Here is an 82,443-nt window from a genome sequence, read left to right on the forward strand (position 1 = left end):
TGGCGTTGGCCATCGTCCCCACCAGGGGCCGGGTGAACTCAACAAAGGCTTCGCTGAAGTCATCCACCGCCTTGCGGTAGCCGGCGTGGGCCTTGCCGATGGCACCGAAGGCCTTGACCACCGCAATGCCGTTGACGAACTCGACGACTGCGTTATTGACCCGTGTCATGCGTTCGACAAAGGCCTGCCTGGTGCTGCCGCTGGCGTTCATCCCACGATTGAAGAACAGGAAAAACCCCGGAAACGGCAACAGCGATACCAGCGCCATGCGCCAGTCGACCGAGAACAGATACACCGCCGACAGCAGCACTGCCCCGGCGCAACGCCCGGCGGTGGTATAGAAATGCGCAGTCAGGCTGTGCAGGGTGCCGATGTCGTCCTGCATCGCCTGCTTGACCTCGCCCGACGCCCGCTCGGTGAACCAGCCCAGCGGCACCTGGCTCAGTCGCTGGGCGATTGCCAGGCGCAGGTGGCGAGTGATGTGGTTGTCGGCCAGGTGCGCGACTGTCTCCGCAACCGTCATCAACAGCAGGCCCGCGAACAGGCTCGCCAGGCTGACGCTGATGGTCAACCACACCTCCCCCGATGCCTGGGCCACGGACGGCCCGCCGAGGGCGACCCTGGCGATATGCACGATGCCCCCCAGCGGCACCAGCGTGAGCATACTGCCCGTACCAGCCAGCAGTGCCGCAGCGATCAGTCGCCCGCGCACCGGCCGCAACACTTGCGAGACCGCGCCCCGCCCCCTGGGTTTGGCCGTAGCCACATCCTTGTTACTCATGAAGTCTCCCTGACTGAATGAGCCTTTGCTCGCCCTTACCTTATCTTCCGAACGAGCCGCCAAAACCCTCAATCAAGCCCCAAGTTTTTTTCAGGCAGGGGCACGTACCGTCACCCAATAGCGGGTACGCCTCACCACTTGTATCGGCAACGCGGCGGCCAGGTTGTTCAGGGCCAGGTCGGTATTGTCCAGGTGCAACACGCCGCTGACCCGCAGCGTCGCCACCTCCGGCGCACAGCGCAGCACTCCGGGGCGGTAGCGCGCCAGCTCGGCGATCAGCTCGTCGAGCCGGGTACCATCAGCCACCAACAGCCCCTTGACCCAGGCGATGCTGCGGTCAGTCACCGCCGCAGTCGGGTGCACCTTGCCCCTGGAAACCGTGGCACCTTGCCCCGCCTCCACTCGCACCGCTGGGCCATGGTCCGGCTGCACGTGTACGGCGCCCTCAAGCACTGCCAACTGACAGCTGTCGTCGCATTGGCGGACGCTGAAGCGCGTGCCCAGGGCCTGAAACACACCTTGGCGACTCTGCACCCGAAACGGTCGAGGTGACGGCGCGGTAGTGATGAACACCTCGCCGGCCCGCAACCGTACCAGGCGCTGGTGATCGTCGAACTGCACGTCAATCGCCGAGGCCGAGCCCAACACCAGGCGGGTACCGTCGGGCAATACGACTCCGCGAATTTCGCCAGTGCGGGTGCTATGGCCGGCACTTGCCAGTTGCCAGGCATCGGTGCGGCGCACACCGTAGGCAAGGCCGCCGGCCGCGACCAACAGGCCCAGCAGCCGCAGGGTGCTGCGTCGATTGAGGGAATCGGGCGCTTCGGGTTCGGCCAGGCTGTGCCTGGCTACTGCGGCGGGGACGCTGTTGAGTTTTTGCTCGAAGCCCAGCAGGCGTGTCCAGGCCAGTTCGTGATGGGGGTGTTCGGCACGCCAGCGCAGGCAGTTGGCGTGGTCTTGGGCGCTGGCGTCATCGGCCCACAGGCGGGCCATCCAGGTGGTCGCGCGCTCGATGATATCGGGGGCGATTGGCTGTTCGGTCGACATCGCCGTGGGTCAGCCGTGCAGGGCCTGGTAGCAGGCCAGCAGGCCGGCGGCGATGTACTTTTCCACCGAGGAGACGGAGACGTGCAGCTCGGCGGCGATCTCGCGGTAGCTCAGGCCGTCGAGTTTGCACAGCAACAGGGCCTGGCGGGCCTTGGGTGGCAGGTTGTGCAGGGCAGCGTCGATTTCGATCAGCGCCTCGATGGCCAGGGCGCGGGTTTCTTCATCGGGGGCGCAGGGTTCAGGCAAGAGGGTCAGGGCTTGCAGGTAGGCGGATTCGATCTGGCGACGGCGGTAGAGGTCGATGACCAGGCCGTTGGCAATTTGGGTCAGGTGGCGCCGGGATTCGCCGGTGGGCGGGAGTTGGCCCTTGCGCATGAGTTGCAGGTAGACGTCGTGGGCCAGGTCGGCGGCGTCGAATGCGTTGCCCAATTTGCGCCGCAGCACGGTGCGCAGCCAGCTGTTGTGGTCGACGTATAGAGTTTCAACCTGGCGTTGAAAGGCGAACTGTCCGCTGTTCACAAACCTCTCCTTTTACCCAATGGGCCCGGGGGCATTGGGGTTTTGGTAATGGTTGGCAAGACTATCGGCTCTGGGGCGTGGGTGCAATGTGGAGGGGCTGGGTGGGGTGATGTGTGCCTATCCGTTTTTAGGTAACGGCGACTATTGGGGCGCCTAAGATCAAGAGCATAGCGGCCTACCGCCCGGCTTGAGTGTTGTAAATCAAAAGCCAAAGCGGGCACGGTCCAAATGTGGGAGCGGGCTTGCTCGCGAAGGTCGTTAACGATGACGCGGGCATCCTGATTCAACGCGGCGCCCTCCGGTTCTTCGCGAGCAAGCCCGCTCCCACATAAAAGCAGCTCTGCTTTCACTCCCCACGCAGAGCGGGCCCACTTGATTGATTTTTTGCCATGCAAGACACACCTTAGCGGATCGTTTTTCTAAAAGGTAACGCCCGCAGTGTCCGATTTTCCGACTCTCAAAACCGAACGCCTGACCCTCAGAGAACTTACACAGGAAGATTCGGCGGGGTTGTTTGCGATTCATAGCGACGCTGAAGCAATGAAGTGGTTCGGTGCCGACCCGATCACCGAGCCTCGTCAAGCGGAGCAACTGATCGAGCTGTTTGCCAGTTGGCGCACGTCACCCAATCCAGGGATTCGCTGGGGGATTGAGGACATAGCCACGGCAGCGCTGATCGGCACCTGTGGTTTCTTCAAATGGAATCGTACGTGGCGCAGTTGTGCCATCGGGTTTGAGATGGCGCAATCGGCACAGGGACAGGGGCTCATGAAGGAGGCGGTTTACGCCGCCCTTCGATGGGCGTTCCAGCGCATGGAACTCAACAGGATCGAAGCGCTGGTTCATCCTGACAACGCCCGGTCACTGAACCTGCTTGAGAAAGCCGGGTTCGTGCGTGAAGGAACGTTGAGGCAGGCGGGTTACTGGAACGGAGCTCATCAAGACCTGGTTCAGCTTTCGCTGCTGCGTGGGGAGTGTGAGTACCTTTAGGGTCAGCGTGCGGCCCGGCGGTAAACCAGCGTATCGCGTACGCCGAAGTACTCGCAGCGCCGCGCGCCTTGAAGGGTTTCCACCCATTCAAATCCCGCCGCCTCAGCCAGTCGTTGGCTGGATATGTTCGCTGAAGAAGTGGTCAGACGCAGTGTGTGCCCGCTCAACTGCAAAACCAGAGCAGTCAATGCCTCCCTCATCAGCCCATGACCGGCGTGAGCCTGATTGCCCCAATAGCCAACTTCGAAGCTGTGAATCTCATCGGCCAGCGGCAGCAGGCCGATACAGCCCACCAATGCCTGAGGATCGTCGCGAGATAACAGGAAATACCTTTTCTCCCCAACAGGTGCATCGAAGTCTTTTGCCGCGCGCTGCAGGCTTTCCTGCGTGTCCTCCAGCGTCCAGTGCGGCTTGCTCCATACGAGAAACCGGCGGTGCAGCGCGTAGCTGGCGTTCAAGGCATCGGCGAGTTTTTCAGCAAGCGCCACGTCGGGCGCAACCAGGCTCATCCGGGCAGTTTGCAGGGTTGTGGGCAGCGGCGCCTGTTGTTCAATGGTTTGCACCCAGACGAATCCTTCGTCTTCACTGGGTGGCTCGAGCATGCTGAAAACGCTTTTCAGCGCGTCCTCCGGCACCTTTTTGTCAGCATTGCGTTGGGCATTTCGCGCCAGCGCCAGCTCCAGCGGTGCGCTCACCAGGATGCCGATCACCGGGACTGCATAGTCCCTCGCGATGGACAGCAGCTCCTGCCGATGACGCCGCGCAGGCAGGGCGGCATCAAAGACAATTGCCCGACGTCCCAGCCGACCGAGGTTTTCCGACACCCAGCGAGACTTGCCCGCCCCCTGCACGCCCATGACCACGTAGACATGAGTGCCCTTTGCCGCCTGTGACAGCTCGTGCCTCAACCGCGTATACGCGAGCTGCCATGCCTGGCGATTGCGCTCAGGTGTGAACTCCCTGCCGAACTCGGTTTCCAGATAGTCGTCCGGGTTGATCACAACGGGCAGGCCTGCACCTTCGGCACTGGCTTTTTTATGGAATAAGCAAACATGGGGAGCCTCCTTGCGAGGCCCCGAATTTTGCCAGCCACCCCGTTCGTAAAAGAGCCGTGCCTGTGTATTGGTCGGCGTCGCGGACAGCCGCAGTGACTCACAACCCAACCCGCTCAAAAATGACCAGGCGTAGGCCTCCAGCAACTTACCCAGCCCTCGCCCGCGCATATCGTGAACCAGATAAAAAAGGCTCACGTAGCCTACCGTCAAATCCTCCGGCGCCCGGCCCATCTCAATCTGGCCAATGATGTCTTCGCCCAGCCACACGTGTACAACGCTGCCTGGCAAGTCCGTCGACTTGGTCCTTAGCCAGTCGGCGTAACGTTCGGTCCCTTTGCCATCGCTTGTGTGAAAGCGTTCTGCCGACCCGAAGGCGCAAATTTGAGCGTCTATGGCGAAACGTACACAAACGTCGAGATGCGCATCCAGGTTCACCGGCCTGAATGCCAGCTTGGGGTGTTGGGCGTTATCCGTCATGGAAGTCGATTCAAGCCTCAAGTGGTGTGTTCGAATACAGTCAGATTGAGCAAGTGCCGCCGTGCTTTTCCAGATAGTTCTGATGCTCTTCATCGGCCAGCTGAAATTCAGCCAGTGGCACAATCACGGTCGCCACTGGTTTGCCCAACTGTCCCGAAGCATCCAGCTTTTGTTTGGCAACCAGCGCCAGTTGGGCCTGTTGAGCTGTGGTAAAAAATACCGCTGAACGGTATTTCACCCCAATATCTGCACCTTGGCGATCTACTGACGTGGGATCGTGCAACGTCCAGAAGTGCGATACCAGTTGGGTGAAGGGTATCACCCTCGCATCGAAGTCAACTTGCACCACTTCGATCAGCGGTGAGTCACCTTGGGATGACCGGGCAAAACCGACCCGACTGTCGAGCACGCCGGGCAAGCCGTTGAAGGACGCCTGCGCGCCCCAGAAACAGCCGGCGCCAAAGGTCGCCTGCTCAACCACATCATGCTCACTCATTTTCCAGCCACCTCTGTTTGCGGTCTCAGGTGCAGGTGCAACTGCGCGATGTGCTCGGGCCCGATGCCGCAGCAGCCGCCAACGATGGTCGCGCCCGCCTCGACCCAGGTTCTGGACCAATCCAGGTAAGACTCGGGGCCCAGGTCACTACGAATTTCCAGCAACGTGCTATTCGCCTTGGCCTCTGTGTTGACGGGAGGAAACGCGTTGGCGTAAACCCCCAGCTCAAGGCTTTGACCAAGGCTTTGAATCACAAGCCGGGCCTCGGTGAGCGCGGCCGCCATGACTTCCGGCTGGCTGCAATTGAAGAGTACCGCCTGCGCGCCCAATTGTGCCGCCACACGTACGGCGTCGCCCACCGATTCGGTGGAACGCAGCTGCGCGGGCCCATCCGTTTCATCCAGCAGCGTAAACGATACCCAAAGCGGCTTGGATTGCGCGCCCAACGCCTCAACGACCGCTCGAACTTCAGCGGTCGAACTCTGGGTCTCCGCCAGCCAGACATCCACATGGGCTTGCAGCCCGTCGATCAGCTCGCGATGGATCGCGACCGAGCGTTGATGATCAAACAGGTCAGGCCGATAGGAGCCCAGGGCCGGTGGCAACGAGCCCGCGACCGCCACTGGCTCGACACTCGCGGATGCCGCCTGACGCGCCAGGCGCCCTGCCCGCTCCGCCAGCAGACGCCCCTGCTCGGCAAAACGTGCATCGCCGATATGAAACGGCACCACGGCATAACTGTTGGTGGTGATGATCCGGGCACCGGCAGCAATGAATGCTCCGTGAGCCTGGAGCACAAACTCCGGTGCCTCGATCAACGCCAGTGCCGACCATTCAGGCTGGCGGAACGGCGCCCCGATGCGTTTCAACTCACGGCCCATGCCGCCATCGAGCAGGCGCAAAGCAATCTGGCTCATGGGTTTGTACTCACTTTTTGCACCGACGGGGCTAACCATTGATCAACCGTGGCCGTGTTCGCCTGGACCCAGGCCTTGGCCGCTGCATCTGCCGGCAGTTTTTCTTTTTCGATCTTCAGGATCAGACCATTGAGTTGCGCCGGTTCAATCGAGAAATTACGCAGGAATTCGGCAATTTTTGGCGCGCGCTTCTGCAAAGCCGTTGACGCCAGTACGTAGACCTTGGCGTCCGGGAAGGCGCAGGTGATCTGGCTCTTGTTCAACCAGTCCGGGTCAATCGTCGGGCTGATAAATTTCCAGCAGCCATCGGCCTTGTACAGCGGGTCATCCTTTTTGTTGTCCTGGGCATAACCGTCGAACGCCGGTTCTTCCAGACGGCGCAGGTCAAAGGCCGAGAAGATCCAGTCTGGGGTATAGGCGTAAAACACCACGCCGCGTTGGGCCTTGTACGCTGCTGCCAGCTTGGCGTAGGTCACAGAGGCCTCGGTGGACACCGCCTCGAATTGATCGGCGAACCCATAATCCTTGGCCTTGATCTGGCCAATATAGGTCGACTCCCAGCCCGCCGGGCCCACCAGTAGCTGTGCCTCGCCACCGCCCAGCGGCTCGAACAGCTTGGCCACTTCCGGTTTTTTCAGGTCGTAGACCGATTTCACACCGTATTTGTCCTGGATATAGCCCGGGATGTAAAACCCCTGCTCGCCGGCATAAGGGTGGTCGTTCGGCACCAGTGAACGGGTGCCGCCCGTCACGTATCGGGCCCATGCTGCCGACTGGTTGGGCAACCAGATGTCGGTCAGCACATCCACCGCGCCATCGCCTTTTGCGGCAGCACTGAACAGCACCGGCACGTCCCCGGCCAGGTACGACACATCACCGTTCAGGCGGCTTTCGATGACTTCCCCAAGAATGTGCTGAATGGCGATTGCGCCCGTCCAGTTCTGCTCGCCAATGACAATTTTGTCCTTGGCGAAAACCGTCGGGGAGAGAATCAGGGAGGCCAACAGTGCGGCGGCGCCCAGGCGGCGCGATAAGGGTGTGTTCACGATAAATCTCACTATGGGTTGTGCAGGTGATCTTGCTTGCGCAAGCTCGATTGAATGATTCGGTCCGGGATAAGCGCACACAGCACAATCGCGACACCGGCCAGCATGCCCTCGCCGCCCTTGATGTTGCGCAGCGCCGTCATCACGTCATAACCCAGGCCTCCGGCGCCGATCAGCGCAGCGACCACGACCATCGACAGGCTCATGACGATGGTTTGGTTGATGCCCAGCAACAAGGAACGGCGAGCCAGTGGCAACTGGACCTTGATCAGGGTTTGCCAGGGGCTGGCGCCATGGGCGACAGCAGCCTCGACGGCATCCTTGGGGACTTCCTGGATCCCCAGCGATGTCAGGCGAATCATCGGTGCCAAGGCAAAAATCACCGTCGCGATGACCGCCGGCGTCTTGCCCACCGAGAAGAACGCCACGGCGGGAATCAGGTACACAAAGGTGGGCAGCGTCTGCATCACATCCAGCAACGGCGTTACCACGCGGCGAAACAGCGGTCGTTTCGCCAGGAGAATGCCGGTAGGCACGCCGATGACCAGCGCGATCAGTACCGACGAGCCCACCAGTGCCAGCGTGGCGATGGTGCGCTCCCAGAAACCGAACAGCCCGATGTACAGCAACGCAGCGCTGCTCGTCAGTGCCAGCGCCAGGCCAGCCGAACGCCAGGCCAACAACACCAGCGCCAATGCCGAGACTGACCATGGCAACCATCCCAGCAGGTTTTCGATGCCCTCGATGACGGTACGGACGGCGACAATCACCCCGACAAATGCGCCCTCGAAGGTCACCTGAGACCAACCAATGAACTGGTCGATACTGTCTGCTGCAAACAGCAACGCTTGGCGGTTTGCCGGAAACTGAAGCAACGCGCTATGGGTGTCCGGCGTGATGACTCGCCAGACCACCAACGCCTCACTGGCAAGCAGTACCAACAACGGCAGCCCCCAACTCGATACGTTGCGGCGCACCGACTGACGGCTGAGGGAAACGGCCAGGAAACGGCTGGCGCCGAGCACCGCCATGGCGGCCAGCACTGCGAGCCACGCGCCGCTGATAATGCCTTTGACCAGGAAGGTCAAAGCGGCAAGTTCGGCGGCGAAGGTCAGCCAGAACCAGCCGCCCCTGCCACGGGCAGCCAGCGCTGCCGGCCCCAGCAGAAGCGCTTGCCAGCCGCGCAGACCGGGGCTGGCGTGTTGCTCACGAGGCTCGGCATCGGGAGCCTGGAGGCGGACGCTGGCAACCTGTTGCACCGGGGATGGCGTGGGCCTGCAGTCGCGGAAAAAATCCGCGACTTCTGCATCGGCAGGACGCTCAAGCAACTGCGCCGGAGTGCCCACTTGCACCAATCGGCCTTTGCGTAGCACGGCAATACGATCGGCCAGCAGGATGGCTTCTGCCGGGTCGTGGGTGACCAACAAGGTGCTGATCCCGCGCTCACGTGCCAGGGCCAGGAAATGACGCTGCAAATCGCGGCGGATGGTGGGGTCGAGTGCGCTGAATGGCTCGTCCATCAGCAGGATATCGGGCTGCGTCACCAGCGCCCGGGCCAACCCGACGCGTTGCTGCATGCCTCCGGAAAGCTCGTGGGGATAATGCTCTCCCCAACCGTCCAACCCTACGGCCTTTAGCTGAATGACGGCAGCCGCGTGCCGAACCGACTCGGGTTCCCCGCGCAATTCCAACGGCAACGCGACGTTGTCCAGAACCGTACGGTGGGGTAACAGGCCAAAATGCTGAAACACCATGCCGATACGGCGCGAGCGCAATGCACGCAAGGCCTTGCTGCTCAGCTCGCTGATGGCCTCGCCTTCAATCAAGACTTCGCCACCGGTGGGCTCGATCAAGCGGTTGATGTGCCGCAGCAACGTCGACTTGCCACTGCCGGAGGTGCCCATCAGGCAGAGGACTTCTCCGCGGCGTACCTTCAAGTTGATATTGCTGACGGCTGGCAGCGCCGACGCGTCTTTTCGCGCATAAGCCTTGGTGATGTTTCGCAGTTCAAGCACCACGTCACCGTCGTTCGCATGATCGTCTCCGCCCCCCTCAGGGTGTCGGGAAGGCGCGACCCAGGCAGTCGCCAACGGGGATTGAATGATTGTCACAGTAGCTCCAGGTAGCCAAACGCAAAAAAAAGCGCTGCGCTTGAAGCGCAACACCTTCCGTGCGCATAAAGCTAAACGATCTTAAAAAGTAGGAATAAATACCTTTTTTGCATTAGCTTAAGCGCTGCGGTTCGGACGCTGTCGGCGGTGGCAACCCACGAAGAAATACGTTTGTGCAGACGAAAAAAAAGGACCTCTTTTCAGAGGTCCTTTTTCAGTTTCTGTCGCGTAACGCCTGACGCCTACAGTTTCTACTCTTGGACATCCATGAACTCTTTGGCCCAGCTCACGTAGGTGTCGGGGAACGTGTAGGTGTGGGTCAGTTCGCTGGCGGTCAGGTTCGACGTGCTGCGCGTGAGGTTGCGCTGTTCGCGAAGGCTGTCGTAGGTGGCCTTGATCGAGGCAAAGTACGCGCCGTGGCCGGCCACCACAATCCGCACGCCCAGTTTGGCCAGGCGCTCATTGTCATTGAGGTTCGGGTTGGCGTAGGTCACCAGCATCAACGGGACCGTCAGGCCTTCGGCGATCTGTTCAAGGTGGTCGAAGTCACGGACACCCACCATGCAGATGCCGTCTGCACCGGCTTCTTGATACGCCTTGGTGCGATGGATGACGTCCTCCACCGGCAGCACGGCGGCGTTGGTGCGCGCGATGATCGAAAGCTGCGGATCGACCCGCGCCTCCAGGGCTGCCTTGACCTTGCCCACGCCCTCTTCCGTGCTGATGAGATCGGTGGATTTACGCCCGAACTGCGCGGGCAGCAAGGTATCTTCAATGGTCAGCGCTGAAACGCCCGCACGCTCCAGTTCCTGGACCGTGCGCATCACGTTCAGAGCATTGCCGTAGCCGTGGTCAGCGTCGGCGATCACCGGAAGTTGCGCTACCCGGCCGATGCGGGTGGCCTGCTCGACGAACTCACTCAGGGTAATCAGCGCGAAGTCCGGCGCAGCCAGAACCTGCAGCGACGCCACCGAGCCACCCAGGATGCCGACTTCAAAGCCCAGGTCTGCCGCAATCCTGGCAGACATCGGGTCGAACACCGAGGCGGTGTGAAAGCAGTGCTGGGAGGCCAGCAGCTCGCGAAACGAGCGCCGCAGATCATGGTGGGAAATTTTCGACATGTTCACTCCTCACTGTCGCCGTATACGCGGGAACGACCAGTGCCAATTCAAAAGTAGGGCTAGCGTATCACGCCGTAAAAAGATGGTTGATGACGTTTGAGAAACTTATGCATCACGTTTAGCAGCGACGTCTGATGGCGCGGTGTTCGAAGGCTGAGACCACCAGCCCCCACCGTTAAACCGTTCCTTCGGCCTCAAGTGCGTGCCCCAGCAGTCGATATACAGGGGGTACGCATGGCCACACCCGCCGTCAAAACAACACATGCGACGTTCGACCCAACTGTTTTCTCCTTGCCAAAACTATAAATACCCGCAGGTGAAGTCATGAATATCAAGCAGAAGCTGACCTGGGCCTTTGCGGCCATCGCGTGCCTGCCGGTCATCCTGGTGGCCATTCTGGTGGTGCTGAATGTGCGCGAGGGGGCCATGGCCAATTTCCTCGACAGCAGCGGCCGCGAGATCCGTCAGATCGACAACGGCATGAAGCAGTTTTTCGACGGCATCAGCCAGAACGTCGAGTACGTGGCCAAGGACCCGCGCGTTGTCGCGGCCAAGGACCTCAAGAGTTATGCCGGCGCCGACGCTGCGCAAATCCCGCTGACTGCGACCAACAAAGACCTTCTGGGGATTTTCGACCAGTTCGCCAAAAGCCATCCCAGCACCGCCTACCTGTCCCTGGGACTGAGCGACGGCGGTTACGCCAGTTGGCCTGACGACACCAAACTGAACAACTACGACCCGCGCGTGCGCCCCTGGTACCAGGCGGCCATCGCCGCGCCCGGCAAGACCGTGCGTACCGGCGCCTACTATTGGGCACCAGACGATGTGTCGCTGATCGGCACCGTGCACACCGTCGCCGACGACACGGGCAAGATCCTCGGCGTCGTCGGCCTGGATGTGTCGCTCAAGCAACTCACCGAACTGGTGCGCAACATCAAGCTCGGCGACAGCGGCTACCTGATGCTGGTGGAAGCCAACGGCAACGTGCTGGTAGACCCCAGCGACGCCAAGCACAACTTCAAACCGATGGCCGACCTGGGCCCTGATTATGCCGAGTTGGCCAAGCGCGGCGACGGCGTGACCCAGGTGAACATCGAGGGTGTGACCTACATGGCCAACGTGGTCAGTTCCAAAGACCTGGGCTGGCGTTTTATCGGCCTGATCAAGCGCGACGAAGTGATGGCCGGCGCCACTCGCCTGACCTGGCTGATCGCCGCCATCGCAGCGGCACTGGCCGTGGTGTTTGCGATTGTCGGTGCCAGCTTTGCCAGCGTGATCGTGCGCCCGATTCGCGGGGTGGCCGACGGCCTGCAAGAGATTGCCGAAGGTGAAGGCGACCTCACCCGCCAGCTCAAGGTGCAGGGCAAGGACGAAACCGCCAGCCTGGCGGGCTGGTTCAACCAGTTCCTGAGCATGATCGCCCAGTTGGTGCAACGCATCGGCAATGCCTCTTCCGACCTGCAAGCCGCCGCCGCCGACACCCGCGACGTCGCCCATAACATGAACCAGGCGGCAGGCCGCCAACGTGAAGCCGTGGAGCTGGTCAGCACCGCCTTCAACGAAATGGTGGCGACCGCCAACGAAGTCGCTCGCTCCTGCAGCGCCGCCGCATCGAGTGCCGACGAAGGCTACCGCGATGTACACGACGGCCAGCAGCATATCGGCGAAGCCACTGGCAGCGTGCTCAAGCTCAGCGAAGACCTGCAGCGCTCCACCCAGACGATGCAGCAACTGGAGCAGGACAGCAAAAACATCAACACCATCCTCGACACCATCCGCTCGATTGCCGAACAGACCAACCTGCTGGCGCTTAACGCCGCCATCGAAGCCGCACGTGCCGGTGACCAGGGCCGCGGGTTCGCCGTGGTCGCCGACGAGGTGCGGGCCCTGGCGCGACGCACCGCCGACTCCACCGGCGAAATCGACAGCCTGCTGGGCAACCTCGCCCGCCGCACCCAGGAAGTCACCCAGCAGATGCAAGGCAGCCTGCTGGTGTCTCACACCAGCGTGGAACGCATCCAGCAGGCCCGCGACAGCTTCGACAAGATCCGTGGCTCGGTCGACTCGATTCGCGACCAGAACACCCAGATCGCCACGGCCGCCGAGGAACAGCACCAGGTGGCCGAAGAGATCAACCGGCACATCGCGCAGATCCATGCCGATGCGCAGTTGGTGGAAGGCTTTGCGCATTCGGCACAGACCGGGTCCGGGCGGTTGACGGATATTTCCGGTCAGCTCAAGGGCCTGGTGGGGCGCTTCAAGTTCTAGGCATTTCGCTGAGGGCAATGCCTGAACCGCCCACAGCGCCGGCAAAAAAAAGCGCCACTCAACGAGTGGCGCTTTTTCTATTCCCTGTTCGACGTCAAGACCCAGGCGCTGCTTGAGGCTCTACCCCACCCAGCTGATGGCGGTCTTTGGAATCACTTCGGACTCATCGAGCTTGGAAGCGAACATGCTCACCGCCTCGACCGCATCGCTGGTGCCATTGCGAATCTGCAAAATCACCGAACCGGCTTGATCGGCCAACGTTACGCCGCGCTGCGCCCCTTCCTGGGTGGCATTCATGCTGACCACCGCGTCCCGTGTCTCGGCGAGAATCTTGCTGATCATCTCGGCGATTTCCGCCGTTGAGCGGCTGGTGCGCCCCGCCAATTGCCTCACCTCGTCGGCGACCACGGCAAACCCCCGCCCTTGATCCCCGGCGCGGGCGGCCTCGATGGCGGCATTGAGCGCCAGCAGGTTGGTCTGGTCAGCAATCCCGCGAATGGTGTTGACGATGGCGGTGATCTGCTCGGAGCGATCGCCCAGTTGTCCCACCAGTCGCGCAGACGCCCCGATGTTTTCGGCAATGCGGCGCATCTCGCTGGCGGTCTCTTGAATGACCTGGGTGCCCTGCTCGGCAAATTTCTCAGTCTCGGCAGAAATATGGTAAGCCCGGGAAGCGCCACGGGAGTCGGCTTCGAATTTCTCGACCCGCTCGGTGATGTCGCTGGCGAATTTGACGATCTTGGTCAACTTGCCGTCGGCGTCATAGACCGGGTTATAGCTTGCCTCCAGCCACACGACGCGGCCGTGCTTGCCCAGGCGTTTAAATTGCCCGCTGAAAAACTCGCCCCCATTCAGCCGACGCCAGAAGTCGGTGTACTCATCGCTGTTCACCAGGCCGGGTTCGCAAAACATCCGGTGATGCTTGCCCTTGAGTTCCGCCAGCCCATAACCCATGACATTCAGAAAGTTTTCGTTGGCGACCAGCACATTGCCGCTCAGGTCGAACTCGATCACCGCCATGGCCCGGTCCAGCGCCACGAGCTTGCTGCGGGTGGCGGCCTCCTGGGCCACTTTGTCGGTGACGACAAGCGCGTACTTGACGATCTTCAACACCTGGCCGCGCTCGTCCAGCACCGGGTTATAACTGGCCTCCAGCCAGACAGTCTGCCCGTCTTTATTGACCCTCTGAAAGGTGCCGGAAACGAATTTGCCGGCCCGAAGCGCGGCCCAGAATTCGCCGTACGCCGCGCTGTTCGTCAGTGCAGGCAAGCAAAAGTCCCGATGTGACTTTGCACTCAATTCATCCGGGCGATATCCCAACGCCTGCAAGAAGTTATCGTTGGCGCGAAGCACCTTGCCGTTCAAGTCGAACTCGACCACGGCCATCGAGCGCTCAAGCGCAGCCATCAATCCTTTATACCCTGCAACGTCGGCCGTCCTGGCTGCCAGTTCTGTTTTCAACGTTTTATTGAACATGACGTACCCCTTCAGAGCAATGGACCCTTAAAGGCGCTATCGGCTGTGAGTTGCGGAACTAAACACAGCCCGGCAGGCTTTTTATTTGACGTCAATTTAGTGCGCTTTTCCTTGCACCACGGGGCCTGCAGGACGCTCACACCGCCAATGTTAAAATATGTTATTTGAAAAAATAACTTCACATAATCCGATCACTGGTGGATTATCAGCCCAACATGTCTCACCCCCTGACCACAAAACAGGAACCCCCATGAATAATAAGAACGTCGGTGTTATTGGGCTTGGCGCGATGGGCCTGGGCATTGCCCGCTCGTTGCTGCGCAATGGTTTCAATGTGCATGCCTGTGATGTGCGTGAAACCCTCACACAACAGTTCGCCAGCGAAGGCGGCGTAGCCTGCAGTTCACCGGCACAGATGGCGGGTGAATGCGATGTGATCATCACCGTGGTGGTGAATGCCGAACAGTCCGAGACCGTCCTGTTTGGTGAACACTCGGCGGCCGCCGCATTGCGCCCGGGAAGCCTGGTGATTGGCTGTGCCACGGTGGCGCCGACCTATGCCGTGGAGCTGGGCCAGCGCCTGGCAGACGCCGGGTTGCTGTACCTGGACGCGCCGATCTCCGGCGGAGCCGCCAAGGCCGCGGCCGGCGAAATGACCATGATGACTTCCGGCCCGGCCGACGCCTATGCCAAGGCGGATGCGGTGCTCGCGGGCATGGCCGGCAAGGTTTATCGACTGGGCGACGTGCATGGCCTGGGCTCCAAGGTCAAGATCATCAACCAGCTGCTGGCGGGCGTGCACATTGCCGCCTCCGCCGAAGCGATGGCGCTGGGGCTGCGCGAAGGGGTCGACGCCGATGCCTTGTATGAGGTGATCACCCACAGCGCCGGCAATTCCTGGATGTTCGAGAACCGCGTGCCACACATTCTCAAGGCCGATTACACGCCGTTGTCCGCCGTGGATATTTTCGTCAAGGACCTGGGCCTGGTGCTGGATACCGCACGGGCCAGCAAGTTTCCGCTGCCGCTGTCGGCCACCGCGCACCAGATGTTCATGCAGGCCTCCAGCGCCGGTTTCGGGCGTGAGGACGATTCGGCGGTGATCAAGATTTTCCCGGGCATCGAACTGCCGACCGCCAAGCCTGACTCCGTATAAGGACCGCGCCATGAACCGACCTGCCGCACGCCCATTGCTGGGCTGCATCGCCGACGATTTCACCGGGGCCACCGACCTCGCCAATATGCTGGTGCGCGGCGGAATGCGTACGGTGCAGAGCATTGGCATTCCGAGCGACGAAGTCGCGGCCGGGCTGGACGCAGACGCAATCGTCATTGCCCTGAAATCCCGCACCCTGCCCGTTGCCGACGCCATCGCCGACTCCCTGGCCGCCCTGGAATGGCTGCGCGCACAGGGTTGCGAGCAGATTTTCTTCAAGTACTGCTCCACGTTCGACTCGACGCCCGCCGGCAATATCGGCCAGGTCAGCGAAGCGTTGCTCAAGGCGCTGGGCAGTGACTTCACCCTCGCCTGCCCGGCGTTTCCGGAAAACGGCCGGACGATCTTCCGTGGTCATCTGTTCGTGCAAGACCAGTTACTCAATGAGTCGGGCATGCAGCACCATCCGCTGACCCCCATGACCGATGCCAACCTGGTCCGTGTGCTGCAGTCGCAGACCTCATACAAGGTTGGCCTGCTGCGCTACGACAGCATCGCCCAGGGCGCGCCTCAGGTGCGCGAGAAAATCGCCGAACTGCGCACCCAAGGTGTGGGCATGGCGGTTGCTGATGCGCTGTCCGACCAGGACCTTTATACCCTCGGCGCCGCCTGCGCCGACTTGCCGCTGTTGACGGGTGGCTCGGGCCTGGCCCTGGGGCTTCCGGAAAACTTCCGCCGTGCCGGCAAGCTGCGCGACTTCGACCCGGCATCACTGCCGACGGTGGAAGGCGGCGAAGTAGTGTTGGCCGGCAGCGCGTCGATCGCCACCAACGGCCAGGTTGCCGCCTGGATCGAGGCCGGACGGCCAGCACTGCGCATCGACCCACTGGCTCTGGCGGCCGGTGAACCGGTGGTGGCAAACGCCGTGGCTTTTGCACGCAACCAGCCACACACCGTATTGATCTACGCCACCAGCACCCCGGACGACGTCAAGGCGGTCCAGCAGCAACTGGGGGTCGAGCATGCGGGCGAACTGGTGGAGAACGCCTTGGGCGCCATCGCCCAGGCCCTTCGCGACAGTGGCGTGCGGCGCTTCGTTGTCGCCGGTGGTGAAACCTCCGGCGCGGTGGTCAAGGCTCTCGGCGTCCAGCTGTTGCAGATTGGCGCGCAGATCGACCCCGGGGTGCCGGCCACCGTGAGCAACACCGCCGAGCCGCTGGCGCTGGCCCTCAAGTCCGGCAACTTCGGCGGTCGGGACTTTTTCGCCAAGGCCCTGAAGCAATTGGCCGGAGGTGCGCAATGAGTCGCGAAAACGCACTGCGGGAGGAGATTTGCACCGTTGGGCACAGCCTCTACCAGCGCGGGTTTACCGTGGGCAGCGCCGGCAACATCAGCGCCCGGCTCGATGATGGCTGGCTGATCACCCCCACCGACGCCTGCCTTGGGCGCCTGGACCCTGCGGCCATTGCCAAGGTCGACCTGGCGGGCAAATGGGTGTCGGGCGACAAGCCGTCGAAAACCCTGGCCCTGCATCGCCAGGTCTACGATCGCAACCCTGGCGTGGGTGGCGTGGTGCATACCCATTCCACCCACCTGGTGGCCCTGACCCTGGCCGGGGTGTGGAGCCAGGACGACATCCTGCCGCCACTGACGCCGTATCAGGTGATGAAGGTGGGCCATATCCCATTGATCAACTATCAACGCCCTGGCGCACCCAATGTCGCCGAGCAGGTGGCGCAACTGGCCAACCGCGTACGGGGTGTGATGCTCGAACGCCTGGGGCCGGTGGTCTGGGAAAGCTCCGTGTCCAAGGCCAGTTATGCCCTGGAAGAACTCGAAGAAACCGCACGGCTTTGGCTGATGAGCAACCCGCGACCGGCGCCACTGGACCAGGCCGCACTGGACGAACTGCGGGAGACGTTCGGCGCCCAGTGGTAAGCCTCCGGCTTTACCCGCAACCCCCTTGATGCACGCCTTCGCGACCCGAAGCAGCCACGCTGTCGCGAGCACGTGCCTGAACAATAAAAACAACAGGACATTCCAGCATGATCAAGCCCTACTGCAGTGTTGACCCTTACAGTGGCACTTACCTTTCGCACGTTCAATGCGCAGGGTGGATGCTATGAGCCCGCTTATTCTGATGGCAACCGCCGGCCTTGGGATCGCACTCCTGCTGTTCCTGGTGCTCAAGTACAAATTCCAGCCGTTTGTGGCGCTGATGCTGGTGAGCATCCTGGTGGCGTTGGTCGCCGGGGTAAAACCGGCCGACCTGGTCGCCACCATCGAAGGCGGGATGGGCAAGACTCTCGGCCATATCGCAATCATCATCGCCCTGGGCGCCATGATCGGCCGCATCATCGAATTGTCCGGCGGCGCCGAGGCGCTGGCGAAAACCCTGATCGAACGCTTCGGTAACCGGCGCACGCCGCTGGCGTTGACGGTGGCCGGCTTCATCATCGGTGTGCCGGTGTTCTTCGAAGTGGGGGTGATCATCCTGATGCCGCTGGCCTATGGCGTTGCCCGCCGTGCGCGCAAACCGCTGCTGATGTTTGCCTTGCCGATGTGCGCGGCGCTGCTCACGGTGCACGCCTTCCTGCCTCCGCATCCCGGTGCCGTGGCGGCCGCCAGCCAACTGGGCGCCGACCTGGGCCGGGTACTGATGTTCGGGCTGCCGCTCACGGCCTTCCTGTGCTACGTCGGCTACCGCGTGGCCGGACGCATGACCCGGCGTTTTTACCCGATGTCCGATGATATCCGTGCCGAAGTCTACGGCCCCCACGTGACCAACGACGACCTGCGCGCCTGGCATAACGGCAACGCCCAGAACGTCGAACAGGGGGCTGGCGCCGTCGCGCATATGGGCCTCGAAGAGTCCACCAGCAGCATCGTTGCCAAGCTGCCGCCCGCCCCGGCGCCGGGTTTCGGGTTGATCGTCAGCCTGATCCTGTTGCCCATCATCCTGATTCTGCTGGGCACCCTGGCGACGTCGCTGCTGCCCATCGAGTCGACGTTGCGGGCGATCATGACCGTCCTCGGAGCCCCGTTGGTGGCACTGCTGCTCGACACCTTACTGTGTGCCTGGCTGCTGGGCTCCCGTCGCGGCTGGAGCCGTACCCAGGTGTCCGATGTGATCGGCTCGGCATTGCCCGGCGTGGCCATGGTGATCCTGATCGCCGGTGCCGGCGGCGTGTTCGGCAAGGTGCTGGTGGACACCGGGATCGGTGCGGTGGTCTCCGACTTGCTGCGCACCACCGGGCTGCCAGTGCTGGCGCTGGGCTTTTTGCTGACCATGCTGTTGCGCGCGGTACAGGGTTCGACCACCGTGGCGCTGGTGACCACAGCGGGTATCATCAGCCCGTTGATTGCCACGCTCAACCTGACGCCCAACCATATGGCCCTGCTGTGCCTGGCCATGGGCGGTGGCGGGCTGGCGATGTCGCACATCAACGATGCCGGCTACTGGATTTTCACTAAACTGGCCGGCCTCAACGTGGCTGACGGCCTGCGCACCTGGACGGTGATCACCACCCTCCTGGGTACCCTGGGTTTCCTTGTCACCCTGTTGATCTGGCCTTTTGTCTGAAGGAGTTCCCATGCCTCGCTTTGCTGCCAACCTGAGCATGCTCTACCCCGAACGCCCGTTCCTGGAACGCTTCGCCGCGGCCGCCGCCGACGGATTCGAAGCGGTGGAGTACCTCTTTCCCTATGAGTACAGCCCACAGGAACTCCAGCAACGCCTGACCGACAACGGCCTGGTGCAAGCGCTGTTCAACGCGCCACCGGGTGATTGGGCCGCGGGCGAGCGTGGCATCGCGACCTTGCCGGGTCGCGAGGACGAGTTTCGCGCCAGTTTCGACCGGGCGCTGGAGTACGCCGCCGTGCTGGGCAATACCCGCATCCATGTGATGGCCGGCTTGCTGGCGTCGGAAAGCGACCGCGCGCGGCACCATGGGGTGTACCTGGAAAACCTCGCCTACGCGGCCGCCCAGGCGCAGCAGGCCGGCGTTACGGTGTTGCTGGAGCCGATCAACACCCGAGACATGCCAGGGTTTTTCCTCAACCGCCAGGACCAGGCACAGGCCATCTGCAAGGAGGTCGGCGCCCGCAACCTGAAGGTCCAGTTCGACTGTTATCACTGCCAGATCGTCGAGGGCGACCTGGCCGTGAAACTGCGCCGGGACATGGGCGGCATTGGCCATATCCAGATTGCCGGCGTGCCCGATCGGCATGAACCGGACCTCGGGGAGCTGAATTACCCTTACCTGTTCGAGCTGATCGATGAACTGGGGTATGACGGCTGGATAGGCTGCGAATACCGACCGCGGGGTGACACCTCGGCCGGCCTGCAATGGTTGCGGGACTGGAAGGCACGCTAAACAACGCTACCCTCCGCCGCGCGTTGCTCGCAGCAGACCGAAAAGCCCCGTCAGGCGGGCGTGAGGTCGGACGGCAACATCAGTTCGACCCCTTGCTTGCGTATGCCGTCCGCTGCGGCGGGCGCCAGCGCGGCGTCACTGATGACGATATCGAACTGCTCCAGCCCGGCGATCTTGTACATGCTGAAGGTGCCGTACTTGGAACTGCTGGCCACCAGCACCACTTGCGACGCCGACTGCATGGCCACCTGCTTGACCTCCACCTTCAACGCCGAAGGCGTGGTTATCCCGCGTCGCAGGTCCCAGGAACTGGTAGAGATAAAGGCGATGTCGGTGACCACCTGGCGCAGTGTGGCCACCGCAAGCCCGCCCACACACGAATGGTTGGAGTGATCCAACTGCCCGCCCGTGTGAATCACCGTCACGTGCGGGGCGTCCATCAGTGCCTGCACCACGCCGAAGTCGTTGGTCACCACCGTCATGCCGGCGAGCGCCTTGATGTAGGGCACGATCTCCAGCGTGCTGGTGCCTGCGTCCAGGTAGACCGTCATGTCCGCACGCAGCAAGCGCGCGGCGAGCTTGGCCATGGCCTGCTTCTGCGGCAACTCCACCACGGCCTTGAGCTGATGGCTCGGCTCGCTGTGAAGCTGGCTGGCAATGCGCACCCCGCCGGTGACCGAATACGCCCGGCCTTCCTGCTCCAGCAATGCAATGTCGCGCCGCACGGTCATGTGGGAGCAGTCGAACATCTCCATCAACTGATGGACACTCAGCACTTGATGCTTGCGCAACTGACGCAGTATCAGCTCACGGCGCTGATCAGGAATCATCGGTGCGCCGCTCTCGGCGGTGATGTCCTTCTGGCTTGGCATGCAAGGCTCCAACAGTTACGGCGGGTGGGTTCGGGTGCACCCCATAGTAGCGAATCCACCACAGCCCGCGCGAGCCTGGCAAAAAAATGCAGCCGGCACACACACCTACTTCAACCGCCCGGCCTCACCCAGCCAAGCGGGTGCGCCTTTGTGCAGCCAGTCAGTGGCCGCAGGATTGTGTTTGACCCGGCTGTCCAGAAACGCCACGCCAATGGCCTGGATCGCCGCGACTTGCTTGGGATCCGGCGCCGGTTCGCCCGCCATCTGGCTACCGCCGCCAGGTTTGGCGCCGTGCTTGTGCCCTCGACCTTTGGGCGCATCGCCGGACGAATCACTGCCTTTATCGGCCTTTTTCGCCGGCCGACTGAATAACTCACTGCCCGCCAACGTCTTGTGCGTCGCACTGTTCAGGTCCAACCGGACACTACCGGCCACCCTCACCGAGTCACCCAATACTTCCCGCTGGCGATAGGAACTGACCCAGTTGAACGGGTCTTCATCCTGCTGACCGGTCATCGACAGCACGGGCGCCGATATCCGGGCATACCGGTCTGGCCGGGCATCGGCGTCCACATAAGGGCTGAGCAGCAGCACTGCCTTGGGCTGAACCGCAACGCCCGACGCAGCGCCAGGCTCCAGCGCCCCGGCGAGCGCCTCGGCGGTCTGCGCGCCAAAATCAAAGCCCGCCACCACCACCTGGTTCCAGTCTATGGCTGCCAGTTGCGTATCGCCCTTGGCGGCCCGTGCCCGAACCTCAGTCAGGACTTTCTGCAAGGTGGACAGCCTGTCGCGCAGTGCGACGTCGGAATAATGACTGCTCGCCATCCCGCGAAAATCGCCATATTGCGCCTGCTGCGAGGCGAAGATCGACTGGTCATGGGCGTGCTCCTGAACCGACAGCACCGCATAACCGGCCTGTGCCCAAGCCTTGCGCCACGCCACGCCGCCCGAGGCCGACTCTCCCAACCCCGGCAAGTAGATAATCAGCGGCACGCGCTCCTGGGTCACCGGGGCCAACCACGCTGCATTCACCGATTGCTGATCGACCTGCCAGGTTGCGTCCCAGCCGGCCGTTTCGTAGTGGGAAGGTTGATAAGCGGTACTCAGCTCCTTATCGACCCGCTCGCTGAAAGCGGCTCGCGGGTTTGGCGGATCGCCCGCACACCCTGCGATCAATCCCAGGCTGCCCACCAGGGCGCCCACCGCCAGCCAGTACCGCGGTTGAAAGCTCATTCGATGCATACCGTCATTCAGTTCAAGATGAATGGCAGCGTAACCGACCCGCTGGCGAACGCAGCACGCGCACAGGTAAAGAATGGGTAAAGCGTGACGGCACGATGGCCTTTCTTGCGGGTCTTTGTTTTATGAGAACCGGAAAAACTTCATGGAGACGCCTGTGAGCATCAGAGACAACCCCGAGGACTACCAGGATCTCAAGCGGGCCGTCGGCTTGCTTGAGTCACCCTCCCTGACCGCCCGGCTGTCGGGCATGATCGGCTCCCCCATTGAAAGTGCGGTGAAGGCCTTGCCGGGGGTGGTTTCAAAAAGGATCAATGGCGCCGTGGCGGCGGCGCTGCACTCCTCCGCCGGCGCGGCGCTGAAGAGCCTGGAGAACAGCCCGAAAAAGCCAGCCTCGACCCGGCTGCACAAGGCCTTCGCGGCGACCTCTGGCGCTATCGGCGGAGCCTTCGGTTTTGCGGCGCTGTTTGTTGAACTGCCGATCTCCACCACCATCATGATGCGCGCGGTCGCCGATGTGGCGCGCAGCGAAGGTTTTGACCTGGGTGATCTCGCCACCAAGCAGGCCTGCATCGAAGTGTTTGCCATGGGCGGCAACAGCCAGGTCGACGATGCAACGGAAACGGGTTACTACATGACCCGCAGCTTTACCACCCAGGCCATGCAGCAACTGTCGAAGGAACTGGCGGGAATCGCCGCCAAGCAGGGCTCCAAGGCCATCAGCAGCCTGTCCCCGGGGCAAGCGGGCAAATGGCTGGCGATCCTGATCGACAAGGTCGCGACCCAGTTTGGCTTTACCATTTCCAGCAAATTCGCGGCGCAGGCCGTTCCCGTGATGGGCGCCTTTACCGGGGCGACCATCAATACGCTGTTCACCCACTTCTATCAGGACATGGCGCGGGGGCACTTCATCGTCAAACGGCTTGAAGATCAATATGGGTTTGAGGCGATCAAGGATGAGTACATGGCCATCAAGGCTGCCGACCGGATGCATACGCTTGAGCTATCTGGTAAATAGAAAAAACAACATCATAATGATGGCACTGTCTGATATTTTGTTAAACGAACACAGCCACTCCGAGGATTGTCATGGGCGAAGGCGCTCCTATTCCGCCGAATGAAGTTGAACGGCTAACAGAGGTCGCGAAATTTTGTCCACCCGACAGCGACTACGATGACGTCTTTGAAAAAATCGTCGAGATGGCGTCTGCCTACTTCAACGCCCCCATCGCATTGATTTCAATTGTCGATAAACACCGGCAATGGTTCAAGGCACGCGTGGGGCTTACAGAAACGCAGACATCGCGAGAAGTCTCTTTTTGCGCCTACTCCACGCTGGACAATTCCCTGTTGGAGGTGTTGGACGCCACGCTGGATGCCCGTTTCAAACACAACCCGCTGGTAACAGGGCCGCCGCATATTCGTTATTACGCGGGCGCGCCGTTGACCACGGAGGATGGTTTTACACTGGGAAGTCTCTGCATCATTGACACCGTCTCCCGCCCCCCCATGACCGAGCGTGACAGTGCCATGCTCAACGGCTTCGCGGAACTGGTGATGATGCGCATCCAAGGCATGCGGTCTCGCAACTTTATAGACCAACCCACGGGGCTGTTTAATCGACTCAGGCTTGAGGAAGATATCCGTCAAGCGGTGAAGGTCAAGAACCGGTGCCAGGTGTATGCCGTTGACATTATCTCGCCAAAGTTCCTCAACGACATCGTAAAGGCCCTGGGGTATAGCTTTGCGGGAGACCTGGTGTTGGCGATCAAATCTCGCCTGCAAAAACTCTTACCCGCCCGGTGCCTGCTTTACAAAATAAGCCCGACCCGGTTTGGCTTTCTCCTTGAGGAGGAACAAACCACCGAGCACATCTGCGCAAGTATTCTGACGGACTTCAAAAAACCGGTTGAATGCCACGGCATCCCCATACTCATGCAAGTGGGAATTGGCGTCCTGCCCATTCATGGCGCAGGGCAGCAAGACTGGCTGCGCCTGCTGGTCAGCGCGGCAGATGAGGCGCGTGACCGCAAGCTGGGATGGTCTCTCTATAAACCCCATTTTGATGCCGCTCAACAACGCGCTTTCATGTTGTTGAGTTCGTTGCCGGAGGCGGTCAGCTCCGACCAACAGTTCAGCCTGGTGTATCAGCCCAAAATCAAACTGCCCTCAGGAAAGTGTCATTCGGTAGAGGCATTGTTGCGATGGACCCATCCGTTGCTTGGCCCCATCAGCCCTGCTGAATTCATCCCCTTGGCTGAAAAAACCGCGCTGATACCCTCCGTTGGATTATGGGTGCTCAACGCAATCATCCGGCAAGCCGTTGTTTGGAAAGCACAAGGTGTGCGCCTGCGGATAGCGATGAATATCACTGTCAGCGATCTGGAAAGTGCCGAGTTCGTAGACGCGATGATTCATGAAATTCAAACCCACGGCCTGGACCCGGCCAGCTTTGAACTTGAATTTACCGAAAGCATGCTGATGACCAATCCTGAAGAAGTCATCCGTCAATTGGAGCGCGTTCGTCAGATTGGCATAGAGGTCGCGGTTGATGATTTCGGCACTGGCTACAGCAACTGGGCGTATTTGAAAGAGCTTCCGGCCACGACCGTCAAGCTTGATCAATCACTGATCAGCGGACTGGGCACCAATCAAAATGACAAGCAACTGGTTAAAACCCTGATAGGCCTGGCGAAGGGGCTTGGCTACCGCGTCGTTGCCGAAGGCGTAGAAAACCAAGGTATTCTCGACCTGTTGATACAGTGGGGGTGTTCCGAAGCGCAGGGCTACTTGATCGCAAAGCCTATGAGCGCCACAGATCTTGAAACCTGGACAGGACAAGGGGGCTACGGCGCATCGGCAGCGCCGTTCCCCATCAGAACCTAATGCTTGTCTGGCGTTGCAGTGGCGGGAGCTTGCAGAAAGCCTCGCGCCAACTGCTGGTATAACTCAGGTCCCATCCGGGCGCTGACCGCTTTGGCAATCAGGGCGACGGCCAGGAGACTGATCACCATCCCATGGCTGTCGATCATCTCCATGACGATGATCGCCGACGTGATAGGCGACTGTGTTACCGCCGCCAGGAAGCCCACCATGCAGAGCGCAATCATCGGTTGAGCGGCCACGTTGAAAAAATCGGCGGCATTGGCTCCCACCGCAGCACCTACTGCCAGGGACGGCGCAAAGATACCGCCGGGGATACCGGAAAAATAGGTCACAACGGTGGCCAGAAAGCGCGTGATGGGTGCGTGCCATGGCAGGCCAATATCGGACACGATGAGCTGCGAGGTGATGCCGTAACCACTGCCGAATGACATACCGCCACTGAGCCAGCCGAGCATGGCCACAATCAGCCCACAGCCACCGGCGAACCACACGGGGTGCAAGCGGCGCCACTCCCAGAGAACGAATCGACGATGCCGTTGCGGCCACAGCAGCATGCGGCTGAACAACCCTCCCAGAAGACCGCAGCCGATACCGGATGCCAACACAGGAACGACGACATCCAGGCTGACATCTTGCACGTCAAAGTGGCCGAAATAGTTGTAGTTGCCCTGTAACGCGATCGCGACCATCCCCGACAGAATGATCGTGCTGAGCAACACGCCACTGGTTCGGGTCTCCAGCTTTCGCCCCAACTCTTCTACCGCGAAAGCCACGCCGGCCAATGGTGTGTTGAACGCGGCAGCAATGCCCGCGGCACCTCCGGCCAGGATCAGATCCTCGGGGCGGATAATCCGCGCATTGGGCAGGTAGCGGTGAAAGAAGTGCATGATCGAAGCGGCCACTTGAACCGAGGGGCCTTCGCGCCCCGCCGAAAAGCCCCCCGTCAAGGCCAGCGTGCCAAGCCCTATCTTGGCGAACGCAAGACGCAAAGACACCAAATGATTGACGGGCTTGCCTTGGTGGGCGAGCCGTGTGGCTGCGATCACCTGGGGAATACCGCTGCCTTGGGCCCCGGCGAAAAACCGCGTAGTCAGCCACACCACCAGCATCCCGACCAGCGGTGTGTAGATAAACGGCAGCCAGGGCCGCCCGGCGGTCTGCTGCGCAAACTGCATCAGTGCCAGGTCGGCCAAGCGGGCAAACATCACCACCAGCAGGCCCGCACAGGTAGCCGCAGCCCAGAGCGTCACGCGGGTGCGCCAGCGGATAGAGGTAAAGCGACGGCGTAGCAACAATAACGGTTTGATCACCCGAGCAGATTCCCGTTGAGGTTCGATGGCATGCGACGTCAAAAACAAGGGGGCAGGCAATGACCTGCGCTCGTGGATGATCCTCCTGGAACCCCAAGTGCTCTTGCTTTGGACGCGCCGATGTCGAGGCGCAACCACTCTAGTGCGCACTCGGCAATGGTGTCACGCGTTTATCCAGCAACGGCAGATCGATTTCAGGGGCTGTGACGCAGCGCGATAGCGGCCAGGCCAGGCAGAAAAAAGGCCCACACCGTGGGCCTTCTCAAGAAACGCGTGAGCGTCAGGCCAGTTCAAAACGATCCAGGTTCATCACCTTGGTCCAGGCCGACACGAAGTCCTCGACAAATTTGTCCGCGGCGTCGGCACTGCCATAAACCTCCGAGAGCGCCCTTAACTGGGCATGCGAACCGAATACCAGGTCGACACGGGTACCCGTCCACTTGACTGCACCGGTCTTGCGGTCATGCGCCTCAAAGGTATCGTGGGTGCCAGAGGCTGGCTTCCATTCAACCCCCATATCCAGCAGGTTGCTGAAGAAGTCATTGGTCAGGGCCCCCGGGCGATCCGTGAAGACTCCGTGCTGGCTCTGCCCGACGTTGATATTCAACACCCGAAGGCCGCCCAACAGCACCGTCATTTCCGGTGCCGTCAGTGTCAGCAGTTGCGCCTTGTCCACCAGCAACGCTTCAGCCGACACCCGGTAGTGGCCCTTCAGGTAGTTCCGAAAGCCATCGGCGACCGGCTCAAGGAAACCAAACGACTCGACATCCGTCTGCTCCTGAGAGGCATCCGTGCGCCCCCGCGTGAAAGGCACTGTGATCTGCCGGCCGGCATTTTTTGCCGCCTCCTCAACTCCCACACTGCCCGCCAGCACGATCAGGTCGGCCAGGGAAATCCTTTTGCCACCCGTCTGCGCGGCGTTGAAATCGCTCTGAATCACTTCGAGATGCTTCAGTACGCCCGACAGTTGCTCAGGCTGGTTGACCGCCCAGTCCTTCTGCGGAGCCAGGCGCAGGCGCCCGCCATTGGCTCCCCCGCGTTTATCGGAGCCGCGGAAGGTGGACGCTGCGGCCCATGCCGTAGAAACCAGCTGCGAGACCGTCAGCCCTGCGGCGAGAATCTTTTGCTTGAGCGCCGCCAGGTCCTGTTCATCCACCAGTGGATGATCGACTTTTGGAATCGGGTCCTGCCACAGCAACTCTTCCGCGGGGGTTTCCGGGCCGAGATAACGCGCAAGCGGGCCCATGTCTCGATGGGTAAGCTTGAACCAGGCACGGGCGAAGGCGTCGGCCAGTTGGTCGGGGTTGGCCAGAAAACGTCGGGAAATCTGTTCGTACGCCGGATCGAAACGCAGCGCCAGGTCCGAGGTCAGCATGCTCGGCGCATGTCGCTTGCCAGCGTCATGGGCATCCGGAACCTTGCCGGCGCCGGCACCGTTCTTCGGTGTCCACTGATGCGCTCCCGCCGGGCTCTTGGTCAGTTCCCATTCAAAGCCAAAGAGGTTTTCGAGGTACTCATTGCTCCATTTCGTCGGCGTCGAGGTCCAGGTCACTTCCAGCCCGCTGGTGATGGTGTCACCGCCCTTGCCGCTGCCGAAGCTGTTTTTCCAGCCAAGCCCCTGCTCTTCCAGGCCAGCGGCTTCCGGTTCCGGGCCGACGTTATCCGCCGGGCCTGCGCCGTGGGTCTTGCCGAAGGCGTGACCGCCGGCAATCAGTGCAACGGTCTCTTCATCATTCATCGCCATGCGGCCGAAGGTTTCACGGATATCCTTCGCCGAGGCAACCGGGTCCGGAACCCCTTCCGGCCCTTCCGGGTTCACGTAGATCAGGCCCATCTGTACAGCGGCGAGAGGGTTTTCCAGATTGCGCTCGCCGCTCCCGGTGCGGCTTTCTTCGTTGCCATGGTTCTGCGGCTCTGCCACCAACGTACCATCGCCCGGCTGCTGCATTTTCTTTTGCGCGCCGTAACGCTCTTCTCCCCCCAGCCAAGTGGTCTCGGCCCCCCAGTAAACGTCTTCGTCCGGTTCCCAGACATCCGGACGACCGCCAGAGAACCCGAAGGTCTTGAAGCCCATGGACTCCAGCGCAACGTTACCGGTGAGGACGATCAGATCGGCCCAGGAAATCTGGCGGCCGTACTTTTGCTTGACCGGCCAGATCAGGCGACGGGCTTTATCCAGGCTGACGTTGTCAGGCCAGCTGTTGAGCGGTGCAAAGCGCTGCTGACCGGTACCGGCACCGCCACGACCGTCAGCGGTACGGTAAGTCCCGGCGCTGTGCCAGGCCATGCGAATGAACAGCGGGCCGTAATGGCCAAAGTCCGCCGGCCACCAGTCCTGGGATTGCGTCATGACATCGCGCAAATCCTGCTTGACCGCTTCGAAGTCAAGACGCTTGAACGCCTTGGCGTAGTCGAAGCCCTGACCCATGGGGTCGCTGAGGGAGGAGTGCTGATGCAGGATCTTCAAATTCAGTTGCCGGGGCCACCAGTCTCGGTTCGTGGTGCCACCACCCGCAGCGTGGCTGAACGGGCATTTCGATTCAGTTGACATGCTTGATACACCTTTTCGTCATGTTCATCCGTACCATCGCGCCCATTGGCGCACTTCAGGCATTGATGGCTGAGTGCTGAGATTAGCTTCGATCGCGGAAAACTCTAATAGCCAGAACGTTATCCCTCGATAGGCGGGCTCTTTGGATTGAAGAACCGAAGGAGTACCCGTTCTTCTGCGTCCATGGTGTGGGCAAGAGCTCGAAGGTTCTTCTCGCCGCCGGTACGCGCGGTGCCGAAGAACGCCTCTCTATGCCACTCACCGCTCGCTGATCGACTTCGAATCCGCAGGTTCAGCCCCCGCGATGACAATTCGGTAATGGCCATCACCGTGCCTTTCGACGTTGGATCCAATGAATTAAAAAATGACCGATAATCGCCCATGCTTTCTCAGGAAGATTGAACAAATCATTGACCGACAGCGACTCCAGCAATTTAATGGATCCATTAAATAAAAATAATGCCTCGCCTGGAGAGTTGCCATGTACCCCAAGAACACTTGGTATGTCGCCTGCACACCCGATGAAATCGCTCAAAAACCCCTGGGTCGGCAGATCTGCGGTGAAAAAATGGTGTTTTATCGCGGCCTGGAAGGCGTCGTGGCTGTCGAGGATTTCTGCCCCCATCGTGGCGCTCCGCTCTCGCTGGGCTATGTGGAAAACGGCAACCTGGTCTGTGGCTATCACGGCCTGGTCATGGGGGCCGACGGTAAGACCGTCGAAATGCCAGGCCAGCGGGTGCGCGGTTTTCCATGCAACAAGACGTTTGCGGTAGTGGAACGCTACGGCTTCATTTGGGTGTGGCCGGGGGATCAGGCCCAGGCGGACCCGGCGCTGATTCATCACCTGGAGTGGGCAGTGAGTGACCAGTGGGCCTACGGCGGCGGGCTCTTTGATATCCAGTGCGATTACCGCCTGATGATCGACAATCTGATGGACCTGACCCACGAAAGCTACGTTCACGCCTCCAGCATCGGCCAGAAGGAAATCGACGAAGCCCCTCCCGTGACCACAGTGGAGGGCGACGAAGTCGTCACCGCCCGGCATATGGAAAACATCATGGCTCCGCCGTTCTGGCGCATGGCCCTGCGCGGCAACAACCTCGCCGACGATGTGCCGGTGGATCGCTGGCAGATCTGTCGCTTCACCCCGCCCAGCCATGTGCTGATCGAAGTCGGCGTGGCCCACGCCGGCAAGGGCGGCTACCACGCAGCGCCCGAACACAAGGCGGCAAGCATCGTGGTCGACTTCATCACCCCGCAAACCGAGACGTCGATCTGGTATTTCTGGGGCATGGCGCGCAACTTCAACCCTCACGACGAGGCGCTGACCGCCAGCATTCGCGAAGGCCAAGGGAAGATTTTCAGCGAAGACCTGGAGATGCTCGAGCGTCAGCAGCAGAACCTGCTGGCCCACCCGCAACGCAACCTGCTCAAGTTGAATATCGATGCCGGCGGCGTGCAGTCGCGCAAGATCCTGGAACGACTGATTGCCAAGGAACGCACCCTCGAACCACAACTGATCACGACCACCACCGCCTGAACGGCGCGACAACCCTGCGAGGACCGAACATGATCGATGTGGTGGTGGTATCCCGTAATAAAGAAGCCCAGGACATTTGCAGCTATGAACTGGCCAGGGTCGATGGCCAGCCGCTGCCCGCCTTCAGTGCCGGCGCGCACATTGACGTGCATCTGCCGGATGGACTGGTGCGCCAGTATTCGCTGTGCAATCACCCCGAGGAGCGTCATCGCTACCTGATCGGCGTACTCAACGACCCGGCTTCTCGCGGCGGCTCACGCAGCATGCACGAGCAAGTACACGAGGGCACCCGCCTGACGATCAGCGAACCACTCAATCTCTTCCCCCTGGCCCACGAAGCACGCCGTAGCCTGCTGTTCGCCGGCGGCATCGGCATCACCCCGATCCTGTGCATGGCCGAGCGCCTGGCCCATGCGGGCGCCGACTTCGACCTGCATTACTGTGCCCGCGCCAGTGAACGTGCGGCGTTTGTACAGCGGCTCAAGGCGTCGCCGTTTGCCGAGCGAGTGTTCCTGCATTTCGATGAGCAGCCCCACACGGCCCTCAGGGCTGCCGAGGTGCTGGCCGCGCCCGCAGACGATGTGCACCTGTATGTCTGCGGCCCCGGCGGCTTCATGCAACACGTGCTCGACAGCGCGCGGGAGCAAGGCTGGCAGGAGGACTGCCTGCATCGCGAGTACTTCTCGGCGGCGGCGGTGGACAATAGCCTCGACGGGAGCTTTTCGGTGAGGCTCGGCAGCAGCGGCCAGGTGTTCGAAATCCCCGCCGACAAGACCGTGGTCCAGGTCCTGGAAAGCCAGGGCATCGAGATTGCCGTGTCCTGCGAACAAGGGATCTGTGGCACCTGCCTGACCCGTGTGCTGGACGGCATCCCGGAGCACCGCGACCTGTTCCTCACCGAGCAGGAACAAGCGCTGAACGACCAGTTCACGCCCTGCTGCTCACGCTCGAAAACTCCACTGCTGGTGCTCGACATCTGAACCGCGTCACGACGCGGGCAAAATCACCTTCATGCGCGCGTCGGCAGTGGCTGAACTGAAGATCTCGGCATACCGCAAGGTCGCATTGGCGTGTTCGCGCATGATGGCTTCGGCGCGCGCGCCCTGGCGATTGACCAGGGCATCGAACACCGAGTGATGCTGCATGTGGGCATAGTTAAAGCGCCGGTATTCACGGGCCATGTCTTCACGATCCACCGCCAGCGCGGTCACCGATGCGAAGGGCAGGTGATCATTGCGTGCCAGTGCATCCGCGATCGCCGGGTTGTGGCTGCCCTCCACGATGACCTGGTGAAAGCGCATGTTCAGGTCGTGGTAAACCTCAAGGTCATCTTCGGTCACGTAGCCTTTGTCGAACAGTTGGTCGCCTTCCACCAGGCAGCGCTCCAGCGCCGCACGCGCCGCGTCGCAAAGACCATGCTCGGCGGCTTGCCGCGCAGCCAGGCCTTCCAGCACGCCACGCACTTCGACGGCGCCGGCAATGTCGCTGGGGCTGACCGAACGCACCTGATAGCCGCGCCCGCCAAACGGCACCAGCAGCCCTTCCTGCTCGAGGGTACGGAACGCCATGCGCACCGGCATGCGCGACACACCAAAGCGTTGCGCCGTGGGGATTTCCATCAGGCGTTCCCCCGCCACCAGCTCCCCGCTGGCAATCATCTTGCGCAGTGCTACCAGCACCAATTGACCGGGCTTACTCATCCAGGCAACTTCCAGAAAACGTGGGCTGCCATAGTACCGCAAGCATCCGATCCCGTCAGACGAACGCCAGTGCGGCGCGCGCCCCCTCTATGGCACCCAGGTGTTGCGCCAGTCGCGACGGCAGGTAATCGAAAAAGAACCCGGCGCTTTGCAGCTTGGCAGCACGCAACGGCTCGTCTTCGGGCAATGCCCTGGAGACCCGCGCAGCCCGCGCCCAGGCAAAGGCCAGCAACGCCACGCCACAGAGCTGGAGGAAATCCGGCGCAGCCCGATAGGGGTATTCACTGTCTGCCTGGGAGCGTTCACCCAGGGCGCTCACCACACCGGCCAGCGAGTCGCACAGACTGCCCAATGCGCGGGAAAACCCTGCGCACTCGACATACTGCAAGCCCTGCCCGGCCTCGGCACGCAACTCGGCCAGCAGCAGGCCAAAGGCGCGACCTTCATCCCCCAGCACTTTGCGCAGTAACAAGTCATTGGCCTGGATCTCGTTACTGCCCTCGTAGATCATCGCGATGCGGCTGTCCCGCAGGGTTTGCTCGATAGCGAACTCGGTGACGTAGCCGTAACCGCCAAACACCTGCAACGCATTGCTCGCCTGGCGAAAGCCCTGTTCGGTGAAAAATGCCTTGATGATGGGGGTCAGCAACGGCGCCAACCGGGCGGCCGACGAGTCCTGGTCATGCTCGGCCTGATCAAGCAAGTGCGCCGCCCAATAGCCGATGGCGCGCATGCCCTCGCTGGTGGTGCGCAGCTCCAGCAACACACGGCGCATGGCCGGGTGATAACGGATCGGGTCAGCGGCCTGGGCCGCCACGTCTTCGGGCCTGGACGGTGCACGCATCTGCACGCGCTCGGCGGCGTACTGCCGGGCATTCTGCCAAGCCGCCTCGGCATGCCCCAGGCCCTGCAGGCCGACATGCAGGCGCGCCGAATTCATCATCACGAACATCGCCGCCAGGCCCTGATTGGCATCACCGATCAGCCAGCCTTGGGCGGCGTCGAATACCAGGGAGCAGGTGGCGCTGCCCTTGATGCCCATCTTGTGTTCGATACCGTCGCAATGCACGCCATTTGCCCGGCCATCGTCCAGCTGCTTGGGCACCAGGAACAGTGAAATACCGCGACTGCCCGGCGGCGCACCGGGCAGGCGCGCCAGCACCAAGTGCAGGATATTGGCCGTGAGGTCGTGCTCACCGCCGGAGATAAAGAGCTTGCTGCCGCTCAAGCGATAGCTGCCATCCGCCTGGGGGTCAGCGCGACAGCGCAGCAGACCGACATCGCTGCCAGCCTGGGACTCGGTCAGGCACATGGTGGGCAACGCCTGGCCACTGACAATCTCGGGCAGGTAGCGTGCCTGCAGCCAAGGGGCCGCGTGAGTCTTGAGGCACAGATAGGCGCCGTGGGCGATCCCGGTGTACATGGCCCAGGCGTGATTGCTGGCGTAGAGCATCTCTTGCAGCGCCGCATCGAGCAGTTGCGGCAAGCCCTGCCCGCCCTGCGCTTCGGCGCACGCCAGCGCCGGCCAGCCACCCTCGACATAAGCCCGATAGGCCTCGACGAAGCCGTCCGGGGTGCTGACCTGGCCCGCCTGCCAGCGGCAGCCCTGGCGATCACCGTGGCTGTTCAACGGCGCCAGCACACCCTGGCTGAAGCGTGCCGCCTCCTCCCATACTTGTAATGCCAGCGGCAGGTCGAGGGTCTCGAACGCCGGGTTGCGCCGCCAGCTGTCGGGCGCCTGCAACCAGTGTTCAAGGACAAATTGCATATCGCGCAGGGGCGCCTCATAGCTCCACATCGGGACACCTCATCGACAAAAAAAGAATCACGCACTCAAGCGCCAAAGGCAGGGTTCTCGATCAGCAGTGCCATGCCCTGCCCACCGCCCACACACGCCGCGGCAATCCCGTAGCGCAGGTTGTGCTGACGCAGTTGTCGGGCCAGGGACATGACCAGGCGCAGGCCAGTGGCAGCCAGTGGATGCCCCAGTGCCAGCGAGCCGCCCTGGACGTTGAGGCGGGTGCTGTCCAGCTCAAGTTCATGGGCCACCGCCAGCACTTGGGCGGCCTGGGCTTCGTTGATCTCGAAGCGGCCGATGTCATCCAGATTCAACCCGCTGCGTTGCAGCAGCAGACGAATCGCCGGCGCCGGGCCGATGCCCATGAACTCGGGGGCCACGCCGACCACTGCGCTGGCCAGCAGCCGAGCCAGGGCCGGACGCGTGCAGGCCGAGGCGCGGCCCACCAACGCCGCCGCCGCGCCATCCACCACGGCACAACTGTTCCCGGCGGTTTGCACCCCGCCGGGATGCACGGCGCGCAAGCGTGTCAGGCTCGCAAGGTCGGTGGGCCGAGGGTGACTGTCCTCGCTGACGGCACAGGCCCGACGTGCCAGGCGGATGCCTCTGGGCTGGTATCCCTCAAGCTCAAACACCTGGTTATCGACCGCCACCACCTCTTCAACCCAAGCGCCGTCACGCTGCGCCTGCAACCCTCGCTGATGGCTGTCACAGGCGTAGCGGTCCACCGCCTCGCGACTCAGGCCATACCGCCGCGCCAGGTTGTCGGCGGTGGCGATCATGTCCAGGCCTGGGGCCGGGTCGTACAGGGCTTCCCACAGAAAATCCTTGAACTGGACCTCACCACCAAGACGAAACCCGCCCCTGTGGGTGTAAGCCGCGATGGGGTTGCGCGACATGGATTCACTGGCCACACACAAGGCCAGCTGCACGCCGTCCCGCAGTTGCCCGGCGGCCTGGCGCAACAGCTCGAAACCGGTGGCGCAGATGCGCTGCACCCCCAGTGCCGGGACCGCTTGCGCCACACCGCTGTACAAGCCGATATGCCGTGGCAGCAAGTAGGCATCGAAGCTGGCCTGGGCCATGGAGCCGGCCAGCACGCTGTCCACTGCCTGCGGTTCAATACCCGCCCGGGCCAGTACTTCACGGCCAACCTTGATCCCCAGGTCGATGGGCGAGACCTGAGACAGTGCCCCACCCAGGTCAACCCAGGGGGTGCGCACGGCCTCGAAAATCACCACATCGGCAAATGCCGAATACTGCCCGTTCAAGGCTTGGGCTCGGCACGCAGCAGCGTGGTGTCTTCGCCGCGATACAACGCCTCGACCTTGGCGGCGCGCCATTGCAGTACCGCCCGCTGGTTGATCGAACCTTTGTCGGTGATTTCCCCACGGTCGATGGACGCCGGCTCGTCGAGCAGGGCAATCCATTCCACGCGGCTGGCATTGCCGGTGGCCCCGCGATTGAGGCGTTGCAACCAGTCGCCGAACCACTGGCGCACCGGCGCGCTGCCCAGCACTTCGGCGTCGCTGGCGTCGGCGTCCAGGCCCGCCAGTCGACGGCATTCGTAGAGCCTGGGGAACACCAGTGCTCCGAGGCACTCGCGGTCGGGCGCGGCAATCACCAGGTCCTGCACATAGGGCGAGCCGTCGAGCACCGCGCGGTTGCGCAACGGACCAACGCTGACAAACACCCCGGAAGAGAGCTTGAAATCCTCGGCAATCCGCCCATCGAACATCAGGCCCAGTTGCGGTTGCTGAGGGTCGGCGAGCTTGATCGCGTCTCCTGAACAGTAGAACCCCTGTTCGTCGAACACCTCGGCGGTTTGCTGGGGTGCCCGCCAGTACCCCGGCATGATGTGCGGCCCGCGAAAGCGCCCTTCGAACTTGCCGTCCACCGGCACCAGGCGCACCTCGCAGCCCGGCGCGGGCAAACCGATATAACCGGCCATGGACAACGGCCCGGTAGTGAAGGTGCAGGACGGCGCGGCTTCGGTCATGCCCAGCCCGGCCATCATGCGGATGCGTTCACCACAGTGCTGTTCGGACACGCGGTCGAGGCGATCCCAGATACTTTGGGAAAGGCCGGCGGCGGCGAAGAAGAACAGTTTCATGCGCGCAAAAAAACGCTCGCGCAACTCGGCGTCCTGTTCCAAGGCGTTGACCAGTTCTTCCCAGCCCTTGGGTACCGTCAGGTAAGCCGTGGGCGAAACCTCCTTGAGGTTGCGCAAGGTCTGGGCAAAACCCTGGACCGTCGGTTTGCCGTCGTCCAGATAAAAGGTGCCGCCGTTGTAGAGCACGATGCCGACGTTGTGGCTGCCGCCAAACGTGTGATTCCACGGCAGCCAGTCCACCAGCACCGGCGGCTCCTCACCGAACACCGGAAATGTCTGCAACAGCATTTGCTGGTTGGCACAGAGCATGCGCTGGGTGGTGACCACGGCCTTGGGCAATTTGGTCGAGCCCGAGGTGAAGAGAAACTTGGCGATGCTGTCGGGACCGGTGGCCTTGAAGGCCTGCTCGGCCTCAGCGCCACCCGGCGTGTGCAGCAGGCTGGCGAAGCTTATTTGGCTGCGCCCGGGCACTTGGCCGCGCACGCAGATCAGCGGGGTTTCGGCCGGTAATACGGCCTCGATCGCACGCTGGTAGGCCGGCGCATCGCTGACGAACACCAGGCCCGGTTGCAGCAGGTCACAGACATGCCGCAGCTTGGCGAAATCCTGGGACAACAACGAGTACGCCGGCGATACCGGGCAATAGGGAATGCCGGCGTACATGGCGCCGAGGGCTACCTGCAAATGCTCGATGTCGTTGCCCGACAGCAAGGCCAGCGGCTTGTCCGCCGACAGCCCGTAACTCAGCAGGCCCTGGGCAATCGCGCGTACGCTGTCGAGCATCTCGCGGTAGCTGACACGGCGCCAATCACCGCCGGCCTGGCGTGCCGCGATAAACGTCTGCTCGGGCCGCACCCGAGCCCAATGCACCAGGCGATCGAGCAAGCGCGCCGGCAACTCGGCCAGGGGTTCCAGGGAGCGCATGTGCAACACGCCCTGTTCTTCAGTGACCGCCACGGGTGCGTGGCCGATGGAGACCTCACGGTATCGCGGTGCGGGCTGGGGTTGCGGTCGGAATTCGGAACTCACAAGGATGTCCTCCAGCAAGGCGGATCACAGCCGCCTTGTTATTGTTATGTCGCGGCGCCTGCTCAGATCGGGTAATGCCGTGGCCCGTTCTGCAAGGTCACCCAGCGCAATTGCGTGAAGTGCTCAATGGACGCCTTGCCACCAAAGCTGCCGTACCCACTGGACTTGACCCCACCAAACGGCATCTGCGCCTCGTCATGCACCGTCGGGCCGTTGATATGGCAAATGCCCGACTCGACCCGCTGCGCCAGGGCCAATGCACGCCCGGTGTCGCGACTGAAGATCGCCGCCGACAGGCCGAACTCGGAGTCGTTGGCCAAGCGCAGCAAGGCTTCATCACCGTCACCACGCAGCAGTACGGCCACCGGGCCGAAGGACTCTTCGCGGTACAAGCGCATCTGTTCGGTGACACCATCGATCAGGGTCGGCTGCAGGATGCTGCCCTCCAGTTGGCCGCCCACCACCAGCCGCGCGCCCTTGGCCAGGGCATCGTCGATCAGGGCCTTGATGCGTGTGCCGGCGCTGGCATCCACCAGGGAGCCCAGCACCGAATCCGCCGCCGCAGGATCACCCGCACGCAAGGTCGCGACCTTGGCCGCCAGCTTGGCGGTGAACGCATCGGCGACCTTGGCATCGACGATCAGGCGTTCGGTGGACATGCAAATCTGGCCCTGGTTGAAATAGGCGCCAAAGGCCGCCGCCGCCACAGCAGCGTCAAGATCGGCATCGTCGAGCACCAGCAACGGCGCCTTGCCACCCAGTTCCAGCAACGCCGGCTTAAGGTGACGCGCCGAGAGCTCGCCGACAATCCGCCCGACATGGGTCGAGCCGGTGAAGTTGACCCGCCGCACCGCCGGGTTGGCGATCAGCCGCTCGACTATCGCGGCGGCATCCGCCGGGGCATTGCTGATGACATTGACCACCCCATCGCCCAGGCCGGCGTCCTGCAACACCTGGCCAATCAGGCGATGCACCGCCGGGCTTAATTCCGAGGCCTTAAGCACCACGGTATTCCCGCAGGCCAGCGGCATGGCGATGGCACGAGTGGCGAGGATCACCGGAGCGTTCCACGGCGCGATGCCCAGCACCACACCGCAAGGTTGACGCAAGGCCATGGCGAAACTGCCGGGAACATCAGAGGGGATCACCTCCCCCGTGATCTGGGTGGTCATCGACGCCGCTTCGCGCAGCATATTGGCCGCCAGGCGCACATTGAAGCCATACCAGTTGGCCATGGCGCCGGTCTCGCCGGCGGCGGCGATGAATTCGCTGCTTCGTGCCTGCAATTGCTCGGCAGCGTTCAGCAAGCGAGTGCGGCGTTCGTTAGGCGCCAGCGCCGCCCAGGCGGGGAACGCGGCCTGGGCGGCGGCGACGGCGGCGTCGGCATCTTCCAGGGTCGCAGCGGCCACCCGCGAGACCCCTTCACCGGTCACCGGGTTGCGACGTTCGAAGGTTCGACCGTCACGGGCGGGGCACGACTGGCCGCCGATCAACAGGGGCACGTCCAGCATGGTGATTCCTCTTTATTGTCTTTATCGGGAATACGTTCAAGCAGGGTACAACGGCGCGGCCAGGCGGCCGCGCCCTTCAGCGTTTATACGCCTGCAGGCCAGGCTTGATGCTCTTGTCGTCGAGGAACTGCTTCATGCCCTGCTCGCGACCGCCTTCGGTGTCGAGCAGGCGCGACTGATCGAGCTTGGCGTAGAGGTAATCTTCGTTCTGCTCCCAGGTCAGTTCGCGGCAGCGCTTGAAGCCATGCTTGGCGGCACGCAGCACCACCGGGTTTTTCTCCAGCAGGTTGCGCGCCAGTTCGAGGGTCACTTCGCGCAGTTGGGCCAGGGGCACGCTTTCGTTGACAAGGCCCATTTCAGCGGCTTTCTGCCCGCCAAAGGTCTTGCCCGTCATGATGTAGTACAGCGATTGGCGATGGCCCACGGTGTCGGCCATGGCCTTGCTCACCAGGTTGCCCGGCGGGATGCCCCAGTTGATTTCCGAAAGGCCGAAGGTCGCTTCGTCGGCGCAGATCGCCAGGTCGCACGCCACCAGCGGGCTGAAACCACCGCCGAAGCACCAGCCATTGACCATGGCGATGGTGGGCTTGGCGTACATACGCAGCAGTTTCCATTGCCATTGCGAGGCTTCGCGGCGGATTTTTTCCTGGAGGATTTCCGGGCCGGCATCCACCTCGCGAAAGTATTCCTTGAGGTCCATGCCGGCGGTCCAGGCTTCCCCCGCGCCGGTCAGTACCAGCACGCCGGCGGCAGGGTCCTGCTCCAGGGTTTCCAGGACGTCGATCATTTCCCGGTTCAGGGTCGGGCTCATGGCGTTGCGTTTTTCCGGACGATTGAGAATGACCCAGGCGATGCCTTCTTCGATCTCAACCTTGACTGTGGTCCAACGGCCTTCGTAATTGCTCATGACGGTACGCTCTTGTTCTGGGTGTGAAGATGATTCGAAATTAAACCGCAAATATAGTTATGTCAATTAACTATTAATACTCATAACCAATATTTTTTCGACTTGAAACCCAAGCGATGCAGGCGCTGTAAAAAACCGGCATAGCCATGGCGCGCCAACCCCGGCAAACTGGATAGCCTTCTTAACCGCCACCTTCTGAGGATTGCACTGCCAATGGCCAAGCCTTCCAACATCGCCGCCGCCAGCCAGGCCCTGCCCGACAACGACGAGGTTCGGCCGCCGCTGGATTCAGCCCTGGACGAGCTGATCGGTTACGCCATGCGCCGCGCCCAGCTCAAGCTGTTCCAGAACCTGATCGGTCGGTTGTCGGACCACGACCTGCGCCCTGCGCAGTTTTCGGCCCTGGCGATCATCGAGCAGAACCCCGGGCTGATGCAGGCCGACCTGGCACGCGCCCTGGCCATCGAGCCGCCCCAGGTGGTGCCGTTGCTGAACAAGCTGGAAAGCCGCGCCCTGGCCGTGCGGGTACGCTGCAAGCCGGACAAGCGCTCCTACGGGATCTTCCTCAGCAAGACTGGCGAAACCCTGCTCAAGGAGCTCAAGGAAATCGCCGCACAGAGTGACCTGGACGCCACCGCCGCCCTCGACGGCCAGGAGCGTGAAGAGCTGCTGCGCTTGCTGAAGAAGGTCTATCAGGCCTGATCGGCTTACCAGAGCGCCACGGTGTAGAGCACCAGAAAACGGGTCTGGTTTTCATCGCGAAAGGCCGCGCCGCTCGGGAAGTCATTGCGGTAGATCGACTTGCGCGCCATGAACCCGACGTTCTTCAGCGGACCGCTCTGAATCACATACCCCAGTTCCATCTGGAATTCGCGCTCCTTGCGATCCTCGGCATTCAAAGCCGCCAGTTCGATGTGGTCGCCACGCACATAGCGCAGCCGTGTCTTCAGCCCCGGCACACCCGATGCCGCGAAGTCATAGTCGTAGATGGCTTGCCAGGTGCGCTCCTTGGCGTTGAGAAAGTCCGAACTCATGGTCAGTTCGCTCATGCCCATCAACTCCGTTCCCGAGATATAGGGCGTGGCCGTCTCCCCGCTCGAGTGCATGTAGCCAAGGCTGACCCGATGGCCGCCCAGGCGGTAGCCAAACAAGGCCGAGAGGTTGCGGTTATCCACATTGCCTGCCTTGGCACTGCCGTCCTCGCGGCTGAAAAAACTGCGCAGGTCGCTGGTGAGCACGCCATTGCCCACCGGCAGGTTGTGCAACAGCGCCAGGGTGTCCTGCTGGTAGAGGTCCGCGATCTGCGAGTGATAGGCGCGCAGGCTGAGGTCTTTATTGACCTGGTAATCACCGCCGACGTAAGCCAGGTGCGACGTGGTGGCGGTGGCGTTGAAACGCCGGTTGGGTGAGGCGACGGTCATGGCCTGGTAGTCCGTGGAGTCGCGTTTGTTGATGCGATCGATGTAGCCAGTGTTGAGGGTCAGGCCATCGATGTCCTTGGAGCTCAAGGTGGTGCCGCGAAACGTTTGCGGCAGCAGCCGCGACGGACTGGCAAAGGCAAACGGCAGGAAGATCGACACATCGCCGGCCTTGACCGTGGTTTGGGCGAACCGCAGTTTGGCGGTTGGGGCCAGGCGCGAGTGCTCGTCGGCGGCGCGCTTGTCGCTGGCCGACACCGGCAACAATTCGGTACCGCTGCGGTCCGGCGAAGAGTCGAGCTTGACGCCCATCAGCCCGCGTACATCCAGGCCAAAGCCCACCGGGCCCGGGGTGTAACCCGACTCCAGGTTGAGGATGAACGCCTGGGCCCATTCCCGCGCGGCGGTCTTCGCACCGTCGTCCTTGTAGTCACGGTCCAGGTAGTAATTGCGCAAGGTCAGGGTGCCGTGGCTGTCGTCGATAAAGCCTGCAGCCCACAACGAACCGGGTAGCACGCTCAAGGCCAGCAATGCCATCAGTCGGCGTGGAGTGTTGTTCGACACACAGGAGACGGACGCCGCTGCAGCGGCGTCCTCCATAGGGAGTTCTGGCATGTTCGATGTCCATTTTTTGTTGTTGTTTTTGGGTTGGCACACGCTCGGCCCTGTCAGCCTCGCGAACCAAGAATGGAAACAGCCGACGGTACTCGTCAACTGCATGTGACCGATAATCGAACATTAATAAAACTATCTATTTTTTAGACACACACAATTCCACATCTCAATCGATTGAATTTAATGAATTTATTCTGTTTTTTTGCGGACTTTATTCCTCGATTCATTTTTTAGTTATATTTGTTATCTTAATCCCCAGCAGCCACTCAAGCTCGCCATCACAACAAAAACAACAATGAGGTTTGCCATGGACAGTCCATCGCGTCGTTCGACGCTGACTATTGCGTTGTGCTTTATCGTTGCGCTGATCGAGGGGTTCGATCTGCAAGCCGCCGGCACCGCCGCCGCCGGGTTACGTCAAACGTTCGCCCTGGATCCGAAGATGCTCGGCTGGGGGTTCAGCGTCGGAATCATCGGGCTGCTGCCGGGGGCGTTCTTCGGCGGCTGGGTTGCCGACCGGATCGGGCGTAAGAAAATCCTGGTCAGCGCGGTGCTGCTGTTCGGGCTGTTTTCCCTGAGCACCGCGTTTGTCGACAGCTACTCAAGCCTGTTGCTGGTGCGCTTCCTCACCGGCCTGGGCCTGGGCGCCGCGTTGCCCAACCTGATCGCCCTGTGCGCCGAAGCGGTGACCGAGCGCAACCGTGGCACGGCCATCAGCGTGATGTACTGCGGGGTACCGCTGGGAGGTGCATTGGCCGCGGTGGTGGCGATGTTTTCCAGTGAGCACTGGCAGACCACGTTTATCATCGGCGGCCTGGCGCCCTTGCTCGCCGTGCCGTTGATGATCCTGCTGCTGCCTGAGTCCAGCGCCTTTCGCCAACAGCTCGACAACACGCACGGCGCCCGCCCCTCCACCGGCCAGGCGCTGTTCGGCGAAGGTCGCGCCCGCATCACGCTGGCCTTGTGGCTCAGCTACTTCTTCACCCTGACCGTGATGTACATGCTGCTTAACTGGCTGCCGTCGCTGTTGCTGGAACAGGGTTTCAGCAAACCCCAGGCCGGCATGGTGCAGATGCTCTTCAATATCGGCGGCGCCCTGGGTTCGCTGCTCGGCGGCGTGTTGCTGGACCGTTGCAATGCCCTCAAAGTGGTGCTGTCGGTGTATGCCGGGTTGCTGGCGGCGCTGGCCGGGGTGGGGTTGTCGGTGGGCATCGTGCCCATGGCCATCGCCGGCTTTGCCGCCGGCTTGTTCGTGATGGCTGCGCAGTTGGTGCTGTACGCTTCGGCACCGCCCTCCTACCCAACGTCGGTGCGCGCCACCGGCGTCGGTGCCGCCGTGGCCGTCGGCCGCCTGGGTTCGGTGGCCGGGCCGCTGGCGGCCGGGCAACTGCTCGCCGCCGGCGCCGGCACCGCGGGGGTACTGCTGGCGACGTCCCCCGGGGTGGTGATTGCCGCACTGACCATCATCAGCGTGATGGTACGTACGGCGCCCACTAGAACTTATGCAGCCAATTGAGCACCAGTTTGTTGCCCTCGGTGCGGTTCTGCGCCTGCTGTTCAAAGTAGGCGTTTACCGATAGCACATCTTCCTTGCTGAACCCATAGACCAGGCCTGGGCCAATGGCCCAGACCTTCTCCCGGCGCCCGCTCACGGCGTGTCCATCGACCTGGGTGTCGGTGATCTGCTTCAACCAGTAGCCGTTGACCCCCACGCTCAGTTGCTGGCTCAAGGCATATTGCAGCGTCAGGTTGGCATGCAATGCCTGGCCGGCCTGGGTATTGGAAGCATCCCCAAAGCCTGCCTGCGGATCATCATTCTTGCCATTCCACAGGTACATGAAACGCCCGCTCGCCGACCATTTCGGGCTGAACCAGTACGTCGCCGCGTAATACGGGTTGAATGACCAGAAGTTGCTGCCGGGGTTGATCGAACGATTGCGGTCATAGGCCCCCACCGGGATCGAGACATCAGCCTCGACACGCTGGGTCAACAGCGGGCTGCCATCGGCGCGGTTCAGGGTTGGCAGTTGCAGGAAGGCACCGACCGTCAGGTCACCGAAGCCAGCACGGGAACTCAGCGCCGCATGGTTCAACCCATCGTCGACATTCACATGGGCCAGGGAGGTGTTGATCAGGGTGAACCCGGGCATCGCACCATTGGCCAGGGGTTGGCCGACGTAGATGATCTGCGTGGTGGGCGCCACCACTTCCAGGTCCTGCTTGGGCAACGCCAGCTTGTTGCCGTGGGCATCGTTGAAACGGCTGGCCCGGGAGTACGTCAGGTACTCCTCCAGGTACCAACCCGGGCCGGCCGGGGCCGGTGAGCCGTCGTAGAAACTGGTGGTGCCCAGGTTGAGTCCGGGCAGGTCGTAAGCGTGTGCAATCGGTGACAGTGCGACAAAAGTCGTGGCCGCAACCGTCCGCAAGATAGGCTTGAGCATCTTGTATGTCCTGTATTTTTGTTGTTGTTCAAGACGCCCGGCACGGAAGGGCCGCACCGGGATTTATCGCTGTGGCAGGCCTACACGTAGGTGGCGGCCAACCCGCCATCCACCGGCAGATTGACCCCGTTGACCCAGCGCGCAGCGTCCGAGCAGAGGAAGGCAATCACTGCCGCCACCTCATCGGCCAGGGCTGGACGGGTCATGCGCTGGCTGTCCTCGGCCACCCGCTGCGGCCCGAGCATGCTGACGAAGTCGCCGAGAATCGGGGTAAATACCGGCCCCGGCGCCACGCAGTTGATACGCACCGAATGATCGCGAAACCAGCCCTGGGATTGTTGGAAGCTCCACACGATCAGCGCTTCCTTGAAGTACTGATAACAGCTGGCCTGCTCCACCGGATTGGCCGCCAGCCACTGCTGCCCGGCCTCGAAGCTGTGCGTCGCGGCCAGGGCCTTGTGCAGCTCCAGCCGTTGCGGCCATTGCGCGCCAAGCACCGAGGCAACATTGACGATGCTGCCGCCCGCCGGCATGCGTGGCAGCAACGTTTGAGTCAGGTACCGCAGCCCCAGGTAGTTGACCGTGGCCACCGCTTGCGCGGGCGCCGTACCGGGCACCCCGGCGATGTTGCACAGCCCGTCGACCCGCGATGGTAGGCGCGCCACCAGGGCATCAATGCTGGCAGGGTCACCCAGGTCAGCCTGGAAGAATCCATCCAGGGTCAGTTGCGGTTCATGGCGATCAACCCCGATCACCGTGGCACCCTGGAAACGCGCGAGCCGCGCCAGTTCGGCGCCAATGCCTGAAGCGACGCCGGTGACAATCAGGGTTTTGTTGTGCAGGTTCATGTTCAAGCCCTCTTATTGTTGTATAGCCATGGGTGTATCCAATCGATGAGCCTGGGCTCAGAACGGCCACGGCTCAGAACGGATAGACCGGCGGAGTATTTTTCACCGTGACCCACTGCCACTGGCTGTACTCGTCCCAGTCGGCCGGCCCGCCGACGCTGCCGCCATTGCCGGAGGCACCGCGGCCGCCGAACGGGTTGATGCATTCGTCGGCCACGGTCTGGTCATTGATGTGCAGCAGGCCGCAGTCCAGCCGCTCGCCGATGGCCATGGCACGCCCGACTGACGGCGAGATGATGGCGGCCGAGAGGCCGTACTCCGTGCGGTTGGCCAGTTCGATCGCCTCTTCGTCGGTGGTAAAACTGACCACCGTGGCCACCGGGCCGAACAGCTCTTCCTCAAAGGCGCTCATGCCCGGACGTACGCCACTGAGGACGGTGGGCTGGTAGAACAACCGGTCGTAGTCACCGCCCGCCTCCAGCCGCGCGCCGGCCTGCAGGCTGTCGCTGACGATCTCGTGCACGCGCTGCAATTGCCGTTGGTTGATCAACGGGCCGAGCGCCGCTTCACCCCGGGCGGCATTGCCCACGGTGAGCGCCCGGGCCTTGTCCACCAGCTTGCGGGTGAGGCTCTCGGCAATGGATTCATGCACGAGAATCAGCCCGGTCGCCATGCAGATTTGCCCCTGATGCAGCCAGGCGCCCCAGGCTGCGTTGCTCGCGGCCAGGTCGAGGTCGGCGTCTTCGAGAATGATCAGCGGGTTTTTCCCGCCCAGCTCCAGTGCGACTTTTTTCAGCTGTCGCCCGGCCACTTCAGCGACTTTGCGCCCCGCCGCCGTGGACCCGGTGAACGCAATCATCCGCACATTGGGATCGCGGCACAGCGCCTCCCCCGCTGGCGCCGCGCCGGGCAACACCTGCAGCAGGCCCTTGGGCAAGCCCGCCTCTTCGAACAGCCGGGCGATGAGAAAACCACCGCTGACCGGGGTCTGCGGGTCGGGTTTGAGCACCACGGCATTGCCCGCCGCCAGCGCCGGGGCCACTGACCGCAGTGACAGCACCAGCGGAAAGTTGAACGGTGAAATCACCCCGACCAGGCCATGGGGCTGGCGCCGTGCATAGGACAGTCGGCCGGCTGCACTGGGCAGCACCAACCCATGAGGCTGGGACAACAGCCCCGCCGCCTGGTGCAGCAGCACAATCGCTTCGCGCACTTCGTGTTCGCCCTTGAACAACGCGCCCCCGGTTTCCCGGGCGACGTACAGCGCCAGCTCGGCGAAGGACCGCTGGGCCAGGTCCGCCGCCTTGCGAAACACCTCGGCGCGCTCCCGTGGTCCGAGCGCAGCCCAGGCCGGCTGCGCCAGGGCCGCGCTGCGGCAGGCAATGGCGATGTCGGCCGGGTTGGCCATGGCGCAGCGCATCAGGGGTTCGCCGGTGGCGGGTTCGATCACCGGGATCACGGATCCCGAAGCGGGTATCCAATCGCCGTTGAACAGGCATTCGGACGCGATGGCCCGCTGTAGAAAGGGGGTGATTTCAGACACTGACATTGGCAACTCCCGGTTCTTGTAATTGTCATCGTCTGCACAGGGTGCAAACGCCGCATCAAGCCTTGAGCAAAGGCTGTGCCGCTTGCACCCAATGACGCTGACATAAACCGTCGAAGGCTCTGGGTCGAGGCCTGCCCACGTACCGTTCACACACCTGCGGCGATCGCCTGCAAAAACCCGGGTTCTGCCACTTGTTCAATTGATAAGGTTATGTTTAATAACTATCTGAGCAGTTACTCATATCGATCACTCGCTTTGCAGGGGCATAACAATGACAACTCCCCACAGCGCGCTGCCCGACGACCGGGTGGACACCGTGCCTTACCATCCGCGGGGCGACAGTCGCCAACTCAGTGACAGCAGCTCGCCCACCCCTGCGGAACTGACCGACTGCCTGTTCTTTTCCCCTGAAGACGGGCGCATCTGGCTCAACGATCAACGCATGTTGTTGCTGCACAGTTCGTCGTTCGGCGCCCTGCGCGCCGAGGTCATTGAGCGCCTGGGTCTGGAACAGGCGCGGGGGCTGTTTACCCGCACCGGTTATGCCTCGGGCGCACGGGATGCGCGCTTGATCCGCGAGCGCTGGCCACAGGCCGATGCCGCCGCGGTGTTTCGCGCCGGGACACACCTGCACACCCTGGAAGGCATGACCAAGGTCGAACCGCTGCACTTCAAGTTCGATGCCGACTCGGGGTTCTATGAAGGGGAGTTTCTCTGGCACCACTCGTGTGAAGCCGATGAACATGTGGGGGCCTACGGCATCGGCCAGGACCCGGTGTGCTGGACTGAAACCGGCTACGCCATTGGCTTCGTCAGTGGCCTCTTCGGGCAACTGGTGATTTTCCGCGAAGTGGAATGCCGTGGCATGGGCCATCGCAGTTGCCGCGTCATTGGCAAGACCGCCGAGCAATGGGGTGATGTCGAGCAGGACCTGCGCCACCTGAATGTGTCCCAGGCCGTCCCCCGCCCTGCCGCCCCCACGCTCGCTGGCCCGGTGGGCAGCAGCGGCGGAATCAGCCAGCCACAACCCTTGGTGGGCGCCAGCGCCGCGTTCAACGCGGCGATGCAAGCCCTGCAAAGGGTCGCACTGACGCCCGCGACGGTGCTGATCAGCGGTGAGTCCGGAGTGGGCAAGGAGATGTTTGCGCGCCGGTTGCACCAACTCAGTCGTCGCCAGGACAGCCCGTTTGTGGCGCTCAATTGTGCCGCCATCCCGGATAACCTGGTGGAGGCCGAACTCTTCGGCGTGGAACGCGGCGCCTATACCGGCGCGACGCACTCGCGACCCGGGCGCTTCGAACGGGCCCAGGGCGGCACACTGTTCCTGGATGAAATCACCAGCCTCAGCCTGGCCGGGCAAAGCAAGTTGCTGCGGGCCTTGCAGGAACGGGAAATCGAACGGGTCGGTGGCGTGCGCGGCATCAAGGTAGATGTGCGCGTGGTGGCCGCCACCAATATCGACCTGCGTAAAGCCGTGGCCGACGGTACCTTTCGTGAAGACCTGTTCTACCGCCTGAACGTGTACCCCATCGCCCTGCCCCCCCTGCGCGAACGCCGAGACGACATCCCGCTGCTGATCAATGCGTTCCTGACGCGCTTCTGCCAGGACTACGCCCGAACGCCGGCAGGCCTGACCATGCGCGCCCTCAAGACGTTGCTGCGCTACGATTTCGCGGGCAATGTGCGCGAACTGCAAAACCTGATCGAACGCGGCCTCATCGCCAGCGACGACGGCCAAGCCATTGACCTGGTGCATCTGTTTCGCAACGAACCGATGCCCGCCGAGCCCTACGGCCTGGACGACCAAGGCAGCCTGTCGAATACCGGGCACGCGCCGCGCCCGACACTGCTGAATGCCCTCGACCAGTTGGACCAGGGGCTCTCCATCGAAGGCCTTGAATCGCGCCTGATCACTGAAGCGTTGCAACAAAGCGCCGGCAACCTGGCCGCTGCCGCCAGGCTCGTGGGGCTCAGCCGTGCTCAATTTGCCTACCGTATGAAGAAGTACCAGCGGCAAACCCTTTAAATGGCAATTAGTGCTTTAAAAGCTTTACCCACTTAAGTATTTTGCAGGGGTATCGGGCCGACAAGCGCCCCTCTTTTTCTTCGTGACAAGGATCTCCTGTGAGCGGACTGCGTGAACGTCAGAAAGCCGAACGCCGGCAAGCTATCAGTAAAGCCGCGGTCGAACTGTTTGAGCGCCAGGGTTTCCAGAACACCACCATCGAACAGATCGCCAGCCAGGCCGGGGTGTCGCCGCCGACGGTGTTCAAGTACTTCGGCAACAAGCAGGAAATCATCCTGGAGATCCTGCACCACGCCGATCAACGCGCGATCACCGACACCCGCAGCCTGATCCACAAAATAGACGACCCGGTCGAAGCGCTCTGCCACTTGGAACGCCTGCTCACGGGCTATGCCCTGGAAGTCATGCACCCCAGCCTTTGGCGTGAACTGCTGCCACTGATCCTGTTCGGCGGCAGCAACGAACTGCCCGCAGGCTATCGGGCCATGAACGATGCGCTCAGGGCCGAAATCAGCGAACTGCTGCGGGAATTGCAGCGGGCCGGCAAGCTGCGCCCGCAACTCGATGTGGAGTTGGCCGCGTTCCTGTTGAATGACTACTCGCACCTGCAACTGTTCAGGCTGGTGAACCAGGAACACCCGGATATCGACGCGCACTCCCTGCAGGTCAGGCGTATCACCGAGCTGGTGTTTTACGGCATGCAGGCCTGATTGCCTCCCGGGTCGAGCCCGGCGCGTACGCACCGGGCCACACGGATCAGCGGTCGCTCTTGATGGCGGTCCAGGTGCGGGTACGGATGCGCTCCGCGGCAGCCGGGATCGGCTCCAGGGCGAACAGGGTCTTGCGCGCTTCGTCCGGCACATACATGTTGGGGTCATTGCGGATGCTGGCGTCCACCAGTGCGGTAGCGTCCTTGTTCGGGTTGGGGTAGCCGATCTTGTTGCTGATGCGCGCAATCACGTCCGGGCGCAGGATGTAATTGATGAACGCATGGGCCTCCGCCAGATCGGGGGCCTTGGCCGGGATCATCATCACGTCCGACCACATCGGCGCGCCTTCCTTGGGCAGTGCCATCTCGACCTTGACGCCCTTGCCAGCGGCATCGGCCAGTCGTGTGGCCAGTGCGACACCGCCGGACCAGCCCACGCCCACACAGATATCACCGTTGGCCAGGTCCATGCCGTAGCGCGACGAGTTGAAGTAACTGACGTAAGGGCGAATCTTCATCATCACGGCCTGGGCTTGCACATAGTCCTCACGCTTCTGGCTATTGGGGTCGAGGCCCTTGTAGTGCAAGGCAATCGGCAGGATCTCGTTGCCGGCGTCGAGGAAACCCACGCCACAACTGGCGAGCTTGGCGAGGTTTTCTTCCTTGAAGATGATGTCCCAGCTGTTCATCTGCACGTCGGGCCCCAGGGCTTTGCGCACCTTGTCGACGTTGTAGCCGATCAGCGTGGTGCCCCACAGGTAAGGCGCGGCATAGCGATTGCCTGAGTCACCTGCGGTTTCCAGGGTTTGCATGAATTGCGGGTCCAGGTGCTGCCAGTTTGGCAACTGCTTACGATCCAGCGGCTGCACGGCCCCGGCCGTGATCAAGCGTCCCAGGTTGGCGGAGCCCGGAAATACCACGTCATAGCCGGAGTTGCCCGTCAGCAGCTTGGACTCCATGGTTTCGACGCTGTCGAACACATCGTAAATCGGGCGAATGCCGGTTTCCTCCTGGAAGCTCTTGAGCACTTCGGGTGGCAGGTATTCGATCCAGTTGTAGATCCGTACGGTTCGTTCTTCAGCCAGGCAAAAACCACTGATGAGCAACGAGGCGACAGTGCCCAGCACGGTGTTACGCAAAAATCTGTTCATGATCAAAACACTCCAGCGCGGCCGCGATGGCTCGCAGCACTTAATAGCGGTAGGTGAAATACAGTTCCAGCGCGCTGAACGTCTGGTCGTTGCCGAACAGCTGTTTGGCGGCGGCCAGTGGCTTGACCCAGTTGTATGACAGCGACGTATAGAACGACGGCGTGGGTGTCCAGTCGAGGAAAACCACACTTTCGTCAGCAAAGCGCCGATCGCTGACCGGTGCGCCCATGTAGTTTTTCTCGTCCAGCCAGAACTGGTAGTGAATCGCGCCGAGGGTCAGGGTTTCGTTGAGGTGGGTCTTGAGGGAGAACTGCTGGACGTTTTCGTTGCTGTTGAACAACAGGTAGTTGCCGACCACGTCCCCGACCAGCCACGTGCTCCAGTCGACGAAGCCTTTGCTCAGTGGGTCCCAGGCTTTTTGCCGGTTGTCGGTGAGGTTGTCGTCGCCGGAAAAGCTCGCGTAGCGGTAGCCAAGGACCGGCGTCAGCGGCAAGGTGTTGAAGGCATAGTCGGCCTGGGCGTACCAGGCGTTGGCATCGTAGTCGACCCCCTCGCCGCTGCCGCGCTCCAGCGCGTACTCGGCATTCAGCGTCAGCGCCTGTACGCCGGGCACCTTGGCGTTGAGCGCCCGCAGGTTGTACACCTGCATCCCGTCCCGACGGCGCGGGAGCGTGCTGCCTCTGGGGCCAAGGGCATTGACCTTCATGGCCATGGCGCCGAGCGTCACCTGGTCATCGAGGTTGTAATCCAGGTTGACGCCGGTCATGCGGAAATCGCCCAAGTCATCATCGGTGCGCAAGGTGAAGGCCTGGGACTTCAGCGCGCCATGATCCCAGGCGAGGATCGCCGAATCCTTGAAGGCGGTGCGCGGGCCGAGCCAGTAGGCGCCATCCTTGTACTGGTCGAGGTTACCGTCCATGACGATGAACCCCGTACCGATCATGTAGTTCTGGCGGCCGGCGGTGAACTTCCACTCGCCGGCGCGAAAACCACCGTAGAGTTCTTCGGTAGCCACCCTGCCGTCGGAGCTGTGGGTAAAGCCTCCCGCATCACCATCACCGAAGGTGCTGGCCGCCACCAGGGAACCGCCCGCCAACAGGCTGAAATCCGGTTGCAGCGCGTACTCGAGTTTGACCCCCGGTTTTACGTAGACCTCTTGCCAGTTGATCCTGGCGCCGCCGTTTTTACCGTTGCGCGCATCGACCTGGCCGCTGCCGAAGTTGACGCCACGGGTAAACAGCGTCGCCCCTCCTGCCGTGAGATTGACTTCACCCTTGAGATCGCCGTCCTCAAAGGTGTAGCCCGCCAACGCAACGTGGGTGGTCAAGGGTAGGCCGAGCGCTAACAGCGCTCGGGAAAAACGCTTGGTGAAAACCATAAGAAGCTCCTGTGGAATTATTGTTGTTACAGGGCAGTCAATGGCGACGCAGGGCGCCGCCAACACCAGGGCAAGCCCGGTGAATAGAACGCAAGACTCTTATTTTTGGGGCGTGGGTCAGTGACTCAGGTGGGCGGCGATCGCGCGCAGCATGCGCACGCTGTCGTTATCGAACGGGCTGACCGCATCGGTGAGCGACGATTGCTTGACGATCACCACGCCGGACGGCTTGTCGATAAACAGGTACTGGCCGTGAATCCCCCCGGCCATCAGGGCTTGGCTGTGGTCGTTGAACACGTACCACTGGCTGCGATAGGACGCACCGGGCGTCCAGCGGGAGAACTCGGCATTTTGCGCGTAGATCGCCGGATCCGCGCCGGCGGCGATACGGGCCACGGTCTCGGGCGACAGCAGCTCAACCCCGTCCTGGCGACCGTCGTTGGCCAGCAGGCGACCGAAGCGCGCCATGTCTCTCAAGGTGGCACTGAAGCCCGCCCCGGCCACGTTACGCCCCCAGGGATCGGCCATGAAATAACCGTCGCGGTCGCACCCCAAGCGCCCCCAGACCTCCTCGAGCATCTGACTGCACGCCTTGCCCGAGGCACGTTCCATGACCCACGCCAAGGCTTCAGTGGTTGCCGTCACATAATGGAAAAACCCACCGTGGCTGCCGCGCTTCCTGAGGGATGGCAAGTACTGGTACAACGACTCGAACTGGGCGTACTGCGCCGGTGCCGGTTGAAAGCCGCAGGCATAGCCGTACTGCGAGCTTTCTGAATTGGGGTCGTCGTAAACCTCGCTGTAGTCGATGCCCACCGCCATGTCGAACAACTGGCGCACGGTGGCATCGCCAAACGCACTGCCCGCCAGTTCAGGCACGTAGTAAGCGGCCGGCAGCTCGGGTTTGAGCACACCGCGTGTCACCAACTGTTCACCCAAGGTACCGACCAGCGACTTGGTCACCGAGAACATGATATGCCGGTCACCGGCGCGCTGACCGTTGAAGTAGCGCTCGAACAACACCCTGTCACCCTGCATCACCAAAAAGGCGTCGGTCTGGCTGGCGACAAGGTGCTCGATGACACGGATGCCCAGCCCACTCTCACTGTCGAAACACAGCTGATCCAGCGCGCGGGGAGCCTCCTGGAGCTGACCGCCAGGCCCTGGCCCTGCCGACACATCAATGCTGGGACGCAGCCGCGCCAGATGACGGAACGCCCACTGACTGAAGGGAGCCCGCATCCAGTTGTTCCACGTTACCCGGTGTTCCGGCGCGGCGGGAAAACCCTGCATCAGCAGCGGCGCCACGCGAGTGGCCAATGAAGACTCATTGGCCTTGACGTAAGAAGTAGCGAGGGAGAATTGGGCTTTATGACTCATCGGGATAACCCTGAAGATGACTCTGCATGAAGCAGATGCAGAGAAATAATTACCCCATATAATATTTTAGTCAATAAATCTTTTTACCGTAAAAATAAATCCCTCTGCACGTAGTGCGCGGGTCGGCTGCAGCCTGGGTGATCACACATTACCTTTGCGTGGGTTGTTACCGTCGATCAAAGCGAAACGGACCACACAGTATTAAATTTTCGTGAGCTTGGATAAGCGCAGTTGCGCAGCGGGAATGGGGTAGATGCCTGGTACATTCGTTTTTGTTTGCCAGCGGGCGACGCCGAAGCGTGTATTCCTTAAATCCCAGGCAAAAAAAAGCCACTCTATTGAGTGGCTTTTTCTTTGTGTTTGGAGCGGGAAACGAGACTCGAACTCGCGACCCCGACCTTGGCAAGGTCGTGCTCTACCAACTGAGCTATTCCCGCGTCTTGGTGATGCGCATTCTATAGAATCCTCATCACCCGTCAACCCCTTGATTCAAAAAAGTTTTATTTCTTTTCAACCTCGGTGCGCAGATGCGGCCAGGCGGCGCGCAAATATTGCAGCATGGACCACAAGGTCAGGCCTGCGGCGATCAGCAGCAAGGCGTAGCCCAGCAATACCCAGAAGGAGAAATCCGACGGGTTGGCCAGCAGGATCACCAGGGCAAGCATCTGCGCCGCGGTTTTCCATTTGCCCATGTTGGACACGGCCACATGGGCACGAGCGCCGATTTCGGCCATCCATTCCCGTAGCGCGGAGACGACGATCTCGCGACCGATGATCACGGCCGCCGGCAGGGTCAGCCAGAGGTTGCCGTGTTCCTGCACCAGCAGCACCAGGGCGACCGCTACCATCAGTTTGTCGGCCACCGGGTCCAGGAACGCGCCAAACGGCGTGCTCTGCTCCAGGCGGCGGGCCAGGTAACCGTCCAGCCAGTCGGTGGCAGCCGCGAAGGCGAAGACCGAACTGGATGCCATGTAGCTCCATTCGTACGGCAGGTAAAACAGCAAAATGAAAATCGGAATGAGCAGGACGCGTAGTACGGTGATCAGATTAGGGATATTCATCGGCACAACTGGCTACGAGGTGAGAAGGCATTCTACTCGCTGTGCAGATTTGCATAAATCAACTCTGCGAGCTTTTTACTGATACCGGGAGCTTTGGCTATTTCTTCGATGCTGGCACGGGACAGCTCCTGCAAGCCACCAAAATGTTTCAACAAGTCCCGGCGCCGGGTCGGTCCGACCCCTGCCACCCCTTCCAGGGTTGAGGTGCGCCGGGTTTTGCCACGTCGGGCACGGTGGCCGGTGATGGCGAAACGGTGAGCTTCGTCGCGGATCTGCTGGATAAGGTGCAGCGCCGGGGAGTCGCCCTTCAAAGTGAACTCATGGGCGGCATCATTCAAGTACAAGGTTTCAAAACCGGCCTTGCGGGTGGCGCCCTTGGCCACGCCGAGCAGGATCAGGTCGGGCACCGCCAGTTCATTGAGCACGTCGCGGGCCATGGACAACTGGCCCTTGCCACCGTCCACCAAGAGGATGTCCGGCAGCTTGCCCTCGCCTTCCTTCAGTTTGCTGAAGCGGCGGGTCAGGGCCTGGTGCATGGCGGCATAGTCATCGCCCGGGGTGACGCCTTCGATGTTGTAGCGCCGGTAGTCGGACTTGATCGGTCCTTCTGGCCCGAACACCACGCAGGAGGCCACGGTGGCTTCACCGCTGGAATGGCTGATGTCGTAGCACTCGAGGCGCTGGGGCGGCTCGTCGAGATTGAGGACTTCGGCCAAGGCGTCAAACCGCGCGGCGACGTGCTGGCGGTTGGCCAAGCGTGCGCCCAGGGCCTGTTCGGCATTGGTCACGGCCAGTTGCTGCCAGCGGGCCCGGGTGCCGCGTACGCGGTGGCTGATGTCCAGCTCGCGGCCGCGCAATTCATGAATCGCCTCGATCAGTGCCGGGAAGTCCTCATGCACCACGTTGACGATCAGCTCGCTCGGCAGGTCGCGCTCGGGGCTGCTGACGTAGTACTGGCCGAGGAACGCCGCCATGACTTCGGCGACCTCCTCTTCTATACCGGTCTGGGGGAAAAAGTTCTTGCTGCCCAGCACCCGGCCGCCGCGCACGCTGATCAGGTGCACACAGGCGCCGCCCGGGTTGACGAAGGCGGCGATGACGTCGACGTCGCCGGTGCCGCCTTCCATGCTTTGCTGGTCCTGCACGCGGCGCAGCAGGGAGATCTGGTCGCGCAGTTCGGCGGCGCGCTCGAAATCCAGGGTGCTCGCCGCTTGCTCCATCGCGCCGGACAGTTCATCGGCCAGGGCGTTGCTGCGGCCTTCGAGGAACATCACCGAGTGACGCACGTCCTCGGCGTATTCCGCAGGCTCAACCAGACCCACGCACGGCGCCTTGCAGCGTTTGATCTGGTACTGCAGGCACGGACGGTTGCGGTTCTTGTAGAAACTGTCTTCGCACTGGCGAACGAAAAATGCCTTTTGCAACAGGCTCAGGCTTTCGCGGATAGCGCCGGCGCTGGGGTACGGCCCGAAGTACTTGCCCTTCTGCTTCTTGGCACCGCGATGGATGCTCAGGCGCGGAAAGTCGCCGTCCGAGAGAAACACGTACGGGTAGGACTTATCGTCGCGCAGCAGGATGTTATAGGGCGGCCGCCATTCCTTGATCAGCGTCTGCTCAAGCAGCAGCGCCTCGGTTTCATTGGCGGTGATGGTGGTTTCCACCTGGGCGATACGCGCCACCAGTGCCGCCGTCTTCGTTGCCAGGCCGGTCTTGCGGAAGTAACTCGCCAGGCGGCTCTTCAGGTTCTTGGCTTTACCGACGTAGAGCAGGCGCGCTTCGCTGTCGAACATGCGATACACGCCGGGACGGCCACTGCAGGTTGCAAGGAACGCACTCGGATCGAACAGCACTTTAGTTTCAGGGGCTGTCATTTCAGGCGCTGGCGTCTACCATGCCGTGGCGTACCGCCAGCAGGGTCAATTCAACATCACTGCTGATGGAAAGCTTTTCGAAAATCCGATAACGGTAGGTGTTCACGGTTTTCGGCGACAGGCACAGCTTGTCGGAGATCGACTGGACTTTTTGACAGCCGACAATCATCAAGGCGATCTGGATTTCCCGCTCCGACAGCGCATCGAACGGCGAGTCGCTGGTGGGCTGGAACGACTTGATCGCCAACTGCTGGGCAATCTGCGGGCTGATGTAGCGTTGGCCGGCAAACACCAGCCGAATGGCCTGGACCATTTCCGCCAGTCCCGCACCTTTTGTCAGATAGCCGGCAGCGCCCGCCTGTAGAAGCCGTGTAGGAAAAGGGTCTTCCTCACACACGGTCACTACCACGACTTTGATATCCGGATGGCTGCGCAACAACTTTGTAGTGGCGCCAAGACCGCCGATCCCAGGCATCTTGACGTCCATCAAAACCACATCGGGCTTCAACTCCCGGGCCTTGATCAGGGATTCCTCCCCTGACTCGGCCTGGCCGACTACTTGCAGGCCATCGATGTCAGCCAGCATTCGTGTAATGCCTGTACGAACGAGATCATGGTCATCGACTACTAGCACCCTAATCAAGCAGACACCTCGCGATATGGTCTTATAGGTTGCTGAACACCTTAGCAAAAAACCACGGCGCAGACCTAGCCGCAAGCGTCATATATATAGAGTTTCAATGCACAACGGGCCGCCGCCGAGTGGCGGGCGGCTCAATTTCCTGGGTAAAAGGTCAGGAATCCGGGGCCGATGACCGGTTTTTTCCATTGGTGGAGAGTGAATGCTCGGCCAGGGTAGAAGTCAGGCGATGGATTGCATCCTGGTCTTCCTTGAACATCGCACGGTAGTTGCCCAGCACTTTTTCTTCGGTTTGGCTCAGGTTTTCCAGTTGGGTCGGCGTCGGCGTGCCGGTCAACACGTACAGGATATCGACACCTCTTTCTGCCACGCGGGACAAGTAATCGGCCTTGGGCGCGCGGCCGCCATTTTCGTATTTCCCCTGTGCGTTAGCTTCTACACCTCCTATTTCACCAAAAGTTTTCTGCGACAGGCCAAGTCGCTCTCTTTCTTGCCTTAACCGGAAACCGATTCCACTCATTTGGATGTATGATCCTATTTGGCACACCCCAAGAGGTGACACACTCATCTCGTTTTACACAAACTTGAACGGTTTTGAACTATGCCCGGTATTCGCACTGCTGCACAAGCCAAGGCTTGGCTTGAACATCAAGGTAAGTCTGTTCAAGCGTTCGCCCGGGAACATGGCGTGGACCCGGCAACCACTTATCAAGTGCTCGCTGGGCGCAAAAAGGGACGGCGGGGAGAAGCCCACAAGGTCGCGGTCCTGTTGGGCATGAAGGACGGGATCATCCCGGTTGAGGACGAAACCGTAAGGCAAGATCAGGAAGTCATTTCTTGAAGTCAGTATGCGCTTATTAAAACCAAGTGCCTGTTTTCCCAAAATTGGCAGTACTCACACCTGATCACGGCCGGCAATTGCGCTCCATGCGCCAGAAGCAATCCTCCGCATCTACGATTTCCAGGCCCTTGCGTTGATACAGTCGTCGCGCCGGGTTGGTCTTGAAAACGGTCAACCGTAAAAGACCCAGCCCTTCCGCGCGCGCCTTGTACACCATCTGCTCGATAACCCAGCCGCCAGCCCCTTGATGACGAAACGCCTCAAGGATGTGTAATTCGCGGATATACAACGCTTTTGGGTCACGACTCAGACTGATGAAACCCAGCACTTGGGCATCGCGACAGATCAACCAATTTTCCCGACCCGCCCAGGCGGTATCGAACCCGGCATCGGACCAAGACAAGTCGTACTGCCGATAATAGCTGCCCATGGCCTGATGGGTCAGGGTTCGGGCGAAGGCCAGGTGCTGGCTGGTTGCAGCCTGTAGTTGAAACGCCATGTGCCTGCGCCTCCTAAATCGCCACCTGTTCCCCGTGCCATTGGCCAGCGCTGCTGCGACGTGCAATCACCAACGAATCGCCCACACCTGGGGCGGCTGCGATCAAAGTGCCGCCAGCCCCCCAGATGGCACTGCGTCCGGCGCACGTCCAGCCACCGGTCGGGCCACCGTGATTGGCCATCAGCACCAGCATTTGATGCTCGGCGGCGTAGCCTTGGAGCAACGTCGTATCGGGAGCGTAGCCGCCTTCGCTGATCAACACACCCGCTGCGTAGATGTTCGCCCCGGCTTCGGCTGCCTGCCGTGGGTGGCTGGGGTGGGAGAAGTCTGCACAGATCGCCAGGGCAATCCGGTCGCCACCCCATTCAAGGACGGCCCCGCCCTGCCCCGCAGCAAAGGCCGCTTCTTCACCGGGATGCAGATGCTGCTTGGTATAGACCGCCACCGAGCCATCCGGCCCCAGCACCAGCACGCCGATCAACACCTCACTGGCGGCCCCCAGGCGAATCGGCATGCCCACCACCGCGGTGATGCGCAACTCACGGGCCATCTCCCGCAGCGGCGTCAATACTTGATCGTCAGGCGCAATCGCCAATCCGGCGGCCAACGCTGGTTCATACCCCGTCAGGGACAGTTCCGGAAACACCAGCAATTGCACACCATGCTCTGCCGCCGTGCGCATGAATGCCAAGTGACGCGCGATATTTCCAGGCACGTCGTCGGCAATTGAGATGGATTGGGCAGCAGCAATGGTCAAGGCAGTCATGGTCGCATCCAGGCAATCATCGTGAAGTCCGTGCAGCATATCGACACTGGGGTCATAGCCGTAAGTACCCACACTTAATAGAAATTACTGATTGAACCCACCCGCTCGCCTCAGTTAAGCTCCCCCCCATCATTTGGAGACACACCATGTTGCAACTCACCCACATTCAGGTTTGCCCTGCTGCCAGCGCCCAGCGCTCGGTCGTGGCTGCCCGTGTGAGCGGTTTGAGTGCACTGGTCAGCTTTTATTTTGGGTATTGGTTTAGCCACTGGCGCGCCTGATACCTGAAATCGGCGCCCACTACTCAAGGGGTCGCCTACCAGAGAAATCTAACCCCCGGTCGGCTCCCCGACCGGGGGTTTTGTTTTTTCAGCCCTTAATTATTTTTGCCACACACCGAACACTTAAAGGACTCACGACATGAACTACGCCACCTATTACCGCTACGACACCTCCACCGCCTGGCGATTTAGCAAGCTCCGTTCGGGACAGCCTGCCGCCTCCGATCGGTCACCTATTGGTGGCAAGCCAACACACGTAGCCAATACGGCCAATTGTCGAACACCCCAGTAGGGCAGAGCGCGCGGGAACAGCCCGCCGCTTGCCCAGGAAGCCCGAATATGAACGCCTCGATCGCCGCTCTGCCTGTTACCACCCTGTCCTGCGCCAATGAAGCGCTGACCCAGCGTTTGCCCAGTGCCCTTGAGCTCAAGCACCAACTGCCCCTGAGCCCATTCCTCAACGAACAGATCCACGCCCATCGCCAAGCCGTGCGCGCCATTCTCCAGGGCGAAGACTCACGCCTGCTGGTGATCGTCGGCCCGTGCTCGATCCACGACCCGGAATCGGCCATGGAATACGCGCGCAACCTGAAAAAACTGGCCCATGAAGTCAGTGACCAGATGCTGCTGGTGATCCGCGCCTACGTCGAAAAACCCCGCACCACCATCGGTTGGAAAGGCCTGGCCTACGACCCACGCCTGGATGGCAGCGACGACATGGCCGCGGGCCTGAGCCTGTCCCGGGAACTGATGCGTGAAATGCTGCGCCTGGGCCTGCCGGTGGCCACCGAGCTGCTGCAACCGATGGCTGCCGGCTACTTCGATGACCTGCTGAGCTGGGTCGCCATTGGCGCGCGCACCACCGAATCGCAGATCCACCGCGAAATGGCCAGCGGCCTCGGCATGCCCGTGGGCTTCAAGAACGGCACCGACGGCGGCGTCGCCATCGCCTGTGACGCCATGCGTTCCGCCGCGCACCCGCACCGCCACTTCGGCGTCGACAGCCAGGGCCATCCGGCAATCATCCAGACCCCAGGCAACCCCGATACCCATCTGGTACTGCGCGGCGGCCACCGCGGGCCGAACTACGATCGCCAGAGCGTGGCCCAGGTACACGCCGACCTGGCCAAGAGCAAAGTCGCGCCACGGATCATGGTCGACTGCAGCCACGCCAACAGCGGCAAAGACCCGCTGCGCCAACCGGCGGTGTTCAACGACGTGCTGGAGCAGCGCTTGCAGGGCGACACCTCGCTGATCGGCATGATGATCGAAAGCCACCTGTTCGAAGGCTGCCAGCCGTTGAGCCCGTCGATGAAATACGGCGTGTCGATCACCGACGGCTGCCTGGGCTGGGATGGCACCGAACAGTTGCTGCGCAGTGCTGCCGAGCGGCTGCGGGCACACAATCCCGCCTGACAATGAAGATCAAATGTGGGAGCGGGCTTGCTCGCGAATGCGGTGGTTCAGCCAGCATATGCATCAACTGGCACACCGCTTTCGCGAGCAAGCCCGCTCCCACACTGGATCTTCACTTACTTGACTAACGTGGGTACAGCGCCTCATCAAACTGCTCGAGCTTGGGAAACACCAACGGCTGGTCATCCGCCAGCCCTTCCAATCGCTGCTGGTAACGGTGCAAAAAATCCTGCCGAGCCTCGGCGCTGATATACGGCACATGCCACGCCACAAACGGCTCGAGCACTTCAAACCCGACATACGCCAGCGTGCCACGCAGGATCGGCCGCAGCATGTCCTCCAATGGTCCATGAATCGCGCCCTCGCCAAACATATGCTCACGTCCGCCGAGGGTCACCGTGACCAGCGCTTTCTTGCCCGCGAGCCCGCCCTGATCATAAAACCGCTTGCCGCCGTAACACACGCCCGACACCAGCACCCGGTCAATCCAGCCCTTGAGCATCGCCGGCGCCGAGAACCAGAAGATCGGGAAGTTGAGGATCAACAGATCGGCCCACAGCAGTTTGTCCAACTCCTGCTGGATATCCGCCGCGATGGATTGGCTTTTCACCCCCAGGCGCTGCTCCAGGGCATACACCAGGTACTCGGGGTTTTCCCGCGAGGTGAAGTCCGAGGCGCTGGCGACGGGATTCCAGTGCATCGCGTACAAATCACTGACCTGCACCTCATGCCCCTGCGCTTGCAGGGTAGTGATCGCCTGGTCACGCAAGGCCGCAGTAAACGACTGCGGCTCGGGATGGGCATGGACAATCAACACCTTCATAAAAACTCCTCAAGAAGTAAGCGCGGCCCGTTCGGCCAGCAAATGGTCGAGCCAGTTGGGGTCCATTTCCGGCTCCGATGAAAACAGCAGGCCGGTGTAGTCCTGATACGGCGGGGTGAAGATCGCGCTGCGGCTGCCCTGGTCCACCACCCGCCCCCGCTGCATCACCACCACTTCGTCGGCGATGGCGCGCACCGTGGCCACGTCATGGGTGATGAACAGGTAGGCCACGCCCAACTGCTGCTGGATTCGGTTGAGCAGTTTCAGCACGCCCTCGGCGACCAACTGATCCAGGGCCGAGGTCACTTCGTCGCAGATGATCAGCTGTGGGTCGGCCGCCAGGGCGCGAGCGATGCAGATCCGTTGCTTCTGGCCGCCGGACAGTTCTCGGGGCTGACGCTCCATGAACGTGGCCGGGTCCAGCTCGATCATCTCCAGCAACTCGGCGACCCGGGCGCGCATGGCCTTGCCCTTGAGGCCGAGGTAGAAGGTCAGCGGCCGGCCGATGATGTCGACGATGCGCTGGCGCGGGTTCAGCGCGGTATCGGGAATCTGGTAGATCATCTGGATCCGCCGCAACTGCTCCTTGCTGCGCCGACGAAAGTCCGCCGGCAACGCTTCACCGTCATACAGCACCTGCCCCGCCGTAGCCGGCAGCAACCCGGTAATCACACGTGCGGTGGAGCTTTTGCCGCTGCCGGACTCACCGATCACCGCCAACGTCTGGCCGCGATGCAAGCTTATCGACACGTCATGCAGCACCGGCTGATGCCCGTAGCTGGCGCACACCTGACGCACTTCCAGCAACGGCACCTGCTGCTGCGGACAGGCCTTGGGCTCGGTGCGAAAACTGCGTACCGCCCACAGGGATTTGGTGTAGTCCTGCTGCGGCGCACTGAGCATGGTGCGAGTCTCGGCCTCCTCCACCCGCTTGCCATGGCGCAGCACCATGATGCGGTCGGCCATCTGTGCCACCACCGCCAGGTCATGGCTGATATACAGCGCGGCGCTGCCGAAGGTTTTTACCGCATCGCGAATCGCCGCCAGCACTTCGATCTGGGTGGTGACGTCGAGAGCGGTGGTGGGTTCGTCGAAGATGATCAGGTCCGGGTGACAGGCCATCGCCATGGCGGTCATCACCCGTTGCAGTTGCCCGCCGGACACCTGGTGCGGATACCGTTGACCGATGGTTTCCGGATTGGGCAGGCGCAGCACGCGGTACAACTCCACCGCATCCCGTTCAGCCTGGGCGCGACTGATACCGCCATTGATCACGGCGGTTTCCACATGCTGGTCAATCAGCCGGTGGGCCGGGTTGAACGACGCGGCGGCGCTCTGCGCAACGTAGGCAATCCGCAGTCCTCGAAGCTTGCGCAAGGCTTCGGGTTTGGCCTGCAGCAGCTGAATGCCGTCAAAGCACACCGAGCCACCGGTGATGCGGCAACCGTCGCGGGCAAAGCCCATGACCGCCAGGCCCAGGGTTGATTTACCCGCGCCAGACTCACCAATCAACCCCAACACCTCGCCCCGCTGCAAGGTCAAATCGATGCCCTTGATCAACGGATGCCAGGCGTCTTCGTAATGCCCTTCAATCTGCAGGTTGCGGATTTCCAGCAATGGCTTGTCCATCCTCAACACTCCTTCAGGCCGCTGGATTTATGCAGCATCCAGTCGACGACAAAATTCACGCTGACGGTGATCAACGCCACCGCCAGGGCCGGCAGCAATGGGCTGATGTCGCCGAAGGTAATCAGCACCGCGTTGTCGCGGACCATGCTGCCCCAATCGGCGGTGGGCGGTTGAATGCCCAGGCCAAGGAACGACAGCGCGCTGATAAACAAAAACACGAAGCAAAAGCGCAGGCCGAATTCGGCAATCAGCGGCGCGGCGGCATTGGGCAGCACTTCGCGGGTGACCAGCCACCACAGCCCTTCCCCGCGCAAGCGCGCGGCTTCAACAAAATCCTGCACCACCACGGTCATCGCCACAGCCCGGGAAAGGCGAAACACCCGGGTCGAGTCCAGCAGTGCAATCACCAGCACCAGGGAGGTGGCATTGGTGCCCACCACGCTGAGGATCAGCAAGGCGAAGATCAGTTGCGGGATCGCCATCAGGATGTCCACCACCCGCGACAACCCCTGATCGACCCAGCCGCCCTTGATCGCCGCAATCAAGCCGCTCAAGCCACCCAGTAAAAACGCCAGCACCGTCGTCAAAAAAGCGATGCCCAGGGTGTTGCGCGCGCCATACACCAGGCGGCTGAACATATCCCGCCCGAGGTTATCGGTGCCCAGCAGGAACTGGCCGCTCCAGGGCGCAAACCCGTCACCCACCACCTGGGTTTCCCCGTAAGGTGCGAGCACCGGCGCAAATAACGCCACCAGCACGTGCAGCACGATAACCAGCAGGCCGAACTTCGCGCTCAATGGCGCCCTGGCCAGTTGTGTGAGAAGGCTCATGGTCTACCCCTTGGGATGCATCAGGCGTGGGTTAGTGGCGATGGACAGCACATCGGCGCCGGTGTTGAGCAGGATGTAGGTGGCAGCAAAGATCAGGCTGCACGCCTGCACCACCGGGATATCGCGCTTGGACACCGAGTCCACCAGCAACTGGCCAAGGCCCGGATAGACAAACACCACTTCGACCACCACCACGCCCACCACCAGGTAAGCGAGGTTGAGCGCGATCACATTGACGATCGGCGCCAGGGCATTGGGCAACGCGTGGCGCCAGATAATCCGCGACTGGCTGATGCCCTTGAGCCGGGCCATTTCGATATACGGGCTGGCCAGCAGGTTGATCAGCGAGGCGCGGGTCATGCGCATCATCTGCGCAATCACCACCAGGCTCAGGGTGGCCACCGGCAGCACCGAGCGTTCGAGGATGGTGCCGAATGAGGCGTCCGGCGCCAGGTTGGACAGGCTGGGAAACCAGCCGAGCTTGACCGAAAACACCAGGATCAGCAGGTAGGCGACGAAGAACTCCGGGAACGACACCGCGCTCAGGGCCGAGGTGTTGAGCAGGCGGTCGAACCAACTGTTGCGGTACAGCGCGGCAAGCATGCCCAGCACCAGTGCCAGGGGCACCGAAACCAGCGCGGCCAATGCCGCCAGGCGCAGGGTGTTGCCCAGGCGTGCGCCGATCAGTTCGGCGATGGGCCGCTGGTTGGCCAGGGACGCGCCGAGGTCGCCGTGCAGCAGGCGCAGCAGCCATTGCACGAAGCGGCTCAGGGGCGGCAGGTCCAGTCCCAGTTGGGCGCGAAACGCGGCGATGGTTTCCGGCGTGGCGGACTGGCCGAGCATGGCCTGGGCGATATCACCGGGGAGCATGCCGACCGCCAGGAAGATGATCACCGAGACGGCGAACAACGACAGCAGGCCAAGGGCGAGGCGTTGGAGTACCAGTTTGAATAGGCTATTCATGTTCGGTTCTCATGAGTTGGGCATGTTCTCGAAGGCGACACAGGACCAATGTGGGAGCGGGCTTGCTCGCGAAAGCGGTGTGTCAGCCAATACAGATAGAGACTGATCCACCGCATTCGCGAGCAAGCCCGCTCCCACATTTGATTTGTGGCGTTTCTGAAATCTTCACGCCTGCCACCAGCGCTCGATCAGCCGCAACCCATCCAGTTCCCCATACGGCGCCGTCAGCGGTCCATGGCTGATGCGGTTCGAGCGGGCCGCCACGGAGCTGGCGAACAACGGCACAATCGCCCCGCCGTCGTCCCGGCACAGGCTCTGCATTTCGTTGTACATCTCCTGGCGCAGCGGCGCGTTCATCTCGCCCCGCGCCGCGTTGAGCAACTGATTGAAGCGCGGGTTATCCCAATGGGTTTCGTTCCACGCCGCGCCTTTGGCGTAGCCGATGCTGAACATGCGGTCGGCGGTCAGGCTGCTGTACCAGAACGAGGTGGTGAACGGCTGCTTCATCCAGATGTTGGAGAAGTACCCATCCGCCGGCTCGCGCACCACGTCGATATCAATCCCGGCCTGACGCGCCTGTTCCTTGAACAGTACCGAGGCGTCCACTGCGCCGGTGTAGGCGGCATCGGAAGCTTGCAGGCGCACCTTCAGCGACTCGACGCCGGCCTTGCGCAGGTAGAACCGCGACTTGTCCGGATCGTAGGTACGCTGCTCGAGGGCAGCGTTGATAAAGCGGCTGCCGGGTTGGATCGGATGGTCGTTGCCCACCAGGCCATAGCCATGCAGCACCGAGGCCAGCAGGGTTTCGCGGTTGATCCCATGCTTCATCGCCAGGCGAATGTCGTTGTTCTTGAACTCGTTGCTGTCGCACAGCATCGGGAAGGTGTAGTGCTGGGCGCCCTTGGTTTCTTCGATGACCAGCGTGGGATTGCGCTTGAGCAGGGCCACGGTTTTCAGGTCGACCTTGTTGATCACGTCCACTTGCCCGGTGACCAGCGCGTTGACTCGCGCCGCGCCGTCGGCAATCGCCAACAGCTCGGCGCTGGCGAAGTGCGCCCTGCCCGGCTTCCAGTAATCCGGGTTGCGCTCCAGGTCCATGCGAACGCCGGGCTCGAAACTTTTCAGGCGATAGCCGCTGGTGCCGATCCCGGCCTGCCAGTCGGCGGCACCGTCCTTGGCGGGCATGATCACCAGGTGGTAATCGGCGACCACATAGGCGAAATCGGCATTGCCCGAATGCAGTTCGAACACCACCGCATCGCTGCCCTTGGCGCTGACACTGGCCACATCGCCGATTACCGTTTTGGCCGCCGACGTGGAGTTGGCTGCCAGGTGATGGTTGATCGAGGCCACCACATCGTCAGCGGTCAGGCTTTTGCCGTTATGGAAGGTCACGCCCTGGCGCAGCTTGAAGGTCCAGATGCGCGCGTCGGGCGTCGACTCAAAGCTCTCGGCCAATTCGGGGATGGCGCTGCCGTCCACCGCGATTTCCGTGAGGGTGTTGTACACCGCCGAAAAGCCGACGAAGGTGAAGGTGTCGACCCAGGATCCCGGGTCGCGGGAGTCGGTGGTGCTGCCGCCGGCCAATCCCATGCGCAGCACGCCGCCGGGCTTGGGCGTGGCCTCTTCGGCGAAGGCCGGCAGCGGCAGGCCCATGGAAAACGCGGCGGCCACGGCACCGGCTACGGCGCTGTGTTTGAGGAAATCCCGTCGGTGCATCGCTTGAGTCATTTTGTTGTTGTTTTCGCTCATGGTGTTGCTCCTCTAAAGGTTCACACAGGCATGCTTCAACTCGATCAAGGTCACGCCGTTGCGCTTGAAACCGTTACGCAAATCCGTCTGCAGCTCATCCAGGTTCTGCGGCTCGCTGACCGTGCAGCCGAACGCCCGCGCCAGGGCGGCGAAGTCCGGGTTGCGCGGCAGTACGCCGATGGGTTCGATGTCCAGGTTCAGCATGTCGTCGCGAATCTGCCCCAGGGCGTCGTTGTTCCACAGCAACACCACCAGCGGGCTGTCCAGTTCTTCCACCGCTGTGGCCAGTTCCTGGGCGGTGTAGAGAAAGCCGCCGTCGCCCACCAGCACCAGGCCGGGCCGCTCCGGCGCGCCGAACTTGGCGCCGATACCGGCCGGCAGGCCGTAGCCCAAGGTGCCGTAGCCGGTGGGATGCAGCCAACTGCGGGTGGCATTGCTGGGGAAGGTGTAGTTACCGGTGTAGGCCAGTTGGGTCATGTCACTGCTGATGAAGGCATTGGTGGGCAACTCGGCGGCGACGCGGTCGAGAATCGCCTGGTGAATCCGTTGCAACGGACCATGGCCGCTGCTGACTGCCTGGCGTAACGTCGCGACCGCAGCGGTGGCGGCATCCGCGTTGCGCGGCGTGGCTGGCAAGCGTTCCAGCAAAGCCAGCGTCGTTTGCCGGGCATCACCGTGCAACGCGACAGCGCAAGGATAGAAATCGTTGAACTTGCGCGGGTCGATATCCACTCGCAGCAGCTCGCCGTTAATCGGCAGGCGCTCACGCCAAAAATCCGTATCGGCCATTTCGGTGCCGATGGCCAACACCACATCCGCCTCGGCGATCAGCTGCCAGCCGGGCTCGATGCACAAGGTCGAACCGGCGTTCAACGGATGCTCCACCGGCAACAACCCCTTACCGGCGACACTGCTGAAAAACGGCGCCGCCAGTTGTGTGCTCAAGCGCTGCAAGGCCTCGGCCGCCAACAGTGCGCCGCCACCGGCAATGATCATCGGACGCTTGGCCGCCGCCAGTTTTGCCACGGCCTGATCGAGGCTTTCAGCCGATGGCAGACCTCGCCCGGGACGGCGCACCACGTCATTGCTCCAGTCGCGCTTGATCGGCGCTGACAGCACATCCAGCGGCACCGAAATATGCACCGGCCGTGGTCGCTCACTGTCGAACACCGCGTAGGCCCGCGCGATCAATTCCGGCAAATCCTCGGCACTCAACGCCACTGCCGAAAACGCGGTGATGGGCGCGGTCATCGCCCGTTGGTCCTGGGTTTCATGCAGGCAACCCCACCCCTTGCCGAGGCTGGCGGTGTGGTTGACGCTGGAAATCACCAGCAGCGGAATCGAGTCGGCATACGCCTGGCCGATCGCCGTGGCGGCGTTGGTCACCCCCGGCCCGGTGATGATGAAACACACGCCTGGCTTACCGCTGACCCGCGCATAACCGTCGGCCATAAAGCCGGCGCCCTGCTCGTGACGAGTCAGCACATGCCGAACGCCACTGCCGGGCAAGCCGCGATACAGCTCCAGCGTGTGCACGCCGGGAATCCCGAATACGGTGTCGACGCCATAGTTGGCCAGCAATCGCACCAGGGCCTGGCCGCCCGTCAAGGTTTTGCTTTGCATCGTCATCTCCTTCACACCTGGGCGAGACGGATCAATGCATCGACCGCCGTGGCGCCCCGGGCATTGACCAGCAATGGGTTTACATCGAGTTCCAGCAACTGCCCGGCGTTGGCGCAGGCGTAGTCGGCCACCGCACGAATCGCCGCCACCAGCGCCTCCATGTCGGCCACTTCCCGCCCGCGAAAGCCTTGCAGCAATGCCGCGCTGCGCAGGCTGAGCAAGGCATTGCGGATCGCATCGTCGGTGGTCGGCAGCAGCAGGCTGCGACTGTCCTTGAGCAACTCCACGAGGATTCCACCCGCACCGATCACCAGTGCCAGGCCGAAATCGTTTTCGCGCTTGATGCCCACAATCAGCTCGGCCAACGGCGGCGTGGCCATGGATTCCAACAGCAGGTGATCGAAAGGTACACCCGGCGCGTAGGCAGCAATCCGCTCACGCATATGGGCCAGGGCGGCGGTCAAGGCGAAGCCGTCCTGCAGGTTGAGCGCCACGGCTCCCGCTTCGGTTTTATGCGGTAGATCGGCACTGACGGCCTTGAGTACCAGCGGGTAGCCCAGCACTTTGGCATCGGCGATAGCCCGCGCTGGCGTACTCAAGACACCGGCCGGCGTGGTCAGGCCGAAGGCCCGCAACGCCTGCTTGGAGTCCCACTCGTTCAGCGATTGTCCAAGTGCTTCAAGCGCTTGTGGGCACAGCGGCACCAGTATCGACTCACCCCGCGCCAACAACGCCCGGCGATTGTTTTGATAGTCGGCAATCCGGCCCCAGGCCGCCAGCGCATCTTCTACGCCCTGCAACGCCGCAACACCTTGCGCATGCAGGCGCTCGCGAGCGTGAGCCGGCAACAATTCGGGGAATGCCGAGGTGACAAAGCCGGTCTTGCCGTGGCGAGTCAGCGCACTGCAAAACAGCTCCAGCAGCAGGTCGCATTCCTTGCGCTCACCGGTAAATTCCGCCGGGTAGTCGAGCACCAGCATCGCCGCATCCGCGTCGGTGCGCAGTGCGGTATCGAGCATGGTATTAAGGGCTTCGCTGTTGCCCCAGATGGCCGTGGTGAAATCCAGCGGGTTGACCAGGTTGGCGTAGCTCGGCAGTACCTGCGCCAGTTCCGAACGCTGGCCTTCATCGAGTTTGGGCAGGCTTAAATCGTTGCGCTCGGCGTAGTCGGCAATCAACCCGGCATCGCCACCGGAACAGGCCAGGGCAATCAGGCTGTTGCCCGCCGGCAAGTTACCGCAGGCCGCCGCTTTCAGGGTCTCGACAAAACTCACCGGGCCGCTGACCCGGATCACCCCCAGGCGCGCAAACAGGCTGTCATACAGCGCATCAGAACCCGACAACGAACTGGTATGACTCAAGGCCAACTCGGCGCCGATCTGCGACACGCCGGTTTTCAGGGCGATGATCGGAATGCCTTTTTCCAGGGCCTTATGGGCCGCACGGGCGAACCCCGGCACATTCTTCAAGCCTTCCAGGTGCAAGCCGATGGCCGTCACGCGTGGCTCGTCGAGCAGCACATCCATCAACTCGGCAACCCCCAATTGTGCCTGGTTGCCCACCGACGCCATATAGGCCACCGGCAGCGAACGGTCGCTCATGGACAGGTTGTAGGCGAAGTTGCCGCTCTGGGTCAGCACCGCAACGCCCTTCTCTACCGGCTTGCCGCCATGGGCCACCGGCCACAGTGCCGAGCTGTGCAAGTAATCCAGCAGGCCATAGCAATTGGGACCCAGCAGCGCCATCTCGCCCGCCGCTTCGAGCAGTTGTTGCTGCAAGGCCTGGCCCTCGGCGCCGGTTTCGGCAAACCCGGAGGCATAGCAGATGGCACCGCCGGTGCCGATGGCCGCCAGTTCGGCGACACAGGTCAGGGTCAGCTCGCGGTTGGTGGCAATAAACACCGCGTCCGGGCCGCACGGCAAGTCGGCCACGCGGCGTACGCAGGGAATGCCATCGAGGCTGTCATGCTGCGGGTTGACCAGCCACATCTGGCCGGCAAAACCACCTTCGGCGCAGCGCTTGAGGGCACGGGCCATGCTGCGCCCGCCGACGAATGCCAGGTGACGGGGCGCCAGCAGGCGCTTGAGATTGTCGCGAATAGCCTGGGACATAAGCGTTCTCCGACCCGATCAGCGCAACAGCGGCCGCAACAGTTCGCGGGCAATGATGTGGCGCTGGATTTCCGAAGTGCCTTCCCAGATCCGTTCGATCCGCGCGTTGCGCCAGATGCGCTCCACCGGCCCTTCGTCCATCAAGCCCATGCCGCCGTAAATCTGCACGGCCTCGTCGGCGACCTTGCCCAGCACTTCGCTGGCAAACAGCTTGGCCATGCCGGCCTCGCCGTCGGTCATGGTGCCCTGGTCCATTTTCCAGGCGGTGTTCAGGGTCAGCAGTTCGGCCGCGCGGATTTGCGTGGCCATGTCGGCGAGCTTGAACGAGATGCCTTGATAGGTGCCGATGGGCTGGCCGAACTGCTTGCGATCCGCCGCCCATTGCAGGGACACGTCCAACGCACGCTGGGCCTGGCCGACGCAATTGGCAGCCACCATCACCCGGCCTGCAGTCAGCCAGGCGTTGGCGACCTCCCAGCCTTTGCCGACTTCGCCGAGGACTTTTGAGGCCGGCACGCGACAGTCGTCGAAGAACATTTCATAGGTGTGGTAGCCACGGTTGCTGACGCACTTGGGGCCTCGGCGAATGGTCATGCCCGGCGTGCCACGGTCCACCAGGAACGAGGTCACGGCGTTGCGCTGGCGACCGTTGTGTTCGTAGGTGTCGGTGACGGCAAACACGATGGCAAAATCCGCGTGGCCGGCGTGGCTGATGAAGTGCTTGCTGCCGTTGAGTACAAAGTCATCGCCGCTGCGCACAGCACGGGTCTTGATCGCGTTGGCGTCGGAACCGGCACCCGGTTCGGTGAGCGCAAAGCAATCGATCTTCTTGCCCTGCACGCATGGCAACAGGTACTCGCCAATCTGCGCGCCGGTACAGGCCATGAGGATTTTCGAGGGCCGGGCGACAAACACATGCAGCGCCCAGGACACCTTCGACAACTCCCGCTCGATCAACGCCTGGGACAGATAATCCAGGCCGCCACCGCCGACCTCTTCCGGCATGTTGAAGGCATAGAACCCGGCGGCAATCGCCTTGTCCCGGATCTGCGCGGCGAGCTCCGGCGAGACTTCATCGGCGCGGTCCACCGCCTCCTCGTGGGGCAACAATTCCTTGGCAACAAAACTGCGTACCGCGTCCACCAACATGTCTTGTTCTTGGCTGGGCTGGAAATTCATGGCGCTACCTGTCGATCGTTCGAGGGGTGTTTTGAGGAGAAGTCAGTTGCCGGAGAAATGGGGGGGACGCTTTTCCATCGAGGCACGCAGGGCTTCAGCACCGTCGGCGCTGCGACCGCAGAGCAAGCCGGCGGCGAGTTCGGCCTGGAGCTGCTCGGGCAGGCTGCGCCCGGCGCCTTCGCGGATCAGGGTTTTGGTCTGGGCGAAGGCGAAGGTCGGGCCGCTGGCCAGGCGTGTGGCCAGGTCGGTAACGTGGGCGTGCAGTTGCTCATCGGCGACCACTTCGCCCACCAGGCCGGCGGCCAGGGCGCGGTCGGCACTCCACAACTCATCGAGGAACAACAGGCGCTTGGCCTGTTCACTGCCGATCAGGCGCGGCAGATGCCAGCTGGCACCGGCGTCCGGCGCGTAGGCCATGCTGGTGTAGCCGGCCTTGAAGCGGGCCGATTGCGCGGCTACACGCAGGTCGCAGCACAGGGTCAGGTCCATGCCGGCGCCGACGGCCGTGCCGTTGATGGCGGCGAGTGTGGGTTTGTCGAGGGTGTGCAGGCGGGTCATCAGGGCGTGGGCGGTTTCGGTCCAGCCATAGGTTTCGAGGGCGCCACGGGCTTCGGCCTCGGCCCATTCAGCCAGGTCAGCACCGGCGCAGAAGCTGCGACCACTGCCGGTCAGCACCACCACACGTACGGCCGGGTCACTGTTGAAACCGTCCAGCACCCCATGCAGGTGCTTGAGGGTCGGGATGTCCAGGGCGTTGCGCTGGGCGCCGCGATTAAGGGTGATCCAGGCAACGCCTGCTTGCACTTGAGTGAGCACGGACGGAACGGTGGTCATGGAATCCTCGAATTATTTTAATTGGCTTGAGGGGTGCGACATGGGGCGATACTAAACGAGTGTTCAGTAAGGAGGCAATCGGGTAACGGCAAATATTTTTCGAGGGGAAAATGCCGGCCCGGACATTGCGTCCAGGCGGCGCGGAATCGTCAGTTCAGGGTTTGATCTGGAAGCGCATGCGGCCGCCAGACTGCAAGCCATCGACCCAGGCTTCGCAGATCTGGATGCCCTGCTCCGGGGTGAAGGTGCCGGGGTTGAGCCCCGATTCCAGCCACAAACCGTCGAGCAAGGCGCTCAAGGCGATGGCCGCCAGGTCGGCGTCGAACTGCTTCCAACCCTCCTCCTCGGCCATGTCCACCAAGGCCGAGCGCATGATGGTGCGGTACTCACCATAGGAATGTTCGTGGGCCTGGTTGATCGCCGGGGCCGTCTTCACCGCGCCCCAGAACACCAGCCAGGCATCCAGCAGTTGCGGGTCCAGCAACTCGGGGGAAAACGAGCCGCGAAAGAACGCCGACAGGCGCTCCCGCGGGCTGGGCGGCGCCTTGGCCATGGCGTCACGCAGCAAGTCCATCACCTGCCGGGTGATAGACCGATAGGCCTCGGCCACCAGTTCATCCTTGCCCGAATAGTGATGACTGATCAGCCCCACCGAAACCCCGGCCTCGGCGCTGATCTTGCGGATCGACGCGCCCTGGAAGCCGTCGCGCTTGAGGCAGGCCAACGTCGCCTGCACCAGATTGGCCTTGCGCAACTCCGGTTCCATGCGGGAGAAACGGGATTCCTGGGTCATGAGGCGGTGTCCTTGGGTTGAGTCGGCTGGACGACTCTACCTCACTCCCGGAACCCCGGCGACACCCGATCCAGTAACCGCAGCAATGCCGCCCATGCCAGCTGCATGGCGTCCGGGTCTGCCAGCTCGCCCTCTTCCAGTGGCCGGCCTGGCTCATTGAACTGCCGCTCGGTGTATTCGCACACATCGGCAGGTGGCAGGATCAGCTTGCCGCACGCCTGGGCGGCGATCTGGATATCGCAGGCCTTCTCCAGGTAGTACATGCGCAGGAACGCCTGGCTGACCGTCTCCCCCACCGTCAACAAACCATGGTTGCGCAGCATCAACACCGGCTTGTCACCGAGGTCACGCACCAGTCGCTGCTGCTCGTCCATGTCCAGCGCCACGCCTTCGTAGTCGTGATAGGCGACCTTGCCGTAGAACTCCATGGAAATCTGGTTCACCGGCAACAGCCCGCACTCCAGTGCCGCCACCGCACAACCGGCGCGGGTGTGGGTGTGCAGCACGCACTGGGCGTCTTCGCGGGCGCCGTGAATCGCGCTGTGAATCACAAACCCCGCCGGGTTGACGCCATGGGCCGAAGCCTCGACCGCACGCCCGTCCAGGCCGATTTTCACCAGGCTGGACGCGGTGATCTCCTCGAACATCAGCCCATAGGGGTTGATCAAAAAGTGGTTTTCAGGCCCGGGGATGCGCACTGAGATATGGGTGAAGATCAGGTCGCTCATGTGAAAGTGCGCGATCAGCCGGTAGCAGGCAGCAAGCTCTTCACGCAGCTGTCGTTCGGTGGCCCCAGGCATTTTTATTCTCCAGGCGGGTGGTTGATGTGGCTGACGCTAATCCAGTCGCCAGTAAAAAAACAAGTTGATTTTTTACTGAGGCTGACCTCCTATAGAAAAATAATAACAACAGCGCCTGGAGTATCCGCACCATGTCGCCCCATGCCTTTCCGTATCTTTTTGAACCGTTGACGCTGCGCGGCAAACGCCTGAAAAACCGCATCATGTCCAGTGGGCACGACACCTCGATGCCCACCGACAACCGGGTCAACGAGCAGTTGATCGCCTACCACCGGGCACGTGCCGAAGGCGGTGTCGGGCTGATTGTGTTGCAGGTAGCCGGGGTGCATGACAGCGCCCGCTACACCTCCCATGTGCTGATGGCCACCGATGACAGCTGCATCGACGGCTACCGCCAACTGGCCGAGACCTGCCATGCCCACGGCACCGTGGTGCTGTCGCAGATTTTTCATCCGGGGCGGGAAATCATGGAATCGGCCGATGGCTTGCTGGCGGTGGCTTACTCGGCGTCAGGGGTGCCCAACGAGCGGTTCCGGGTGATGCCGCGCGCCCTTGACCAGTCGATGATTGACGAGATTGTGGCCGGCTACGGTGCGGCGGCGAGGCGCCTGCATCAGGCGGGGATTGACGGCGTGGAAGTGGTCGCCAGCCATGGGTATCTGCCGGCGCAATTTCTTAATCCACGGGTAAATCGCCGCACCGATGGCTACAACGGCAAGCTTGAACAACGCTTGCGTTTCCTGCGGGAAATCATCGCCGTAGTACGGGCTGAAACCGACGAACAGTTCATCATCGGCCTGCGCATTTCCGCGGATGAGCGCGACCCCGAAGGCCTGACGGAAGAGGACTCCCTGGCGGCCGTGCAACAGCTGCAATCACAGCTGGATTATGTGCACATCGTCGCCGGCACCTCGGCCTCCCTCGGCGGCGCGATCCATATCGTGCCGCCCATGGCCATTGCCCCGGCGTACCTGGCGACAGAAGCCGCAACGTTCAAGGCCAGCCTGTCGATTCCATTGTTCGTCACCGGGCGCATCAACCAGCCCCAGGAGGCCGAGCTGATGCTGCAGCGCGGCCAGGCCGATGTGTGCGGCATGACCCGCGCGCTGATCTGCGACCCGCGAATGCCGGCCAAAACCTCAAGCGGCCAGGCCGAGGATGTACGGGCGTGCATCGCCTGCAATCAGGCCTGCATCGGCCACTTCCACAAAGGCTTGCCGATCTCCTGCATCCAGCATCCCGAGACCGGCCGCGAATTGCAGTTTGGCCAGTTGCAACCGGCATTGCGACGCAAGCGGATGATGGTCGCCGGCGGTGGCCCGGCAGGGATGAAAGCCGCGGCCGTGGCGGCGCAACGCGGGCATGAGGTGACCTTGTATGAAGCCAGCGCTCAACTGGGCGGCCAGGTGCTTCTCGCACAGTTACTGCCACGGCGCAGCGAGTTCGGCGGCGCCAGTACCAACCTGCAGCGCGAGATGGAACTGGCCGGGGTTCGCGTGGTGCGCAATACCCGCGTCGACCGTGCCTTGGTGGAGCGCGAACAACCCGAGCTGGTGATCATTGCCACCGGCGCCGAGCCCTACTGGCCGGCCTTCGAACGCGGCGGCGAATTACAGGTGGTGGACGCCTGGCAAGTGCTGCGCGACGAGGTCCCGTTGGGCCGTTCGGTGGTGGTGGTGGACTGGCGTTGCGACTGGATCGGCCCGGGCATTGCCGAGCGCCTCACCCGCGCCGGCCATCAGGTGCATCTGGCAGTAAACGGCACCCATTGCGGGGAAAACCTGCCGTTGTACGTGCGTGACCAACTGGCCGGTGAACTGCACCGGCTGGGCATTCCCATCATCCCTTACGCTCGTTTGTACGGCTGCGACGACACCACCGTCTACCTGCAGCACACCGCCAGTGGCGAGCCGATGCTGCTGGAAAATATCGACACCCTGGTGTTGTGCCAGGGTCACCAGCCGGTGGACACTCTGGGCGCAGAACTGGAAGGCCTGGTGGCGTTCAGGCGCATCGGCGATTGCCTGGCGCCGCGTACCGCCGAAGAGGCGATTTATGAAGGATTGAAGGTAGCGTGGGACATTTGAACGACCAACCGCCACAGCTGTTTCTCGGCACCCGCATCCGTGGCTTGCGCAAGGCCCGGGGCATGACGCTTACCGAATTGGCGCAGATGAGCGAATTGACGGCCGGCTATATCAGCCAACTGGAACGCAACCTCGCCTACCCGTCGATCCCGGCCCTGTTCAACATCGCCCGCAGCCTGGGGGTGACGATCCAGTGGTTTTTTGCCAGCGAGACCACGCCGGCAGCGGAGGATGAAGGTTTTGTGGTGCGCAGGAACAATCGCCAGAGCATTCACTATGAGGACGGGATCGTCGACCAGTTGCTGACGCCCCTGCCCAATCATCAATTGGAGATGCTGCACTCGCGCTTTCCACCGGGCACCTACAGCCAGCAGAGCTATAGCCATGAGGGTGAAGAGGCGGGTTATGTGTTGAGCGGAACGTTTGAGTTATGGGTGGGCGAGCGGCATTTTCAGCTGGCTGAAGGGGACAGTTTCAGCTTCTCCAGCAGCGAGCCCCATCGGTACGGCAACCCCGGAAAGGTGGATGCGGTGGTGATTTGGGTGATTACGCCGCCGACGTTTTAGACCGTTGGTGTGAATGGAGACGTTTCCTACGGGAACTGGCGACGCCGGCACACCGCCCATCAATGGCGGGCCTCAAGCTCGCTTGCTATAAAAACGACTATATCTTTTCGAGGTCGTCGCCATGTTTGGATTGTATTCGTTGTCTGCCGGTAAGCCGACTCAGGATGACTTGGATACGGTGGCAGCCATCAAGTCAAAAAGGACCATGAGGATTGAGGGAGAATGGGGCATTTCAGTCTCCGCCGAAGAGGTCATGGAGTCCGAGGCCTACAAGGAAGCGATTCGCCAAGTCCGCAAAATGGAGGCCAATGATTCCTGGGCCTGCTGATCATTTTTCCGTTACTGGTCAGCGGTTATCTGGTGTGTATCAAGCATCCTTATTACTACTGCCGGCTGCACCGTTTTGAAGGGCAGTTACTCTATCTGAATGTTGCGCGACTGGGGCTGGTTTGCCTGGTCGTCGCCAGCCTGGCAAGCGCGTTGCCTCGGGTTTCAGTGCACACAAAAACGCAACACTGAACTGCACCGATTGTGATGGCCGCGTCACACCGAGGTTTATATAGTCGTCCCTACTGCAACCCGCCATGAGCCAGCCGGCCCATCACAAGGAAGCGTTCGATGACTGACCTGCATACCCTTACAGCCGCCGAACTGCTGGCGCAATTCGCCAGCCGGCAACTCGCGCCCATCGACTACTACGACCAGCTCCTGGCCCATATCGACCGCTGGGAGCCGCAGATCAACGCGCTCTATGCCTTCGACCCGCAACAGGTACGCCAGCAGGCCCAGGCCTCCACCGAGCGCTGGAACAAGGGCCAGCCCAACGGTTCCCTCGACGGCGTACCGGTGACCCTCAAGGAATTGATCGCCACTGAAGGTGTGCCTATCCCCCTCGGCAGCGCCGCCACCCGCCTGACCCCGGCCCTCAGGGACGCACCGCCCGCAGCCCGTATGCGTGAAGCAGGCGCGATTATCCTGGCCAAGACCACCAACCCGGATTTCGGCATGCTGTCTTCCGGCCTGTCGAGCTTCCACGGCATCACCCGCAATCCGTGGAATACCGCCAACAACACTGGCGGTTCCAGCTCCGGTGCCGCCGCTGCGGCCGCCGCCGGTTACGGCCCACTGCACGTGGGCACCGACATCGGTGGTTCGGTGCGCCTGCCCGCTGCCTGGTGTGGCCTGGTGGGATTCAAGCCAACCCTGGGGCGCATTCCCATCGACCCGTATTACACCGGCCGCGCCGCCGGGCCCATGACCCGCACCGTCGACGACTGCGTGCTGCTGATGCAACACCTGGCCCGCCCCGATGCCCGCGACGCCACCAGCCTGCCGCCACTCGCCACCCAGTGGAGCAACCAACCGTTGTCGGTCAAGGGCCTGCGGGTCGGCCTGATGCTCGAGCCTGGCGTGGGCATGCAGCCTGAAGGCTTCGTGTGTGAAGCGGTGGAACACGCCGCACGGCTGTTCGAAGCCCATGGCGCCAAGGTCACGCTGATCCCGCCGATCATGGACCGGGCACAACTCGACGGCCTCGATCATTTCTGGCGCGCCCGGCAGTGGGGCGACTTGTCCGCGTTGAGCAGCGAGCAGTTCGACAAGGTCTTGCCGTATATCCGCGACTGGGCCGCGCCAGGCGCCGAGATCAGTGGCGTACAGGCCGTTAAAGGCTTCAACCAGACCTTCGAGATGCGCCGCCGCGCCGCGCAGGTGTTCACCGAACTCGACCTGGTGCTCTCCCCCACCAACCAAGTCAACGCCTTCCCCGCTGAGTGGCCTTCACCCAGCAACGACCCGCAACGGCCGTTCGAACACATCGTGTTCACGGTGCCCTGGAACATGGGCGAACAACCGGCGCTGTCGATCAACTGCGGTTTCGCCGCCGATGGCATGCCCATCGGCTTGCAGATGATCGCCCCGCGTTTCGCCGATCAATGGCTGCTGCAAATCGCTAAAACCTACGAGAGCTGGCGTGGCGCAATCCACCACTGGCCGAATCCTTCCTGACTTTGACGCTGTAATAACTGCCCACCCACACGCCAGCTCCGGGCCTACACGGCCGGGAGCTTGGACGACCTATAACTAAAATCGAGGGGCTGGTATGCACACTGAGCAATTGACACGATCCGATCCTGATCACGCACCCGAAACACTGCCCCCGGACGCCGGCAAAAAGAGCATTTTTGCCGTGGTCCTGGGTAACGCCGTGGAGTTTTTCGACTTTGGTGTGTACGCAACCTTTGCGGTGATGATCGGCCACACGTTTTTCCCGTCCGACAGCGCCTTCGTCAGCTTGATGCTGTCGGTCACCGCGTTCGGTATCGGCTTTATCGTCAGGCCCCTGGGCGCGGTGCTGATCGGCGCCTACGCCGACCGCGTCGGGCGCAAACCGGCGATGCTGTTGACCCTGGTGATGATGGCCGTGGGCACCGGCAGCATCGCGATATTGCCCGGCTACGAGACCATCGGCATCGCGGCGCCGATCCTGCTGGTGCTCACCCGCATGATCCAGGGCCTGGCCTGGGGCGGTGAAGCCGGCCCCGCCACCACCTACATCCTCGAAGCGGCGCCGCCCCACAAACGCGGGACGTACGCCTGCTGGCAAGTGGTTGCCCAGGGCGTCGCGGCCATGGTGGCCGGGCTGGTAGGGTTCACCCTGACCAAAGTCATGTCCCCGGAAGACCTCAACAGCTGGGGCTGGCGTGTACCCTTTGTGTTCGGCCTGCTGGTATTGCCGATCGGCATCTACATCCGCCGCAACCTCGCCGAAACCTTCCACGGCCACGGCGAAAAGACCAGCACCGGCGACCTGGTGCGGGAAGTCTGCGGCAAGCACCGACGGGCCTTGGTACTGGGGTTGCTGATCCTTTCCGGCAGCACCATCACCCAGTACTTCCTCAACTACATGACCACCTTCGCCCTCACCGAGCTGAAGCTGCCCACCAGCATCTCCATGCTCTCGACCCTGGTGGCCGGCGCCGCCATGGCCGTGTGCGCGGTGGCCGGCGGCATGCTCTGCGACCGCTTCGGGCGCCGGGTGATCCTGATGACACCGCGGGTGGTGTTGCTGCTGATCCTGTTCCCGGCCCTGCAACTGATGACCGAACACCCCAGCCCGGCGACCTTCCTGCTGACCCTCGCGGTACTCTCGGGCCTGCACGGCATGAGCGGCGCGGCGTTGATCGTGCTGCTGGTGGAAAGCTTCCCGAAATCCGTGCGTTCCACCGGTTTCTCCATCGTCTACGCCTTCGGTGTGGCGGCGTTTGGCGGCACCGCGCAGATCATCATTACCTGGCTGATCGGCACCACCGGCGATCCAATGTCACCGGTCTGGTACCTGCTGATCGCCAACCTGGTGTGCCTCACCGCCGCCTGGTTCGCCAAGGAAACCCGCCCGTCGCTGCCCGGCAGCCCGGCCCGCGAAACCCGGCTCACAGAAGCTTCGGTTCGCTGAATACCTTTTCCCACTGTCCCGCGTCTTTTCGCCACTGACCGGCAGCGCCCGAGGGTCTGCCGGGACGGTCGCCTTACGTCTGATTTGTATGGGGATTTACCATGTATTCACGTCTTTTACTGGCCGTCACCCTGGCGTCCAGCACCCAGGCTTTCGCCCAAGAGAACGCTCAAGCCAGTGCACCAGGCTTCCTCGAAGGCAGCACCCTGGACCTTAACCTGCGCCACTACTATTCCAACCAGCACACCAAGCGCACTACCCACCTGAGCATCAAGAAACCCGGCGGCATCGAGCCCACCCGTGTACGGGAAACCTGGGTGCAGACCAGCATGCTCAAGTACAGCTCCGGCTACACCCAGGGCCTGATTGGCGTGGGCGTGGATGCGGGAATCTTCAGCGCGGTCAACCTGGAACGCGGCCATGGCAAGGTGGCCAATGGCGGCGACCGGGTGCTGGTAGACGGCGATGGCGATGCGATTCCCACCTGGAGCCGCCTGGGTGTGGGCGACGTGCGTTTGCGCCTGTCCAGCACCGAGATCAAGGCCGGCAGACTGATGACTGACAACCCGATCCTGCGCTACAAGGACAACCGCGCCCTGCCCTCCAGCTTCCAGGGCGTGGGCCTGTTCAGCAACGAATTCGACTGGCTGTCGGTGCAGGGCGGCAGCTTCGAGCGGGCGATTCCGCGCACCGGCACCGGTGCCGAAAAGCTCACCACCACCTTTGGCAACCGTGCCTACAGCGGCCCGCGCATCAGCTACCTGGGGGCCACGGTCAAACCGGGTTACGGGCTGGAAGCCAGCGTCTACGCCTCACGCTTCGAAGACATGTGGGACCAGACCTACGTCGGCCTGACTCACCGCATCGGCGACAAAAGCGAAATCGCCTTGAAGACCGCCTTCAACTACTACCACACCAGTGACTCGGGCGACAAAAACCTCGGCTACATCGACAACAACGCCGCCAGCCTGGCCTTCACCGCCACGCACCTGGCCCACAGCCTGACCCTGGCCTGGCAGCAGGTATTCGGCAACGAATACTTCGACTACGTGTGGGAGTCCACCGGCAACTACATGGCCAACTCGCTGTACTCGGACTACAACGGTCCCAACGAAAAGTCCTGGCAGTTGCGCTATGACCTGGACTTCGCCGCCTACGGTGTGCCCGGCCTCACCGCCAGCCTGTGGCACGCCAAGGGTTGGAACATCGACGGCACCCATTACGACGGCGACCGCAACGGCCACAACACCGGCTACAACGTGCGCAGCCTGGATGGCGCCAAGCACAACGAAAACGGCTTGATGGTGGCCTACGTGATCCAGTCCGGAACACTCAAGAACACCGTACTGCGCACCATCGTCTACAACCACCGCGCCAGCGGCGGGCAGATTGACGGCAGCTACGACGAGTTCCGCCTGGTCGCCAATGTGCCGATCAACCTCTTCTGAGGCTCAGGCTCAGTTCAGCGAACAACGCTGCATCGCCCCCGCCAGCATTTCCTGGCACTTGAGCACCGCCACCGAACGGGGGCGGTTGCGATAGACGCACAAGTCGATGCGGATGCGCCCGAGGTCTTCATCGGCGATCGGCACGGCGACCAGGCCGTCGCCCAAGTCCCGCACGTCTGCCTCGACCTGGGGCAAAATCAGCACCGCTGCCCGTTGTCGGGCCAGGCTCTTCTGCACTTCCAGGGAGCTGGTGGTGAACACCGGTTCGAGGGTGACCCCGCGTTTTTTCGCAGCCACTTCCAGGGCCTGACGCACGCCGTAGGCCGAGTCGGGAATCGCCAGGGGCTGGCCTTCCAGTTCGCTCAATTCGATGCTTTCGCGTTGGGCGAAGGGGTGTTCGGCGCTGACCAGCACCCGGTGCCACAGCTGGCAATGGGCAGTGACTTCGACGTCGGCGCGTTCTTGCAGGTAGAACGCCAGGCCCAGGTCTGCCTCGCCGCTGCACAGGGCGTCGAGGGTGGCCGATGCACTGGCGATTACGATGTTGAAGGTGACCTTGGGATGGGCGCGGTAGAAGGTGGCGAGTACCGGGGCGAGTACGGTGGACACGATACTTTCTGACACATGGATGCTGATGTTACCGGCCACCTGGCTTTGCCGACTGGCAATGACTTCGCGCACCTGGTCGAGGCCGCGCAGGGTTGAGGTGACTTGTTCGGCCAGGCATTCGCCCTCGGCGGTGAGGCGGATGCCGCGGGGGCCGCGTTCAATCAGGGCGGCGCCGAAGAAGTGTTCCAGGTGTTCGATCTGACGGCTGACGGCGGTTGGGGTGACGTATAGACGTTCGGCTGCCTTACGCAGGGAGGCGCAGCGGGCGACCTCGTGGAAATATCGCAAGGCGCGTAGTTGCATGGGGGTTGCTCCTTTTTTTGGGGTTGGGGTTTGGGGGGGGGTACGCAATTACTGCGCCATGCATGTGTACATATCCGTTTCTTCGGTCACGGCGGCTTATGGTTCCGCTCTTACAGCGGCTCACTTTGGAAAAGCCGGAATGCCGGCCCGGCCCAAAGTAAGCAAAGGGCTCTGCCCCGCCTGTCGGCGCCTCGCTGTGGCTCGGCGTTCCCTCACTCCGCCACCGCGAAGCGGGCCGCCGCGACGGGCCATCCTTGGCCCGGCGCGGCTAAACCGGCGTCCTGCCGGTTTACCCGCTCCGCAATACCTGCGTTCGGCCTCGGGCTTATTGGGGCAGTCAGATCAAGATCAAAAGCAAGAGCACAGCGGCCTACCGGCCGGCTTGAGTGTTGAAAAGCAAAAGCAAAAACCAGAGCGAAAGCAGAGCTGCTTTTCTGTGGGAGCGGGCTTGCTCGCG

68 protein-coding genes, 1 tRNA gene and 3 pseudogenes (1 of these 72 cut by a window edge) are annotated in these 82,443 nt (G+C 62.1%); 25 read left to right on the forward strand and 47 right to left on the reverse strand.

What is annotated here, in order from left to right:
- From D109_RS0101740 to D109_RS0101750, 3 genes are all read right to left on the reverse strand, one after another.
- On the reverse strand, positions 1-781 hold the beginning of the coding sequence (locus D109_RS0101740) for an ABC transporter ATP-binding protein (RefSeq protein WP_017475377.1). 1,013 nt of this gene lie to the left of the window's left edge; only the first 781 of its 1,794 coding nucleotides appear in the window; the start codon lies at positions 779-781; its stop codon lies beyond the left edge, outside the window.
- 90 nt (positions 782-871) lie between these two features.
- Complete coding sequence (locus tag D109_RS0101745) at positions 872-1,828, reverse strand: FecR domain-containing protein (RefSeq protein WP_017475378.1); 957 nt, start codon at positions 1,826-1,828, stop codon at positions 872-874.
- A 9-nt stretch (positions 1,829-1,837) separates the two neighbouring features.
- A complete protein-coding gene (locus D109_RS0101750) occupies positions 1,838-2,347 on the reverse strand; it encodes a sigma-70 family RNA polymerase sigma factor (RefSeq protein ID WP_017475379.1) in 510 nt (169 codons plus the stop codon).
- A gap of 438 nt (positions 2,348-2,785) precedes the next feature.
- On the opposite strand from D109_RS0101750, the gene D109_RS0101755 reads away from it, so the two are divergent.
- On the forward strand, positions 2,786-3,337 hold the full coding sequence (locus D109_RS0101755; RefSeq protein ID WP_017475380.1) for a GNAT family N-acetyltransferase: 552 nt from the start codon (positions 2,786-2,788) through the stop codon (positions 3,335-3,337).
- A 2-nt stretch (positions 3,338-3,339) separates the two neighbouring features.
- On the opposite strand, the gene D109_RS1000000132465 is transcribed toward D109_RS0101755, so the two are convergent.
- The 6 genes from D109_RS1000000132465 to D109_RS0101790 all read right to left on the reverse strand — a co-directional run bounded on the left by D109_RS1000000132465 (position 3,340) and on the right by D109_RS0101790 (position 10,560).
- Positions 3,340-4,869, reverse strand: a complete 1,530-nt coding sequence (locus D109_RS1000000132465) for a GNAT family N-acetyltransferase (RefSeq protein ID WP_017475381.1) — start codon at positions 4,867-4,869, stop codon at positions 3,340-3,342.
- 40 nt (positions 4,870-4,909) lie between these two features.
- Positions 4,910-5,365 carry a peptide-methionine (S)-S-oxide reductase MsrA gene (msrA, locus tag D109_RS0101770; protein WP_017475382.1) on the reverse strand — a complete coding sequence of 152 codons (456 nt, stop codon included), beginning with the start codon at positions 5,363-5,365 and terminating at the stop codon, positions 4,910-4,912.
- Positions 5,362-6,282, reverse strand: a complete 921-nt coding sequence (locus tag D109_RS0101775; RefSeq protein WP_017475383.1) for a homocysteine S-methyltransferase family protein — start codon at positions 6,280-6,282, stop codon at positions 5,362-5,364. Before D109_RS0101775 ends, msrA begins: the two co-directional genes overlap by 4 nt.
- Entirely contained in the window at positions 6,279-7,328 is a 1,050-nt protein-coding gene (locus D109_RS0101780) for a glycine betaine ABC transporter substrate-binding protein (protein ID WP_017475384.1), read from the reverse strand. The genes D109_RS0101775 and D109_RS0101780 overlap by 4 nt, the downstream gene beginning before the upstream one ends.
- Positions 7,329-7,339: 11 nt before the next feature.
- Positions 7,340-9,346 (reverse strand): ATP-binding cassette domain-containing protein, encoded by a 2,007-nt coding sequence (locus D109_RS0101785; RefSeq protein ID WP_017475385.1) that lies wholly within the window; start codon positions 9,344-9,346, stop codon positions 7,340-7,342.
- A gap of 344 nt (positions 9,347-9,690) precedes the next feature.
- A complete protein-coding gene (locus D109_RS0101790) occupies positions 9,691-10,560 on the reverse strand; it encodes an oxaloacetate decarboxylase (RefSeq protein WP_017475386.1) in 870 nt (289 codons plus the stop codon).
- A 426-nt stretch (positions 10,561-10,986) separates the two neighbouring features.
- Here D109_RS0101790 and D109_RS1000000135145 point away from each other — a divergent pair.
- Positions 10,987-11,964, forward strand: a pseudogene (locus tag D109_RS1000000135145) (cache domain-containing protein); the annotation flags it as partial.
- Between the two features lie 321 nt (positions 11,965-12,285).
- Positions 12,286-12,828 (forward strand): annotated as a pseudogene (locus D109_RS1000000135150) (methyl-accepting chemotaxis protein); the annotation flags it as partial.
- 120 nt (positions 12,829-12,948) lie between these two features.
- On the opposite strand, the gene D109_RS1000000135155 reads toward D109_RS1000000135150, so the two are convergent.
- Positions 12,949-13,566 carry a methyl-accepting chemotaxis protein gene (locus D109_RS1000000135155; RefSeq protein ID WP_371103561.1) on the reverse strand — a complete coding sequence of 206 codons (618 nt, stop codon included), beginning with the start codon at positions 13,564-13,566 and terminating at the stop codon, positions 12,949-12,951.
- Positions 13,540-14,304 (reverse strand): annotated as a pseudogene (locus D109_RS1000000135160) (PAS domain-containing protein); the annotation flags it as partial. The gene D109_RS1000000135155 and the pseudogene D109_RS1000000135160, both read right to left, overlap by 27 nt.
- Positions 14,305-14,461: 157 nt before the next feature.
- Here D109_RS1000000135160 and ltnD point away from each other — a divergent pair.
- The 5 genes from ltnD (at position 14,462) to otnI (ending at position 19,836) form a co-directional block, all read left to right on the forward strand.
- Entirely contained in the window at positions 14,462-15,460 is a 999-nt protein-coding gene (gene ltnD / locus D109_RS0101805) for an L-threonate dehydrogenase (protein ID WP_081585307.1), read from the forward strand.
- 10 nt (positions 15,461-15,470) lie between these two features.
- Positions 15,471-16,763 (forward strand): 3-oxo-tetronate kinase, encoded by a 1,293-nt coding sequence (gene otnK, locus D109_RS0101810; protein WP_017475390.1) that lies wholly within the window; start codon positions 15,471-15,473, stop codon positions 16,761-16,763.
- Complete coding sequence (locus D109_RS0101815) at positions 16,760-17,398, forward strand: aldolase (RefSeq protein WP_017475391.1); 639 nt, start codon at positions 16,760-16,762, stop codon at positions 17,396-17,398. Before otnK ends, D109_RS0101815 begins: the two co-directional genes overlap by 4 nt.
- A gap of 184 nt (positions 17,399-17,582) precedes the next feature.
- Complete coding sequence (locus D109_RS0101820; protein WP_026077718.1) at positions 17,583-19,043, forward strand: SLC13 family permease; 1,461 nt, start codon at positions 17,583-17,585, stop codon at positions 19,041-19,043.
- A 10-nt stretch (positions 19,044-19,053) separates the two neighbouring features.
- Positions 19,054-19,836 carry a 2-oxo-tetronate isomerase gene (gene otnI / locus D109_RS0101825; protein WP_017475393.1) on the forward strand — a complete coding sequence of 261 codons (783 nt, stop codon included), beginning with the start codon at positions 19,054-19,056 and terminating at the stop codon, positions 19,834-19,836.
- 50 nt (positions 19,837-19,886) lie between these two features.
- Here the strand turns inward: otnI and D109_RS0101830 are convergent, their stop codons facing one another.
- Positions 19,887-20,708, reverse strand: coding sequence for a DeoR/GlpR family DNA-binding transcription regulator (locus D109_RS0101830; protein WP_017475394.1), 822 nt, complete (start codon positions 20,706-20,708; stop codon positions 19,887-19,889).
- A 105-nt stretch (positions 20,709-20,813) separates the two neighbouring features.
- Positions 20,814-21,941: an alpha/beta hydrolase gene (locus D109_RS0101835; RefSeq protein ID WP_017475395.1), complete on the reverse strand. Its 1,128-nt coding sequence runs from the start codon at positions 21,939-21,941 to the stop codon at positions 20,814-20,816.
- Positions 21,942-22,092: 151 nt separating this feature from the next.
- Here D109_RS0101835 and D109_RS0101840 point away from each other — a divergent pair, with 151 nt between their 5' ends.
- Entirely contained in the window at positions 22,093-22,965 is an 873-nt protein-coding gene (locus D109_RS0101840; protein WP_026077719.1) for an EcsC family protein, read from the forward strand.
- A 71-nt stretch (positions 22,966-23,036) separates the two neighbouring features.
- Positions 23,037-24,833 (forward strand): EAL domain-containing protein, encoded by a 1,797-nt coding sequence (locus D109_RS0101845; RefSeq protein WP_017475397.1) that lies wholly within the window; start codon positions 23,037-23,039, stop codon positions 24,831-24,833.
- Here the strand turns inward: D109_RS0101845 and D109_RS0101850 are convergent.
- Together D109_RS0101850 and katG are read right to left on the reverse strand one after the other, a co-directional pair.
- Positions 24,830-26,143 (reverse strand): chloride channel protein, encoded by a 1,314-nt coding sequence (locus D109_RS0101850; RefSeq protein WP_026077720.1) that lies wholly within the window; start codon positions 26,141-26,143, stop codon positions 24,830-24,832. The two genes, D109_RS0101845 and D109_RS0101850, sit on opposite strands and share 4 nt — an antisense overlap.
- A gap of 280 nt (positions 26,144-26,423) precedes the next feature.
- Positions 26,424-28,694 carry a catalase/peroxidase HPI gene (katG, locus tag D109_RS0101855; RefSeq protein ID WP_017475399.1) on the reverse strand — a complete coding sequence of 757 codons (2,271 nt, stop codon included), beginning with the start codon at positions 28,692-28,694 and terminating at the stop codon, positions 26,424-26,426.
- 481 nt (positions 28,695-29,175) lie between these two features.
- Between katG and D109_RS0101860 the strand changes: the two genes are divergently transcribed.
- Both D109_RS0101860 and D109_RS0101865 read left to right on the forward strand, forming a co-directional pair.
- A complete protein-coding gene (locus D109_RS0101860; protein ID WP_017475400.1) occupies positions 29,176-30,234 on the forward strand; it encodes an aromatic ring-hydroxylating dioxygenase subunit alpha in 1,059 nt (352 codons plus the stop codon).
- 29 nt (positions 30,235-30,263) lie between these two features.
- Positions 30,264-31,214 (forward strand): PDR/VanB family oxidoreductase, encoded by a 951-nt coding sequence (locus D109_RS0101865; RefSeq protein WP_017475401.1) that lies wholly within the window; start codon positions 30,264-30,266, stop codon positions 31,212-31,214.
- A gap of 6 nt (positions 31,215-31,220) precedes the next feature.
- Here D109_RS0101865 and D109_RS0101870 read toward each other — a convergent pair whose 3' ends face one another.
- The 6 genes from D109_RS0101870 to D109_RS0101895 all read right to left on the reverse strand — a co-directional run bounded on the left by D109_RS0101870 (position 31,221) and on the right by D109_RS0101895 (position 39,292).
- Positions 31,221-31,934, reverse strand: a complete 714-nt coding sequence (locus D109_RS0101870) for a GntR family transcriptional regulator (RefSeq protein WP_017475402.1) — start codon at positions 31,932-31,934, stop codon at positions 31,221-31,223.
- A gap of 55 nt (positions 31,935-31,989) precedes the next feature.
- Positions 31,990-33,732, reverse strand: a complete 1,743-nt coding sequence (locus tag D109_RS0101875; RefSeq protein WP_017475403.1) for an acyl-CoA dehydrogenase — start codon at positions 33,730-33,732, stop codon at positions 31,990-31,992.
- A gap of 35 nt (positions 33,733-33,767) precedes the next feature.
- On the reverse strand, positions 33,768-35,003 hold the full coding sequence (locus D109_RS0101880; RefSeq protein ID WP_017475404.1) for a thiolase family protein: 1,236 nt from the start codon (positions 35,001-35,003) through the stop codon (positions 33,768-33,770).
- Positions 35,000-36,874, reverse strand: a complete 1,875-nt coding sequence (locus D109_RS0101885; protein ID WP_017475405.1) for a feruloyl-CoA synthase — start codon at positions 36,872-36,874, stop codon at positions 35,000-35,002. Before D109_RS0101885 ends, D109_RS0101880 begins: the two co-directional genes overlap by 4 nt.
- A gap of 62 nt (positions 36,875-36,936) precedes the next feature.
- Entirely contained in the window at positions 36,937-38,385 is a 1,449-nt protein-coding gene (locus D109_RS0101890; protein ID WP_017475406.1) for an aldehyde dehydrogenase, read from the reverse strand.
- A 76-nt stretch (positions 38,386-38,461) separates the two neighbouring features.
- Complete coding sequence (locus tag D109_RS0101895; RefSeq protein WP_017475407.1) at positions 38,462-39,292, reverse strand: p-hydroxycinnamoyl CoA hydratase/lyase; 831 nt, start codon at positions 39,290-39,292, stop codon at positions 38,462-38,464.
- A 213-nt stretch (positions 39,293-39,505) separates the two neighbouring features.
- Between D109_RS0101895 and D109_RS0101900 the strand changes: the two genes are divergently transcribed.
- The gene (locus D109_RS0101900) at positions 39,506-39,994 is read left to right on the forward strand and encodes a MarR family winged helix-turn-helix transcriptional regulator (RefSeq protein WP_017475408.1); all 489 of its coding nucleotides are present in this window, start codon (positions 39,506-39,508) and stop codon (positions 39,992-39,994) included.
- A 5-nt stretch (positions 39,995-39,999) separates the two neighbouring features.
- Here the strand turns inward: D109_RS0101900 and D109_RS0101905 are convergent, their stop codons facing one another.
- Positions 40,000-41,325, reverse strand: a complete 1,326-nt coding sequence (locus tag D109_RS0101905; protein ID WP_026077721.1) for an OprD family porin — start codon at positions 41,323-41,325, stop codon at positions 40,000-40,002.
- A 307-nt stretch (positions 41,326-41,632) separates the two neighbouring features.
- Between D109_RS0101905 and mhpT the strand changes: the two genes are divergently transcribed.
- Entirely contained in the window at positions 41,633-42,841 is a 1,209-nt protein-coding gene (gene mhpT / locus D109_RS0101915) for a 3-(3-hydroxy-phenyl)propionate transporter MhpT (protein ID WP_017475411.1), read from the forward strand.
- Here mhpT and D109_RS0101920 read toward each other — a convergent pair.
- The 3 genes from D109_RS0101920 to D109_RS0101930 form a co-directional block, all read right to left on the reverse strand.
- Positions 42,819-43,766 carry a transporter gene (locus D109_RS0101920; protein ID WP_017475412.1) on the reverse strand — a complete coding sequence of 316 codons (948 nt, stop codon included), beginning with the start codon at positions 43,764-43,766 and terminating at the stop codon, positions 42,819-42,821. The genes mhpT and D109_RS0101920 overlap by 23 nt on opposite strands.
- An 80-nt stretch (positions 43,767-43,846) precedes the next feature.
- Positions 43,847-44,614: a coniferyl-alcohol dehydrogenase gene (locus D109_RS0101925; RefSeq protein WP_017475413.1), complete on the reverse strand. Its 768-nt coding sequence runs from the start codon at positions 44,612-44,614 to the stop codon at positions 43,847-43,849.
- Between the two features lie 73 nt (positions 44,615-44,687).
- A complete protein-coding gene (locus D109_RS0101930; RefSeq protein ID WP_017475414.1) occupies positions 44,688-46,163 on the reverse strand; it encodes a benzaldehyde dehydrogenase in 1,476 nt (491 codons plus the stop codon).
- A gap of 271 nt (positions 46,164-46,434) precedes the next feature.
- Between D109_RS0101930 and D109_RS0101935 the strand changes: the two genes are divergently transcribed.
- Together D109_RS0101935 and D109_RS0101940 are read left to right on the forward strand one after the other, a co-directional pair.
- Entirely contained in the window at positions 46,435-48,189 is a 1,755-nt protein-coding gene (locus D109_RS0101935) for a sigma-54-dependent Fis family transcriptional regulator (protein ID WP_017475415.1), read from the forward strand.
- A 98-nt stretch (positions 48,190-48,287) separates the two neighbouring features.
- Complete coding sequence (locus D109_RS0101940) at positions 48,288-48,899, forward strand: TetR/AcrR family transcriptional regulator (protein ID WP_017475416.1); 612 nt, start codon at positions 48,288-48,290, stop codon at positions 48,897-48,899.
- Between the two features lie 46 nt (positions 48,900-48,945).
- Here D109_RS0101940 and D109_RS0101945 read toward each other — a convergent pair whose 3' ends face one another.
- The 8 genes from D109_RS0101945 to D109_RS0101980 all read right to left on the reverse strand — a co-directional run bounded on the left by D109_RS0101945 (position 48,946) and on the right by D109_RS0101980 (position 56,899).
- On the reverse strand, positions 48,946-50,049 hold the full coding sequence (locus D109_RS0101945) for a polyamine ABC transporter substrate-binding protein (protein WP_017475417.1): 1,104 nt from the start codon (positions 50,047-50,049) through the stop codon (positions 48,946-48,948).
- 40 nt (positions 50,050-50,089) lie between these two features.
- On the reverse strand, positions 50,090-51,427 hold the full coding sequence (locus D109_RS0101950) for an alginate export family protein (protein WP_017475418.1): 1,338 nt from the start codon (positions 51,425-51,427) through the stop codon (positions 50,090-50,092).
- A 117-nt stretch (positions 51,428-51,544) separates the two neighbouring features.
- Complete coding sequence (locus tag D109_RS0101955) at positions 51,545-52,807, reverse strand: serine hydrolase (RefSeq protein ID WP_026077722.1); 1,263 nt, start codon at positions 52,805-52,807, stop codon at positions 51,545-51,547.
- A 361-nt stretch (positions 52,808-53,168) separates the two neighbouring features.
- A tRNA-Gly gene (locus D109_RS0101960) sits at positions 53,169-53,244 on the reverse strand.
- 63 nt (positions 53,245-53,307) lie between these two features.
- Entirely contained in the window at positions 53,308-53,868 is a 561-nt protein-coding gene (pgsA, locus tag D109_RS0101965) for a CDP-diacylglycerol--glycerol-3-phosphate 3-phosphatidyltransferase (protein ID WP_003208929.1), read from the reverse strand.
- A 32-nt stretch (positions 53,869-53,900) separates the two neighbouring features.
- A complete protein-coding gene (uvrC, locus tag D109_RS0101970; protein WP_026077723.1) occupies positions 53,901-55,739 on the reverse strand; it encodes an excinuclease ABC subunit UvrC in 1,839 nt (612 codons plus the stop codon).
- A gap of 1 nt (position 55,740) precedes the next feature.
- Positions 55,741-56,382 carry a UvrY/SirA/GacA family response regulator transcription factor gene (uvrY, locus tag D109_RS0101975; protein WP_008436066.1) on the reverse strand — a complete coding sequence of 214 codons (642 nt, stop codon included), beginning with the start codon at positions 56,380-56,382 and terminating at the stop codon, positions 55,741-55,743.
- Positions 56,383-56,533: 151 nt separating this feature from the next.
- Entirely contained in the window at positions 56,534-56,899 is a 366-nt protein-coding gene (locus D109_RS0101980) for a helix-turn-helix domain-containing protein (protein WP_026077724.1), read from the reverse strand.
- An 81-nt stretch (positions 56,900-56,980) separates the two neighbouring features.
- On the opposite strand from D109_RS0101980, the gene D109_RS0101985 reads away from it, so the two are divergent.
- Positions 56,981-57,220 (forward strand): DNA-binding protein, encoded by a 240-nt coding sequence (locus tag D109_RS0101985; RefSeq protein WP_003208935.1) that lies wholly within the window; start codon positions 56,981-56,983, stop codon positions 57,218-57,220.
- A 64-nt stretch (positions 57,221-57,284) separates the two neighbouring features.
- On the opposite strand, the gene D109_RS0101990 is transcribed toward D109_RS0101985, so the two are convergent.
- Entirely contained in the window at positions 57,285-57,719 is a 435-nt protein-coding gene (locus D109_RS0101990) for a GNAT family N-acetyltransferase (protein ID WP_017475423.1), read from the reverse strand.
- 13 nt (positions 57,720-57,732) lie between these two features.
- Positions 57,733-58,485 (reverse strand): carbon-nitrogen hydrolase family protein, encoded by a 753-nt coding sequence (locus tag D109_RS0101995; RefSeq protein ID WP_017475424.1) that lies wholly within the window; start codon positions 58,483-58,485, stop codon positions 57,733-57,735.
- Positions 58,486-58,631: 146 nt separating this feature from the next.
- Between D109_RS0101995 and D109_RS1000000134785 the strand changes: the two genes are divergently transcribed.
- Together D109_RS1000000134785 and D109_RS0102005 are read left to right on the forward strand one after the other, a co-directional pair.
- Positions 58,632-58,766, forward strand: a complete 135-nt coding sequence (locus D109_RS1000000134785; protein ID WP_017475425.1) for a hypothetical protein — start codon at positions 58,632-58,634, stop codon at positions 58,764-58,766.
- A gap of 339 nt (positions 58,767-59,105) precedes the next feature.
- The gene (locus tag D109_RS0102005) at positions 59,106-60,182 is read left to right on the forward strand and encodes a 3-deoxy-7-phosphoheptulonate synthase (RefSeq protein WP_017475426.1); all 1,077 of its coding nucleotides are present in this window, start codon (positions 59,106-59,108) and stop codon (positions 60,180-60,182) included.
- Between the two features lie 124 nt (positions 60,183-60,306).
- Here the strand turns inward: D109_RS0102005 and D109_RS0102010 are convergent, their stop codons facing one another.
- The 11 genes from D109_RS0102010 to D109_RS0102060 all read right to left on the reverse strand — a co-directional run bounded on the left by D109_RS0102010 (position 60,307) and on the right by D109_RS0102060 (position 73,519).
- Positions 60,307-61,005 (reverse strand): NAD(P)H-dependent oxidoreductase, encoded by a 699-nt coding sequence (locus D109_RS0102010; RefSeq protein WP_017475427.1) that lies wholly within the window; start codon positions 61,003-61,005, stop codon positions 60,307-60,309.
- Between the two features lie 9 nt (positions 61,006-61,014).
- Positions 61,015-62,634, reverse strand: a complete 1,620-nt coding sequence (locus D109_RS0102015) for an ABC transporter ATP-binding protein (RefSeq protein WP_017475428.1) — start codon at positions 62,632-62,634, stop codon at positions 61,015-61,017.
- 2 nt (positions 62,635-62,636) lie between these two features.
- The gene (locus tag D109_RS1000000133570; RefSeq protein ID WP_026077725.1) at positions 62,637-63,464 is read right to left on the reverse strand and encodes an ABC transporter permease; all 828 of its coding nucleotides are present in this window, start codon (positions 63,462-63,464) and stop codon (positions 62,637-62,639) included.
- Positions 63,465-63,467: 3 nt separating this feature from the next.
- The gene (locus tag D109_RS1000000133575) at positions 63,468-64,427 is read right to left on the reverse strand and encodes an ABC transporter permease (protein ID WP_017475430.1); all 960 of its coding nucleotides are present in this window, start codon (positions 64,425-64,427) and stop codon (positions 63,468-63,470) included.
- 165 nt (positions 64,428-64,592) lie between these two features.
- On the reverse strand, positions 64,593-66,179 hold the full coding sequence (locus D109_RS0102030; RefSeq protein ID WP_017475431.1) for an ABC transporter substrate-binding protein: 1,587 nt from the start codon (positions 66,177-66,179) through the stop codon (positions 64,593-64,595).
- 12 nt (positions 66,180-66,191) lie between these two features.
- On the reverse strand, positions 66,192-67,802 hold the full coding sequence (locus tag D109_RS0102035; protein ID WP_017475432.1) for a 5-guanidino-2-oxopentanoate decarboxylase: 1,611 nt from the start codon (positions 67,800-67,802) through the stop codon (positions 66,192-66,194).
- 11 nt (positions 67,803-67,813) lie between these two features.
- Positions 67,814-69,913, reverse strand: a complete 2,100-nt coding sequence (locus tag D109_RS0102040) for an acetate--CoA ligase family protein (protein WP_017475433.1) — start codon at positions 69,911-69,913, stop codon at positions 67,814-67,816.
- Positions 69,914-69,931: 18 nt separating this feature from the next.
- A complete protein-coding gene (locus D109_RS0102045) occupies positions 69,932-71,092 on the reverse strand; it encodes an acyl-CoA dehydrogenase family protein (RefSeq protein ID WP_017475434.1) in 1,161 nt (386 codons plus the stop codon).
- Positions 71,093-71,134: 42 nt separating this feature from the next.
- Positions 71,135-71,926, reverse strand: coding sequence for an enoyl-CoA hydratase/isomerase family protein (locus D109_RS0102050; RefSeq protein ID WP_017475435.1), 792 nt, complete (start codon positions 71,924-71,926; stop codon positions 71,135-71,137).
- A gap of 154 nt (positions 71,927-72,080) precedes the next feature.
- Positions 72,081-72,719, reverse strand: a complete 639-nt coding sequence (locus tag D109_RS0102055) for a TetR family transcriptional regulator C-terminal domain-containing protein (RefSeq protein WP_017475436.1) — start codon at positions 72,717-72,719, stop codon at positions 72,081-72,083.
- A gap of 41 nt (positions 72,720-72,760) precedes the next feature.
- Positions 72,761-73,519, reverse strand: coding sequence for a class II aldolase/adducin family protein (locus D109_RS0102060; protein ID WP_017475437.1), 759 nt, complete (start codon positions 73,517-73,519; stop codon positions 72,761-72,763).
- Positions 73,520-73,650: 131 nt separating this feature from the next.
- Here D109_RS0102060 and D109_RS0102065 point away from each other — a divergent pair, with 131 nt between their 5' ends.
- The 6 genes from D109_RS0102065 to D109_RS0102090 all read left to right on the forward strand — a co-directional run bounded on the left by D109_RS0102065 (position 73,651) and on the right by D109_RS0102090 (position 81,074).
- The gene (locus D109_RS0102065) at positions 73,651-75,606 is read left to right on the forward strand and encodes an FAD-dependent oxidoreductase (protein ID WP_017475438.1); all 1,956 of its coding nucleotides are present in this window, start codon (positions 73,651-73,653) and stop codon (positions 75,604-75,606) included.
- Positions 75,582-76,172 (forward strand): helix-turn-helix domain-containing protein, encoded by a 591-nt coding sequence (locus D109_RS0102070; RefSeq protein ID WP_177025998.1) that lies wholly within the window; start codon positions 75,582-75,584, stop codon positions 76,170-76,172. Before D109_RS0102065 ends, D109_RS0102070 begins: the two co-directional genes overlap by 25 nt.
- Positions 76,173-76,293: 121 nt before the next feature.
- A complete protein-coding gene (locus D109_RS0102075; RefSeq protein WP_017475440.1) occupies positions 76,294-76,500 on the forward strand; it encodes a hypothetical protein in 207 nt (68 codons plus the stop codon).
- Positions 76,501-76,790: 290 nt separating this feature from the next.
- Entirely contained in the window at positions 76,791-78,179 is a 1,389-nt protein-coding gene (locus D109_RS0102080) for an amidase (RefSeq protein ID WP_017475441.1), read from the forward strand.
- Between the two features lie 94 nt (positions 78,180-78,273).
- Entirely contained in the window at positions 78,274-79,626 is a 1,353-nt protein-coding gene (locus tag D109_RS0102085) for a citrate-proton symporter (RefSeq protein ID WP_017475442.1), read from the forward strand.
- A gap of 101 nt (positions 79,627-79,727) precedes the next feature.
- Positions 79,728-81,074: an OprD family outer membrane porin gene (locus D109_RS0102090; RefSeq protein ID WP_017475443.1), complete on the forward strand. Its 1,347-nt coding sequence runs from the start codon at positions 79,728-79,730 to the stop codon at positions 81,072-81,074.
- A gap of 9 nt (positions 81,075-81,083) precedes the next feature.
- Here the strand turns inward: D109_RS0102090 and D109_RS0102095 are convergent, their stop codons facing one another.
- Positions 81,084-81,986 carry a LysR family transcriptional regulator gene (locus tag D109_RS0102095; RefSeq protein WP_017475444.1) on the reverse strand — a complete coding sequence of 301 codons (903 nt, stop codon included), beginning with the start codon at positions 81,984-81,986 and terminating at the stop codon, positions 81,084-81,086.
- Positions 81,987-82,443 lie beyond the last annotated feature (457 nt).

Origin of the sequence: Pseudomonas sp. PAMC 26793 (assembly GCF_000313235.1) — a bacterium.
Taxonomy (GTDB): Bacteria; Pseudomonadota; Gammaproteobacteria; order Pseudomonadales; family Pseudomonadaceae; genus Aquipseudomonas; species Aquipseudomonas yamanorum.

What these genes read in the sequence shown, in the direction of transcription:
- D109_RS1000000133570 (WP_026077725.1), bottom strand. Translation starts at nt 63,464, where the DNA reads ATGAGCCTTCTCACACAACTGGCCAGGGCGCCATTGAGCGCGAAGTTC.
- D109_RS0101950 (WP_017475418.1), bottom strand. Translation starts at nt 51,427, where the DNA reads ATGGTTTTCACCAAGCGTTTTTCCCGAGCGCTGTTAGCGCTCGGCCTA.
- D109_RS0102015 (WP_017475428.1), bottom strand. Translation starts at nt 62,634, where the DNA reads ATGGACAAGCCATTGCTGGAAATCCGCAACCTGCAGATTGAAGGGCAT.
- D109_RS0101840 (WP_026077719.1), top strand. Translation starts at nt 22,093, where the DNA reads ATGGAGACGCCTGTGAGCATCAGAGACAACCCCGAGGACTACCAGGAT.
- D109_RS0101920 (WP_017475412.1), bottom strand. Translation starts at nt 43,766, where the DNA reads ATGCTCAAGCCTATCTTGCGGACGGTTGCGGCCACGACTTTTGTCGCA.
- D109_RS0102010 (WP_017475427.1), bottom strand. Translation starts at nt 61,005, where the DNA reads ATGAAGGTGTTGATTGTCCATGCCCATCCCGAGCCGCAGTCGTTTACT.
- D109_RS0101875 (WP_017475403.1), bottom strand. Translation starts at nt 33,732, where the DNA reads ATGTGGAGCTATGAGGCGCCCCTGCGCGATATGCAATTTGTCCTTGAA.
- otnK (WP_017475390.1), top strand. Translation starts at nt 15,471, where the DNA reads ATGAACCGACCTGCCGCACGCCCATTGCTGGGCTGCATCGCCGACGAT.
- katG (WP_017475399.1), bottom strand. Translation starts at nt 28,694, where the DNA reads ATGTCAACTGAATCGAAATGCCCGTTCAGCCACGCTGCGGGTGGTGGC.
- D109_RS0102055 (WP_017475436.1), bottom strand. Translation starts at nt 72,719, where the DNA reads ATGACCCAGGAATCCCGTTTCTCCCGCATGGAACCGGAGTTGCGCAAG.
- D109_RS0101930 (WP_017475414.1), bottom strand. Translation starts at nt 46,163, where the DNA reads ATGTCAGTGTCTGAAATCACCCCCTTTCTACAGCGGGCCATCGCGTCC.
- D109_RS0101745 (WP_017475378.1), bottom strand. Translation starts at nt 1,828, where the DNA reads ATGTCGACCGAACAGCCAATCGCCCCCGATATCATCGAGCGCGCGACC.
- pgsA (WP_003208929.1), bottom strand. Translation starts at nt 53,868, where the DNA reads ATGAATATCCCTAATCTGATCACCGTACTACGCGTCCTGCTCATTCCG.
- D109_RS0101955 (WP_026077722.1), bottom strand. Translation starts at nt 52,807, where the DNA reads ATGAGTCATAAAGCCCAATTCTCCCTCGCTACTTCTTACGTCAAGGCC.
- D109_RS0101845 (WP_017475397.1), top strand. Translation starts at nt 23,037, where the DNA reads ATGGGCGAAGGCGCTCCTATTCCGCCGAATGAAGTTGAACGGCTAACA.
- D109_RS0101790 (WP_017475386.1), bottom strand. Translation starts at nt 10,560, where the DNA reads ATGTCGAAAATTTCCCACCATGATCTGCGGCGCTCGTTTCGCGAGCTG.
- D109_RS0101990 (WP_017475423.1), bottom strand. Translation starts at nt 57,719, where the DNA reads ATGGCGTTTCAACTACAGGCTGCAACCAGCCAGCACCTGGCCTTCGCC.
- D109_RS0101900 (WP_017475408.1), top strand. Translation starts at nt 39,506, where the DNA reads ATGGCCAAGCCTTCCAACATCGCCGCCGCCAGCCAGGCCCTGCCCGAC.
- D109_RS1000000134785 (WP_017475425.1), top strand. Translation starts at nt 58,632, where the DNA reads ATGTTGCAACTCACCCACATTCAGGTTTGCCCTGCTGCCAGCGCCCAG.
- D109_RS0101985 (WP_003208935.1), top strand. Translation starts at nt 56,981, where the DNA reads ATGCCCGGTATTCGCACTGCTGCACAAGCCAAGGCTTGGCTTGAACAT.
- uvrC (WP_026077723.1), bottom strand. Translation starts at nt 55,739, where the DNA reads ATGACAGCCCCTGAAACTAAAGTGCTGTTCGATCCGAGTGCGTTCCTT.
- D109_RS0102075 (WP_017475440.1), top strand. Translation starts at nt 76,294, where the DNA reads ATGTTTGGATTGTATTCGTTGTCTGCCGGTAAGCCGACTCAGGATGAC.
- msrA (WP_017475382.1), bottom strand. Translation starts at nt 5,365, where the DNA reads ATGAGTGAGCATGATGTGGTTGAGCAGGCGACCTTTGGCGCCGGCTGT.
- D109_RS0101830 (WP_017475394.1), bottom strand. Translation starts at nt 20,708, where the DNA reads ATGCCAAGCCAGAAGGACATCACCGCCGAGAGCGGCGCACCGATGATT.
- D109_RS0101945 (WP_017475417.1), bottom strand. Translation starts at nt 50,049, where the DNA reads ATGAACAGATTTTTGCGTAACACCGTGCTGGGCACTGTCGCCTCGTTG.
- D109_RS0102040 (WP_017475433.1), bottom strand. Translation starts at nt 69,913, where the DNA reads ATGTCCCAGGCTATTCGCGACAATCTCAAGCGCCTGCTGGCGCCCCGT.
- otnI (WP_017475393.1), top strand. Translation starts at nt 19,054, where the DNA reads ATGCCTCGCTTTGCTGCCAACCTGAGCATGCTCTACCCCGAACGCCCG.
- D109_RS0101775 (WP_017475383.1), bottom strand. Translation starts at nt 6,282, where the DNA reads ATGAGCCAGATTGCTTTGCGCCTGCTCGATGGCGGCATGGGCCGTGAG.
- D109_RS0101815 (WP_017475391.1), top strand. Translation starts at nt 16,760, where the DNA reads ATGAGTCGCGAAAACGCACTGCGGGAGGAGATTTGCACCGTTGGGCAC.
- mhpT (WP_017475411.1), top strand. Translation starts at nt 41,633, where the DNA reads ATGGACAGTCCATCGCGTCGTTCGACGCTGACTATTGCGTTGTGCTTT.
- D109_RS0101925 (WP_017475413.1), bottom strand. Translation starts at nt 44,614, where the DNA reads ATGAACCTGCACAACAAAACCCTGATTGTCACCGGCGTCGCTTCAGGC.
- D109_RS0101820 (WP_026077718.1), top strand. Translation starts at nt 17,583, where the DNA reads ATGAGCCCGCTTATTCTGATGGCAACCGCCGGCCTTGGGATCGCACTC.
- D109_RS0101935 (WP_017475415.1), top strand. Translation starts at nt 46,435, where the DNA reads ATGACAACTCCCCACAGCGCGCTGCCCGACGACCGGGTGGACACCGTG.
- D109_RS0101995 (WP_017475424.1), bottom strand. Translation starts at nt 58,485, where the DNA reads ATGACTGCCTTGACCATTGCTGCTGCCCAATCCATCTCAATTGCCGAC.
- D109_RS1000000132465 (WP_017475381.1), bottom strand. Translation starts at nt 4,869, where the DNA reads ATGACGGATAACGCCCAACACCCCAAGCTGGCATTCAGGCCGGTGAAC.
- D109_RS0102080 (WP_017475441.1), top strand. Translation starts at nt 76,791, where the DNA reads ATGACTGACCTGCATACCCTTACAGCCGCCGAACTGCTGGCGCAATTC.
- D109_RS0101980 (WP_026077724.1), bottom strand. Translation starts at nt 56,899, where the DNA reads ATGAGTGGAATCGGTTTCCGGTTAAGGCAAGAAAGAGAGCGACTTGGC.
- D109_RS0102085 (WP_017475442.1), top strand. Translation starts at nt 78,274, where the DNA reads ATGCACACTGAGCAATTGACACGATCCGATCCTGATCACGCACCCGAA.
- D109_RS0102005 (WP_017475426.1), top strand. Translation starts at nt 59,106, where the DNA reads ATGAACGCCTCGATCGCCGCTCTGCCTGTTACCACCCTGTCCTGCGCC.
- D109_RS0101895 (WP_017475407.1), bottom strand. Translation starts at nt 39,292, where the DNA reads ATGAGCAATTACGAAGGCCGTTGGACCACAGTCAAGGTTGAGATCGAA.
- D109_RS0101890 (WP_017475406.1), bottom strand. Translation starts at nt 38,385, where the DNA reads ATGCTGGACGTGCCCCTGTTGATCGGCGGCCAGTCGTGCCCCGCCCGT.
- D109_RS0101865 (WP_017475401.1), top strand. Translation starts at nt 30,264, where the DNA reads ATGATCGATGTGGTGGTGGTATCCCGTAATAAAGAAGCCCAGGACATT.
- D109_RS0102035 (WP_017475432.1), bottom strand. Translation starts at nt 67,802, where the DNA reads ATGCAAAGCAAAACCTTGACGGGCGGCCAGGCCCTGGTGCGATTGCTG.
- D109_RS0102030 (WP_017475431.1), bottom strand. Translation starts at nt 66,179, where the DNA reads ATGAGCGAAAACAACAACAAAATGACTCAAGCGATGCACCGACGGGAT.
- D109_RS0102050 (WP_017475435.1), bottom strand. Translation starts at nt 71,926, where the DNA reads ATGACCACCGTTCCGTCCGTGCTCACTCAAGTGCAAGCAGGCGTTGCC.
- D109_RS0101905 (WP_026077721.1), bottom strand. Translation starts at nt 41,325, where the DNA reads ATGCCAGAACTCCCTATGGAGGACGCCGCTGCAGCGGCGTCCGTCTCC.
- D109_RS0102065 (WP_017475438.1), top strand. Translation starts at nt 73,651, where the DNA reads ATGTCGCCCCATGCCTTTCCGTATCTTTTTGAACCGTTGACGCTGCGC.
- D109_RS1000000133575 (WP_017475430.1), bottom strand. Translation starts at nt 64,427, where the DNA reads ATGAATAGCCTATTCAAACTGGTACTCCAACGCCTCGCCCTTGGCCTG.
- D109_RS0102045 (WP_017475434.1), bottom strand. Translation starts at nt 71,092, where the DNA reads ATGAATTTCCAGCCCAGCCAAGAACAAGACATGTTGGTGGACGCGGTA.
- D109_RS0101860 (WP_017475400.1), top strand. Translation starts at nt 29,176, where the DNA reads ATGTACCCCAAGAACACTTGGTATGTCGCCTGCACACCCGATGAAATC.
- D109_RS0101835 (WP_017475395.1), bottom strand. Translation starts at nt 21,941, where the DNA reads ATGAGCTTTCAACCGCGGTACTGGCTGGCGGTGGGCGCCCTGGTGGGC.
- D109_RS0102090 (WP_017475443.1), top strand. Translation starts at nt 79,728, where the DNA reads ATGTATTCACGTCTTTTACTGGCCGTCACCCTGGCGTCCAGCACCCAG.
- D109_RS0101870 (WP_017475402.1), bottom strand. Translation starts at nt 31,934, where the DNA reads ATGAGTAAGCCCGGTCAATTGGTGCTGGTAGCACTGCGCAAGATGATT.
- D109_RS0102095 (WP_017475444.1), bottom strand. Translation starts at nt 81,986, where the DNA reads ATGCAACTACGCGCCTTGCGATATTTCCACGAGGTCGCCCGCTGCGCC.
- ltnD (WP_081585307.1), top strand. Translation starts at nt 14,462, where the DNA reads ATGTTATTTGAAAAAATAACTTCACATAATCCGATCACTGGTGGATTA.
- D109_RS0102060 (WP_017475437.1), bottom strand. Translation starts at nt 73,519, where the DNA reads ATGCCTGGGGCCACCGAACGACAGCTGCGTGAAGAGCTTGCTGCCTGC.